This is a genomic window from Candidatus Methylomicrobium oryzae, assembly GCF_016745425.1.
Lineage (GTDB): Bacteria > Pseudomonadota > Gammaproteobacteria > Methylococcales > Methylomonadaceae > Methylomicrobium > Methylomicrobium oryzae.
The window spans coordinates 1-115343 of the sequence record NZ_JAERVK010000002.1; the positions used below are offsets into that span (position 1 = coordinate 1).

Consider the following 115343-nt stretch of genomic DNA (forward strand, 5'->3'; position numbering starts at 1 on the left):
GCTTCGGTCAGCCGACCGCCGACAAGCTGGATAACCGCGATTTCGTCCTTATCGACCATCGCCGCCCGCCCCAATTAAATTGTTTCTCCGGGGATAAATTGTTCAAGTTGCGTACCCACCAGCAGACTGAAATCGCACAGCGGCACAGTACCCAAAAACGCGTGAATGCGCTCAATTTCCAACTCCATCAAAACGCGTTCCCGAGCGATACGCACTTCATCCTCCGGAGTGGGGGGCACGTCCAGGGGCCGGAACTTTTCAACCGGCACACGGGCCGTCAAGGCCTCTTTCAGACGATTCTCGTACGCATTGTTCATCCGCGCCAGTTCGCCGTTCTTCCATTTAATCTGGCCTTGCAGTTTGCCGATCCGCTCAATGCAGCGGCCGATCAACATCGGATCCACGCTGTTCTTGGCTGCTTCGCCGGCTTGAATGATTTCCCGGTGGTCCAGTTTCGCGCCTTCGAGGCCGGCGCAAAGTTCGTCCAGCTGGCGTCTCAATACTTCATCGCCGTTGAGCACGTCCAGAGTCAAGGGCGCCAGCGCGACCAGGGCCGCATCGATCAGATTCAGGGATTTGTGCGCATTGGCATAGTGAGTTTTGGTAATTTTCATGGCCTATGGCCTCCAAAAAAATGAGGAAGCCATAGCCTAACCCGCGTTTTCCGGGCTTTTAGCGCCGTTTTCCGATTCTGAAAGGGCGACTTTTGCGCGTTTACAGTGGTTTTTTGGGGGTGAAACGGGCCAGCGGGCCGAAACCCGCGCCGGGACGGGTCTTGTGACGCGTGAAAGGCTGAGGTTATTCAGGTCAAACCTATAAATCGTCGGTTTGGGTCCTGACCACCATCTACGCACACAGGGGCAACGGGTAGAATTGCAAGTCATTGATTTTATTATTCGATAAAATCATCGAACAACAGAATCAATAGCTTACGAAGGAGCTAAAATTGCGATTGAGTACAATCAGCATTGTAAGGGGGTGGTGAAACGCCACCCCCTTCAAACGAAACGACCACCACCGTAACCGTGGAGTAGTGGAAAAGCAGGAATTCCTGCTATTGAAGGATGATCGAAAGGGGGCTTTCTGGCGGGCACAAAAAGCCGGACAGCCCCGGCTTTCAAGGAAAAAAGTTCAAGCGCTTCATTGCAGGCTTACCAAATCCAAAAACATCAGACGCTGCTCGGCGTGTTGGTTGCCTTCGGAATCGAGCAGAATAAATCCCTGCTTCTCGTAAAACGAGACCGCTTCAATCTTGGCATCGGTCACCACAAAACGACAGCCGACATTGGCGGCAATCTTGTCCTGGATGAGCGCAATCGCATAATCCACCAGGGTGGTGCCAATGCCGTAATGTCTGAATCGGCTATCGACGGCCAGCCGGTGCATTTTACGGCGCAGAAGCAGTGTGCGATACCGAACAGAAAGTAACTCGAGGATAAGGCAAACTGTATTCCACCTCGCTCCCGGGGTTTAGCCGCTCATCGCGCTATCTGGCGGGGATAACCTACCCCCTGCCAGAACGCTCGGCACGGAGGCCGAGCGCGGGCTATGGACGGTAGCCGTAGCCATTACGTCAGCCGCTTTTCAAGCGTCCCTATCGTTTAGGTTACCTTTTTATTCCAATGGATCCCCTCGAGACGATGAGCTGGTTTACAAGTTCATAACCGCTTCATCCCGGGCTTTATTGATTTTCTGCATAAAGGCCGTATCCCCGCCTTTGTCCGGATGGTGCTTGGCGGCCAGCTTGCGGTAGGCTTGATTGATCTCCCTCTTGCTGGCATGGGGGCTGACGCCCAAAATGGCATGGCAGGCTCCCTCCTCGCCCATGATTCCCAAGATTCAAGAGCTGGTCCGGATCAACACCCAGGATCTCGACCATGATGGGGATAAAATCGGGTTCGAAAAACATATTGAACCATTCCCGGAATTGATCGCCGGCTTCACGCTCTTTTCTGTCTTGAAGATCACCGCCTCCGAAAGCCCGGGTAAAACCGCCTAACTGAATTTCATTCATACATTGCTGGATGATTTTAAATTCATCCTTGCTGAACATCTTCGGCATGAGGGGATGAATTTGAGCGGCATATGCCAGATTTTCCGCCCAGGCGACAAACTCAGGATTTAGGTTACCTAATGATTCCCTACGCTTTTGGAGCAGCCACTGATACCGGTCTGTCTGGTAACAGGCGTTGTTGAGGCCGATCGCCGCAATCACATCCGGCCGGCAATAGTAGATGGCCTCGCGTCTAAATTCTTCCAGGGAACGAGGGAGGCTGTCCAACTCGAACAGGAAATTTAAAACTTCGTCCAGCGTCGCCGGCTGCGCATTCACGTCATCGAAAATCAAGGCATACTTGACTAAATCCAGGGTGGGATCAAAGCCCATAAAGGAGTTCGACTGGTAAACCGGATCGACTTTGTCGAGGGCCGCAATCATCGGCTGCACCAATGGCAGGTATCGGCCGTACACTTGGCACATCGCTTCAATATACTCATCCTTCAGGCTGTATTCCCCGGTTGCCACATCTTGGGTCAGGGCTTTCCGGAAGGCTTTCAACGTCTTAAACTGGAAGGGTTAAAAAAGGTCTCGATCGCTGACATCGCTGTTGGGATCGAATTGGTAACGCAGGCACTCGGATAGCGCCAACATATCGGAGAGCGGTATCGTTTGCCATGAATCCGGCGTAGCATTAGGTAACTTATTGCCGGCGCCCGCAGTCGAGGAATTTTCGCAATTAAGTAACTTAATCAACTGCTCGCCCGACAGGCGGGACTTGGCCTCCTGGACGGCTTCAACGATTGGATTAGGTAACTTTATAACTTTGAGCTTGGTTCCGTTGGGGTAGCCCCACTCTGATTTTCTCATAATAATTTTGGATTAGGAGTTTGGAGAAAGCGTTTGAACAGCGCGGGGCATTAACCGATCGGCATAATCAATATCGAGTCCAACGTCGAATTTAACCGGTCCTTCCTTGCTGCCAATGATACGGGCCACCGAAACCTCTTTTTTAAACTGAACCTTTAACCGATTGGCCAGCGTGTAGGCGGCTTTTTGCCCGGTAAAGCTTGTATCTTCGTCCGCAAAAATCACGACTGATTTCACCGGTTCGAGAACCAGCACTTGTTCAAGCAGATTTGCATTACCGGCAGCCCAGCACGGAATTTGATAGTCTTGCATTGCAGCCAGCGTCGATTCGATGCCCTCGGCAATGCCGATTTGTGGAGCAATACCCCCTAACCGGATTGCGCCGCCCAGCAGGGGTTGAATCGCCGGCAGGATTTTCTTGGCTGGATGACCGGCAATTTTTTGCCCGTCTGGTGTAAGGTAAGTGATGTGAAAAGTGCAGGTTGCGCCAGCAAGATTTCTAAAGATTGCCACCATGGCCGGGAATGTGCCGACTTTAACCGGCTTGCCGTTATCATTTCGAGCGAAGTAGTCCACGCCAGAATGAAAATACACGTCCTGTTTGGGCAAGATGGTAATGCCGCGGTTGAGCAAATACTGGCCTACCGGGTCATCATGAGAAATCCGTCTCAAACCGGCATGGATGCGCTTCAGCCTTGCTTCGTTTTTGCTGGTATCATCCTGCGCCGTCGGAGTTGCTCGACAATGCCCGATAATCTCTTCCACGCGTTTGGCCGCCTCGGCAAAAGTCCACCCGTTGAGCTTCTGCAGCAAATCAAAGCCGTCCCCGGCGCCGCAGCCCGAGCAGTAATAGGAGCCCTTGCCGCCTTTATCGTCGAATCTAAACCGGTCTTTACCTCCGCAGATGGGGCAAGGACCGTGTTTGTTTTTTAAGAATTCTTGGTCAACGCCAAGCATCGTTAAGATGCTTGGCCATTTACCGAGTGCGTGTTGGGAGATTGCGCTCATGCTACCTTCCCTTTTTTCACGGCGTTAAGATAGGCAATCTTCCGTCGCATCATTTCGCCTCGAACTTCTGGGCTGATAGGCACCGTTTTGGCATTCTCATAACTACACGGTGGCTCGCGCCCGGTCGAGTCCTTGAAAAAATAATACGCAGCGCCAGGCTTCTTGCCTTCAATTTTGTTCAGAGTGCAAATCTGATTCCACAGGTCGCGGTCGTTACCGGCAAATGTTTTTTTGCCAAGCTTAATTTCCTCCATGGAACCTGCTACGGTAACGACCGCGTTGCGCCTGACTCGGATATGACCGCAATGCTGGCAAATATCACTTTTGGTTTGCCATAATTCGCCGCACTTAGGGCATTTAGCCGCTTCTTTTTCCTCTTTGGTGGGTTCGCGCTTTGGTTTCTCTGCGCCATCGTCAAGCGAATGAACACCATTATGGTAAAGGTCTTCCCATTGATCCTGAAACCTTAAATAATTGCCGCTGTGGTCCAGCCATATGCCTGCATCCTTACCCGGAAACGATCGCATTATTCTCCCGAGCTGTTGCACATGAGAAGAAAACGACTTGGTAAATGGGCGCGCCGAGATGCCAATCATCACATCGGGCTGATCAAAGCCCTTCGTTAAAATGTCGGTGGCAATCAGTCCGTGGATGTGGCTGTCGGTCCGCGAGAATTCTTTGAAAACTTCCTGTTTAGCGTCTTCGTCATCCTTATAGCTGACCGAAACAAAGTTAAACCCCGCCTCCTTAAATTTCTTCGAGAGGTCTTGCCCATGGGCAACGCCAGCACAGAAGACGATGGTTTTGCGCGGCCCTCCAAATATCTCGAAAGTTTTTTTGATCCATTCACTGACAATGTCACCGGTGATCTGTATGCCGCGCTCACCCGCTTCGGCCGAACTCCACTCACCGCCAACCTTTTTGGCGCCGGTCATGTCAATCTCTTTCGCAATGAATACGCGCAACGGAGTAAGATTGCCCATTTCAACCAGTTGCGCGGTAGTTGATCCGCAGACAACATCTGTATAGACCGATCCAAGACCCTTGGTAAACGGACTTGCGCTGAATCCGATAACCTTTACCTGATGATTTTTTATAAATTCGACAGTGGAATACCGAGTATTGTGGACTTCGTCCACAATCATGAGTTTTAAATTTGGAAATGACCCTCGCTTTTCCAGGGTCTGTGCGCTACATATTTGAATCGACTTATATGTGAGGTAACGCCAGTGTCCGGCCATCAATACACCATGATCGATTTCGTACTTATCGAGACGTCTGCTGGTCTGGTCGCATAAAACACGCCGATCGAGGATCATTGCGGCGCGGTGCCCTTTATTCGCAGTCAATTCAAGTACTGCTGCCGCAATCTCTGTTTTACCGCAACCCGTCGGCCCATAAACCATCACTCGGTGATGGCCGGCGGCAAAGCTTTTACGAATGGCCTCAATACAACCTTGCTGATACGGCCTCAGGTTCAACTTACTCATGGGCGTCCGCTCCCTTCAGTTGCTTCTGCATCGCCTTGTTCTTACGCCCCAGCCAATTGACTTGCTTGACGAGTTCGGCGTTTTCGTTGGTCAAGGCGTTGATGCGGCCTTCCAACAAGCGATTCAACTTTTGTAATTTTTCAATCTCGCGGACCGCTCTGGCGGTTTGATTGTCGTCCTCAAATATCTCCCGCATGTATGCGTAATCCGCGGCAAGACGCTTGTTCTCTTCGATCAAATCGTTGATGCAATCCTGCACACGATCTTCACCGCCATACGCCTCATTATTGCTCGATTGTTCCGGCTCGGGTGGTGGCGGAGGTGGTGCGGGCGGCGTGGGCTCGGGCTTGATTTCGGTGAATTCACCTTCGATAATCTCTTCCTTACCTGCCTTTCCAAAGAAAGGATGGTCACTGACTGGGACCTCCTGTGGTTTTTTGGCATTCGAAATAAGCCGGTACATTTCTCGGACGCTAAATGCCTCGCCTTTGCTGCTCTCCAAAACCAAGGGTTTATTGGCCGCAATCTTCATTAGCATTTGCGCATACCGAACGCCAAAAACGAAACGCGTTTCGTTTTTGAGCAAACTCTCGAATTGGCCGTGTGGCGTGATTTTTTTGAGTTTGTTCAGGGTTTCGCCCATCTGAAAGGCGTATTCCATCGTGGTTTGTGCTGATTCGATAAAGCCTTGTTGGGCCTTATCGAGATCGTTGATCAATTGCTGTTTTGTCAGGGTAATTTGATTTTCCATGGTCGCCGCCCCTAAAAAATTAATTGCTGATCGATTTCGATAGTTGCCAGATCGATCTCCGGCGGCGGGCGGGTCAATAATCCTTTATTGTTTAATAAGGGTATATCTATAGGTATGTTGGATGTTGTGTGGGATCGAATTCCTGCTCCAGCCCTTGATCTATCTGGGCTTGATGTTGATCGCAATTGCCAAACTTTTGCCAAGTTTTTGCCAAAAAATTGCCATCGCGTTGACAATTTGTTGCCAAATTTTTGCCTTTTTGGCTAACGTTCTTTATGATGTGTCCAGTTACCGTCCAACCCTCAGACACGATAGGATTGAGCGGCTTAATAGCCGTGACTTTTTGGTAAATGTTGTTAAGCTTATCGAGCGCTTCGATATATTCGACCGAAAACTCATACCCCTTGAAGTGACCGAGTAATCTGTCTGCTCGGCTAAATCGGCCAGCAGGGTTACTTCCAGTGGTGATACGGTACAGGCGAGCAAAGTCGCTGTTCCGGCCCACTGCATAGTTGCCTTTCTTGGTTCTTTGAACATTGAAGAACTTGACGAGCAGTTCACCGGAGTCGGTAATCAGCTCAATGATAAAGACAGGTTTTATTCCGCCTTTCACGGCAATGCTGCCAACTTTGGTGTTGGCGCAAGTGCCTTTGATAGATGTGTTTTGCATGATAGCTATCCCTAGCCGGGTGATGCGTGATAAAATCCAATCGCCAAATTAAGAAAGAATCACACGAACCCCGGTCATAAGTAGTGGTCGGGGTTTTTTATTGCTTTGCGTTTACGCTTCCGAAAGCCATATGATCAGCAGCCTGCTGCTCGATCTCGGCGCGGGTGCTGACGCGATTCTGGCGCAGCCAGGTGTCGATCTCTGCGCGGTCAAAATACAGCATTTTTCCGCGTGGCTTGTAGTGCGGGATCTCTCCTGATGAGGTGAGTTTGTACAGATGGGATAGACTCAGGCCGGTATAAGCGGCGCATTCATCCAATGTAAGGGTGTTTTTGTTACTTAAAACAGCTTGGGTGAGAATATAAAGCTGTTGGATTACATCGTTTAATGTGGTTACTTGGTTTATTTTCATCGACTTCACTCTTGCTTAAAAATGAAGCCAGTCTATTTATAGCTAATATTTCTGTATTTGTTACAAATTCGATTTTTTTCTGAAATCTAACAAGACTTGATAGGCATCATTATAACTAATGCCTCCATCGTCGGTATTCAGTACCGCGTTTGCTATTGCCAGTATTACTCCCGTCCATTTTTTCGGCTCATCAAGCGCTAAGTCAGCATCGTGCATCAACCTTACCAATCCTCGCAAATATTCATATTTACTATTCCGTTCTTGGCTACTAATCCCGTAATTCACAAACTCTTCATCATGAACATGATCCAAATCAAATGCTTTCGTTCTTTCGATCAGTTCTTCAATCTCGATCATCAAACTTGGTTTCTTCAGGTTGTAATCTGGATACCTTACCGATCGATAGCCTAATTCCGACAGTTCATTTAATAAAAACGATAGTTGTTCAGCCCGCTTCTGGATGTCCGAAACAAGTTTTTTTAGCATCATTTTTACGCCGTACGCCTCTTCCTTTCGTCTTAAACCGATATTCATCATAATCAATCGCGGCCATCCATGAGGCATCAAAAAGCTTTATCTGGTCGTTAGATTCCGGCAAGATCGATGTTATTTCTTGCCACACATCAGCCTGATTTAACAGTAACCTGAGCATCACTGCTTCATCTTTTTCTGACCAGTGCTTTTCAGTAAAGAGAACTCCGTTTCTCTCGTATTGATACCCAGCCAATAGACTATGGTAGTGCTTTACAACAGCCTCAGGCACTCCCGGATAAGATATTTTTTTCATCTTGATGTGATTTATCCTTTCGACACTTTCAAGGCCCAGTGCCGAAGCAATACCGCTGAAATCTGCGCCAGTGCTGATAGTGCTAAAGATGTCGATACTTTAATTGTTGCCATAAAACCGCCGATCACAGCCCAATATCGGGTATCCGGTGCATTGCAAGCTTACGCTGCTGGTCGATGATATCGGCGTATATCTGGGTCGTTTTTAACTCAGAATGGCCCAACAATTTCGAAACCGTGTAGATGTCTGTTCCCACTGTAAGCTGTGTGACCGCGAAGGTGTGGCGAGCCGAATGGAAGGTAATATGCTTGGTGATGCCGGCCGCCATGCACCAGCGCAACAATTCTGTATTGTGATAGGCTGAATATTTCAAGCGGGTAAATACTCGCCCTTCTTTCCTTTCGCCCAACAGACCGTAGGCCTGCGCCGAAATATCCAGGTACTGCAGGCAGCCGGTTTTCTGCGGGTTAAATATAATCCGGTGGCCGCCATCGAACTCTTGCACATCGGCCCATGTCAACTTGTTGCAGTCGCTCCACCGCAACCCGGTCAGGCAGCTAAACAAAAAGGCGTTTTTCAGGTCAGGATAGCGGCAATCGGTCTTTGCCAGGCGCTTAAGCTCTTCGATGTCCAGGTATTCGCGTTTATTATTTTCGGCCTTGATCCCCGAAACCTGTTGCAGTAGATTCTTGTTGATGATGCCTTTGTCATTGGCGAGGTTAATGACCGCCCTCACCTTGTTAAAATACGTGCTCGCGGTGTTTTTGCTGAGCGGCTGATTGCTTTTCGTAAGCGCCTTGGTCTGCAAAAACTCCTTGAAGCCATCGATGAATTCCGGCGTCAGATTTTCAAAGGTCAGATCCTGTTCCGGGTGATATTTCAAAAACTGCTTAAAACATCCATCCCAAACCGCCCCGTTGGATTGCGCCGTCGTCCGTTGCTTTTCTTCCATCACCGATTTAAAAAACTTCACGAAGCTGGCCTTAACTTTAGTGTTGTCATCAAACCCGTGCTTACCAGACTGCGCCTCAACGATCCGCTTCGACTTGATCGCCTCGGCCAAGCGCATGGCTTCTTTGTTATGCGCCTTTTCCTCCGCGGTTCGCGGCTTATCGTAAATGAATAGGTCCAGATTTTCGTATTTACGCTGGTGCTTGATTTTGCCGTTTTCGTCCGTCGAATGGCCGTAGTAATAGGTCAGCCGCAGTGATTTTTTGCCATTACTGAGCGGCCGTTTTTCAATTGATAGTCTCATTTTTACCCCCGGCATTTACGCCGATTTACGCCTCAATTTCGCCTCAGTGTAAAATCGGCGTAAAAAATAGTGAAGAAAGGGATAAAAAAGAGAAAACAGAGAGGAAGGAAAAACGCCAAAATCCTTGTAAAACCTGACTTTATTTTGACGTTGTTTTCCGTTGTTTGACTACTTTACTTTCCGATGCAAAAACTGGAGAAAATTTTTCCGAGCAAATCATCGGACGTAACCTGTCCGGTAATTTCGCCCAGCGCATTTTGCGCCTGTCTAAGATCTTCGGCGACCAGTTCGCCGGCACGGTTGTTTTGCAGTTGGAAGAGCGCGCTTTCGATCAAGGTACGGCCTTGGTCAAGCGCTTCGAGATGGCGCCGGCGGGCGATGAAGACGTGTTCGGCGCTATCGTTGAAGCCGACGCTCTGCTTAAGGTGACGAGTCAGGAATTCCATGCCCTCGCCGGTTTTGATCGACAGATAAATTTGCATGCCTGCTGCCGTTTCGATTATTGCCGGCGCACGGCCTAACAGGTCGATCTTGTTGTAAACTTCGGTGATCGGAATGTTGCCCGGCAAAGTTTGACGGATCGCTTCGGCGTCGGATTCGCGCGCATCGATCAACAGCAGGATCATATCGGCCTTGCGGATTTCTTCAAGCGCCCTGCGGATCCCTTCCCGTTCGACCACGTTGTCGCTCTCGCGAAGTCCTGCGGTGTCGATAATATGCAGCGGCATGCCGTCGAGCTGGATTCTTTCGCGCAACACATCCCGTGTCGTGCCGGCAATGTCGGTCACAATCGCAGCCTCATGCCCGGCCAAGGCATTCATCAGGCTCGATTTGCCGGCATTCGGTTTGCCGGCCAGCACGACGGTCATTCCGTCGCGGAGCAGGCGGCCCTGTTTGGCGGTTTGGCGAATTTGTTCAATCCGGATAAGCAATGCGACGATACGGTTTTCGACGACCCCGTCGCTGAGAAAGTCGATTTCCTCCTCGACGAAATCGATTGCAGCTTCGACGTAGGTCCGGAGGTGGGTCAGTTCTTCGACCAGCTCGTTAATCAACTGGGAAAAAACGCCTTGCATCGACATCTGCGCGGAGCGCGCCGATTGCTCGGTACTGCTTTCGATCAAGTCGGCGACGGCTTCGGCCTGCGCCAAATCGAGCTTGCCGTTCAAAAACGCGCGTTCGGTGAATTCGCCTGGGTTAGCGAGTCTCGCGCCAACCGACAGCACACGGCGCAGCACCATGTCGAGTACGATTGCGCCGCCGTGTCCTTGCAGCTCGAGCACATCTTCGCCGGTATAAGAGGCAGGTCCCGGAAAATACAAGGCAATGCCGGTATCGATCACGCTATGGTCGACATCGAGGAAAGGCGTGTATTGCGCCAGTCTCGGCGCCAGGGGTTTAGTGAGAAGTTGTTCGGCAATCCGAGGGACAAGACTGCCGGAAATTCTGACGATACCGACACCGCCGTTGCCCGGCGGTGTCGCGATGGCCGCAATGGTATCTTTGAACTCGATCAGCACTTAGGTGGCGGTAGCAAGTCCGGCTTTTTCGATCTGCTTGGTGATGTACATCTGCTGGAAGATCGACAAGGTGTTGTTGACCACCCAGTACAGCACCAGGCCGGATGGGAAGAACAAGAAGAAGATCGTGAAGATGATCGGGAACATCTTAATGACCTTCGCCTGCACTGGATCGACCGGCGCCGGGTTCAGGCCCTGCTGGATCTTCATCGTAACGCCCATAATCAAAGGCAGGATGTAGAAAGGATCCTGCACCGACAGATCCTGCAGCCAAAGCATGAACGGCGCCTGGCGGAATTCGACCGTCTCGCCGAGCACCCAGTACAGGCACATGAATACCGGAATCTGCAGCAAGAGCGGCAAGCAGCCGCCGAGCGGGTTCACCTGCTCCTTCTTGTAGAGCGCCATCATCTCCTGATTCAGCCGCATTCGGTCGTCCGCGAAACGCTCCTGCAATTCTTTCAGGCGCGGCTGCACCTTGCGCAATTTGGCCATCGAGCGGAAACTGGCCTGGGTGAGCGGAAACATCAGCAGTTTGATACAGAGGGTCACGCCGATGATTGCAAGGCCCCAGTTGTGAGTGAAGCTGTGAATCCAGTTCAACAAGGCATAAATCGGCTTGCCGATAAAAGTCAGTACGCTGTAATCGACGGTCAGTTCCAGTCCTTTGGCAACCTTTTCCATCATCGGCTGAATCTTCGGCCCTGCAAACAGGCTCGAAGTCAGGGTTGCCGAACCGTTCGCCGGTACGGTGACCACCGGCGAATACGAACCGATCACGTAACGGTCGTCTTCCTGCAGCCATTTGGTGTAAAGATGATTTTCCTGATCGACCGGAGGAATCCAGGCGGAGGCGAAATAGTGCTGAATGAAAGCGGTCCAGCCCCCTTTCGTACTGGTATTGAGCACCTCCTCCTGCATATCGTCGAAATCGATCTTCTGATATTTTCCTTTTTCGGTGTAGATCACGCCGCCGTTATAGGCGCGCATGCCGCCGGCCAGCGCACTGCCGTTGTTTTCTTTCAGCGGCGTTCTGAGCAGTTGGCTGTACTGTCTGCCGCTCCAGGGCGTTGCGGAGGCGTTGTCGATCTTTTGTCCGAGCTTGATCTCGTAACTGCCGCGGGTAAACGTGAATTCCTTGGTCACCTTCAGCCCACTGGCGTCCGTCCAGGTCAACGGCACCGTCAGACTGTTTTGCCCTTCCGGCAGCGTATAACTATCCTGGGTGCTGCTGAAGACGGTATGATGCGTAGGCGCCGAGACGGAACCTTGGCTTGAGATCAAACCGCTTTGCGCAATGAAGTATTTGTCCGTGGCGGCATTGAAAAGGCGAACCGGCGTGCGGTTGGCTTGCTCTGGCTCCATGCCGACCAGACGGCGCAGAGTATCGACGTAAGTGTTGTTTTGTTCGACCGGATAAGCAAGCAGGTCCAAATTCTGGATCGTGCCGCCCGCGAGGTCGATTTCAAGCGCCAGCACATCGGTTTTGATTTTGACGGTTTTGGAGGCCGGCGCAGCCGCAGCGGCGACGTTAGCCTGTGCCGTAGCGGGCGCGTCCGCCGGCGGCGCCTCGCCGTTCGCGGCAGGCAGGTCTTCTTTGATATTTGTCGCGACACTCTCTACTGCTGCCGGCGCGGGCGGTTTCGGACCGTAATCGATTTGCCATTGCTGATACAGCATGAAAAGCAGCAGGCCAAAGCTGAAGATGAGAAGAAATCTTATATTATCCATTCTTATAATTACCGAGTTTTTCCGGAACGGGATCGATCCCGCCTTCGTGGAAAGGGTGGCATTTCAATAGTCTGCGCAGGGTGAGGTAGGAGCCAGCCATGAAACCGTGGAGCCGAAGCGCTTCGATGGCATAAGTAGAACAGCTTGGATAAAACCGGCAGTGGTTTCCAAGCAAGGGACTTATGAAATATTTATAAAACTTGATAACCGCTATGAGCACAAAGCGCATCGGGATACCAGCCTTAACCAATGCTTTTCCAGGGAACGACTTAACGTTTCCCGGGGCGCGTCGATAGCTTCCCTGCGCGCCAGAACCACGATATCCATATTGCCCAAACTATGCTGCCGTATTCTGAAATTTTCCCTGACAGCCCGTTTGATCACGTTCCGGTGCACCGCCTTTTTGATTTGCTTTTTGGCGATTGCCAAACCCAGCCTCGGATGATCGAGATCATTCCTGATGGCCAATAAGGTAAAATATTGATCGCCGGATTTTACCGGTTTGGCAAAAACTTTTTTGTAATCGTCCGGCTTGTTCAGACGCAACGCTGAAGGAAAACTTAAACTGTTCTCAGTCACCCGTTTGCCGACTATACTGTCAGTTTGGCGCGGCCTTTCGCTCTGCGCGCACTCAATACTTTGCGGCCGCCGACGGTCGCCATTCTGGCGCGAAAACCGTGGGTTCTGACGCGTTTCAATTTGCTGGGTTGGTATGTTCTTTTCATGAATGTAGCCCGATCGAAATAATTTTAAGAAATACAGATAAAAAAGCCTTAGGATGATAGAATATTCCGGCTATCCTGTCAATTCCGCTACGCTTTGTTTTTATTGTGCAAACAAAATGACAGATTGCCATTTTGATTGTTTCACTACCTTAATTTTATCAAGATTACCCTCATGAGTTCGATTTGGAGTAATTGCCTCGCCAAGCTTGAAAACGAAATATCCAGCTCCGATTTCAGCACCTGGATTCGCCCGTTACAAGCCGTAGAAACCGAAGGTCGTATCCGGCTGTTAGCGCCGAACCGCTTCGTGCTGGATTGGGTAAAGGAACATCATTTCGCAAAAATCGAAGAAACGATCCATCAGTTTGCAGACGGCGCATTGATACTCGATCTCGAAATCGGTTCGAAAAAACCGGAAGCGCCGGCCGCCCTCAAAGTCGCCCAGCAGGCCGAAACCAAAAAACAGCAGCCCAACTTTCTGAACAAGGCATTTACTTTCGACAATTTCGTCGAAGGCAAATCGAACCAGCTGGCGCGCGCCGCCTCGACCCAGGTCGCCGAGAATATCGGCAAAGCCTACAATCCGCTGTTGATCTACGGCAGTTCCGGTTTGGGCAAGACGCATTTGATGCATGCGATCGGCAATGCGGTGCTGCAAAAGAATCCGTCTGCGTCTATCGTGTATCTGCATTCGGAAAAATTCGTGCAGGATATGGTCAAGGCGCTGCAGCAAAACCAGATCAATAGCTTCAAGGAATATTACCGCGGACTCGACGTGCTGCTGATCGACGACATTCAGTTCTTTGCCGGCAAGGAGCGTTCGCAGGAAGAATTTTTTCATACTTTTAATACGCTGCTCGAAAAGAAGCACCAGGTCGTATTGACCTGCGACAAATACCCGAAGGAAATCGACGGCCTCGAAGACCGCCTGAAATCGCGTTTCGGCTGGGGGCTGCCGGTTTCGATCGAACCGCCCGACATGGAAACACGGGCCGCCATTCTGATGAAAAAAGCCGATATGGCCCATGTCGAACTGCCGCAGGAAGTCGCGTTCTTCATCGCGAAACGAATTCCGTCCAATGTGCGTGACCTGGAAGGCGCGCTGCGGCGGGTGATCGCGAACGCGCAGTTCACCGGCCAGAAAATCACCGTCGAATTTACCAAGGAAGCGCTGCACGACCTGATCTCGCTGCAGGATAAACTGGTCAATATCGACAATATCCAGAAAACGGTCGCCGAGTATTACAAGATTCGGATTGCCGATTTGTCCTCTAAAAACCGGCGCCAGTCGATTACCCGGCCTCGGCAAATTGCAATGAGCCTTGCGCGCGAGCTAACCTCGCACAGCCTGCCCGAAATCGGCGACGCTTTCGGCGGCCGCGACCATACCACCGTGATCAATGCCTGCAAAAGGATCAGCGAATTGAAAGAATCGGACGTGAAGGTCGCCGAGGATTACGCGAATCTGTTGCGCTCCCTGTCGCATTGATCCGGACAGCCAGCGCTAGTTCTATCCTCTTACGGATTTTTAACTTTGCTTTTTATTGAACAAACCCACGCTCGCCTATGAAATTCAGCATCAATCGAGACACCCTCCTGCCCCCTTTGCAGCAAATCGTCAGCGTGATCGAAAAGAAGCAAACGATGCAGATTCTTTCGAACATACTGATGGTGATCGAGGCGGACACTCTGACAATGACCGGCACCGACCTTGAGATCCAGATCGTTTCCCGCCTGTCCGTGAACGGCGCCCAGCCTGGCACAACTACCCTGCCCGCCCGCAAATTTCTCGACATTTGCCGGCTATTGCCGCCCAATACTGAAATTCGGATCGAACAGCAAGGCGACATGGTCAAACTGGCAACGCCGCGCAGCCGTTTTTCGCTGTCCTGCCTGCCGGCGGAAAACTATCCCGAATTTGCCGAATCGCAGATGGAGAACTGTTTCACGATCAGTTCGGGCAAGCTGAAAAAAGCACTCGACAAGACGCTGTTCTGTATGGCCAATCAGGACGTACGCTATTATCTGAACGGCCTGCTGCTGCATATCTCGAACAATGCGCTGAAACTGGTCGCTTCGGACGGCCACCGCCTGGCGATCTACGAAGACGAACTGGAAACGCCGACCGGCCTCGAAGCACGAATCATCGTGCCACGAAAAGGCGTCCAAGAATTGTCGCGGCTGCTCGATGACGGCGATGAGCTCTTGCAGGTCAGCTTTTCGAGCAACCACATTCGTATCGAAGTCCACAACGCGGTATTCTCGGCGAAGCTGGTCGATTCCAAGTACCCCGATTTCAGCAAAGTTTTCCAGCAAAGCTTCCTCGACCCAATTGCAATCCCGAAACCACTGCTCCGCGAAGCCTTAACCCGAGTCGCAATTCTTGCAAACGAAAAATTCCGCGGCGTAACCTTTCATTTTGCTGCGGACCTTTTGCGAATCAATGCTCACAATCCCGAACACGAAGAAGCCGAAGAAGAACTAACGCTCGATTACGGCAAGGGCGAGTTCAGCATCTCGTTCAATGCACAATACATGCTCGATGCGGTTTCAAATCTCGACGGGGACACCGCGGAATTGACCATCGCTTCGAATCTGAGCAGCTGTTTCATCAATGAACCCGGCCAGCAGGTTTACAAATTCATCGTGATGCCGATGCGCTTATGATACGGACCTGATGACTGTCTCAAGACTGGATATTACTTCGGTCAGAAATATCCAACAAGCCACGCTCTACCCCGCTCCGACGCTCAATTTCATCTATGGCGCGAATGCCTCCGGCAAAAGCGCCTTGCTGGAAGCCATTTTTCTGCTCGGCCGCGCCAGATCATTCCGCTCCTCCTCGATTAAACCCGTCATCCGTTTTTCGCACGATCACCTCTTGGTGACCGGGCAAACCGTGTTTCCCGGCGGCGCGCACCAGCACCTCGGCCTCAGGCTTGACGCCAAGTCTTGCGAAATCCGGATCAACCAACACACGATGCCGAACCGGTCGAGCCTTGCCTATGCCCTGCCGTTACAGTTGATCTATCCGAAAAGTTACGAGCTGCTGGACAGCGGACCGCAGGAGCGCCGCGAATTTCTCGATTGGGGCGTTTTTCATCACGATCCGGCTTTTTTACCGGCCTGGCGCAACTATAAAAAAGCTCTTGCACAACGGAATGCTTTGCTGAAAAACCGCCAGCCGGAATACCTGCAAGTATGGAACCAGGAGTTATCGGATTACGGTACAATAGTCACTAATTGCCGGCGCCGCTATCTGGAGGCGTTTATCCCCGTTTTCCAGGACATCGCCGGTTACATGCTGGAACTGCCGACAATAGCCATGTCTTTGTCGCCCGGATGGGATACGGCCGAATCCTTGTTGCAAGCCTTGGATGACGACACTGAGAAAGATCTGCGTTACGGCTTCACGCAATGCGGTCCGCACCGTGCCGACTTATTGGTTACCTTTGATCGCCTGCCCGCCAGAGACATCGTCTCTCGCGGCCAGTTAAAGTTATTGGTGATCAGCCTGAAGCTCGCCCAAGTTCAGCTATTGAATTTACATGAAGAAGATACCGCTTGCATTCTCTTCGACGATTTCGCTGCCGAGCTCGACATTGCAAATCGCGAGAAGGTGCTGCGCTATTTGGACGCCATGCATTCCCAAGTTTTCATAACCGCCACCTCGCCCGCCGATTTTGGCGATTTATCCAATATTCATAATTACAAAATGTTCCATGTGGAACATGGCCATATCAATCCTGTGGATTGTTCCACGTGAAACAAAAGCAAAAACAGCAGGTACATAAATGAGTCAAGAAAACGATCAGTCAACCATCAAGGATCAATACGACAGTTCCAGTATTCAAGTATTGAAGGGGCTCGATGCGGTCAGGAAACGCCCCGGCATGTACATCGGTGACACTGACGATGGCACGGGCTTGCATCATATGGTTTTCGAAGTCGTCGACAATTCGATCGACGAAGCACTGGCCGGCTATTGTAAGGAGGTACAGGTAATCATTCACAACAACGGATTCGTCTCAGTCAAAGACGACGGCCGTGGCATCCCGGTCGACATTCATGAAGAAGAAGGACGCTCGGCCGCCGAAGTGATCATGACTGTATTGCACGCAGGCGGCAAATTCGACGACAACGCTTACAAAGTTTCGGGCGGCTTGCACGGTGTCGGCGTATCGGTCGTGAATGCACTGTCGGAGGAACTCTACCTCGAAATCCGCAAGAATGGAAAACTGCACAAACAGAAATACGTGATGGGCGAACCGGTCGCGCCGCTCGAAGCGGTCGGCCCTGCCGAAGGCTCCGGCACCATGATCAAGTTCAAGCCGAGCGCGCAGACCTTTTCCGATATCGAATTCCATTACGACATCCTCGCCAAACGCCTGCGCGAACTGTCGTTCCTGAATTCCGGCGTACGGATCATTCTGGAAGACGAACGCACCGATAAGCAGGACGTCTTCGAATTTGAAGGAGGCATTTCAGCCTTTGTCGAGCATCTGAACAAGAATAAAACCCCGCTATTTCCGGAAGTCTTCCATTTCCTGACCGAAAAGGACGGCATGACAGTCGAGATTGCGATGCAGTGGAACGATTCGTACCAGGAAAACGTATTCTGCTACACAAACAATATCCCGCAGCGCGACGGCGGCAGCCATCTGGCCGGCTTCCGCAGCGCCCTGACCCGCACGATTAACCAATACATCGAAACGAGTGGACTCGCGAAAAAGGAAAAAGTCGCAACCACCGGCGACGACGCGCGCGAAGGCCTGACGGCAGTATTATCTGTCAAAGTGCCGGACCCGAAATTCTCGTCGCAAACGAAAGACAAACTGGTCTCGTCCGAGGTTAAACCGATCGTAGAATCGGCAATGAACGAGAAATTGCAGGAATTCCTGCTCGAAAACCCGCAAATCGCGAAAACGATCGCGATGAAGATCGTCGACGCGGCGCGCGCGCGCGAAGCAGCCCGAAAGGCTCGCGAAATGACCCGACGCAAAACTACGCTCGACATTGCAGGACTCCCCGGCAAACTGGCCGACTGCCAGGAAAAAGACCCTGCCCTCTCTGAATTATTCCTCGTGGAAGGAGATTCCGCGGGCGGGTCCGCCAAACAGGGCCGCGACCGGCGCACCCAGGCGATCCTGCCGCTGAAAGGCAAGATTTTAAACGTGGAAAAGGCTCGCTTCGACAAGATGATTTCATCGGAAGAAGTCGGCACCCTGATCACTGCGCTCGGCTGCGGCATCGGCAAGGAAGAATACAATCTGGACAAGCTGCGCTACCACCGGATCATCATCATGACCGACGCGGACGTGGACGGCTCGCACATCCGTACCCTGCTGCTGACCTTCTTCTACCGGCAATTACCTGAAATCATCGAAAAGGGCTATATCTATATCGCCCAGCCGCCGCTGTATAAAGTCAAAAAAGGCAAGCAGGAACATTATGTGAAGGACGACGCGGCGCTGAACGAATACCTGATCCAGCAGGCGCTCGACAAGGCCCAGCTGTTCACCAGCGAAGGCGCCCCGCCGATTCAAGGCCAGGGCCTCGAAAAACTGGCACGCGAATTCACCGAAGTCACGCGCACAATCGACCGCCTCGCCAGACGCTACGACAGCGGTTTTCTGGAACAGCTGATGCTGGTGGAAGTGGCCGACGAGCGGCTGCTCAAGGACAAAGAGGCTTTAAACTCCTGGCTGGCGAAAGTACGAGGCAAACTTTCCGCCTCGGACGATAAAACCCTCTATACACTCGAATTGAATTACCGGCACGAACAGGATTTCACGATTACAGTCGACAAGCGCCAGCACGGCAACAACAAACAATTCGTCGTGCCGGCCAGCTTTTTCAACGGTAAGGATTACCAAAAAATCGCGCACTATTCGGAATTAACCACCGGCATGTTCGGTGCTACGTCCTATATGCAGATCGGCGAGAAACAGCAGCCGGTCGCGAACTTCAAGGAGGCGTTCGACTGGATGATGCGGGAAATCAAAAAAGGGCAGCACATCCAGCGTTACAAAGGTCTAGGCGAAATGAACCCGGAACAACTTTGGGAAACCACGCTCGACGCCAACAACCGCCGCCTGCTGCAAGTCAAGATCGAAGATGCGATTGCGTCCGACGAAATATTTACCACACTGATGGGGGATGTGGTCGAACCGCGCCGGGATTTTATTGTGAAGAATGCGCTGGATGTGGCGAATTTGGATGTTTAAGAGCTATTGTTATGTCGTATGACACAGATAATGAAAAATTTGCCAAATTAATGAAAAAAAATGACACAGATAGTGAAAAAATATAGCTTCCATCCCCTGCCTTACCCCCTATACCGTCCCGCAGATATCTAGATATTTTTGGTATTATCGAGATTAGGTGGACCTTATAAAGGTCCACCTGATTGGCTGGCGCGAGGTTACATTTAGAAACATAAAAATAAAAATAAACATCTTGCACAAGCCCTCAATTAATTGACCGCCCCTACGGCAACACCACCTCTAAATCTTGTCCCGTGCTCCGATGAGGTACACTTTATAAATGATAACAGGCGGAATACCCGATAAACTAGGCAATCGATACGAAGCTAAATGGCTGATTCGCTGCCTAATGGACGTAATTTCAGGTAAAGCAAGCTGGCTCACATTCGAAGGCATAAGTACCGAGTATCAAGGATTTGAGTTCACCGTTGCTCGCGACAGCGTTACCGAATGGCACCAAACTAAATTTAATGCATCGGGTGGAAATTGGACGCTTAGAGCCCTAAATCAAGAAGGGGTATTGAACGCGTTCGCCAAACGGTTATCGGAGAATGAAAACGCGCATTGTTTTTTCGTTTCGCAAGACAACGCCAAGGATTTCAGAAGTCTGACAGAAAAAGCGCGCATTGCCGACTCATATAGCCAGTTCGTTGATGACGCCCTCTCAAAAGAACAAAAAGATCAAGATTTCCCCCAACTCTACGGCTTTTGGGGCCAAACACCAGAAGCTGCGTTTGAATGGCTGAAACGAAGCCATGTCGAAATCATACCCGACCGAGAATTGAGCGGTTTGATTGAATCCTTCGGCGATCTTTACTTTGATCGTGGCGGCACTTCAGCTTTTTTGGTGCTTCGAGATATTCTCGAAAACCACTTCAATAAGCAGCTAACAACCGAAGCTCTCCGTGAAGCCGTTAAACAACAGGGAACTTTACGATTCAAAGAATGGGCCTTCGATCCCACAATACGGCAACGATTACAGACGGAAACAAAAGCCTACCTCAATACCTACGGCACTTTTGGCGCAGGCAATGAGATCATCGCCAGGCCACAAACCCAAGCCCTTGTCACGTCCCTACTCGAACCCAACGGTCCTGAAGTGGTGTTGTTAACCGGAGTTGCCGGTTCGGGAAAATCCGGCATCGTGCGCAGCGCGATCGAGATACTCGAGCAACACAATATTCCTTATTTGGCATTCAGGGTCGATCAACATTTGCATTGCACCAGCCGAGAAGAATTAGGAAAAATTTTGACCGGTCGTGAAGAAAGCCCAGTCAGCACGTTGAAGGGCGTTTTCCCGGATTTACCATTGGTATTATTCATCGATCAAGTGGATGCTATTAGCGAAGTGTCTGGACGCGATGGCCAAATAAGAGAGGTTGTGTTTCGCCTGATTCAAGATGCGCATAATTTCGGCGGCGTCAAAATCGTTGCCGTTTGCCGAACATTCGATTTGGACTCTGACCCGAGATTAAAACACCTGAAAGCCAATAATCGTACACAACAAATCGACATCCCACTGTTAAGTTGGAATGACGAGGTCGAGCCTGTGCTTAAGAAGAAAGGCGTAGGCGTTGCTACTTTCAAAGAACCGCAACGTCGTTTACTGTGTTTGCCTGTCAATTTGGCGGTATTCCTAGAGATTGGTAATCCCGATTTGCCTTTTTTATCCCGCTCAAGTCTGCATGAAGCACTACTGACAAAAAAAGAACGAGAAATTCCGCGGCAACGCCGAATCACCTGGTCATTGATTAAAGCGTTGACCACCCTCTGCGACTGGATGACAGAGCGACAGCAATTGAGTGCTCCTGTTTCGGTATTGGACGAGTATCCCAATGCGGCCGACATATTGGTATCGGAAGGGTTGATCGTGGTTTCCCGAGGCCAACTGAATTTTTTCCACGAAAGCTTTTTCGATCACATTTTTGCCAGGGCTTTTGTCACTCGAAAGCAGAACTTGGTCGAGTTATTGACTTCAACAGAGCAACATCTGTTTCGGCGTACGCAGGTCCGCCAGATTCTCGAGTCCTTACGTCAAAACGATTTCCATCGGTACGTAACCGAACTATCCTCGCTGCTTTCCAGTCCTGATGTTCGTTTTCATATTAAATTGGCGGTTTGTCAATGGCTAAATTCCGTCGCCTCCCCGTCAGGCGCAGAATTCCTGATCGTTTCGCAATTTGATCAAACTCCGGATAAATTTCATGTCCTATTTCGGCAAGCAGTTTTATCGCCGAATTGGTTTGATTTATTGAATCACAAAGGTTGGATTACCGAACAACTTGAAAGTCAGCATTCTGACCGAGTTGAACAGATGTTTTGGTGGTTTAGAAATATCGCTGAAGAACATCCAAAAGAAATTGCGGATTTACTAAGGAGCTGGGGGAACAGCAATCCAATAAGGGCTGAACGGCTTTTGGATTGGTTTGGTTCTGCCAGACTCAATAAAGTAGATGATCAACTACTTGACTTGTGTATCGAGTTAATTCTTGCCCATCCGTCAAAGCTGTTTCGGAATGATCATACGGTATCGATGGTATTACATAACTGGGGAACAGGTTCTTCAGAACAGTGTGGTCGAGTCTTGCATGCGCTATTCGAGGCGTGGTTTGCCTCAACATCGGGAGACAATCCGTTTGCAAAGAATAATTCGGATTGCCTGGACGAACATCGACTGAAAGAAATTTCGGAAAAAACACCGTTCGCCTTTTTGCATGGCGCTACGGATGCGCTGATAAAAACAGTTAATATGAAGGCTGAAAATGTTGAAGGTAACAATAGTTGGCATCTACTAAATTACAGAATTTACTCCGGCCATCACTACGGTTTCGACAATTTTTTGGCTTGCTACCGGTCAGCGCTGAAGCAAGCCATGAAAGAGAACCCAGAATCGGCAATCGGCTTTTTAGATAAACTCGACCCCTTTAAACACGAATGCCTAATGCATTTGCACTTGGAAACGATTCAAGCAAATCCGATCATGCTCGGCCACAGGTTGCCGCACTTAGTGAGCAGTGCCAGTATTTTCGATGCCGGATTTGATGGAGCGAACTGGTGGTCTTTCGCCCATGCCTGCCGTGAAACTTTTCCAGTGTTGGATATGGCAGAAAAGCAGGCTGTAGAACGAGTCATCCTTAACTGCTATCCGGAAATTGAACATAGCAAACACTTACGCAAGCAGATCGGAACAGAAGGCGAATCTGAACCTTTCTGGACCAAGAGAAGCGTTATTTGGTGGTTGAATCGTTCTGGCTATGAACAGTGGTGCATACTCGAAACGATAGGGACTAACTCATTAACTCCAAGTGGGCAAACGCGTTTACAGGCACTACAACGAAAGCTCCCCCATCAAGAAATTGAACAGCCACGTAACTATGGAATGTATAGGATAGGCTCGCCGATAAAAAGACCGCAATGCGAAAAAATGAGTGATAAGCATTGGTTGGCGGCGATAAAGCGCTATGACAACGACGAAGAAAGACGACGAGGCCCAGGTTTTGTGGATGGCGGCGCCAGTGATCTGGGCCACCTGCTCCAAGAACTTACCAAAATCCAGCCTGACCGCTTTGCAGCATTGAGTCTGAAAATTCCCGATACCGCACCGGCTTGTTATATCGAAAGGATTCTGTGGGGATTGGCTGAAGCTGAAACGGTTACGGATGCTTCATTAATTCATGCCATCAAACGTGCCTATCATCATCCGAGCAAAGACTTTGGCTGTGCAATAGCTCGCGTAATTGATAAACACCCACGAGTCGCCGCCGATCCTGAAGTTCTCGAGCTCATGTTAAAACTGGCTTTGCATGGCAAGGCCGAAGGCGAATCCATCGATATCGAATATACGAAACGCGAAATCATCACTATTGAAACATTGGTGCAAACGGGCGGTGGGTTATGTCTCAGAGGCATAAACGGAACGCGCGGTAGAATGTGGGAAACATTAGCAACAGCCGCATGGGAAATCCCCGAAGCTACTCCCAAAATTTGGGACGCACTGGATTTGGCATTGGATGTAGAACCGCTGGTCAGTGTGCGTTGCAATATGATGAAGGTGATGACTCCGTTATTCAATAGAGACAAAACGCGGTTTTCCATTTCGATCCGGAAGTTAATCACATTGCCCAACGCCGTAACTACTACCAGCAAAGACCTTCACCTGTCGCCGTTGGTTACACATCAGGGACTTTACCTCTTTCTCGGTATTCTTCATCGGTTACCCGAATTGGGTAAAGAATTGCTTGATCAATTGCTTGAATGCGGCGATGAAACCAAACAGCTTATTGGTGCTTGGCTAGTATTTGGCGAGAGCTACCGGAATGATGCTTACATCATGAAGGCGGATCAACTTGCAGCTGTGAGTTTGGAACATCGGCGACTATTGGCGGACGTCACCGCGGATGCTTTCAGTTGGACAGATAACCGCCCACGTGCGGAAAGATTGCTGAAAGACTACTTCTTCAATAAAGACGAACAAATTCGCAAACACGCGTCCGATGTCTTCAACAAAACAGACATAGCAGATATTTCACTTTATCGTGATTTAACCGTAAGATTTATAGAATCTCCAGCTTTTCCCGGAAATGTTCACAGGGTTTTGAGAATGCTGGAAGATGCAACTGGCGACGTACTTGAGTTAGTTATATTAATTAGTGAACGCCTGATCAAAGATGCGAAACTGGTCAGTCAACGGAATGGTAATGGGCATTATCTAGAGAGCCTAATTAAAAAAGAGTACGCTGCTTCTGATTCCCGGCCTGACGCTCGTCGAAGAATTCTTGATGTGATCGACGATATGTTGGCCAACGAAATTTACGGGGCAGATGATATCGTGGAAGCTCATGATCGGTGGTGAGCCTAGGCATCAAAGCAATAAAGCTAGGTCGTCGACAACGCAATAGTGCAACTTCTCTTTCTCCTAGGCCCGCCTTGCACCTGACCAGTTACAAAGCCGAAAGTGGAAAAAGCTCATCTGAAATCGAACTTATAATTTACCCTTTCCTCTTTCAGGCAGAAGAGTGATTGTCAATACCTAACTGTCCGTCGAGGCACTGTCGGATGCGCTCGCCAAGGTGCTGGAGCAATTTACCCCGGCGGAATGCGCAAATTATCTACGCGGAGCCGGGTATGCTGTCCAGGCAAAATGAAAATGCTCTAGTGAGATTACAAGCCAGTTTCCGGTAAATGTTGAACGTAACGGAAGGAAAAACACATTTGATTTCAGCACTTCCACCCCGACTACAACCTTTATCGCAGCTTATCGGCATCCGTGATGATCAACCGGATAGACTTCCGAAGCGTCCAACAGCTCAATTAATCCTTGCCGAGCGGCATTCCAAGTTACCTCCAAGCTTGGTTGAAATGAATTAGGCCACCACCGTCCGAAGCCGGTTGAAAAATCGGTGATCCCGTCCAAACAAAGTAATCATTATTCTTGTTTTTAATAAGGTTTTTGTGTAATGTTCGACGCCCGGTATCCTCTAAAATCGGTCCAAGACAATTCCGACTGCGACCGAGCAAACCTCGCTTCAGACCGGTTCGAGATTTTTTGAACACAAGCGTCTCCGTACCGGAAAAAACTCAAAATCATTATTAAGATTTTACCGGTTAAAACATTGTTAACCGGCAAAATACGTCTATCATTTTGATAACGGAAATCAGCCACTTATAAACTGGACAAAATTAATGCGTAACATCAAATTGTTCGACTCGGGCGAGCATAAATTCATCCTGCTGAATGAAAGCGAACCCGGCGAAGAAAGCGGGATTCGCTCCAATCAATATCTCATTATGCATGGGGATAATGGCGTGCTGCTCGATCCCGGCGGTTTCGGCGTGATGCCCAGTGTATTGACCGAATTGTTGCGCTACATCAAAACGGAACAGATACGCGCGATCATTCTCTCCCATCAGGATCCCGACATCGTCGGCGGCTTGTCCACTTGGCTGGAGCTGACCGATGCACCGGTCTATGTATCGAATATCTGGATGCGTTTCCTGCCCCATTACGGCATCGCCAGCATGGCTCAGTTTGTCGGCGTCCCCGATGCCGGAAAACAATGCACAATCTCACCCGGATTTCAGCTGCAACTCGTCCCTGCCCATTTTTTACATTCCGAAGGGCAGATCAATGTCTACGATCCGGTTGCAAAAATTCTATTCACCGGCGATATCGGTGCGGCAATGCTGCCGGTCGATCGCGATTATGAATTCGTGGACGATTTTACAGCGCATTTGCCTTTTATCGAAGGCTTTCACCGCCGTTATATGGTATGTAATAAAGCGGCACGGCTTTGGGTGGAAGCCGTATCGAAGCTGGACATTAAAATACTGGCACCGCAACATGGGCCTATCTATCGAGGCCAGTCCGTGCCGGATTTTTTGAATTGGTTCAAGGAGCTGAAATGCGGAGTCGACCTGATGACGCACAGCGGCCACTTCGCGATGGGGAGCTGGGATGAATAATGTCCATGTTGCGCCTTATCCTCATCATATCGAGGATTTGCGCATACGCTTGATGAACCAGCTCTTTTCTCTGCTGGAAAGCCAAAGCCGGACGCGCAGTTTCGCATCGTCCATCAGCGCTTTAGTCAAACGAATTCACGGCAAAGGACTGGAAGAATTCGAGCATGGTTTGGCACGTATCGACGATCCGGTAACAATCGACATATTTCAAAAAACGATTGCGGATTTTCGAAACCTGGATCTGGCATTCGATAAACTCGTCGACGAACGTCAGCGGCAGTGGTATAAAAACGGCAGGTATCTGAAGCAAGTCATTGATGAGCTAACCGAAACGACCGATTATTTAGCCTCGATCCTGGTCGAAAAGAGCTTACTCGAACGGCAAAGCCAGGTTCTGGAAAACATCATTCTTTCGCACGAAAAAGTTTCGCAATGGAAAGAATTCGTTCAGGAAATACTGGCCGGATTCCATAAGATTTTTCCGTTCAATTTCTTTTTTATCGCATTTGCCGAGGAACATGGCCTATCGTTGTATTTCTACTACATGGGGGAATACACGGAAGAGGAAAAGCGCCAGGTTCGCATCCAACTCGGCCAAAAAATGCTGCGGCAACTGAATTTACCGGAGAATGTGCTTCTCGATATCGAGGAATACCAGATTCCGGGCCATCAACGAACAGCCGAATTTTCCGATATTGAGATGATTACCGTGCCCGTCCCTGACCATGCTTACGGTCTGGATGGACTGCTCGGTGTTGCCTATGCTTCGGTAAATAACTTAACCACGCAGGAGCAGACGATCGTAAGATCGCTGCTCTCGGTTATGGTCATGGTGGTCGGGTCCAGTAAGGTGTTGAGCCGGACCTTATCCGAACTGGAGTATTACTCGGTTCACGATCCTTTGACCGGCATACATAACCGGCGTTATTTCAACGAAATGCTGGAATACGAAGTCGGGCGTTCGTCGCGCCATCATCATCAGTTTGCGGTATTGCTCCTCGATCTGGATGATTTCAAGGAAATCAACGATACCTATGGTCATCCGCTGGGCGATGAAGTGTTGAAGAAAATCGCCGAATCGATCACGTCCCACATGCGCAAGGGCGATATCGCCACCCGGATGGGCGGCGACGAATTCGCGATTATCCTGCCGGAAACGCCGCCCGAGGGCGCAAAGGTCGCTGCCGAGTCTATTCGGGCCAATTTGGAAAGCCTGACGTTCAAATCGCCGAACAGCAAAGACTTTCATGTCACCACCTCGGTCGGCATCATCAGTTATCCCCGGGACATGCAGACGGTTGAAGATTTGATGTCGGGCGTGGATGTCGCCTTATACCAGGCAAAAGGTCTGGGTAAAAACGAAGTATGCGAATTCGATGCCGCCGAGCATTTAAAGCAAATCATGCGCGACAGTCGCTCCGTCGCCGAGGAATTGCGTCGGGCATTGCGCGAGGAGCGCATTCAGCCCTACTTCCAACCGATCGTCGATTGCAAAAGCGGCGAAATATTTGCCTACGAATCGATCGCCCGGCTGATTGAAACGGACGGCCGCGTCACGGTAGCCGGCCAATTCATCGAGACAATCGAGAAATACGGACTGGGACGCGAGCTGGACCGGATCATGGTGCGGAAAGTGATCGAAGCCAATAAGCAGATCATTCATTCCCAGGGCAAACCCAAGCGTTTGTTTATCAATTTGTCCGCCCAGGAAATTCAGGGCCGGGGCATTTTAGGCTACGCCGAAGAATTGTGCGCTCAGTTGGAAGTGCCGCCGAGCAGCATCGTGTTCGAAATTCTCGAGCGCGACGCAATCAGCGATATCACCCATATGGGCAAGTTCCTGACCAATCTTCGGAAAAAAGGCTTTGCGTTCGCTTTGGACGATTTCGGCAGCGGTTACAATTCGTTTCACTATCTTCGGGAACTGCGCTTCGAATATGTAAAGATAGACGGCGCATTCGTGCGAAATATTCTCAACTCGAAAATTGACCGGGCACTGGTGCGCAACCTTTCCCGTTTATGCCAGGAGCTGGATATTTTGACCATCGGCGAATTTGTCGAATCTCAGGAAATTTTCGATCATTTAAAAGACATGGGAATCAATTTCGGCCAAGGATTTCATATCGGACTACCGCTTCGCTCTTTATGAATCATCAAACTAAAACACAATTCATTGCAGTGGCTTCCATCACCTCTGAATTAACCGCCGTTATATCGATATCGAAGGAAATTTCATTGGCCGCCGCAAACGCCAAAGCCATCGCATTCCGTGCGGGAGACAAAGCCCGGGGGTTTCAGCCGATTACCGATTTTATCAATGATTTGGCGAAAGAGATGATACAAAATATCGAGGTTATCAATGAACTGGCAACCTCATTATGCCGGATAACGATCAAAGAATATCGAAAAACGGAAGCTTTTAATAAATTTGAACTGATTACCACCACGTGCGGCTCGGCGGCTCATGCGCATTCCATGCAAAAACCCTTGGCCGACGCGGAGGTTATAGTACAGAATTGTCAGCTACAATTTAAGCGCGACGTCGCCATGCTGATGGATCATCTGGATACAGTAACGCAACATGCCAAAACTGCAGGAATTATTGCTACATACTCCAGAATCGAAGCGTCTCAGGCAGGTGAATATTTACAAAGTCTGCAAACCGTATCGAAAAGCGTGGATAACGCCGCTCAAAAAATACATGACCATGTGCAACGCTGCATCATAACCCTCTCGCAGTTTGGCTCAGCCAACAAATAAAAGCTTGCCGCCGGTTGAATAGAGAACATATTGTCTTTCGAACTCGGACGTCCGACCTTAGCCAAGCCTTGTCGGACAAACATTACTAAACTGCCAAAATAACAGAGCCTCTCATACCATGAAATCGATCAACCTCTATGAAGGACCTCAGCATCAATGGATCATGTTCGGCCGGGACAAAAACAAACCCGATAGCATCATCGATTCCAATCAGTATATGGTACGTACTGCCAACCGCTGCCTGTTGCTCGATCCCGGAGGCTATGAACTGTTTGCTCCCATGATGGCGGCGGTTTTGCATCATGCATCTGTTGAACAAATTACCGATCTGTTTGCTTCACATCAGGACCCGGATGTAATTTCGTCGCTGAGTCTTTGGGATCAGGCATTGCCCCACGCCAAACTTCATGCTCCGAAAATCTGGGAGGGATTTTTACGGCATTACGGGTGTGAATCGATCGAATATGTTCCGATTGCCGATAATGGAGGCAGCCTCAAACTGGAAGCAATTGAGCTGCAGTTTATCCCTGCGCACTATCTGCATTCCTCGGGCAACTTTCACGTGTATGATCCGGAGGCAAAGATTTTGATGAGCGGCGACATCGGCGCAGCTCTCGAACCCGGAGGAACCCCGCTATTTGTCGATGATTTCGAAGCGCATACGGAAAAAATGCGTTATTTTCACCAGCGCTGGATGCCTTCCAACCCAGCCAAAAAAACCTGGATCGAACGAGTTAGAAAACTTGATATCGAGATTCTGGCTCCGCAGCACGGGCGTATGTTTAAAGGTGAAGATGTGAAGCGTTTCTTAGACTGGTTTGACGCTTTACAGGTCGGCATGGCAGTTTGACTCTTCCTAAGAAAAAGCTTTATGCATGGCCGAATCGCTGATCGCCACCCTGCCCTGTCGGGCCTGAGGTTCTTGATGCTCACATTGTCAGTCGGTACGGGCCTATCATCTGACCGTTGTTGTCGGCCCAACAGTTCCGGGCACCGCCATTGGCGTTCCGGCTGATCCTCCTTAAAGACTACGCTCACCTCATTTCCCCGCTGTGATGATCGCGTTGGCGGCGCCGGTCGGGAGCGGGCAACATCGTCGGCGTGGTCACTGCGATTACCCCCGCCGGTCCGGGCGCGGTTTTCTGATGTCTGGGCACAAAACGTCGGCGCTCGACCGTCTAACTAGCGCTAGCTTCTATTTCAAAAAATGATTAGTCCCCCATACTCGAAAATATCTGTGATACGACTTCAAATTCATGAGATAAACAAGAGAATTATGCGAAATTTCATCTAAAGTTAATTAAAGACATGGACGAAATCCTGGAGGGTTTGCCTGTCTGAAGAATAAATTAGATTTTTAATAAGGATGAAAGAATGAAATTAGCTTCACTTGAAACCGCAATTGATGTTATCAGTAACGAATTGGCAAAGAACAGTCCTTATCTGCCGACGCTACCCGACGTTGCCATCAAAATTATGAATGCGGTTTCCAAAGAGGAAACTTCGCCTAAGGATTTGGCTGCAATTATCCTCACCGATCCGGCGATATCGGCTCGCCTCATCCGTGTGACGAACAGTCCGAAATTCCGGGGAAGAACGGAAATATCCAACGTGCAGATGGCTGTGTTAAGGCTAGGCAACAACACGATCCGCACATTGGTCAGCAGCATGATCACCCAGCAACTGTTTGCGCCATCCTCGAAATTTCTGGAAAACGAATTCAAGCAAATCTGGGAACTGAGCAAGAACGTCTCCGCCGCCAGCCATTTCCTCTGTTCGTTTGCGCCCCATCTCGACCCCAACGAGGCCATGCTTGCCGGACTCATTCACCAGGTAGGGAAATTGCCCATACTCATGATGATTGATCAATCCCCCGAATTTAAAGAATTCAAAGAGAGCCCAACCCTTGTCGGTTTGCTGCTTGAACAAGCGCACGGTACCGTCGGCAAAATCGTCATGGACAAATTGAACTTTCCGGCGACGATAAAGCCGGTAGCTTCGGAATATACCAATTTCCAATACGATTCGGGAGCCAAGGCCGATTATGTAGACGTTGTGCAAGTTGCCTTTTTACAAAGCATTGCCGGAACCGACCATCCGGCCTGTCGGGTCGATTGTTCGATAGTGCCCGCTTTCGCCAAACTTGGACTCAGCTTCGATACCGAAACGATCACGCTCGAAAATATTTCGGACAACATCGAATTAGTCAACAGCCTTTTTGGATAATAAATCCTAGCCGCCTGTCCAACGAACAATCTAACGATACCGTAAACTAACCCTCTGTTAAAGAGGGTTTAGGGCGCTCTCAAATACGATTCGGTTGAAAAATATTTTCAATGCATTCGAGCGAGAAATATCCATACTGAATTCCATAGGGTTTATAGGTCGGTCATACGATGAATTCCACAGGCGGTCGCCGGAATGATTATCGGCCCAAGTCCAGACGGCGAAGGGAATTTCTGAAATTAGCCGGAACCCTGGGCGCAGCAGGCGTCGGCTTAATCGGCACAAGTTCGGAAGCATCAGGGAAAGACACAGCGATTGAACAAAACGCCTCAGCCCTTGCAACACAGCAGGAACACCCAACGCTCACGCTGTTCCTATGCGGCGACGTAATGACCGGCCGGGGCATCGACCGGATATTACCCTGCCCTGGCGATCCCCGCTTATACGAGCCTTACATGACTTCCGCCGAAGGCTATTTGAGACTCGCGGAAAAAGCCGGAGGACCGATTCCGAAACCGGCCGATTTCGCCTATCCTTGGGGCGATGCGCTAAGCGAACTCGAACTCGCCGCCCCCGATGTCCGGATCATTAATCTCGAAACGGCGGTCACGACTTCTTCCGATCCCTGGCCCGGCAAGGGCATCCACTATCGGATGCATCCGAAGAACCTCCCCTGCCTGACGGCAGCGAAGATCGACTGCGCGGTCCTGGCCAATAATCATGTACTGGACTGGGGCTATGCGGGCTTGCAGGAAACCTTGGCAACCTTGGCCGGCGCAAACATCAAAACCACGGGGGCCGGCAAAAACCGAAGGTTTGCCGAAGTACCGGCCGTGATCGAAGCGGCGGGGAAAGGACGGGTACTGGTATTTGGACTCGGCGATGAAAGCAGCGGCATTCCCTGGCTCTGGGATGCGCTCGGCGACAGGCCGGGCGTGAATCTGCTGCCGGATTTATCCGATGGCAGCGTCCGCGCGCTTGCCGAACAGATTGCGACGCTGAAACAACAAGGCGATTGTGCTGTAGCCTCGATTCACTGGGGAAGCAACTGGGGTTACGGCATACCCGACTCCCACCGGGAGTTTGCGCACCGCCTGATAGACGAGGCCCAGGTGGACGTGGTGCACGGCCATTCCTCCCATCACCCGCTGGGCATCGAGCTCTATAAAGGCAAACCGATCTTCTACGGCTGCGGCGACTTTTTGAACGACTACGAAGGCATTCCGGGGCACGCTGAATTCCGGAGCGACCTCTCGGTCATGTACTTCCTCACCCTGGACCTTGCCACCGGAAAACTGGTCAGGCTGATCATGACGCCGATGCAGATCAAACGCTTCCGGCTGAACGATCCGTTGCCCGAAGATATTCGCTGGCTGCAGCAAGTCCTAAACAGGGAAAGCCGCCTCTTGGGCACGGGTATCGAATTGGCCGATCAAGGCCGCCGCCTCGTCCTGTCAGCTGCCACCTGAAGTACTTCGGATCAGTCGATTCTTATCTTCCGCCTGATCTTACGCCGGACGCAATATCCTTTACTTTTCCCTACGCAGCACGAGTATCTTCGCGAACGAGCGCAGATCCACCCGTTCTTCCAGTATCAAGCCACACCTGTCGAACAGCCGCCGCCATTCGGCAAGCGTCCTTTCCCGGCCGCGGGTTCCCATGAACATCTGCATGTCGAGCGCGGCTCCCGCCAATTCGGCCCGGGAATCGGCCATTATCAGTTCCATCACCGCAATGCGGGCCCCCGTTCCGGCGCAGGCATCGGCAACAGCGCGAAGCGCCCTGACGCAAGCATCATCCTCGAAGCCGTGCAGAACCGCACTGAGCAGATAAATGTCCTGGTCGCTTTTCGCTTCCGGCACGGCTTGGAAAAGATCGCCGCTTTGAAAGCTTAGCCGTGAAAGCGATGCCGGAGCTTCGCACCCTGCCCAGTAACGCGCCGCTTCTTCGACCACTTGAGCGCGATCCACCACCAAGGCTCGCAAATGCGGATGCCGATCGAGGATCGCAAGGGATTTACGGCCTCTCGATCCGCCGACATCGATCACGCGTTCGAAACGTCCCCAATCGAAATCCAGTGCAAAGCTGTCGCCGATCAACGCTTCCACGCTGTCCATTGCGCTTGAGAACAAACGGTCAAGGTCGGGATGGGCATCCAGGTAACCGAACAGATCTTGGCCGTGCGTGAGCTCGAACGGAACCTCTCCATTCTGCACGCCCTTTTCCAATTGTTCGTACCAGGGCCGGCTCATCGCGTCCGAATTATGCATCAGGATCATTGCCCGCACGTTGTCCGGATTATCCTCCCGCAGATAGCTGGAAAGGCGGTTATTGGCGAATAGCCGGGAAGAGCGTTCCTCGAAAATGCCGAGTGCCGCCAGCATTCGCAGCAGCCGGTAAAGCGCATCGGGCTCCGCGGCAACGCGGACGGCCACCTGATCGGCGGTAAGCTGCCCGTCCCCCAGAACAGTCGCGACATCGAGCCGCACAGCCACATACAGGGCGCGCGACTGCCAGAATGCCGAGCCTATCTGAATCAGCCGAAACGGCGGCGGCATGACCCTATTCGGAATGTTTTGCAGCCAGTCGGCGCATTTCGCCAGTAACGAAAATCCTTTAACTACAATCGCATTCTTCTGCAGTGACATTATGACTTCTCCTTTACGGCCGCGAGGCCGGCTGTAAAAAGCCGGCCGTTGAAGCCGGCCAGATTCGCGATGAAATCGGCATCCATTGCACGGCCCATTTGTTCCTCGAAGATGTCCTTCAACAGCATCGGCGTGATCGCCAGACTGACGAAGGCCATGCGGAGGATGTCCGGATCGACCGTCGGCGCAATCTGTCCGCGCGCGGCCATGTCGGCGACTTTGCGCCTGCCCCGCGCGCGGCCGCGTTCGAGTAACTGTTGAATGAAACGCCGGCCGGGGCCCTGGTTCAGCGCCAGCACTTTCAGAATCAGTTTGGGAAATTCCGGGCGCTCGACCATCGTGTCGTAATAGAGCTGAAGAAAATCCCTGAACCCTGCCGCCGTCGCCAGCATCGGCCCGTCCAGCACCTCCAGCAGCGGATTCAGCGTATCGCGGATCATCTCTTCGTACAGGCCTTCCTTGCTGCCGAAGTAATACCGTATCATCGAGACGTTCGCATCGGCCTTTTCGGCAATCCGCCGGGTCGTGACCTTGTGGTATTCGTCGGCCAAAAAACATTCAAGCGCCGCCCTCAGCAGCCGGGTTCGGACCGGGTCGCAAGCGCGTTCGCCAGCAACATCCATCGCATTCTCCTAGGGGTGTGTTTTAGCGCATAGCCTAGCATCCCTCTCCCGGCATCAACAGCATTTTCGCCAATCAATTTCCGCCTGTTGATTGACCGGGATGCCCCTCTTCCTAGAATTATTTGCTAAGCGAATCATGAATTTCCTTCGCCAGCGCCTCGATGCCGCGCTGCGAAACTTTGTCATGGCTGCCTTTCAGCTCGATCGCATAGCCGGCGGCTAACGCGCGATTTTTTACATTAACCAGATTTGCGATCAGATAAGAGAACATAAAGCTGGGCTTGCTGTGCCGGCAAACGACCACCCAGTCGGCGCCGGCCTGCTCGCCGAGCCCGGCGGCAAGCTCGGGAAAACGGAACAGATAACCTAAACCCGCATCGGCGGCCGCCTGGTCCTCGGCATCGACCCGAACCATTTCGTAATCGCCCGTCCGCCTCAGCGCCTGTTCCAGCAAAGGCCGGAAGGAGGCGGTACGCCGCCGCTCTTCGGGAGTATAGGGCAAGGAGGTCAGATCGTTCAGTTCGAAATCCAAAACGGCGATCCGTTCCGCAGCCTGTGCCGTGTAACCGGCGAGCAGCGTAAAAACCAACACCATGAATATTGTCGAGCGATACATGCGATTTCTCCCAAAACCGGCTATTACTGCATTCGGCGGCTGTGCAGATCGATAAGGTCCTGCATGCTCAAGGTAGCCCCCACATTCAGGTCATCGTCCAGAATTTCATAGAGCACCCCATCGCTGCCGCGAATGCTGAAAAAGACGATCGTTTCTTCGTCGCCGCCGCCTTCCCGGTGCGGCTCGTCGCTGGCGGGACTGACGGTATAGCGGCCGACCGGCCTGATTTCTTTCAGGCGTCCGTCGGCCTCGTACAAGCGATGTTCGCCCTGAATCACCAGCATGTGGTTCAGCACCTTATGCCGGTGCAGGACGATCTGCGCCTGCGGGGCGAATTTGAAGACTACATCGATAATCCTGTTCTGCCGGTCGATGTCGAGGATCGCATACTGCAGATGCTCGATATTTTCCAGGGTTTGCCATGAGATGGCGCGATCGAAAAGGAGATTGTTCATGCGGTTTTTCCTAGGGTCAGTGTGTCGAATCGTGGGGAGAAAGCCCCTGCAATCGCCCTTACTCGTAAGGCATTCGGGGCAAGCCGCAGTCTATGGCAAGAAAGATCCGCCGTAATCCGAAATTCGCCCGGAAAGCACGGGCAATTTGCCCGCCTTCGTTCCAACGGCTTTTCACCGCACCGGCCGTCACATAGAATGCAGCCATCTTCCAACAAAAAGCCGACAGGCTTGCCTATGAATCTACAAAGCCATTTGCTGTTCCGTATCGCGGCCGTCGCACTGGCATGCCTCCTGGCCGCCTCTATCTACGTGCTGCAGCGAAGCAATCAGCAAACCCGGCAGACGCTTCAGAGCGTCGCTGAATCGCTGGGCAGACAACTGGAATTTCAGCTGTTGCGCATCGATGCGGGCTTCGGCCAACCTCGCGCGTTTCCGGACTTCTCGCTCTGGAAAGAGACTGCCGGCGTTCCCGGCTTGTGTATCCGTTTCGAGCCCGCAGGCAATACCGCCGTTAAAAGTTTGTGCAGCGGCGCGAAAGTGTCCCCGCACGGCTCGCCGGAGAGCTTCGCAAGCCTGTACCGGGCGTTGTTCGCGCCCGGCCTTGAGATAGCGCGGCCGGTGGTCTTCAAGGACCGCGTCCAGGGAACGCTGGCAGTGTCGTCCAGCGCCGAAATGGACATTGCGCAGGCCTGGAGCGATGTCAGGAATCTGCTGGGACTTTCCGCGCTGACCATCCTGGCCGTCTGCCTGCCCGTTTACCTAAGCATCAATCGGGCATTGCGGCCAGCCGGCATTATCGTCGCCGGATTGGAAACCCTGAGGAAAGGCAACTTGGCTCATCGCCTGCCGACGTTCGAACTTAGAGAATGGGCGCAGACCGCCGCCGCGATCAACCAGCTGGCGGCCGCTCAACAGCAGCTGCTTGCGGAGCGCCAAAAGCTCGCTGTCCAGCTGATCGATCTACAGGAACAGGAACGCCGCGACTTGGCCCGCGAACTGCACGACGAATTCGGCCAATGCCTGACGGCGATCAACGCAGTCGCCGCATCGATTACCCATACGGCGGAGCGGGAATGCCCGGAACTGATCGAGGAAACCGCACGCATCGCCCGGATCAGCGGACACATGATGACCCATGTACGCGGCCTGCTCGGACGCCTCAGGCCCGCCGAGTTCGACGAACTGGGGCTTGCCGCCAGCCTGAGCAGCTTGGTGGGAGGATGGAACAAACATGGCGCCGGCAAAATCCGTTATGAATCGAACATCACCGGCGACTGCGGGGCATTGCCGGAGCCGCAGGCGATCGCGCTGTTCCGGATCGCCCAGGAATGCCTGACCAATATCGCGAAACATTCGGCGGCAAATCATGGAGAAGTTATGCTGAGGGTAGCTGAAGAGCGGGCGGTTTTAACCGTCCGGGACGACGGCATCACCAGCACGTTGCCTCTTCCGGAAGGCCCCGGCATCGGCTTGCTCGGAATTCGCGAACGGGTCGCCGCCTTGCAGGGACGGCTGACGCTGTCCATCGCCGAACCTCATGGATTGCAGGTTGAAGTCGTATTGCCGATACGCCGGGCGGCCAAGCCAAGCTGTGCGGCAGTGGCAGCGAACGCGGCGACTCCCTTTCGCCTTGGCGGGAAAGCTGAAAGGGAATAAGGTTTTCGTCAAAAACAACTTCCCCCTTTGAAAAAAGGGGATCGAGGGGGATTTATTTAAAAAATCTCCCCCCCGTTTAAAGAGGGGAGTGAATCATCCGCTTTTCAAAACAATCAACATTCGGAAAGTTATTTCCTACCAGATACAAAGCTTTTAACTCAACGAAATGACGGAGGAGGCCGAGAGTTCATGATCAACATCCTGCTGGTCGACGACCATGCGATCGTCCGCGAAGGCTACCGCGCGCTGCTGGCCAAACAGGCCGGCCTACAGGTGATCGCGGAAGCGGCGGATGGCGCGGAGGCCTATCTCCGCTTCAAGGAATGCAACCCGGATTTGATGGTGACCGACCTCTCGCTGCCGGGCATCGGCGGCCTGGAATTGATCGGGCGGGTCAGGCAGCGCTGTCCGGACGCCAAAATCCTGGTGTTCAGCATGCATCAGAATCCGAGCTTCGCGATCCAAGCCAGCCGCGCCGGCGCCCTGGGCTACGTCACCAAGAGCAGCCCGCCGGAAGTGCTCCTGCGCGCGATCTTCGAGGTCCATGCGGGCCGCCATGCCTTGAGCCCGGATATCGCCCAGGCGCTGGCGCTGGAAAAACTCGGCAGCGAGCGGATGGCGCTGGAGGCGCTCACGGTGCGGGAGTTCGAGATTCTGCGCCTGCTGGTCGAAGGCCGGCCGATCGAGTCGATCGCGCAGACGCTCAACATCAGCCCGAAAACGGTCTGCAACACCCATTACCTGATCAAGCGCAAACTCGGCGCGGCCAGCGACATCGAGCTGACGCGGCTGGCGATCCGGCTGAATGTGATCGATCTGCTGGAGTTAGCGGACGCAGGGAGAGCCGAAAGTCAGTAGCTTACTTTATGATGCAGGCTGATTTTGACCAGTGCTGCACCCAGGAAAACCATATTGATGCCCAAGAACAGGCCCAGCAGCCACTGCGAGGTTTCGGGCCAGGCGATCGCGACAATAAACGCAAAGGCCAAAGCGGTGATGCCGTTGAATAGAATCAGCCCCCAATTGGGCAAAGGACGCATCCTGAAGGCCAAAGAAATTTTGACAACGCCTTCCAGAGCAAAATACAACGTGATCAGCATCGTTAAGGTGACTATCCCGGAAGCAGGCCGGACAATGAACAGATACCCCAACACCGCCTGCAAAATCCCCATAAACAGCCACAATCCGAAACCGGGCATTCCGGAAAACAGCAAAGCGCGGCTAATATGCACGATCCCGCCGAACAGAATCAGCCAGCCCAAAAAAATCACCACGGCCACGGAGAAAAACCGAGGAACGACTATGGCGCAGAGCCCGAGCAGGATGAAAATTATGCCTTCCGCCAGGAACAGTTTCCAATGCCGATGGAAATAGTGCTGCATTCGTTCCTGAATGAGCCGGATTTCAATATCGATGTGTTCTTTCGTGTTCATGATCTCCTCCCGAACTGCGCAGTCATAACGAAACCTCTGCGCGAACAAAGTTCGCGTATTTATCGATAGACCATGAATTCCGCGAGTCGTTTTGGATAGCGATGCGGCCGATCGGCTTGCCAGCCGCTGGTAAGATTCGGTGAGGCAATCGCCCCAGTCGGTAAAGCCTGGGGGCGGCAAACTTTGAATATCGGCCTGGAGCAGGCGTGTAGGTCGGGCACACTATTTGTGCCCGACATTTTCGATGCGACGGTATGAGGTCACGGTTATGGATCATCGAACGGCTGCTTCGCCGTCCAAATGTCGGGCAACGGTGAAGCGGTTGACCGACCTATCAGGCAGGAACAGGCCGGATAAACGGAAGGATACGGGATGAGGAACTTATGCCTACCGGAACAGCAACAGTAGGCTCACCATGCCCCAGGCTAGGCCGCCGGCTGCCGGAATCGTCAGAATCCAAGCACAGACAATCCGCTCTATCACCGACAGCTTCAGCGCGTGTGGATTCTTCGCAAAACCTACGCCCATAATCGCGGTTGAAATACTGTGCGTGGTAGAAACCGGCATCCCGAAGTGGGCCGCAGTCAGCAAAATGGTCGCCGAGCTGGTTTCCGCGGCAAAACCGTTAATCGGGTGCAATTTGACCATTTTATGGCCCAGCGTCTTGATGATCCGCCAGCCGCCGATCGCGGTACCCAGCGCCATCACCAATGCACAAGTCAATACGATCCAGGTATCGATATCCTTTTCGCCCCCGTCCGGCCGCAGGAATTCGGCCCAAGCCGGCAATTGGTCGAGGGTGCCCGCGCTGTTTGCGGTAAAAATCGACAAGGCGATGATCCCCATGGTTTTCTGGGCGTCGTTCGTGCCGTGCGCAAACCCCATATAACCGGCCGAAACCAGCTGGGCTTTACCGAACGCGATATTGATCCATTTCGGGCGGACGCTCCGCGCCAACGCACCACCCTGGGAATTCATCCCACTGATCACGGCCATCAATGTTCCCATAATCAGGATACCCAGGGTAAATCCGGCAATCGGCGAACTGACCATCGGAATCAAGACTTTCCAGAGCAAGCCTTTATTCTCCGTCCAGACGGCCGCGGTTTTCGACCAGATCAGTACATCGAAATCATTGTGACCGGCTGCCAGCGCCGCGCCGCACAAGCCGCCGATCAGCGCATGGCTGGAAGAGGACGGCAGCCCCAGCGCCCAAGTGATCAGGTTCCAGATAATCGCGCCGACCAGTGCGCAGATCAGCACTTCGGAGGAAATGGTCACCAGGCTGGTATCGACCAGTCCCGAGGAAATGGTTTTGGCGACGGCAGTACCGGACAAGGCGCCGAACAGATTCGTGGCGGCGGCAAGCACGACTGCCTGGGTTGGCGTCAACACCTTGGTAGCGACAACCGTGGCAATCGAGTTGGCGGTATCGTGGAATCCGTTGATAAATTCAAAGACAAGCGCTGCCAGGATGACAAGCAAAAGCAGGGTCAACATGGCAACCTTTTATGAATTCTTCAAAACGATGTGATAGATGACATTGCCGGCATCACGGCAGCGGTCGATCGCCTTTTCCAGAATTTCGAACAAATTCATCTTGATCAGATAGCGGATCGGATCGGATTCATTCGCGTAGGCATCCCGGTACAATTCGAGGATCTGGCGGTCGGCCTCGCCTTCGATCGCGTGCAGCCGATCGTTCAATTTTTTGATCCGGTCCAGATCCATGCCGTACCGCAACAATCCGACCATTTGCTGCAGAACTTCGCAGGCTTGTTCCAGCATGGCGGCGCGGCTCGCGAAATCCACATCGCCGATTCGCGCCAGGGCAAGCGTGTAACGCTCCGCAAACTTTTCCACGATCTTGGGAATTTTATAGAGCGCGCCGTTCAGGGCTTCGATATCTTCGCGTTCGAGTACGGTAACGAAAGTATCGACCAGTTCTTCGCTGATCTGCGCGGCCAAATCCTTTTCCTGGCGGCGCGCCTGTTTAAACTTTTCCAGCGATTGCTGCGATGCAGGAGTACTCAAGAGTTCGATCAGCGCCCTCGTCGACGAACGCGCGGATTCCGCACTGGCTTCGAGGAGGCTGTAAAACTTGTCGCCTTTGCCGAAGATAGTTTGCAATGAAAACATGGTTTTTTTCCTTAATTTTGACCCGTAAGGCTTTGCTAATTTTCTCCCATTATCGCATAACCTGTTGGCTGAATATGAGAAGTTTTGGGGATGCCGATGCGTTCGACGGCAAGCAAACACGATAAAAACTATTGCCGCGAGGCGCAAACCGGCCGATCGGATACCCTTCCGGCCGAAAATAGGCGCCTTTACGGCACGTTTTGAAAATCAAGGCGGATGCGCGAAAACCATGAACAAAAGGAAAATTGACCGCTGTTTGTTTCGATATTTCAATAATTGTTGTATAGTTGATATATGGATAAACAACTCGCCACTTCCCTTTTCGAATCCTTGGCCTCCGGCATCCGGCTGGATGTGTTCCGGCTTTTGGTCAAGCACGCGCCTGCCGGCCTGGTGGCCGGGGAAATCGCCGCGCTGCTGGCCCTGCCGCCCACCAACCTGTCTTTCCATCTGAAGGCAATGACCCATGCGGGCCTGCTCAACGTGACCCAAGAAGGCCGGTATCAGCGTTACCGCGCCAATCTGAAGGTAATGCAGGCGCTGATCGATTATTTGACTGCCGAATGCTGCAGCGGCCATACAGAGCACTGCTTCGATGCAAAGCCGGTGAAAACCTGCTGCGACACCAACTGATTTTTTATCATTTAAGGATCTCTTTCATGAACGTTTTGTTTTTATGCACCGGCAATTCCTGCCGCTCCATTCTCGGCGAAGCGACCTTCAACCATCTGGCCCCGCCCGGCTGGCGGGCAATGAGCGCCGGCAGTAAACCGACAGGGAAGATCCACCCGCGTTCGCTGGCGCTGTTGGAACGCGAAGGAATATCCGCCGAAGGCTATTTCAGCAAGTCCTGGAACGATCTGCCGGCAATACCTGACATCGTACTCAGCGTCTGCGGCAATGCCGCCAACGAAACCTGCCCTGCTTATCTCGGGCCTGCATTGCGCAGTCATTGGGGCGTCGAAGATCCCGCCCATGCCGAAGGCAGCGGCGAAGAAATCGATGCCGCCTTTATGAAGGCATACCGCATCTTGCGCTACCGCATCGAGCAGTTTCTACGACTGCCTTTAAACGAACTGCAGCAGGATCGTGGCCGCTTGAAAATCGAATTGGACCGCATCGGAACCTTGCTTCCCTCGTCGCTTACCGGAGAATCCGTATGAAGCGCTTTCATATCCATATGGCTGTAGACGATCTTCAGCGGAATATCGCTTTCTACAGCGCACTATTTCAGGCCGAACCCAGCGTAATTCAGGAAGATTACGCCAAATGGATGCTGGATGATCCGTGCATCAACTTCGCGATATCCAGCCGCGGCAGAAAGCCCGGCCTTGACCATTTAGGCATTCAAGTCGAATCCGACCAAGAGCTGGAAAAGGTTCAACAGGTTTTGACCGCCGCGGCGCTGCCTGTAATCGAGCAAAAGCAGGCGGCCTGCTGTTACGCCGAATCCGATAAATATTGGACAGTCGATCCGCAAGGCATCGCCTGGGAAGCGTTTCATTCACTGAAAGGCATTCCGCTGTTCGGCAAGGACGCGGCACTGCCGACCGATCAAGCCGCTTCATGCTGCAGCCCATCAGCTCAGTGTGGCTAGAGCCCGGCGATTTGATTCGACTTCCTGATTGACTCGATTCCATCATGAACACACCTTATTGTCCTAATCCCCGTTTGTCGTTCCTGGATCGCTTTCTGACGCTCTGGATTTTTATGGCTATGGCGCTTGGCGTAGGGATCGGCTTCCTGTGGCCGGAGCTAATTCAACAATTCAATCGAGCCGTTTCGGTCGGAACGACCAATATCCCGATTGCGATCGGCCTGATTCTGATGATGTACCCGCCGTTGGCCAAGGTGCGCTACGAAGAGCTGGGCGATGTCTTCCGGAATTGGCGGGTGCTGGGCCTGTCGCTGCTGCAGAACTGGATCATCGGGCCGGTGTTGATGTTCACACTGGCGGTCGTATTCCTGCGCGATTATCCGGAATACATGGCCGGCCTGATTCTAATCGGGTTGGCCCGGTGTATCGCGATGGTGATCGTCTGGAACGAACTGGCGCGCGGCGATAACGAGTACGCGGCCGGTCTGGTGGCGTTCAACAGCGTGTTCCAGGTGCTGTTTTATAGCGTTTACGCCTGGGTATTCATTACCGTGCTGCCGCCGCTCTTGGGCTTACAGGGCAATATCGTCGCGATCACGATCGGCGAAATCGCGCAAAGCGTCTTCATTTACCTCGGCATTCCTTTCATTGCCGGGTTCCTGACCCGGCGGGTGCTGGTCAAAGCCAAAGGCAAAGACTGGTATCACCATCATTTCGTCCCGAAAATCAGCCCGCTGACCCTGATTGCCTTGCTGTTCACGATCGTCGTGATGTTCTCCCTGAAAGGCGACCTGATCGTGCAGCTGCCGCTGGACGTGGCCCGCATTGCCGTACCGCTGCTGATTTATTTTGTGGCGATGTTCCTGCTGAGCTTCCTGATGGGCAAGGCCATCGGCGCCGACTATGGTAAAACCGCTACCTTGGCGTTTACGGCGGCCAGCAATAATTTCGAGCTGGCCATTGCCGTGGCGGTAGCGGTGTTCGGCATCCACAGCGGCGCCGCCTTCGCGGCAGTCATTGGTCCGCTGATCGAAGTGCCGGTGATGATCGGACTGGTCAATGTGGCGTTTCTCTTTAAAGAACGGCTATGGACGAGCGTGGCAGCCGATACATCGATAGCCTCTCCGTTGCCGAGGAGGGGCAGCATTCGAGGCAAAATGCGCCGATGAATTTGTCGTGCGCCCTTTGGTCTATTGTTTGAAAAATCGCCGATTCTTCGGTAAACCGATGTCCTGGGCGCAGTCGAGCACCATCGATTGCAATTCTCCGCCTTCCTACCGATAATGCGGTTACTTCCGGGGCATTGCTTCCGGTTCCGATTACAACCGCGCATTATTGTCATGCATACAGAGCACCATTCCCACCCACACTCGCACGCGCCGAATTACGGCCGCGCTTTCGCCGTCGGGATCCTGCTGAACTCGATTTTCATCGGCGTCGAAGCCGTATACGGGTTTCTTTCACATTCTCTGGCGCTAATCGCGGATGCGGGCCACAATCTGGGCGATGTACTGGGCCTATTTCTCGCCTGGGGTGCAACCGCCCTGGGCCGTCGCGCCGCGACCGAACGGCATAGCTACGGCCTGCAGCGCTCGTCAGTGCTGGCCGCACTCGTCAATGCGGTGTTGTTGTTGGTCGCGGTCGGCGCAATCATCCTGGAGGCAGTCCAGCGTCTCGAAGCGCCCTCCCCGATCGCCGCCGATACGGTGCTCTGGGTCGCGGCGGCAGGGATCGTGATCAATGCAGGCACCGCGATGATGTTCATGTCCGGACGCAAGGGCGACTTGAACATCCGCGGCGCGTTCCTGCACATGGCTGCCGATGCGCTGGTCTCCGCCGGCGTCGTCGCAGGCGCCGTCATCATCCTATTCACCGGCTGGCAATGGGTGGATCCGGCGCTTAGCCTCATACTGGCATTGACCATCATCTACAGCGCGTGGCACCTGTTATGGGATTCGCTAAATCTGGCGCTGGACGCGGTCCCCGAAGGGATCGATGCGGTGGCGGTGCGCGCCTACCTGCTCGGGCTGCCGGCGGTAACCGATGTGCACCACCTGCATATCTGGGGCCTCAGTACCACCCAGTCGGCACTGACCGTGCATCTCGTACTTACCGATGACTATCGGACCAATACCTTGCTGCATCAGATCAATCACGACTTACATGACCGCTTCGGCATCGGCCACGCGACGATTCAGTTCGAATCCGCCGGCGAAGAAGCTACCTGCCATTCCGAAAAATGTTACTAGCGATGAACGGAGCCTCTCGATGTTACAGTATCTTTTCAGGGTCGCGGTCACCTCGCTCATCATCGTCACTGTCGCGGAAACTGCAAAACGCAGCACCCTATGGGCGGCGCTGATCGCATCGCTGCCGCTGACGTCGCTGCTGGCCTTCGCTTGGCTCTATGCCGATACCCACGATGCCGAACGCGTCGCGGCTCTCTCCCATGCCATTTTCTGGCTCGTGCTGCCGTCCTTGGCCTTATTTCTGATCCTTCCTTTTCTTCTCCGTCTGGGCTGGGGTTTTTTGATCAGCCTGGGACTATCGAGCGCGGCGACGGTGATCGTTTATCTGATCATGCTCTGGCTGCTCGGCCGGATCGGAATCCGTATCTAGTTCCGTAAAACGAACTTTGATTTTCGAATCTGCGGCTACCTGACCTGCCTGTCCTGCGAACACAACAAAACGCTATAAACAGTATCCCAGAAACAAGCGCCCCGGCATATCAACAATTGACTCTTAGCTACAAACGCACCCGTTTGAGGCGCAGGGCATTGGCAATCACCGAAACCGAGCTAAGGCTCATAGCTGCTGCGGCGATGATCGGCGAGAGCAGCAGGCCTGCTATCGGATAGAGTACCCCGGCGGCGATCGGCACCCCCAAGGTGTTGTAGACGAAAGCGAAGAAGAGATTCTGGCGGATATTGCGCATGGTGGCGCGGCTCAGCCGGATTGCCCGCACGATGCCGCGCAGGTCGCCTTTGACCAGGGTGACGCCCGCGCTTTCCATCGCCACATCGGTGCCGGAGCCCATCGCAATGCCGACATGCGCCTGGGCCAATGCCGGCGCATCGTTGATGCCGTCGCCGGCCATCGCGACTTTACGGCCCTCTCCCTGCAGCCGCTTGATTACTGCGGCTTTCTGGTCGGGCAGCACTTCCGCCTCGATCCGATCGATGCCCAGACGGCGTGCGACGGCTTCGGCCGTGCGCCGGTTATCGCCGGTCAGCATCACGAGCGTGATGCCTTCCTGATGCAGGGCGGCAATCGCTTCCGGCGTAGACGGCTTGATCGGATCGGTCACGCCGAGCAGGCCCGCCGCCTTTCCTTCAATCGCCACCTCCATCACGGTCTGGCCTTCCCGGCGCAGAGCTTCCGCAGTGCCGGCCAGGTCGCCGAACGGAATGCCCAACTCGTCCATCAGCAACGCCGTACCGAGCACGACCTGACGGCCGTCGACCTTGCCGGCCACCCCCCGGCCGGTCAGGGATTGAAAGTCCGCCACGGAAACAGGCTGAATACTGCGCTGCTCCGCGCCCGCGAGGATGGCCGAAGCCAGAGGGTGTTCGCTGCCCCGCTCCAAGCTTGCGGCAAGGCGCAGCAACTCGCGTTCGTCCCAATCTTGGGCCGGTAGCACGGAGGCCAGCTGCGGCTTCCCTTCCGTCAGCGTGCCGGTTTTATCCACCACCAGCGTATCGATTTTTTCGAGCACTTCCAGCGCCTCGGCGTGCTTGATCAACACGCCCGCCAGCGCGCCCTGGCCGGTCCCCACCATGATCGACATGGGCGTCGCCAGCCCCAGCGCACAGGGGCAGGCGATAATCAGCACGGCCACCGCGTTGACGATGCCGTGCGACAGGCGCGGCTCCGGTCCCCAGACCGACCAGACGATGAAAGCAACGATCGCCATCGCCACCACCGCAGGCACGAAATAACCCGATACCCTGTCGGCCAGCTTCTGAATCGGCGCTCGACTGCGCTGGGCCTCGCCGACCATATGGACGATTTGCGCCAGCAGGGTATCGGCCCCCACCTTTTCGGCACGCATTAACAGGCTGCCGGTCCCGTTGACCGTGGCACCGATCAACGGACTGCCGGCCTGTTTTTCAATCGGCATCGGCTCGCCCGTCACCATGGATTCGTCCACCGCGCTGACCCCTTCCAGCACGGTGCCGTCCACCGGCACTTTCTCGCCGGGGCGTACCCTGAGCACCTGGCCCGGCTGTACCTCAGCCAAAGGCACATCGTGTTCGCTGCCGTCTTCCAGCACCCGGCGCGCGGTCTTCGGCGCCAGCCCCAGCAGCATTTTGATCGCCGCGCCGGTGCGGCTGCGCGCCCGCAACTCCAGAACCTGTCCCAACAGCACCAACGAGGTAATCACCGCCGCCGCCTCAAAATAAACCGGCACGGTTCCCCCCATGCTCCGCAGACTGGCCGGAAACAGGCCGGGCCAGACGGTAGCCGTCAGGCTATAGAGCCAGGCCACGCCGATCCCCAAGGCAATCAGGGTAAACATGTTGAGGCGGCGATGAACCAAAGAATCCCACCCGCGCACAAAAAACGGACAGCCACCCCACAATACCACAGGCGTGGCCAGCGCCAACTGAATCCATTGCAGCGTTCGCGCATCCAGAAAACCTGGCATGGCGGAAGGAGAGAGATCATGCCCCATCGCCAGTAGGAACAAGGGCAGCGATAACGCGGCGCTGATCCAAAAGCGCAGCGACATCGCCTTAAGTTCGCGGTCTTCTTCAGCCTCGACTTCGGCGGTTCGTGGCTCCAGCGCCATGCCGCAAATCGGGCAGTTTCCCGGTTCATCGCGCACCACTTCAGGATGCATCGGACAGACATATTGAGTTCGAGAACCAGGGCGCGGTTCAGCCATTCGCTCCAAGGCCATTCCGCATTTGGGACAATTGCCCGGCTGTATCTGACGAATTTCCGGATGCATCGGACAGGTATAGAGCGGCGATATCGAGGCAGCGTTAGCTTGTGCAGACATTTTCGATTCTCCAACAAAAAAACGAGCTTTATGAACGACAGCCGGCTTTTAAGGTGCTCCGCCTTTTCGGATTAGATAATCCGGTCAGCCGCCGCTAAACATTTATTCAATCATCGATGGCCTTGGGTTATACGAATTAGACATGTCGCTGTTACCAATACTTCACGGGAAAGCTTCATAGACGCACATTCATATAGATTGAGCGGACCATCATAACCGCAGCCGGCAGCCTCTTTGCAAGGCTGCCGGCCCTTGGCGCAGCCAAAAGTCTGATGAACCTTCTGAAAAAATCCTCTACTAACGAAGGTATGTGAATCGTTGCATTTGATGTATTCTACCGAATGTGGTAGGGTTGAGCCCAAGATTTCTACGAAAGACACCCTCGTGCTAAGCCGGCTGCGTTTCCCTAAAAACCGTGCCTGTCTGCGTTTCATCATCTGCATATTGATGGTGAGCTGGCTTTCCATGCTGATCTCGAACACCTGCACGATGCCGGCCTCGACGTTCGCAGCGCCTGCCGACTCCATGCCGGCAGGCTGTGCGGAAATGGCCCCCTCCGCGCTGCAGGCCGGAAAGCACGCCGCCATGCCCGATCAGGATTGCTCCTTCAAACCCTGCCTTGACTCCCATCCCAATCCGGCATTCGAGGCCAAGATCGACAAACCGCCCATGCCGATCTTCGCTCTCTGCCTGATCGGGCTGCTCGGCTGGCTTTCTCATTGCCTCATTTCCGTGCCGCGTATTCCGCGTACGACGTCCCCTCCGATCGGCAGGCGCGTTCTGTTGATCTACCGTTTCTGTACGCTGCTGAATTAGCCCTCGCCTCGTAATCGAACCGCGCCTTTTACGGCGCACGGCGGTTCCGCGCCTGCGGAATCTTGTTTTCGATGAAAAGAGGTCAATTCGATGGTTTCCGTGATTTTTCGGCCGCTGCGGGATATCTTCGCGATACTCGCCGCCTGCTGCTGCACTGTATTTTCCCCTCCCCTTTTCGCCGACGAGGACGTTCTTACGCCCGAGCGAGCGGTCAGCATTGCGCTGGAAGACAACCCTGGCCTTGCCGAGATTAAGGCGCGCGCCGCAGCGATGGCGGCAATTCCTTCGCAGGAAGGCAGCCTGCCTGACCCGACGCTCAGCTTCGGCGCACTCTGGCTGCCGGTCGCGTCAGGACTGGATCTCCACAAGGACGATTTCACGATGATGGAAGTCGGCGTCAGCCAGACGTTCCCGTTTCCGGGGAAATTGGCTTTGAAGGAAAAAGCCGCCGCCTTCGAGGCCGAAGCCGTCGCGGAAACCGCGGAAGAGGCCCGGCTTCAGCTTGCCCGGGAAGTCACCCTGCAATGGTGGCAGCTCTATTCCCTGCACCGCACCTTGATGATCATCGGCGAAACCGAACAGCGGCTGAAGCAGCTGGCCGAGATTGCTGACAGCCAATACCGGGTGGGGAAAGGCCTCCAGCAGGACGTATTGTCGGCGCTTCTGGAACGGACCAAACTGGCCAAGGAAAAGGCGCAACACGTCGGTATGCACCGCACGGCGATCGCCCGGCTGAACGCTTTGCTGAACCGAACTGCGGATCATCGCATCCGGCTGCCTGATGGCGTGGCGACCGAATTGCCTGACATCCGTGCCGCAGCGGACCTGCAAGCACAAAGTGAGCAATTCCGGCCTCTCCTGGCCGAGCGCAAGAAGTCGCTTGATGCCGCGCAAACCCGGCTGGAGCTGGCGAAAAAAGATTATTACCCGGATTTCACGGTAGGTACCGCCTATGCGTTCCGGCAGGATACTCCGAACGGCCAGAGCCGCAGCGACTACGCCAGTTTTCAGATCGCGATGACGCTGCCGATCTACGCCGGCCGCAAACAGGCCAAAGCGGTCGATCAGCGGCAGAGCGAATTGCTCAAGGAACGCTATGCGCTGGAGGATGCGGCACTGAAAATCCAGACCGAAATCAACGAGTCGCTGGCGCTCTACCAGGGCAGTCGGGAACAATTCGATCTGCTCAAAAATGACGTTCTGCCGCTCGCCGAGCAGACGATCGCCGCCGCCCTTGCCGCTTATCAGGTCGGAAAAGCCGACTTTCAAAGCGTGATTCTGGCAGAGAATGCCTGGTTCGACTACCGTAATCAATACTGGCAGACTCTGGCCGAAGCACATCAGGCGCTGGCGCAATTAGCCGCTGCGGTCGGAAAGGAGGCCTTATGAAGCAAAGCTTGCTGGGAACGGCGCTGATTGCCTGTGGCCTGGGCGTCCTGGGCGGCTATTGGCTGGCTTCGAGACTTCAGCCCCCTGCTTCGCCTCCGGACATTCATTCGGAAAAAAAACCGGCTTTTTACCGGCATCCGATGAATCCGTCGATCACTTCAAAAGTGCCCGCCAAGGATGAAATGGGGATGGACTATGTCCCGGTGTACGAATCGGAAGCAAAACAAGAAAAAGCACCTGCAGACATCGCACCGAGTCAGCCGGGCAAAATCCTGTACTACCGCCACCCGATGGGGCTGCCGGATACTTCGCCGGTGCCGAAGAAAGATGCGATGGGGATGGATTACATCCCGGTCTATGCGGAAGCGGACGACTCGAACGAAGCGCCTCTGCTCCGTCTGAGCACCGAAAAAATCCAGCGGCTCGGCGTCAAAACGGCGCCGGTCGAGAATACCGAAATCGCAAAAACGATTCGCAGCGTCGGGATCATCGAAGCCGACGAGCGGCGGCTGTATAACGTGACGCTTCGTTTCGACGGCTTTATCGAAAAACTCTACGCAAACGCGACCGGGCAGCCCGTAACCCGCGGCCAGCCGTTGTTCGAACTGTACAGTCCGGATTTGATTACGGCCCAGAACGAATATCTGCTTGCCAGGCAAAGCCAGAGCCTGCTGGCTGAGGGGCGGGATTGGGTGCAGTCGGGCGTCAAAAGCCTCGCGGAGAGCAGCCTGGAACGCCTCGAGAATTGGGGAATCTCGGCAAACGATCTCGGACGCCTTCGTCAGGGCGAGATGCTGAAGACCGTGGTCGTGCGTTCGCCCGCTTCCGGGGTGATCCTCGAAAAAACGGCGGTGGCAGGCGCGCGCGCCATGGCGGGCGACACGCTGTTCAAGATCGCCGACCTGTCGAGGGTCTGGGCGATGGCCGAAGTGTACGAACAGGATATCGGGTCGATCAAGGCCGGCCAGACCGCACGGGTGACGCTCGACGCCTATCCCGGAAAAACGTTTACCGGCAAGGTCGGGTTTGTTTATCCGATGCTGAATGCGGCGACGCGTACGGTCAAGGTACGCGTCGAACTGGCCAATCCGGGCCAGCTGTTAAAACCGATGATGTATGCGCAGCTGCAGATCGACGGCCAGAAGCGCCGGGCATTAACGGTGCCGACGTCGGCGGTTCTGGAAAGCGGTCGGCGCACGCTGGCGCTGGTGGACCGCGGCGGCGGGCGCTTCGAACCGCGCCCGGTCGAAGCCGGCCTCAGGGGCGAAGAGAGGATCGAGATTTTAAAAGGACTTCAGGAGCGCGAGCGTGTGGTGTTCAGCGCCAACTTCCTGATCGATGCCGAGAGCAACCTGAAGGCGGCGGTAAGTGCCTTTGAAACGGTCGATACCAAACAGGACAGCACGGTGGCCGCCGAACCATCGCGATCCCATGGGGAACACAGCCATCAAGGAGGCCGGTAACATGCTCGGAAGACTCATCGAATGGTCGGCGCGCAACGGTTTCCTGGTTCTGCTCGCCACGGCGTTTATCGTGATCGCGGGCGTTTATGCGGTCTTCAAAACCCCGCTCGACGCTTTGCCGGATCTGTCGGACGTCCAGGTAATCGTTTATACCGAATACCCCGGTCAGGCCCCGCAGGTAGTCGAAGACCAGGTCACCTATCCTTTGACCACGGCGATGTTGAGCGTACCGCGCTCGAAGGTAGTGCGCGGCTTTTCGTTTTTCGGCGCCTCCTTTGTGTATGTGATTTTCGAGGACGGTGTTGATGTCTATTGGGCACGCTCGCGGGTGCTGGAATACCTGAATTTTGCCTCCGGCCGCCTGCCGAAAGGCATCACGCCGAATCTGGGGCCGGATGCGACCGGGGTAGGCTGGGTCTTTCAATACGTGGTGCAGAGCGCACGCCATTCGCTGGCGGAGCTCAGGACACTGCAGGACTGGTTCATCCGGTACCAGTTGACCAAGGCACGCGGGGTCGCGGAAGTCGCCAGCGTCGGCGGTTTCGTCCGACAATATCAGGTCGTGGTCGATCCTCGCAAACTCCAGGCTTACGGTATTCCGCTGTCCGCGATCGGCCTTGCGATTGCCGAAAGCAACCGCGACGTCGGCGGCAGAACCATCGAAATGGCGGAAACCGAGTACATGGTGCGCGGCAAAGGCTATCTGCGGGGCATCAGTGACATCGAGGATCTGGTCGTGAAGGCCGAAGGCGGCACGCCGGTGCGGATCCGCGACGTCGCCCGCGTGGAATTCGGGCCGGACGAGCGCCGGGGCGTCACCGAACTGAACGGCGAAGGCGAGGCCGTCTCCGGCATCGCGATCGCGCGGTATGGCCAAAATGCATTGGACGTGATCGAGAACGTGAAAGCCAAATTTCGGGAAATCGCTCCGGGCCTGCCGGCTGGGGTTTCGGTAACGCCGATTTACGACCGCTCCGTGTTGATCTTGAAGGCGATCCGGAATCTGCGCGATAAATTGATCGAGGAAAGCCTGATCGTCGCGGTCGTCTGCGTCGTGTTCCTCTTCCATGTGCGCAGCGCGCTGGTCGCGATCGTGATGCTGCCGGTCGGGGTGCTGATCGCCTTCATCGTGATGCACGGGCTCGGCCTCAATTCGAACATCATGAGCCTCGGCGGCATTGCGATCGCGATCGGCGTAATGGTCGATGCGGCGATCGTGATGATCGAGAACGCGCACAAACACCTGGAGCGCGCCCCGCCCGATGCCGACCGCCTCGAACTGATGATCCGGTCCGCCCGGGAAGTCGGCCCGGCCTTGTTCCTGAGCCTTTGGGTGATTACCGTCTCGTTCCTTCCGGTCTTCGTGCTCGAAGAACAGGAAGGCCGGCTGTTCAAACCGCTGGCTTACACCAAGACTTTTGCGATGGCCGGCGCCGCTTTATTGTCGGTGACGCTGGTGCCGGTCTTGATGGTGCTGTTCATCCGGGGGAACATCGTACCGGAGCACCGCAACCCGCTCAATCGGCTGCTGATCCGGCTGTACCGGCCGATCATCGAGGCGGTATTGCGCTGGAAAAAACTGACCGTGTTCCTGGCGTTGGCCGTTTTGCTCGCTTCCGCTTACCCGGCCTCGAAACTGGGCAGCGAATTCATGCCGACGCTGAACGAAGGCACGTTGCTGTTCATGCCGATGAGCCTGCCCGGTCTCTCGGTCACCAAGGCCGCTGAAATCATGCAAACCCACAACCGGATCCTGAAAAGCTTTCCGGAGGTTGAATCGGTCTTCGGCAAAGCCGGGCGCGCGGCGACCGCGACCGATCCCGCGCCGCTCGAAATGTTCGAAACGGTGGTCAATCTGAAACCAGAGTCGGCGTGGCGGCCGGGAATGACGACCGACAAGCTGATCGCCGAAATGGATAAAGCGGCGCAAATGCCCGGCGTGACGATCGCCTGGACCATGCCGATCAAAAACCGGATCGACATGCTCTCGACCGGGATCCGCACCCCGATCGGGATCAAAGTGTTCGGCACCGACCTCGGGCAAATGGAAAAACTGGCGACCGACATCGAAGCCGCGGTCAAAACCGTGCCGGGCACGACCAGCGCTTATGCGGAACGGATTACCGGGGGCTTCTACCTGAACATCGAACCGGACCGGAACCAGCTGGCCCGCTACGGACTCACCGTCGGGAAACTTCAGGACGTGATCGCGTCGGCATTAGGAGGCGAAACAGTGACCACAACAGTCGAGGGCCGGGAGCGCTTCAATGTGATCGTGCGCTATCCGCGCGAACTGCGCGATTCGCCGGAGATGATCCTGACGCAGGTGCTGGTGCCGCTGCCGGACGGCGCGATGCTGCCTTTAGGCCAATTGGCCGGGATCAGCCTCGACAAGGGCGCACCGGCGATTCGGACCGAGAACGCGCTGCTTTCAGCCTATGTTTTCGTCGATATTCGGGGTCGCGACATCGGCGGTTACGTGGCCGACGCGCAGCGGGCCGTGTTCGAAAAAGTGAAGTTTCCGCCCGGCTATTACGCGACCTGGAGCGGCCAGTTCGAATACCTGGAGCGGGCGAAGGCCAAGCTCGCCGTGGCGGTGCCGATGACGCTGTTCATCATCTTCCTGCTGCTTTACCTGAATTTCAAGCGCATCACCGAAACGCTGATCGTGATGCTGTCGCTGCCCTTTTCGCTGATCGGCGGCATCTGGCTGTTGTACTGGCTCGGCTACAACCTCAGCGTGGCGGTCGTGGTCGGCTTCATCGCCCTGGCCGGCGTGGCGGCCGAAACCGGGGTCGTGATGCTGATTTATCTGGATCAGGCGCTGGAAAGAATCAGGGCAGTCCGAACGGCAGAAAACCGGCCGCTGGCCAAATCCGACCTGTACGACGCGATCCGGGAGGGTGCGGTCGAACGGGTCAGGCCGAAGATTATGACCGTAGCCGCCATCGTAGCCGGCCTGCTGCCGATCATGTGGGGGTCCGGCACCGGCTCGGAAGTAATGCGCCGCATTGCCGCCCCGATGGTCGGCGGGATGGTAACTTCTACCTTACTGACGCTGATCGTGATTCCGGCCGTTTACGCCTGGTTAAAAGCAGGCTCTCCGCTTCGGAAATAAACAAGGTTTACCGGTTCTTTAGTTTTATTTTTAACAAAAAAAGGGGGTGGGCCTGTCATAGATGAAGAGCCAATCGATTGAATAATGATTGCGATCTCTCATTAAAAAAGCGATTTTAAAGAGGAACCTGTCATGAACAAAAAATTAATCGGGTGTTTGGCTTTCACTTTGATGGCTTCTATCGGCTGCACGCCAATGCGAACCGTGCATACGCAGGATATAAAAACATTGTCGTCGACAGCCAAAACCGCTGACGACCACGAAGCGCTTGCCTCCCATTATGAAGCCGAAGCCAAACTGTTTGAAGAGAAAGTGGAGGCCCATAAGAAACTTCTGGAACATTTCGAACGCGAACCTTGGTTATTCGGCAGACAAGGCGTCGACTTCGAAAATCACTGCAACAAGCTGATTCAAATCTACAGCCAAGCGGCCGAAGCGAACTTCGAAATGGCGAAGATGCACCGCGAATTGGCGGAAGGAGCAAAACCGTAGCGAAATAGCGAATTTAAATACCATCAATCTATAAAGCAGATTGATGACTGACTTCAATTTGACTCGTTCATTGGCGCTTAATTGGCAATGTTGGCACGCCGATTCTCCAGCTCAAGCAGCCATAACGCATCTTCGATTTGCTGGAAGGTCACGGCGACGTCGTGCCGCCGCCTGAACTCCTGCTGCAAACGTACGGGATCCCGCGTGTCGAGCCGCATTTTCTCGATCAAGCCCGACAAATCCTCGTTAACTGCCCAGGGATAAATAATCCACCGCCATTCGCCGATCGTCCCGGCATAATGATCCGGCACGAATGCGGAGACGGTTTTCAATTGCATCGCCGCGGTATGCAGCGAACGGGGCGTACCGGACCGATGAAGATGCTCGACCGCGACCGCGAAGGTATCGCCGCTGTCGCACACATCGTCGACCAGCAGCACGTGGCGTCCGTTGATGTCGGCATTCAGGGGATATTTGACCAGCGCCTCGCGCTGTTTTTGCGCGCCGCGGTAATGCTCGATCTTCAGGGAGGTCAGGTCGGAAACGCCCAGCATGTCCGACAACAACCGCCCCGGAATGTAGCCTCCCCGCGCGATCGCCACGATCATGTCGATCGGCCCCCCCGCTGCGCGCACCTTCCGCGCCACTTCCCGGCATAGCAGGTAAACATCTTCCCATGTAACCAGGGTGCAAGGCATGGTGTCGGACATTAACAAATCCTCGTTGCTATAGACGGCGTTCCGCTAACCGATAGCATAACACTGTTGCGTCGAACGGTATCAAGAGATAAAGCAAACAGATTTAAGCGGGAACTACGCTTGACAGGGAATCGGCGCTCACTTATCTTTCGGGAAACAGGCCTTTCAGATTTTGGTTTTCAGCGAGGGACAAGCCATGTCGAACGTCAGCGAAGCAGAACGGAAGCTGCGCATTGATCTGGCCGCCGCTTTTCATCTGGCGGTCGCGAATAACCTGCACGAAGGTATCGCGAACCATTTCTCCGCGGTGCTGCCCGACCGCTCGCATTTTCTGGTCAATCCGTTCGGGCTGCATTTTTCGGAAATCACCGCATCGAACCTGATCGTCTGCGATTTCGACGGCAACGTTGTGCGCGGCGACGGCGCTCCGGCCGCCTCGGCCCATCACATCCATGCACCGATCCACCGGCTGGTGCCCCGCGCCCGCGTGCTGCTGCATACGCATCAGCCTTATGCGACCGCGCTGGCGATGATCCAAGGCGGCCGCCTCGAATGGGCGCTGCATACGACCTGCCGGTTCTACGGCCGGGTCGCCTACGATACCGATTACGACGGCGTCGCGTTATCGGATTCGGTCGGCGAACGGATGGCCGGCATTCTGGGCCACGCCGAACTGCTGTTCCTGGGCAATCACGGCGTGATGACCGCCGCGCCGACCGTCGCCCAGGCATTCGACGACCTTTATTTCGTCGAACGGGCCGCGCAAACCCAACTGCTCGCGATGAGCACCGGCCGGCCGCTGGCTCTCCTGGCGCCCGAAATGGTCGAACAGGTCGCTGCCCAAACCCGCTACGAACGATTCGAATTGGGCTATATCGAGCGGCATTTCGCCGCACAGAAGCGTTTACTGGATTCGGCGGGGTGCATTTACCGCCAGTGATCTGCCGCTTCAGCGCCGCCTATTAATTCAAAACCATTTCCGCATCGGTAAGGTCTTATGATTTGTTTTATAGGAAGAATACCGATGAACGAACCCACAGAACGGATCAACAAACTCGGCAGCTCCCCTAAAAAAAGAGCTTACTGGCATAACCTTTTCGACCGCTTCGCGCGAGCAGGGGCTCGGATGACCGGCAAGCCGCTCGCTTTCAATATCGCGATCCTGGTCATTCTGATCTGGGTAATCACCGGCCCGCTGTTCGGCTACAGCGATACCTGGCAGTTGATCATCAACACCGCGACCACTATCGTGACCTTTTTAATGGTATTTCTGATTCAGCACACGCAAAACCGGGATACCGATGCGTTGCAGGTGAAGCTGGATGAACTGATTCGCGTGATCGAAGGCGCAAATAACGAACTGTTGGATCTGGAAGAAATAGGAGAGGATGAGCTTCTCCACCTGCACAAACACTATCTGGAATTGGCGCGCCTCTCACGGGAAGCCAGGAAGCAAAGAGTCGTCAGCTCGAAATAGCCGGTTGATCTCAGGGTGCCGTCACGCACCCTGAGCGCCCAACACGGCAACAGCATCAGGAACCTTTGCCGTTTAACGCTTCAGCGTTACGTTTAGCGAGAGAATCGTTCAGCGCGCTTAACGAACCTTTCTTCTGGATGTCTTCGCTGAAACTCGAACGGTAATTGGTAACCAGACTCACGCCCTCGATGATGATGTCGTACACCTTCCAGCCGCCTTTTCCTTGAAACATCCGGTAATTGACCTGTACCGGCTTTTGTCCCGGCTGCAGGACTTCGGTTTTGACGACGACTTTCTTGCCGCCGCCTGCATCGATCGGCTGAAAACGGAGGTTCCAGTTGTTGTATTCGACAAAGGCCCGGGAATACGAGCGGACCAGCAGCGTCCGGAATTCGTTCTTGAAGCGTTCGCGCTCGGCGGGAGACGCGGTTTTCCAGTGCTTGCCCAAAACCAGAGGGGCGATCACGTCGAAATCGGCGTGCGGATAGATTACGCCGTCCACGAAGCGGGTCACCTGCGCAAAATCGCGGGTAAACGCTTTGTCTTGAAAACGCTGCCGCAATTGCTCCGAAACATCCTGAATCACCTGTTGCGGCTCCTGCAAACCGCCGGCCGTTACGTGGGTCACCGGGATCAGCCCCAGGACGACCAGACCGAGCAGCGCATATTTTTTTATCAGGTTTTGCATGATTATTATCCTGTCGGAATAATGAAAGAAATCGGAAAAAAGCTTTTTCCAAGCGGAATATACTTCGCCGGCATTAACGGGGGCTGAATTTCGGATAATCGTTTGTTAAGGGACCGCGCTTTATCCGCTCGCGACACGAAGACCTGCCAGGTTTTGAAAATCCGGCAGGCCTCTTAGGATTTAGACGGGTATAACTTCCCGGTTTTAATCTGTTCGCATTGTGTAGCTTTTCAGCGCGAATGCATTCACTCCCCTCTTTGAAAAAGAGGGGGGCGGGGGAGATTTATTAAATAAATCCCCCTTGATCCCCCTTTTTCAAAGGGGGAAGTGAGCGTTTATTTCAGCCTCTCTCTAGCCTACTGATTTCGGGAAATTATTTGGAGCCAAATCCTTAGTGCGGTATTGGAATCCTAAAACGTATACTGCGACAGCGGCAAACTGCGCACTCGCTGTCCGCTCAGCAAAAACAGCGCATTGCAGACCGCCGGCGCGATCACCGGCGTGCCGGGTTCGCCGATGCCGCCGAGCGGCGCGCCGCTGTTGATGATTTCGACTTCAACGGCCGGCATCTGGTCCGGGCGCAGGATCGGGTAATTGTCGAAATTGCCCTGCACCACGCGGCCCTTCTCCAGCGTGATTTCCTCGCCCATCGCGGCCGACAGGCCGTAGCAAATCCCGCTTTCCATCTGCCGCATGACGATCGCCGGATTGACCGCGAAACCGCAATCGACCGCACACCAGACCTTCTCGACCTTGAACTCGCCGTCTGGATTCAGGCTGACTTCCGCGACTTCGGCGACGATGCTGTTGAACGATTCGTGCAGCGCACAGCCCATCGCCCGCTTCAGGCCTTGCTGGTCGGTCCAGGGCTTGCCCTTCCACCCCGCCAGATTGGCGGCGGTCTCCAGCACTTTCTTGAAGCGCGGCTGTTCGGCGAGCAGCTTCAGGCGAAATTCCAAGGGATCGGCATCGGCCGCATGCGCCATCTCGTCGATAAACGATTCCTTGTAAAAGCAGTTCTGCGAGTGGCCGACCGAGCGCCAGAAACCGATCGGCACCGGCTTGACCGGCACGGTAACCACGTTCGTGCGCTTGTTCGGAATCGCATAGGGCAGCTCGACCGTACCTTCGTATACGCTGGTGTCGAGATCGGGATTCTTCAGGAAAGCGGGCATCAGGCGGCTCATCGGCCCTTCGCCGACCGAAGTCACCTGCAGCGCGACCGGATTGCCTTCTTTGTCCAGCCCGGCGCTGAACTTCGCGGCCGACATCGGGCGGTAATGATCGTGCTTGATATCTTCCTCGCGCGTCCAGATCACCTTGATCGGCTTGCCCGGATGCTTCTTGGCCAGGGTGATCGCCTGGATCGCATAATCCATCACGAAGCGCCGTCCGAAACCGCCGCCCAGGAACGGGGTAACCACCTCGATCGCCTCGGGCTTCAGTCCGGTGATTTCGGCCGCGACCCCGACCACGAAATCCACGCCCTGGTTCGGCGCCCAAACCGTGCAGCGGTCTTTCGTGACCAGCGCGGTGCAGTTCATCGGTTCCATCGTGACGTGCGCGATGAACGGCGCGTGGTATTCCGCTTCGATTTTTTTCGCGGCGGAAGCCGGCGCCTTGGCCGGATCGCCGACTTCCTCCGCCACATGCCCCGGCTCGCCCAGCGCGGCGAGCAGCTTGGCCTGGTAGCCTGTGCTCGAAAAATTCGCGTTATCGCCTTCGTTGAAGGTGACCGGCAGTTTTTCGAGCGCCTTTTTCGCATGCCAGAAATGGTCCGCGATCACCGCCACGCCGTTCGGAACGTCCTCGACCGCGACAACGCCGGGCATTTTCAGCACCGCGTTCTTGTCGTAGGAGGCGATCGAACCGCCGAACACCGGCGACTGCATCACCGCGGCATGCAGCATGCCGTCGACCTTCACGTCGATCCCGAACTCCGCCGCGCCGGTCGATTTGACCAGGCTGTCGGTCCGCTTGACCGGCTGCCCGATCAGCCGGAACAAAGCATCGTCCTTCAACGGCACGTCCTTCGGCGGCGCCAGTTTGGCGGCCTTTTCGGCCAGCTCGCCGTAACTCAGCTTTCTGCCGGTGGCAGTATGAATAACCGTGCCCGGCTCGGTTTTGCAGTCGCCTGGCTTAACGCTCCATTGCTCGGCCGCCGCCTGGACCAGCATCGCCCGCGCGGTGGCGCCGGCCTTGCGCATCGTCATGTAAGACGAGCGCACGCTCAGACTGCCGCCGGTAAAGCGCATCTTGTTGTCGAACATGATCTTGTATTCGGGGCCGGGCGGCGCCTGCACGACCTGGATCGCGGCCATCGCGACGTCCAGTTCCTCGGCCATGATGGCCGGGATCGAGGTATAGGTGCCCTGACCCATCTCGATGAACGGATTCTGGAAAACGACCTGGCCTTTCTCGTCGATCCCGATAAAGGCATTCAACTCGCCCGCCTGCTGAGGCTGCTCGACTCGGGCGCAGCCGGCCGGCAAGGTTACGCCGAGAAGGAATACGCTGGCGCCGGCCGCCGCGCCGAGGCCGAGAAACTGACGGCGCGACATCGAAATGTTCATTATCTCGCTCATGATTGCGCTCCCTGAATTTCAGCGGCGCGTTTGACCGCGGCGAAGATTTGCTGATAAGTGCCGCAGCGGCAAAGGTTGACCATCTTCGCGCGGATTTCCTCCTCGCTCGGATGCGGATTCTCCTTCAGCAAGGCCGCCGCCGCGATGATCTGTCCGGACTGGCAATAGCCGCACTGCGGCACGTCCTGTTCGACCCACGCCTGCTGCGCCGGATGCAAACCTTTTTCGGTCGCCAGCCCTTCAATCGTGGTGATCGCCTTGCCTTTCGCCGCGCTGACCGGGGTGACGCAGGAGCGGGTCAGCGCGCCGTCGAGCAGTACCGAACAAGCACCGCACATCCCAATCCCGCAACCGAACTTGGTGCCGGTGTAGCCGGCCAGATCGCGGATCGCCCAGAGCAGGGGCATATCGTCTTCGGCATCGACCGTGTGCGACTTGCCGTTGATTTTTAATTCTGTCATGCATTACTCCTCGGCCCATGCCTGTCCGGTTAATTGTTCAAAATCGCCTGGCGTATCGATATCGAGCCCGGCTTCGGCAAGCGGAATCTTCAGCACGCGCGGCTCGAATTCCCGCAATAGCGGTTTGGCGCCCTTATCGCCGGTCAACGACCTGAGCCGCTCGAAATAGGCGGCCGGAAATAAGACCGGCACCCCGCAGGATAGATGGTATTGACTGACAATGATCAGGTCGGGTTCATTACGCCTGGCGTTCAGCAGCGCCGCCAAATGCGTTGAACCAACCAGCGGCTGGTCGCAGAGCATCAGCAGCACCGCCTCGGCCGAAGCCGGCAAAGCGTTGATTCCGCATCTGATCGACGAGGCAATGCCTGCTTGCCAGTCGGGATTCCGTACCGTTGCGACCATATCCAGATTAATCGCCGCGCGAATCTGCAGCTCATGCGCGCCCACTACCACGAAGACCCGCTCCGGCAAAACCCTGCAGGCGCTCTCGATCGCCCGTTCGAGCAGGCTGCGGCCCTGCCAGCGCAGCAATTGCTTGGGCTGGCCCATCCGGGTGGAACCGCCTGCCGCAAGGATTAGCGCGTAGACGTTCGAATAGGGTTCAGCCATCGGCAAAAGCCTGCTGCCGCGCCAACTGACCGCCATGCCGCCGGTTCTGTGCCGCCACTATCCCTGCCATGATTGAAAGCGCGATTTCTTCCGGCGTTTCCGCGCCGATATCCAGACCGACCGGCCCGAACACGCGCGCTTCGATTTTTGAAGCCTTGTCGCCAAGGCTGTCGAGCAGCCGGCTTTTCCGCGCTTCCGGTCCCAAAAGGCCGATGAAAGGAATCCGGCTGTCCGCAATGACCTTCAAATAGCGGGCGTCATATTCGAAATTGTGCGTCATCATCACCAATGCCTCGAAACGATCCAGCGGCAGCTTTTCGGCCAATGTTTGCGGCGGGCTGTAAACAAGGCTTGCGGCAGTGGGGAAGCGTGCCGGTTTGATATGGGCCGGCCGGTAATCGGCGATCGTGACCCGCCAGCCCAGCGCCAACGCACTATTTACAAGGGGAACCGCATCGGCGCCCGCCCCGACGATCAAGAGGCGCGGCAAAGGACGAATTGGATCATAAAAGACGGCGATATCGTGCCCTTCCACGCGGTGCAACTCGCTATGGGGTTTGTCGGCCGCTATAGCCCGACGCGCCGCAACGATTATTTTGCCGGGCCAACGCAGCTGATCGTCTTCGAACGCGTCCGGGCTCACAAATTCCGACCGGCCGACGGGAAACCGTTCGTGAGCCGATTCGACCACGGTCATCAATACGCCCTGCCGATCATTTTCCACGGCTTCGGCCAGCGCGTCCAGGGGATGGAAACCCTCCGCCGCTTTCAACAACTGCAGCATGACCCTGACCGCGCCGTTGCAGCCGAGCCCGAGTCCCCAGACGATATCGCCCGGCGAGCGCATGTCGTAAAACACGGTCCCGGCCCGGCCGTCGGCAAAAATCCGCTCCGCATGCTCCTTTAGGTCGCTCTCCAGGCAGCCCCGCTCAACAGGCCCACGCATTCGCCTTCTCTCGAAATCAGCATCTTCGCGCCGGCTTTCCGATAGGTAGAACCCTGCGTTTCGATGACCGTAGCTAATACCCAATCCTCGGCATGTACGGAGATAGCTCGAAAAACATCGATTAGATGATTGGCCATGCGACTAAGAAAAGAATAATTAAAAACATCCGTTGATTATTCCGTAAACGACGGCGATTATCCACCTTGAACGGATAATCGTCTAGTTGTATAAGCCGACAGCGAGTGGCTTCGATGGAGCTTTGCGAGATCGAGGTTGATCGAAACCGGCAGGTTAACACGCGCCATACCATATCTCGATCGATGCGCCTCGTTCCTCGGCACATCCTACACTTGGCGCATCTTACGAGTTTATTTATCCGCAAAATTTTAGGCTTCTCTCTGCATGCTAAGGTTTAAATGCTTATGAAATTGAGATTTAGATTTTCCTGTTGACTTTAGAACGCTCTAACATTTATGTTAGAGATTTTTTAAATCTGATCAGCTGCAATTAAAAAGAGGCACACCATGAAAATTACCGTTGCAACCTTCGTAGCTGCACCTATTGAGGAAGTGTGGCGTGCATATACGACGTCCGAGGACATCAAACAGTGGAATGCTGCGTCCGATGACTGGCACACGACAGCTGCCACGGTGGATTTACGCGTTGGCGGTACCTTCTCCTCGCGAATGGAGGCGAAAGACGGCAGTATGGGGTTTGATTTCTCTGGCACTTATACGAATATCGTGAAGCACAAATTGATCGAGTATTCCTTCGGCGATCGCGCAGCGCACGTCGAGTTCGCCGATAGTCCGGAAGGCGTTAAATTAAATGTAACGTTCGACAGCGAACCAACTCACTCTATCGAGCAACAGCGAGAAGGGTGGCAGGCCATTCTTAACAACTTCGCTCGCCATGTCGAGGCAAGCAGGTAGTTTCTCGTGGGGCAATATATTCCCAAGACAATAGTTAAAATGCTACGGTTTCCCAGGCTTTCGAATGCGCCCAAGGGCGTTTCCGTTGATCTTGAACATTAGGCAGCGCGTAGGATGTGCTGAACGAAGGGAAGCGCATCATTCGCGTCACATTGCAATCGATGCGCCTCGTGCCTCGGCACATCCTACAACATAGCGCATCTTACGGGTTGTGGAGGCCATCAGATTCCGCCACCGCCTGAGTCGCCGGGTTCAACCGCCGGATGCGGCAAACCGCATGTCCGGTGGTGTGGGAGAGGTAACGGGCGCAATCCCGTTACTTCCACCCGATCAAACTTACAAATTCCGGCCGATTGCCTTAAAGCCGATATCGGTCCGGTAATACACGTTTTCCCAATCGATGTTGCGCACCAGGCGGTAGGCCTTGTTCTGGGCTTCGGCGATCGTATCGCCGAGCGCGCAGGCGCAGAGCACGCGGCCGCCCGCGGTGAGGATACCTTTGCCGGATCGTACGGTGCCGGCATGGAAAACTTTCATGTCCTTGCTTTCCGAGGCCACAAGGCCTTTGATCACTGCACCTTTCTGATAAGCGTCGGGATAACCGCCGGCCGCCATCACCACGCCGAGCGCGGCGCGCTTGTCCCACTCGCTCGTGACTTGATCAAGCCTGCCTTCCAGCGCCGTCTCGCAAAGTTCGACCAAGTCGCTCTTCATCCGCATCATGATCGGCTGGGTTTCGGGGTCGCCGAAGCGGCAGTTGTATTCGAGCACCTTGATCGAACCGTCGAGCGCGATCATCAGCCCCGCATACAAAAAGCCGGTGTACGGCAGCCCGTCTTCGGCCATCCCTTTCAGGGTCGGCTCGATCACCTCGTTCATCACGCGCCGGTGAATTTCGGGCGTCACAACCGGCGCAGGCGAATAGGCGCCCATGCCGCCGGTGTTCGGCCCTTTGTCGCCGTCGTCGCGGGCCTTGTGGTCCTGCGAGGTGGCCATCGCGAGCGCATGGCTGCCGTCGGCCATCACGATGAAGCTGGCTTCCTCGCCCTGCAGAAACTCTTCGATCACGGCCCGGCTGCCGGCTTCGCCGAACACATTGCCGGACAGCATGTCTTCGACGGCGGCGACCGCTTCGGCTTCGGTCTGCGCGACAATCACGCCTTTGCCGGCCGCAAGCCCGTCAGCTTTTACCACGATCGGCGCACCCTGCTCTCTAATGTAGGCGATGGCGCGATCCTTATCGGTGAAAGTCTGGTAGGCGGCGGTCGGAATCTGGTGGCGGACCATGAAATCCTTGCAGAAGCTTTTCGAGCCTTCGAGTTGCGCGGCTGCGGCGGTCGGACCGAAACATTTGAGGCCGGCTTCCCGAAAGCGATCGACGATCCCCAGCACCAGAGGCACTTCGGGACCGACGATGGTCAGGCCGATCGCGTGTTGTTTCGCGAAGTCGAGCAAGCCTGAAATGTCGTCGACCGCAATCGCAACGTTTTCGATGCCGGGCTCCAGCGCTGTACCCGCGTTGCCGGGCGCGACGAAGACTTTTTCGGCTTTCGGAGATTGTTTGGCCTTCCAGGCCAGGGCGTGTTCACGGCCGCCGCTGCCGACGATGAGAATCTGCATAATGTTCAGCAAGAAAAGTTATAAACGGTAGAAGAGAAAAAATGTAGGGTGGATTATACGGTGCGCACTTGGATAGCATCTATTATGGTCGCGCGCCGTAACCCACCAGGTTGCCAGGCGGGTTCGACGCGCGGAAAACTCTGCCTAACTCAGAAGATAAAGAGCACAGCGCGTCGAACCCACCCTACATTTTATCGATTAATGCCTGAAGTGGCGCATGCCGGTAAAGACCATCGCCATGCCATGCTCGTCGGCCGCGGCGATCACTTCTTCGTCGCGGATCGAGCCGCCGGGGTGAATGACCGCGGTAATGCCGGCCTTGGCAGCTGCATCGATGCCGTCCCGAAATGGGAAGAACGCATCCGAGGCCATAACCGAGCCGGGCACCACCAATCCTTCGTCGGCCGCCTTGATCCCGGCGATTTTCGCCGAATAGACCCGGCTCATCTGTCCCGCGCCGATCCCGATCGTCTGCCGGTCTTTGCCGTAAACGATCGCATTCGATTTGACGAATTTGGCGACTTTCCAAACGAACAGCAGATCGCCGAGCTCTTCGGCGGTCGGCGCGCGCTTGCTGACGACCTGGATGTCGTGCACGCCGATCCGACCGTTGTCCCGGTTCTGCACCAAGAGGCCGCCCGCGACGCGCTTGAAGTCGAAACCGGGCGTGTCGACGCTTTGCCAGGCGCCGGATTCGAGCACGCGCACGTTCTGCTTCGCCGCGAGCACGTTCCGCGCTGCCGGACTGACCGTCGGCGCGATGATCACCTCGACGAACTGGCGCTTGACGATTTCGGCCGCGGTGGCTTCGTCGAGCTCGCGGTTGAAGGCGATGATCCCGCCGAACGCCGAGGTCGGATCGGTCGCATAGGCTCGGTCATAGGCCGCGAGCAGCGAATCGGCTTCGGCGACGCCGCACGGATTCGCATGCTTCACGATCACGCAGGTCGGCTGTTGGTCGAACGACTTCACACACTCGAGCGCCGCATCCGCATCGGCGATGTTGTTATAGGACAGCGCCTTGCCTTGCAGTTGCATCGCTGCCGCGATCGTGCCGGCAGGCGGATTTTTTTCCTGGTAAAACGCCGCGGCTTGGTGCGGATTCTCGCCGTAGCGCATCGTTTCTTTCAGATAAAACTGCAAATTCAGCGTGTCGGGAAACGGCTGTTCGTTGATCTTGGCCAGATAAGTCGCGATCGCGGTGTCGTAGCGCGCAGTATGCGCGAAACTGGTTAACGATAGTTTGAAGCGGGTCGCGAGACTTAGGCTGTTATGCTGATCTTTCAGTTCGGCCAGCACCGAAGCGTAATCGGCCGGATCGACCACGACCGCGACATCGTTATAGTTTTTCGCGGCGGCGCGGATCATCGTCGGCCCGCCGATATCGATGTTTTCGATGGCGGTTTCGAGATCGCAGTCCGGCTTGCTGATCGTCTGCTCGAACGGGTACAAGTTGACCACAACCAGATCAATCGGCTCGATCCCATGCGCGGCCATCACTGGGTCGTCTATCCCGCGCCGGCCCAAAATACCGCCGTGAATCTTCGGATGCAGCGTCTTCACGCGGCCGTCCATCATCTCCGGGAAACCGGTATGCTCGGAAACGTCGGTCACCGGAATCTTGTTTTCCGCCAAGGTCTTGGCGGTGCCGCCGGTGGACAGGATGGCGATGCCGAGCTCGCTGAGTTCGCGGCAGAAATCGACGATTCCGGTCTTATCGGAAACGCTGACCAGCGCGCGTTTGATCGTTTTATTCATGGGTAATTGAAAAGGTGGAAAAAATCGGGGAGTAAAAAATTTCGGATCAGGACAAACCGTATTGTTCCAGCTTTTTGCGCAGCGTGCTGCGGCTCAGGCCCAGCGCCTTCGCGGCTTTGGTCTGGTTATAGCCGCAATGGCGCAAAGCCGACTCGAGCAAAGGTTTTTCGATTTCGTTCATGACGATCGCATAAAGATTGGCGACGTCGTGATCTTTCATCTGTGCGAAGTACAGGTCGATGGCCTGCTTGACGTGCGCCGACAAGGGAATCGAGTGCGTAGCGTTGGGATCCAAGTGAGTTTCTCTTTTTTCTAGCTGACCGCTGGGTCCGCGGTCAAAACTGTCTGTGGGGGAGTTATCGGATGTTTCCATAAAATGTTCAACCCGACGGTTACGTTAAAAAATCCAGCGCCAGATGCACCAAGCGCAGCTGCTCTGCGGATTGGGTGGCGGTATTGATCCTTTGCAGGATATCCCGGCCAATCGAGCCGAAAGGCCCCAAATACCAGCCGATGTGTTTGCGGGCGATTCTAACGCCGGTCGACTCGCCGTAGAAATCGTACAATTGCTCGAGGTGCGAGACGATCGTGTCCTTAATTGCCGCGGCAGACGGCTCCCAGCGCTTCTCGCCGCTCTCGAAAAAGCGCAGGATCTGTTCGAATATCCAGGGATTGCCGCAGGCGGCGCGGCCGATCATGAGGCCGTCGGCACCTGTTCTATCGAGCACGAACCGGGCCTTTTCGGGGCTGTCGATATCGCCGTTGGCGATCACCGGCATCCGGACAGCCTGCTTGACCGCCGCAATCGTGTCATATTCCGCCTCGCCGTTGAACTTGCAGGCACGGGTGCGCCCGTGTACGGTCACTGCCGCGATGCCGGCGCTTTCGGCAATCCGCGCAATCGCGACTGCATTCCGGTTTTGCACATCCCAGCCGGTCCGGATCTTCAGGGTGACCGGCACCTCGACGGCAGCAACCACCGCATCGAGAATTCTGCCGACCCGCTTTTCGTCTTTCAGCAGCGCGGAGCCGGCCGCCACCGAACAGACCTTCTTGGCGGGACAGCCCATGTTGATATCGATGATATGGGCGCCACGGTCGACATTGAATCTTGCCGCGTCCGCCATTTGTGCGGGTTCGGTGCCGAGTATCTGCACCGATCGAACGTTGCTTTCGCCGAAGCCGTCCGATTTCAGCAGCGTCCGGGCATGCAGGCGCAAGGCCGGATTGGATGCGGTCATTTCCGAAACGGTCAGCCCCGCGCCGAATCGCTTACAGATTTCGCGAAACGGACGGTCGGTAATACCCGCCATCGGCGCCAAAACCAGATTATTAGCGAGTTGGTAAGGACCTATCCGCATCGGGTTCCACACAAACAAAAAACAGAAAGTAAAACCCGCGGCAGCGGTGGATAATCAAGCTAGTGCGCAGCGTCCCTGCGATGCGGGCAGCTGCGCCTGTAGGTCGGGATACGGCAAAAAACCTGCCGGTATCTAAAATTCGATTCCGGAAGCGGCTGCCTCCGGGCACCGCTCCCTGATTGGCCGGCCCATTATCGGCCGGACCTGAACTCAATCAGACGGATGAGCCGGTCGCCGCCTTTTTGGCCGCCTCGGCTTCTTCATTCCAAATCGGATTCTCGAGGTCTTCTTTGTTCAGTTTGACGCGGTCTTCAGGATAAATATGCCAGAAAGACTGGTCGATCTTCGCATTGCTGTAGCCTTCCTTCTTTTCGTGAGTGAAAGGGCACCACCAGTTTTCGACGATCTTGACCATGTAGGCGTGCCATTCGAACACCGCGACGCTGACCGGGCAATACCAAGTGCAATTCAGAATCCAGTACAGCTTCGACTGCGACAGGCTGGCCTTGAACGAGCCGTCCATCGTGATCTGGCTTTTCAGGTTATAGCGGTGGCTGTCCTTGGCGGGCAGAAACGCCGAGAAAGGCTTGATGTTGCGGCCGCCGATCAGGTGCAAATGAAAATAAACCATGTAGGCGCTCAGGAATACGAACGGCAAAGTCACGATCGGCAGATACACGAACACGAGGCCGATCGCCCGGCGCCAGACCGGAACCTGTTTATGATATTTGCCGATCTCGGCGCGGCCGGAACATGATTCACAAGCTTTCATTGTTATTCTTTATCCTCGTTTTTATTGGTTGATGTGCTTGTCGATACCGTGTTGCTATCGTTAAGCAGTTGATAGATGCTCAGGCAGCCGGCGCAGCAAAACTTCAACATCCCTTCGGGAGTTTGCAACGTAAAGCCTTCGATTTCAACAGGCTGGCCGCAGAGAACGCAAAAGTCGCGATATTCTACCTTGGTCATCAAGATGCCTCAATGACTTTATAAAGCGGACGAAACCGAACAGAAAAAGGTTTTCAAATACTGAGTCTCCGGAATCGCGGGATCGATCGGATGATCGGGCCCCTGGCCGCCCTGGGCGATAAAAGTCAGATGCCGGTCGATATGACGTCCGGACGAACGCAGGATTTCGTGCAGATCTTCGCGGCTCAGATGGAACGAGCAGGAGGCCGAAATCAATAGGCCGTTTTTTGCAAGTACCTGCAGCGCCAGATGATTCAATCGCCGATAGGCCTCGTAACCTTGCTGGTAATCCTTCTTGCGTTTGATCAGCGCGGGCGGGTCGAGCACGATCATATCATAGAGCCGGCGCTCCTGGCGCGCCTGTTTCAAAAAATCGAACACGTCGCTGTGCGCGAACCGCATCCTGTCTTCAACGCCGTTCAGGGCGGCATTTTCGCGCGCCAGCTGCAGCGCCGCTTCGGAGCCGTCCACGCAGGTCACTTCGAGCGCACCGGCCCGCGCCGCCGGAATCGACCAGGCGCCGGTGTACGAAAACAAATCCAAAATCCGCTGTCCCTTCGCGATCCGGGCCAGTTCCGCCCGGCTCATCCGGTGGTCGTAAAACCAGCCGGTTTTCTGGCCGCCCAGGATGTCGACCCGGAAGTTGGCGCCGTTTTCTTCGATGATCAGGGAATCGGGCAATGCACCGTAGGCCACGGCCGATTCCATCGGCAAGCCTTCGAGCTGGCGCTGGCTGTTGTCGTTTTTCAGCACGATCGCGGCCGGATTCAGCAAGTCGACCAGCGCGGCCAGCAAGGCCTCCTTGCGTTGTTCGATCCCGGCCGTAGTGATCTGTACGGACAAGACTTCGCCAAAACGATCGATGACAAGTCCCGGCAACCCGTCGCTCTCGCCGAACACCAGCCGGTAATAGGGTTTATCGAACACTTTCTCGCGCTTTGCCAGCGCAGTGCCGATCCGGTCCTTGAAGAAATTCGGCCCGCATTTCAGATTCGGCTTGCGCGACAACAGGCGCGCGCAAATCAGCGCATTCGGGTTCACATACGCGGTGCCGAGCGGCTTGCCGTCATGCGCGGCCACCTGCGCCAGGTCGCCGGGCGCAAAGCGGTTCAGCGGCGAGCGTTTGATGTCGACTTCATTGCTGAATATCCACAAGTGCCCGAGCCGGAGGCGCTTGTCTTCGTTTTTCTTGAGAAAAAGTTCGGGGATGTCCATGTCTTAATAACTGAGATCGAAATGAAAACCGCCGACCTTGGTTTGCGTCGGGGCGATTTCAAAACTGATTTCGGCCGCGCTGTTCGCGGCCAATTGCGCACTTTCCGGCTGCCCGGCAAGATATTCGCCCGGCTGAAACAGCCGGTATGCAAACGGCTGGCCGCCGTAAGAGAGCAGGGTCAGGCCGATGGCCGGATAGCGCATCGAAAATGCCGCCTCGTTGTTCAGCACCAGCTTGAACGCATAATGCCGGTTCGGCAGCTCGCTGAACGAATTGTGCAGGATGCTGAGTTCGGCCAAATTTCGATAATCGGGCAATCTGCAATGCAAGGCACCGCAAAGGTTTTCCAGGGCCGTACGCAATTTTGGGTTTTGCAAAGTGCGGCCGCCTTCGAAATAGATGCCTTGCGCAATCAGCAGGGCGATGCCGGTAAAAACTCCGAAGCGCCACACCCGCGGGCTGCGCGTTTTTTTTTCGGCCCACGGCTCATCGTTGGGCGGGATATCGGTAACCGCCTGCGTTTCGGTCTCGGCCAAGGTCGCCAGTGCATCGAACACCGCAGCGCAGCGACTGCAGCGCACCATGCCCCGGCCGCTGCGCAGCGCTTCCGGGGTAATCGCCTGCGTCGTCAGACATTCGGGGCAGCGGGTAAACATCGCGGCTTATCGCTTCAGTCCGTCCAGACGAATCCAGTCTTCCTGCTGCGCCGGAGTGTTCAGATCGATGCAGGACCGGTAGGCGTCCGCGACCTGCCCGGTTTGCTCGGCCAGAATACCGGACAGCACCAGCGCCCCGCCCGGCTTGACCAGGTCGGAAATCCGCCCGCTGAGCTCGCACAAAGGCTTCGCGAGGATGTTGGCCAACACAATGTCGGCCTGCATCTTCGGCAGTTGTTCCGGCAAATAGACCTTGATCCTGTCCTGCACCGCATTTTTCTCGGCGTTACTTAACGTTGCGGTCAGTGCCTGCGGATCGATATCCACCGCATGCGCCTCTTTCGCACCGAGCAGCACCGCGGCAACCGCAAGAATCCCCGAGCCGCAGCCGTAATCGATCACCGTCTTGCCGGCCGGATCGTGCTCGGCCAGCCATGCCAGGCAGAGCGCGGTGGTCGGGTGAGTGCCGGTGCCGAACGCCAGACCGGGATCGAGCAACATGCAGACGGTGCCAGGCTCGTGTTGTTCCTGACCGGTCGGGCAAACCCAAAGTTTGTCGCCGAATTTCATCGGATGGTAATACTCCATCCAGGCGCGCTCCCACACCTGATCCTCGATCAACTCCTGCCGCCAATCGCGCAGCCGGTCCGTACCGAAGGCTTTATGCACGCGTTCGCTCACGCCGTCGAGATCCGCATCCAGTTCGTACAGCGCAATCACCTGCGTATTGCTCCAGATCTTGGTTTCACCGATCGCGGGTTCGTAGACCGGCTCGTCCTCGGCGTCCATATAGGTCACCGATACCGCGCCGAGATCATCGAACAGTTCGGCGACTTCGGGGGCGGTTCGTTCGTCGGTAATTACGGTAATTTGTTGCCAGGCCATGCGGAGATCAGTGAAATAAATTGAAGACTCCACCCTTCGAGCGGGGCAAGCCTAGAATGTCTACATCACGCACCGCTACCGCTGGAGCGGTGCGGTCGGCGTTCCCACGCTTTGCGTGGGAACGAAGATAGATTAATAGAGCCCGAGCTTCTTTTCCAGATAATGGATATTCTGCCCGCCGGCCGCGAACGCGCTGTCGCTCATGATTTCCTGCTGCAGCGGAATATTGGTCTTGATGCCTTCGATGATGATTTCGCTGAGCGCGGTATTCATCCGCGCAATTGCGCTTTTGCGGTCTTCGCCATGCGCAATCAGCTTGCCGATCATCGAATCGTAATACGGCGGCACTTTATAACCGTTATAGATGTGCGTTTCGCAGCGGATGCCGGGACCGCCCGGCATGTGGAATTGCTCGATCGTGCCGGGGCACGGCATGAACGTTCTCGGATCTTCCGCATTCAGGCGGCACTCGATCGCATGGCCGGTCATCTTGACCTGATCCTGCGTAATCGACAAGCGTTCGCCGGCCGCAATCCGCAATTGCTCCTTTACGATGTCGAAACCGGTGACCATTTCGGTGACCGGATGCTCGACCTGCACCCGCGTGTTCATCTCAATGAAATAGAACTCGCCTTTTTCATAGAGGAATTCGAACGTGCCGGCTCCCAGATACCCAATGTCGATGCAGGCTTTTGCACAACGCTCGCCAATTTGTCGCCGCTGTTCCTCGGTAATGCCGGGCGCGGGCGCCTCTTCGACGACTTTCTGGTGGCGGCGCTGCATCGAGCAGTCGCGCTCGCCCAAGTGAATTGCATTGCCATGCGAGTCGGCGATTACCTGAAATTCTATATGGCGCGGATCTTCAAGGAATTTTTCCATATAGACCGTCGGATTACCGAAGGCACTGGCGGCTTCCGCCTTGGTCATATTGATCGCGTTCACCAAAGCCGCTTCGGTATGCACGGTACGCATGCCGCGTCCGCCGCCGCCTCCGGCCGCCTTGATGATGACCGGATAGCCGATCTCCCGCGCAAGCTTCAAATTCTTCTCGGGATCGTCCGGCAAGGGATCGCCGTTGCCCGGTACGCACGGAATGCCCGCCGCGATCATCGCTTTCTTTGCGGAAATCTTGTCCCCCATCATGCGGATCGTATCCGCATTCGGACCGATGAACACGAAGCCGCTCTGTTTGACCTTTTCCGAAAAATCGGCGTTTTCGGCCAGAAAACCGTAGCCCGGATGAATCGCCTCGGCATCGGTCACTTCGGCCGCGCTGATGATCGCGGGAATGTTCAGATAGCTGTCGATCGACGGCGCAGGACCGATGCAGACCGACTCGTCGGCCAGACGCACATGCTTCAGATTTCGGTCTGCCTCGGAATGCACCGCGACAACCTTCACGCCGAGCTCCCGGCAGGCGCGCAAAATGCGCAGCGCGATTTCGCCGCGGTTGGCGATCACAATTTTGTCGAACATAAGGCGCTCCGTTATTCGATCACAAACAGAGGCTGGCCGTATTCGACAGGCTCGGCGTTCTCGACCAGGATCTTGGTAATCGTGCCGCTTTTGTCCGCTTCGATCTGGTTGAGGATCTTCATCGCCTCGATGATGCAGAGCGTGTCGCCCGCCTGCACTTTCTGACCGACGTCGGTAAACGGTTTCGCGCCGGGCGAGGCGGAACGGTAAAAGGTGCCGACCATCGGCGACTTCACGATATGGCCGGTGATGACTTCTTCGGCGGCTGCAGCGGCGGGAGCGGCCGCGGCAGGAGCAGCCGGCGCGGGCGCAGCGGGTTGCGGCACATAGGCGACCGGCGCAGGCGCAGCGGAATAGCGGCTGATCCGGACGAATTCCTCGCCCTCCTTAATCTCGATTTCGGCGATGCCCGATTCTTCGATAATCTCAATCAGTTTTTTTATTTTTCTAATATCCATGATTAATGTCTCTCGGCTAATATCTGATGTGCAGCCCGTAAGGCCAGTTCGTATCCTGTGGCTCCCAATCCGGAAATCACGCCTTTGGCGATATCCGAAAAGTAAGAATGCTTTCTAAACGGTTCACGCGCGTGCACATTCGACAAATGCACCTCGATGAACGGAATCCGGGTCGCGAGCAGGGCGTCGCGCAGCGCGACGCTGGTATGCGTAAATGCGGCAGGATTGATGATGATGAAATCCACCCCATCGTGATAGGCCTGATGCACCTGCCCGACGATTTCGTGTTCGGCGTTGGTCTGATGAAAAACCAACCGGTGCTGGAACCCTTCGGCCATTTCGGCCAAAGTTCGCCGGATATCGTCCAGCGTCTTGTTGCCGTAGTGACCGGGCTCGCGGATTCCCAATAAATTTAGATTTGGCCCGTTCAGAACGGCAATCGTTGCCATAAATGCAGCCTGCTAATGAAAAACGGCGGAAATTATCCCACAATTTCAGCGCGATTTGCAGAGTTTAATCTAAATATATTAATTTTCCGGGAAGATAGCGTCATTACGCTGAACTTTGGCTACCAATCAATGAACGAGTCATTGCCCAGCCCATTGACCTGCAACTGTTGGAAAATTGCCTTCTGAAAAGCAACAGATTGACTTTGACGAAGGCGAGCGAGGTTTATTATCCCCAAACGATAAGCCATGACGCCGGCCATCAGATTCACGGCGAAGTTGGCAACGGAACGGTGACGAGTATGCTCGGCCTGATACGGATTTTTCAATTTTATTTGTCAAAACAGAATTTTACACGAAAAAAGTGTGATCGCCCGGCATTTTGTTATCCCCGAGCTCAGGTCGTCATCTAGAATTACACGTAATCTTTTTAATCTCAGACATCCAAAATGGACATTGACAATTAGAAAGTAAACGATGCGTCTCAGATTGAATCGAAAACATTCGAAGAAGATAGTATGAAGTCTATTCTAATACTGAGGATGTCCTGGAAGTTTATCAGCAGCCTTACCAACACTCAGTCGATTGCCCGCATGTAAAATACTTTCGCACCGGCGGAAGCCCGACGGATCGCGGAGCGTATGGAAATTCACTACACCTCAAAGCAGAGAGCAATCGGCTCGATAAAACTGGAATCGAATTGGAACGCCCTGGCCGCGCGATGAACGGACTGATCGGGTCCGACATATCACTACCTGGAGCTAGCGCCGTAACCAGGCCCAAGTGAAAACCCGCTGGCAGTTTGCCCCCACGGATAGACGGCTCAACTCCCTAAACTTTATTCTAACTTCGATGGGTGACAGAATGCTGAATTAGAATTGTAAAGAGCGCAGATTTATCCATTAATTCCAGTATAAACTTGAAACCCGCAAAAACAGCTTAAGAAAAATGATAAAGAGTGCAAAACCTAAAATCGGTGTAGTAATACCCTGCTACAATGTGAAAAATCATATTCTGAACGTTATTGCTCAGATCGGCCCAGAAGTCAGTAAAATTTATATAATCGACGATTGTTGCCCATCCGGTTCCGGCGCCTTTATTAAAGAGAACTGTAAAGATGAACGTATTAAACTTATCTACAATAATAAAAATCAAGGTGTTGGCGGAGCGGTAATAGAGGGATATAAATCAGCTGTAACTGACGGAATGGAGATTATTGTGAAGGTAGACGGTGATGGGCAAATGGACCCAAATCTTATACCGGATTTTGTGGCTCCGATTATTGCCGGGGAAGCTGATTATACGAAAGGAAATCGCTTCTTCAATCTGGAAAAGATTCGGGCCATGCCCAATATACGTTTATTCGGCAATGCTGCGCTGTCATTGATAACAAAACTCTCATCGGGCTATTGGGATCTGTTTGACCCGACAAACGGCTATACGGCTATTCATAAAGATGTTGTTAAATGTCTTCCATTAGAAAAAATAAGTCGTCGTTATTTTTTTGAAACCGATATGCTATTTCGGCTTAATACTCTACGCGCGGTAGTGGTTGATGTACCGATGGACGCAAAATATGGCGATGAAGTCAGCAATTTGAAAATATCCCATATTATGGGAGAGTTTCTTTTTAAACATGCCCGTAATTTCGGAAAAAGGATTTTTTATAACTACTATCTAAGGGATATGTCGATTGCATCGATTGAACTCCCTTTAGGACTATTGATGCTCTGCTTCGGGATTCTTTATGGAAGTTATCATTGGATTGCTTCGTTTCATGCAGGAAAAATAACACCGGCAGGAACGGTTATGCTTTCAGCGATGCCCGTAATTATTGGCCTTCAATTCATTTTAGCTTTTTTAGCATATGATATTGCTTCAGTGCCGAAGCGCCCTATTCATCGTAAATAACAAATTTCATATTAAATAATTCAGGACTTTCCATGCCCTTATCACAGCTCAATTTCATCATTTTAACGGTAGTGGCGATTTCTACGGGTCAAATCTTGTTCAAAATGGCTGCAAGCGAATTTGAACTTTCAGTGGTCGGCTTTTTAAACAGCCTATCAAATATAAAACTTATTTGTGCCCTGATCATATATTTCTTGGCCACGACCATGTGGCTGCTTGTTTTAAAAATTACGCCATTACGTATCGCTTACCCTTTTGTATCAATGGCTTTTTTCATTGTACCTATTCTCGCCCATTTCCTGTTGAATGAAAAACTAAGCTGGAATACTTTCATCGGCGCCTCCCTGATAGGCGCAGGAGTCTGGGTTTCCGTATATGAATAAAATGACGGCCATACTGAATGGAATTTTGTCAGGTGATACTTTTATCAAAAAAGAAAAATGGAATGGCATTAGCCGGACATTTAATTCTTTTGTTGAAAAATTAAATCCGATATTGACCAAGACCTGCATCATCATTGCCTTTCTGGCTTTAGCGGATTTGGCAATTAGAGCCGCTATACGGCTCGATACTCGATGGGATGCTCTTTTATATCATTTGCCATTCTCATCGCTTCGGGGCGGGTTGAACTTGCCATATAGCATGAGCGATACGATGCAAAACTATTATTTGGGGTTTCCTCCGCTTCCCCATATCGTTCAAGGCATATTCTGGCGGCTTACGGGTTCGGTCAATGCAACCGGCATCGTCAACTATTTAGCGTTCTTAACTTTTCTTCTCTATTGCCATTTCGTCCTGCAGGCACGCTTGTGGCTGGTATCCCTCATCGCCTTAACAGCCCCCCTGGTTATCATTCACGCTGCTTCGAGCTATGTAGATCTATTCGGAAATTCTTTGCTAGCCATCGGCTTAAGCTCCTGCCTTTATATTTATTTATTTCCTGAAAAATCGTCACAAAAAATACTGCTATGCGGTTTACTCGGCCTTATCGGCGCTGCTTGGTCCAAATACCAATTAACTCCTATCGTCGCGATAGCCGTATTTTTTTTTACACTTTTGAGTTTATGCTCAAGCTACAGGCTCAGAGATATAAGCTCGAAGCGGTCTTTAATCTTGGTCTTTGGGGCAACTCTCCTGGCGGCGGCTCCTTATATTAAAAATCTAGCTTTCTATGGAAATCCCTTCTGGCCTGTACGCATGCCGGTATTAACTGAATTATTTCCCTACACAGTAATAGCCGATAATAATCTTGAGCAAAGACCACCGCCTTTAAAGCATTCCGGCCAATTTAAATTATTTATCCATTCATTATTCGAAATTGGGCACCCTATTCGCTACAATCATAGGCCACGTTGGATTATTGATCAGGGCAATGCATGGATTGCTTATCGGAGTGGGGGTTTTTGGTGTGTTGGAGTCATTTTTTATCTCTTCACGACTATCGGAATGCTTTTCGCATATGATCGAAAATCGGGGTTAATTGCAAGTCTGTCAATACTCGCCGTACTCTGTTTTTTAGCTTTTCTGCCGCAATCCCACGAACTGCGCTATTATTTATTTATTCCACTGTGCTGGGCTGCGGCAATCGGAATGCTATTCCCGGCATTCAAGAATAAATTACCCAAAGTTGCGCCTTTTTTCTTGATAACTGTAATCGCTCTGTATGGCTATATGTTTTCGGAAAATCGGATGCATTACCGGCTCGAAAAAATAGACTATCGAACAACCGCCCGGGCTTGGGGTGCATCTCAATGGTGGCCCAATTTCGAACGGGGCAAAATATACTGTGTTGTGCATATGTCGCCTATCGGAATCCTCTTAACGGGACCGACGCTGTCCGAGTTTAATATAGTCGATAGAAGCTCCGCTTATCTCTGTCCAATCGGCAGTACGGTTGTTACCAAAAACGGTTCCCAACAGGTACTGAATGCCCGCCTGTTACTTAATGAAAGTTTTGCACTGTATCGAGCGGGAAAATTTCTTGAGAGCCTCGAAGCCAGCAAAAAAGTGCTTGAAATCCAGCCTGATTCCGCTGAGGCATACAATAATATTTGTAGCGTTAATAACGGATTGAAAAGATGGAATGATGCAATCGCTGCCTGTATGAAAGCAATTGAACTAAAAGCGGACTTTCAACTTGCCAAGAATAACTTGAAGTGGGCAAAAAAAATGATCTCATCGCGTTAGTCGAGTTTTCTAATCTTGAAGTAAAGAATTACCACTTGGCGAGTTACGGGTCCAATGGGACAGGTTTTTAATCGAAATTCGGCTCAACGGATTTCAGGCCAAACAGGGATGATTTGAGCCAGTAACGGCGGCAGCGGATTTATTTCCGGTCGACCATCGACTCGATGACGGTTTCAAGCTCCGACTTCGTAAACTTGCCGAGATGCCGGTTCGCGATCATCCCGTGCCGGTCGACCACGACCGTGAAAGGAATCGCTTCGGCCCGGTTGCCCAATTGGCCGGCCAGCGCCATGCCCTGATCGCCGGCGATCAGGGTCGGATAATTGATCTTGACGAAATCGAGATACTCTTCGACCGGCGCCTTGTCTTCGAGCGCCACCCCGATCACCTGCACGCCCTGCGCCGCATACTGCGTCTGCAAAGCGACCAGATCGGGCATCTCCTCGCGGCAGGAAGGACACCAGGTTGCCCAGAAATTGATCACCAGAATCTTGTCTTTCCATTCCCTGATGGAACGGTTGCGCCCCTCCAGATCGGGGAGCGTGAACTCCGGTAACGGCGAAACCTCGGTTTCCGGGGCGGGATACAGGCTGTAGCGCAGCGCGATGCCGCCGGCCAGCGCCAATAACCCGATGATGATCACAATAGCCGCCTGCTTCATGGTTTGATCCGTTGTAAAGTTTCGATAAAAGTAGCGCTGTCCTGATAGCCGATCACCCGCTGCGCAGCCCTTTCCTGCCGGTCCGGGCCGAAAAACAGGATCGCCGGCGGGCCGATCAGTTTGAATTTCGCGAGCAGGGCCTGGTCTTGTTCGGAATTCTCGGTCACATCGGCCTGCAGCAGTACAAAATCGGCCAGCGCCTGTTTGACCTTCGGATCGGTAAAAGTATAGGCTTCCATCTCCTTGCAGGAGATGCACCAGTCGGCGTAAAAATCGAGCATCACATGGCGGCCCTGTGCACTGGCTTCTTCAATCCGCTGTTCAAGCTCCCGAAGATTCGCAACGCGCCGAAAAACGATGCCTTCCTGCCTGGCGCCGGCGCTGGCCCCGCTGATCAACACGCCCTGCAAAGGCTTGAGCGGATTGGTGGCGCCGCCCGAGACGCCGATCAACAACAATAAGCCGTAAGCCAGCATGATCAGGCCGACGCCTTTCCAGAGCTTCCGCCAGCCGCTGCTGTGTTCGGGCAAGGGATCGATCGCATTCAGATAGATCGACGGAATGATCAAAAGTATCGCCCACAGCAGCATGGTGACCGCCGGCGGCAGAATACGGCTCAACATCCAGACCGCCATCGCGAGCATGATCACCCCGAACACGCCCTTGGTCGCGTTCAGCCAGGCGCCGGCCTTCGGCAGCAGCTTGCCGGCCGAGGCGCCGACCAGCAGCAGCGGCGCCCCCATGCCCATGCCCATCGCGAACAGGGCGCTGCCGCCCAGCACCGCATCGCCGGTCTGGCCGATGTAGATCAGCGCCGCCGCCAAAGGCGCGGCCACGCACGGTCCGACGATCAGGGACGACAGCGAACCCATGATCGCCGCTCCCCACAGCGACCCGTCACGGTGCCGCTCGCTCGAATTATGCAGTTTGACCTGCCAGGACTTCGGTAATTCGAGATGGTAAAAACCGAACATCGACAGCGACAGCAGCACGAACACGGCGCTGAAAACCGCAATGATCCAGGGCTGCTGGAAAACCGCCTGCAGGTTGCCGCCGAACAGCGCGGCAAGGACGCCGAACAAGGTATAAGTCAGCGCCGAGGCGACCACATAACTGAGCGAAAGCGAAAAAGCGCGCAGCGTGGTGATCGCGCGATGGCCGACGATGATCCCGGACAGAATCGGAATCATCGGGAAGATGCAGGGCGTAAACGACAACAACAGCCCGAAGCCCAAAAAGCTGGCCAGCGTCATGCCCAGGCTGTCGTGCTTGAGCAGTTGCACGATCCGGTCCTGCTCCGACACCGGCGCCTGCGGCTTCGCAGCCGCCGCGGCCATCTGCTGCGCCACGGGCAAGTCCAGTTTCACTTCTTTACTCATCGGCGGATAGCAGACGCCGCGCTCGGCGCAGCCCTGATAGAAGGCCTTCAGCGTGACCGTCTGCGCGGCTTGGCCGCCGCGCCGCAGTGGCAGATCGAAACTCAGCTCGTCGTGAAAAACCGCGACCTGTCCGAACTCCGGGTCGTCTTTCGGTTCGCCGTGCGGCATTTCGTAAGCGCCCAGCGCAGTGCCGCCCGCATCGATCAATTCGAGCTTCGTTTTATCCCGGTACATATAATAACCGGACGCAATCTGCCAGTTCACCTGTAAGGTATTCGGATCGCCGACCGCCGCGGAAAATTGGAAAGCCTGATCGGGCGGCAAGAGATCCTCCTGCGCCGAAGAAGCCAGACCGGTGATGCCTTTGACCAAATTCTGGAGCGGATTGACGGAAGCGGCAGCCATCGCAACCGGCAGCGCGATGTCGAGCGTTTTCTTTTGCGGCGGATAACAGACCCCCTCGTCCGAACAGCCCTGGTAACGCGCCAGCACGCTCACCGAGCGAATCGCGTCGCCGGCCTTTACAGGCACCGGCACCGTCAGCTTGTTCCGGTAATGCACCGTATCGCCGAGCATTTCGTCATGCTTGGTCTTGCCGTCCGGCAGGCTGGGCGTACCGAGTTCGGCCCCCTCGGTTTTGGATTCGAAACGCAGATTCTTCCGGTAAAGCGAGAAGCCCTCGGCAATATCCCAGGAAAATTCAAGCTGGCCGCGCGAGAGCGCCAGCGCCGAAACCTTGAACGCCTGGTCGGGCGGCAGCAAGTCTTCGCTGTTCAGGGCGAAGACCGCATTTCGGGTAGTGAGCAACAGGCAGAAAAAAATCAGTCGGTAGAGACGCATGCATCGATCCAGTTCAGATAACCAGGCAGGCCGCGCGCAATAGGCAGGGCGATGATTTCGGGCAAGTCGTAGGGATGCTGCTCGCGTATCGACTGTTCGACATCCGGATAGCGGCCGCCGGCCGTTTTGATCAGCAGCAGATGTTCCTCAGCCGTTTCGAGCCGGTTTTCCCAGGTATAAATCGAAGTCAGGCCGGGCAGAATATTCACGCAGGCCGCCAGCCGGCTTTCGACCAGCCTGTGGGCGATTTTTTCCGCTGTCTCCCGGTCCGGGCAGGTGCAAAGAATCAATTGGGCGTCGTTCGGCATGTTTTGCTGGCGAATAAGCGAAAGGCGGATATTATGCTAGAAATTCGCAGTCAATACCCTTACTATTGTTGGATTTCTCAAGATCAATCAGACCTTAAACCGAGCTTTTAGATGAAAATCTTCCAGTTGTTGTTCCTGTTCTTCCTGGCCATCCCGTTCGCGGAGATTTATCTGCTGCTGACGGTCGGCGGCCTCATCGGCGCTTTTCCGACCATCGCGCTGGTGGTCTTTACCGCGGTGCTCGGCGCATGGCTACTCAGGCAGCAGGGCTTTCAAACGCTCAGGCGCTTTCAGGAAAGCCTGGCGCAAGGGAACATTCCGACCTATGAAATCATCGAAGGACCGATCCTGCTGGTCGGCGCCGCACTGCTGCTGACGCCCGGATTCATCACCGACCTGTTGGGGATGATTTGCCTGATCCCGTCCCTGCGCCGAAAAGTGGCCCAGTATATCCTCGAAAAACATCTGATCCAGGTGCTCCAGTCGAACAGCCCTTTCGGCCCGCGCGAAGCGGCGCACGGGGATGCGCTGGAAGGGGAGTTCCGGAAGGAAGAATGAACGGGCGGACGGCTCGCGCTTTGCGTAGCCGCAAAGACGGAAGCGATCGGAGATCAGGCTCAAGACAGGCAGAATGCAGTCCCAAGCCTGACGTATATCATTCGCCGGCGGGTGCTGAACCGGCAGTATCGCAGGTATTCTTGCCGAGCCCGCCGTAAACCGGGCAAAAGCCGAAGAAGCCGCTCGCAATCAGCGCACAGCCGACGACCAGCAAAAAGATCGACGCGGTAACGACCGAAAGCACAAACAGCGCGGCGCCCGCATAAATGCGGTATTTTTTTTCTTTTTCGCCGACATTGTGTTCAAATTTGAACATACGTTTAAAATCAAAACTCATCTTCTTACCCTCACTGTGTCATTGTTGTTTTTCCGCCAAGCGCGGCCCTGCCCGTCACTCCCAGAGCCGAACAAATATACACAGACACAAAAAATGTGCAAGCAATAAAAAATGATCGACGTCACTTCCCTTCTCGACCCCCTGAACGATGCGCAACGCCGGGCCGTCACCGCGCCTTCGCAGCCCATGCTGGTGCTGGCCGGCGCCGGCAGCGGCAAAACCCGCGTGCTGGTGCACCGGATCGCCTGGCAAATCCAGGTAGTCGGCGTTTCGCCGCATGGCATCCTGGCGGTCACCTTCACCAATAAGGCGGCCCGCGAAATGCGCGGACGGATCGAGGAACTGTTGCAGCGGCCGACCCATAACCTATGGATCGGCACCTTCCACGGCCTTGCGCATCGATTGCTCCGGCGCCACGCGAAACAGGCGAAACTGCCGGACGCCTTTCAGGTAATGGATACCGCCGACCAGCTGCGCGTGATCAAGCGCGTGCTGCAGTCATTGAATCTGGACGAGGCGCGCTGGCCGCCGAAACAGGTGCAATGGTTCATCAACGCGCAAAAAGACGAAGGCGTCCGCGCCCGGCACATGCCGGAAACCGGCGATCCGTATCTTAGACAGATGATCGCGATTTACCGCGCCTACGAAGAGCTCTGCGACCGCTCGGGCCTGGTCGATTTCGCGGAGCTGCTGCTCCGGGTCCACGAGCTCCTGCGCGACAACCCCGAGGTACTGGCCTTCTACCAGCAACGCTTCGAGCAGGTGCATGTCGACGAGTTCCAGGACACCAATACGATCCAGTACGCCTGGCTGCGCCTGTTGACCCAAGACCGGAACAACCTGTTCGTGGTCGGCGACGACGACCAGTCGATCTACGGCTGGCGGGGTGCGCGGATCGAGAACCTCTACAGCTTCCAGAAGCATTTTCCGAATCATGAAGTCATCAAGCTCGAACAGAACTATCGCTCGACCGGCACCATTCTGAAGGCCGCGAACCGGGTCATCGCGCACAACGAGGGCCGGCTCGGCAAGGAACTGTGGACCGAATCCGGCGAGGGCGAGCCGATTTCGCTGTACGCGGCATTCAACGAGCAGGACGAAGCGTTTTTCGTGATCGAACGAATCCGCGCCTGGATCAGCGAAGGCGGCGCGCGCCGGGACACGGCGATTCTGTACCGTTCGAACGCGCAATCCCGGCAATTCGAGGAACGGCTGTTCCAGGCCGGCATTCCTTACCGGGTGTACGGCGGCCTGCGCTTTTTCGAGCGCGCCGAAATCAAGAACGCGCTGGCTTATCTCCGGCTGACTGCGAACCGGGACGACGACGTCTCGTTCGAACGGGTCGTCAACACCCCGACGCGGGGGATCGGCGAGAAAACGGTCGACGAGATCCGGAATGTCGCCCGCGACCGCGGCGCCTCGCTCTGGAACGCGGCCGTCTTCATGCTCGAACAGCGCCTGCTGAGCGCCCGCGCCGGCAACGCGCTGGCCGGATTCCTGCAGCTGATCGACCGGCTGGCCGCCGAAACCGCAGGCATGGAACTGTTCGAACAGGTCAAACGGGTCGTCGAGAAATCCGGCCTGATCGAGTTCTACCAGAACAGCAAAGGCGACCAAGGCGAAGAGCGGATCGAAAACCTCGAGGAACTGGTGAATGCGGCGCGCCTGTTCGATTTCAACGCCGACAACGAGGAAAACCTCGCTCCACTCGAACTGTTTCTCGCGCATGCGGCCCTCGAAGCGGGCGAGATGCAGGGGGACGATTTCGACGACTGTGTGCAATTGATGACCCTGCATTCGGCCAAAGGCCTCGAATTCAAGGTCGTTTTCATGGTCGGCATGGAGGAAGGCCTGTTTCCGTCGCTGCAGTCGGTCGAAGATCCGCAGCGCCTCGAAGAGGAGCGCCGGCTCTGCTACGTAGGGATGACCCGGGCGATGCAGACCTTATATATGACCTATGCCGAATCCCGGCGCCTCTACGGCCGCGAAACGTATCCGCGCCCGTCCCGGTTCCTGCGCGAAATTCCGGACGAATGCGTCCAGGAAGTCAGACTGCGCGCCCACGTCAGCCGTCCGGCCGCCGCCTCGCCCGCGAAATCCTCGGCATCCTCGCCCCTGTCGGTTAGCCGGTACAAACTCGGCCAGCGCGTCAGCCATGCGAAGTTCGGCGAAGGGATGATCCTGCAGCTCGAAGGCCAGGGCGCCCAGGAACGCGCGCAGATCAATTTCAAGAGCGCCGGGGTCAAATGGCTGATGCTGGCTTATGCAGGGCTCGAAACCCTGCCGTGAAAAGCCGTCAACCATGTCCCGCCGGTCGAAGTTGCAGCGCCCAGCCCGCGCATTAATGCACGCATTAATCCTAACCCGCATCAATCAAGATACGTTAAAATGATCTTTTGCAAAGAATAGGGAGGTGAATCATGTTAAAGAAGATCTGCGCCGCGTTGGCCGCGGCATTCGCTTTGACCGCCTGCGTCACCAGTCCGACAGGACGTTCACAGCTCATTTTATTACCCGACTCGCAGGTCGACCAGATGGGCCTGCAAGCCTTCGAAACGATCAAGCGCGACAAACCGATCAGCAACAATGCGCGCTTGAATCAGGTTGCCCAATGCATTGCAAGCAATATTACCCAAAGCACCACCGGCGGCCGCTGGGAAGTCGTGGTGTTCGAGGATGATTCGTTCAATGCCTTCGCGCTGCCGGGCAACAAGATCGGCGTTTACACCGGCCTGTTCAATCTGGTCGCCAATCAGGACCAGCTGGCCGCAGTGATCGGCCATGAAATCGGCCACGTGCTGGCCAAACACAGCGCGGAACGTGCCTCGCAGGAACTGGCCGTCAACTCGGGCATGTCGATGATTCAGGCGATGGGCAATCCGCAATCGCCCCTCGGCCAGGCCGCGTTCGGCATGCTCGGGCTCGGCGCCGAATACGGCGTGCTGATGCCTTACGGTCGGACCCAGGAAAGCGAAGCGGATATCATCGGCGTCGACCTGATGGCCAAAGCCGGCTTCGACCCCCGCCAAAGCATCAACCTGTGGCAACGGATGAGTCAGGCGACACAAGGCCAGCAAACCGCCGAATTCCTGTCCACCCACCCCTCGCACGCCACCCGTATCCGCGACCTCGAACAGCACATGCCGCAGGCGATGGGCTTTTACCAACAGGCGCAAGCGATGGGCCGGCGCCCCCAATGCCAATAACCGATGACGCCGTATCTCCACAAGCTCCAATCGTACCCGTTTGAGAAACTGGCCGCGCTGAAGAAAGGGATTGCGCCGCCGGCCGGCAAACGACACATCGCCTTGTCGATCGGCGAGCCGGCGCATGCAACGCCGCACCTGATCCAGGAAGCGCTGCTGATCCATCTGCACGGCCTGTCGAACTATCCGACCACGAAAGGCCTGCCGGAGCTCCGCCAAGCCATCGCGGCCTGGCTGACTCGCCGCTTCAAGCTCGCGGAAGGGCAGCTGGATCCCGAAACGCAGATCCTGCCGGTCAGCGGCACTCGCGAAGCGTTGTTCTCGTTCGCCCAGTGCCTGATCGACCCGACCGCCGACCCGCTCGTGGTGATGCCGAATCCGTTCTATCAGATCTACGAGGGCGCAGCGCTGCTCGCAGGTGCCGAGCCGTATTTTCTGAATACGGTCGCCGAGAACGCATATCTGCCCGATTTCGACGCCGTGCCCGAGAGCGTCTGGCGGCGCTGCCAGCTGCTGTATATCTGCACTCCCGGCAATCCGAGCGGCGGGGTGATACCGCGCGATGGCTTGATCAAGCTGCTCGGGCTCGCCGAGAAATACGACTTCGTGATCGCTTCGGACGAATGCTACAGCGAACTGTACGACGACGAAAACAGCCCGCCGCCAGGGCTGCTCGAAGCGGCGTTCGCAATCGGCAATACCGCATTCAAACGCTGCGTGGTGTTCCACAGCCTATCGAAGCGTTCGAACGCCCCCGGCCTGCGTTCCGGCTTTGTCGCCGGCGATGCGGCGATTCTGCAGGACTATTTCAAATACCGGACCTATCACGGCGCGGCGATGCCGCTGCCGACCCAGCATGCGAGCATCGCGGCATGGGGCGACGAGAAACACGTGGCCGAGAACCGCCGCCTGTACCGCGAAAAGTTCGCCGCGGTACTCGACATTTTGGGCGATGCGGTGCAACTGACGAAGCCGCCCGCCGGCTTTTATCTCTGGATCAAAACGCCGATCGGCGATACCGAATTTACGCAGCAATTGTTTGCGCAAGAGAACGTGACCGTGCTGCCCGGCAGCTATTTGTCCCGCGAGTTCGGCGGTCTGAACCCGGGCCGGAATCATGTCCGGATCGCGCTGGTCGCGCCGCTCGAAGAATGCGTCGAAGCGGCCCTGCGCATCAAAGATTTCCTTAACACTCTATAAAAAACAAGCAATGTCCGATTTAGAAAACATCATCAATACCGCATTCGAACAGCGCGCCGACATCACGCCCGCTACCGTTTCGCCGGAAGTGCGCGGCGCGGTGCAGGAATGCCTGAACCTGCTCGACACCGGCAAGGCCCGGGTCGCCGAAAAAGTGAACGGCGACTGGGTCACGAACCAATGGCTGAAGAAAGCAGTGCTGCTGTCGTTCCGGATCAATGAAAACCGGCTAATGGACGGCGGCAACACCCGCTATTACGACAAGGTCGAATGCAAATTCGCGAACTACAGCGAAGAGGACTTCGCGAAGGCCGGCGTCCGGGTCGTGCCGAACGCGGTCGCCCGTAAAGGCTCCTATATCGCGCCCGGCGCGATTTTGATGCCGTCCTACGTGAACATCGGCGCCTATGTCGACAGCGGCACGATGGTGGATACCTGGGTCACGGTCGGTTCCTGCGCGCAGATCGGCAAGAACGTGCATCTGTCCGGCGGCGTCGGCATCGGCGGCGTCTTGGAGCCCCTGCAGGCCGGCCCGACCATCATCGGCGACAACTGCTTCATCGGCGCGCGTTCGGAAATCGTCGAAGGCGTGATCGTCGAAGACGGCTGCGTGATTTCGATGGGCGTCTATATCGGCCAAAGCACCAAGATCTACAACCGGATGACCGGCGAAATCACCTATGGACGCATTCCGGCCGGTTCGGTCGTCGTTTCGGGCAACCTGCCATCCTCGGACGGCAAATACAGCCTGTACTGCGCGGTGATCATCAAGCAGGTCGACGAAAAGACGCGCAGCAAGACCGGCATCAACGAACTGCTCCGCGACTGATCAACTGGGCATCCACACGACCGGGGCGATCCCGTCCCGGTTTCACTTCCACCTACCCTCCCCACTTCCCATGAGCGAAAATCAACTGACCAACAATGCGATCATCTATGCCCTGCTGTCGCTGAACAGCGAAATCATCCTGCAAAAAGAATATCTGGAATCGGACGACGTGCCGGAAGAAGATATCGACAACGAGCAGGACATCCTGGACGATCTGGAACAGGCGTTCATGGAATTCGTCGACGTCTACAAAGGCCGCTGCAAGACCGACAAATCGCTGCCCGGCCTCGATGAACTGTTGAACAACCAGCTGTAATGATCACGTTGTACGGAATCAAAAACTGCGACACCTGCAAAAAGGCGCGGCAGGCACTGGAACAGAACCGGATCGAACACCGTTTTCACGACCTTCGCGCCGACGGCCTGGCACCGGAGCTGCTGCAGCGCTTCATCGACGGGCTCGGCTGGGAAAAGCTTCTGAACAAGAGCAGCACCAGCTGGCGGCAGCTGAGCCCCGAACAGCAGGCCGATCTGACCCGCGAGAAAGCGGCCCGGCTGATGCTCGAAACGCCGACTTTGATCAAACGCCCGATACTCGACACCGGCAGTGCTCTGCACATCGGCTTCAAGGCTGGCCACTATGATTCGTTGAACTTGACGGAAGCAACAGGATGAGCGCGACGCTGGAGTTATTGAAAGACCTGATCGGCCGCGCCTCGGTCACGCCGAAGGACGAAGGCTGCCAGGACGTGCTGGCCGCGCGGCTCGCGCCTTTGGGCTTTCGCGAAGAGCGGCTGAATTTCGCGGATACGCAGAATATCTGGCTCAGGAAGGGCGATGCGAAACCGCTGTTCGTCTTTTTGGGACACACCGACGTAGTCCCGACCGGACCGCTCGAGGCCTGGCAGTCGCCGCCGTTCGAGCCGACGGTCCGCGACGGCAAATTGTACGGCCGCGGTGCGGCGGACATGAAAGGCAGCATCGCCGCGTTCACGACCGCACTCGAACGCTTCCTCGCCGCGCATCCCGAACATCAAGGCTCGATCGCTGTCATGATGACCAGCGACGAGGAAGGGATTGCGACGCATGGGGTGGTAAAGGTCGTCGAGGTACTGGAAGCGCGAGTCGAAAAGATCGACTGGTGCCTGGTCGGCGAGCCGTCCAGCGACAAGAAGATCGGCGACGTGATCCGGGTCGGGCGGCGCGGCTCGCTCTGCGCGAAACTGACCGTCAAAGGCATCCAGGGCCATGTCGCCTACCCGGAGCTGGCTGAAAACCCGATCCATACCTTTGCGCCGGCGCTGAAGGCATTGACTGAGGAGGTCTGGGACACCGGCAATGCGTTTTTCCCGCCGACCAGCCTGCAGGTTTCGAATATCCATTCGGGCACCGGCGCAGAAAACATCATTCCGGGATCGGTCGAAGTGCTGTTCAATCTGCGCTTTTGCACCGAGCTGGACGAACAGACGATCAAGCAGCGCACGCAGGCGATCTTCGACCGCCACGGCCTGAACTACGCCATTGAATGGCGCCTGTCCGGCAATCCGTTTTTGACCCGGAAAGGCAGGCTGATCGATGCGGCGCACGAGGCAATCAAGACGGTGACCGGCTATGACACGCACGATGACACCGGCGGCGGCACCTCGGACGGGCGCTTCATCGCGCCGACCGGCGCCGAAGTGATCGAACTCGGGCCTTTGAACGAGAGCATCCACAAGGTCAACGAGCATGTGGGCCTGCAGGACCTGGAAACGCTGTCCTCGATTTACGAACAGCTTTTGATCAAGCTGTTGACCTAGCGATTGAATAGGGAAGTATTCAGGCCGCGGTTCCGGTTTAGCGGCGCGAATTCGTTTTCTCCGCCCTGGCACACGCTCCTCCTGAAACCCGCTTCAGCAGCGGACCCAAAATCCTTTCCATAAAACCCGAAAAGACCTGCCAGGTTTTGAAAACCTGGCAGGTCTAAAGCGACATCCTTTATCCCAACCTTCGATTTACGGTATCGACACCGGCGCCGCGGCCGGCGCACTCACAGCCTGCCGCCGTTCAGCCATCCATAGCGGCAGCGCCATCACCAACAGACTGCCCAGCCACCACAGCATCTGGCAATTGGTTACCGTATAAAGCAGCGCGGTCTGCAGGCGGTCGCCGAAATCGGGATGGGCTTCGATGAAATCGTGGCCGATCATAAAGGCATAGGTTTCGCCGACGATCAGCGCCGGCACTGCGAATACCAGAACCCCGGCCAGGAGCCTCGCCGGCAAGAGATAAATCACCGCCGCGATCAGCAGCACCCATCCCTGCATCTGACTATAAGTCAGCGAAGTGATGAAAGCGGCATAGAGTCTGTCCGCGAAAACGGGGTAAGCGGTCGGGAAATTGGTGCCGATCATCGTTTGATGGATCTCGAAAGCGAGCAGCGCCGCGCCAGCCAACGCGGCCCAGGCACTCAACCGGCATGCGCGGGAACGTGAATTTTCCGAATCGCCGAACATTTCTGCCAAAACCAGCCGCCAGTTGCGCTCCCCGCCGAGGGCGCCGAGCGCGAGCAGCCCCAGCGCGCCGATCACCGGAATATAGGTCAAAGGATAGGGAATGTTCAAATAGCGGCCGTTCAAGCCGAGCGCCTGGGCTTTATAGAAGGCCAGCGCGACAAAGGTCAAAAACAAATACCGGCTCCATACCGCTACACAAGCGTAGCGCTCCGCACAACGCAGAAGCTCCGCTCCCCGCTGCAGCACCAGCGCGCCGAGCGCAATGCCTAAGGCGGCAATCGACAGGGCATGAAAGCGCTCCATATCGTTATAGCTGGTATACCAGAGGTCGGCGGTCTGATTGACCTGCAGCGCACTGAGCAAATGCACGAAGCCGATAAAGCCCAAGAGCGGCAACGCCGAAAGCGTCGCCAAACGCTTCGCATAAAAACCGACCGCGATCAGGGTCAGCAAACCCGCAAAAACAATCCGCTTCGGCCAGCCCGGATTTTCGACGACCTTGCCGGTCAACGGAAACACCAGCTTGCGGTCGACCGAATACAGTCCCCAGTTCGCGCCGACCACGCCTTCCAGCTTGCTCTTCCAGGGCTGGTTGAAGGCTTCGACGATATTGATGTCGAAACCGTTCTTGTTCGCAACCTGCACCAGCGAACGGATGAATTTCGCCTCGTTCACCACGCCCGGCACCGCCCAGCCGCGCTGGCGTCCCGCGCTCGGCCAGCCCGATTCGCCGATCAGAATCGGCTTGCCCGGATATGCATCGCGAATCCGCTGGTAATTCTTCACGATATGCTCGGCGGTTTTATCGACCGGCAGCGGCTCGTCTTCCCAATACGGCAGGATGTGCACGGTGAAGAAATCGACTTCCTTCGCAATTTCGGGATAGCGCATGTAAAAAGACCAGACGTCCGCATAGGACACCGGCTGCTTGACCGCCTGCTTGACCCGGCGGATGTAACTCAACAGCTGCTCGGGTTCGAGCTCCCCGCGCAGCAGCACCTCGTTGCCGACGATCACACGCGTGATCACGTCCGGGTATTCGTTCGCGGCCTTGATCAGCGCGGCAATCTCTTCCTCGTTTTCCTTCGCGACGGTCGGACCGCCGATCCACGCGCCCTGAATCATCTTCAGACCGTATTTGCGTGCGATCGCCGGCACCTCGGTCAATCCTTTCGAACTCGCGTAGGTACGGATCGTGTGGCTCTGGCCGGCCAACAACCGCAAATCCTCATCGATTTCCTGCGAATTCGGAAAAACCAGCGTCAACGGACTATGGTCCTCGCGAAACGGCGCAAACGATACGCTGTTGACCTTGCCGTCGGGCACATCGACACCGGCATCCTGGGGCAGATTATTCAGCCAGGTGATCAACACATTGGCGGCCACCGCCAACACGATAAATAAAAGAGTCCGTGCCATTTTCATAAGTAGAAGAAAGCCCTAGTAAAAATTTACCTGCTATCATAGCGTCCGGGGCCGAGATTGCCAATTATGATCGTAGGGTAGGCTGACGAAGGAAGCCCATCGATCGCGAGCTTTCTTACAACCAAGTCTGGGTAAGTGCAAAAAATACTTCTTAATAAATAACTCATTAGTTTTTACAAAAATATAATGAATGATGAACCAATTTTTGTTGTAGATCTTGCCGACCAGGTTGGAAAACGAAAGCAGACAATCTTTAAGATTTTGACTCGACTACACATACAAACCTCGAAAAAACGAGGTGCCAATGACAGAGGTCAATTAATCGCATACATTACTTCACAAGAAGCGCAGCTTGTAATTGCCGAGTTGAATTCTCGTGCGGAAACTGAGAACACAAATATAAAATCCCGTGTCGCAGATTCTTCATTTTCTGATGCAGAACTTGGCGTTTTTTATTTGCTTGCGCTTGAGCCCGAGCATGATCCTGGGCGTTTTAAAGTTGGCTTTGCCACAAGTCTCCCAGAAAGACTTCAGAAGCATCGCTGTTCGGCACCGCTTTTAAAAGTTATAAAACACTGGCCTAGCAAACGACTCTGGGAAAAAACGGCAATTGATGCTGTGACTTTTGGTTGCGAAAGAATTCATACGGAAGTCTTCCGTACCGCCTCGATTCATACCATCATGGAACGCCGCGACCAGTTCTTTGCCTTAATGCCACAGATTGTACCGGCCAATGCAGAGAAGCAACAATGAACTCTATATAGCCGTAGGGTACGCTGCGCCTCCCTTGCCAATATATTTCGATGAGTCAAATTTAAGGTACGCGCAGCGTACCCTACGATAGCACTAAATATTGTCGTTCAGGAGAAAAGAAATGATTGAGTACATCGTAATCGCAGCCATGATTTTTCTCATTTTATTATTGATCTTTGCGGCAACACGGCCGAACACCTTCCATGTCGAACGCTCGGCAATTATCCATGCCCCGCCGGAGAAAATCTTCCCGCTGATCAACGATTTTCGCGAATGGGAACCGTGGTCGCCCTGGGAGAAAATCGACCCCGAGATAAAACGAACCTATAGCGGAGCCCTGCGCGGCGAAGGCGCGATCTATGAATGGAGCGGGAATAAAAACATCGGCCAAGGTCGAATGGAAATCGTCGAATCGCTGCCGCCCTTCAAAATCAAGCTGAAGATCGACTTCATCAAGCCGTTTAAAGCCCACAATACGATCGAATTCACGCTCGTTCCCCACGGCGATTCCACGACAGTCACCCAAGCGATGTACGGGCCGTCGCCGTTCGTTTCCAGGCTGATGGGCATTTTCTGCAACATGGACAAGATGATCGGCCGAAAATACGAAGAAGGCCTTGCGAATCTGAAAACGCTCAGTGAATAATCGTGTGGGTTAAAGCGGAGTTTGTTGTGGATAACGCTGTGCAAAACATTGCGGCGAAACATATCCACAGGCGATCAACAAATTGATGCCCGCTTTGACGACAGCTTGCTATGCAAAATAACGCATTGATAAAAAACAATAATTAAACCTTATTCACAGCATTTTTTCACTTTAATAATAATAAATAAGTTTAAATTTCTTCATTTTATTATGATTATTGCATCGCAACTTTCGGCAAAATCGGTCTGACGGCAGCCATCAGACGCACATTCCTCCTTTCAGCATGATCGATACGCTCGCCATTGCCAATTACCGGTCTTTGCTCGATTTGGTGATTCCGCTCGGAAATCTGAATGTAATTACCGGAGCCAATGCCAGCGGCAAATCGAATTTGTACCGGGCGCTACGATTGTTATCGGAAACCGCGCAAGGCGGAGTCGTACACTCCCTGGCTCGGGAGGGCGGATTGAGTTCGACATTCTGGGCCGGGCCGGAGAAGATTTCCGGCCGGATGCTCAACCGCGAAATTCCCGTCCAAGGCGGCCCAAGGCAAAAAACGGTGAGATTGCGATTGGGCTTTTCCGGCAGGGACTTCGGCTATTCGATTTCGTTAGGCCTTCCGACACCCTCGCGTTCCGCGTTCGCGCTCGACCCCGAAATCAAACGCGAATGCATTTGGGCGGGCAACGCTTACCGGCCGGCCAGCCTCTTAGTCGACCGGGAAGGCCCGATGGTCAAAGTGCGTGCGGAGCGGACATGGGAAGTGATTGAGCAGCATATTCCCAGTTTCGAAAGTATTTTCAGCCGGATTGCCGACCCTGCCGGAACGCCGGAGGTCGTGGTGCTGAGAGAACGAATCCGCGGCTGGCGGTTTTACGACCACTTCAGGACCGATGCCGAAGCGCCGGCAAGATTGCCCCAGTTAGGGACGCGCACGCCGGTGCTGCATCACGACGGCAGGGATCTGGCGGCTGCGTTGCAGACTATCCGGGAAATCGGCGATGCGGCGGCGCTCGATGCAGCGATCGCGGATGCTTTTCCCGGAGCGCGTTTGGATATTTCGGTGCGGCCGGACGGGCGCTTTTCCGTGGAACTGCACCAGGAAGGCTTGCTGCGCCCGTTATCCGGGCAGGAACTGTCGGACGGGACCTTGCGTTATCTGCTCTGGGTAGCGGCGCTGTTGACGCCGAGGCCGCCTCCGTTGATGGTGCTGAACGAACCGGAAACGAGCCTGCATCCCGATCTGCTGCCGGCGCTTGCCCGTTTGATTATCCGGGCGGCCGAATCGACCCAGGTCTGGGTCGTATCGCATGCCGGCAAACTGATCGCCGCGCTCGGCCAATCGGAATCGTGTAATTTTTTGAAACTGGAGAAAAATCTCGGCCGGACCGTGATCGCCGGCCGGGACATGCTGGATGAGCCTCTATGGCATTGGCCGGACAAGAGCCGATGAAGATAGGCCGGACCGCTTGGCCCCGTCCTTTTACGATAATTCAGATATCCATGAACATCATCGGCAGTCCGTAGGTCAGGACGAAATAGCCGAACGCCAGGACCAGGCTGGCGGCGCGATCGTAGGTGAAAATCCGGCGCAAAATGTAGGCGACGATCGCCAGATACCAGAGCACCAGGAAAACGCCGATCCAGATCGAAATTTCTTCCGCATTTTCCCGGTGGTTCATCACCATCCAGAAGTACAGCGCTTCGGTCGCGGTCGCCAGCGTCATGATGAAGTTTTCGCAGACGAAAATCGCGGTGAACAGCTGGTAGAAGTATTGCCGTTTTCTGAGCAGCAGCAACAAAACGGTGATGGACGAGAACGCCATGATGGTCCGCAGCATCACTTCCAGCGAACCGTCCGCCGGATCCGCGATCAGGCCTTCGACAATCATGCCCGAGATCAGGTAAAAAATCACCGTCTTCCACATGAACGACTTGGAAGGGGTCAAATCAAGAGGGTTATTGCGAAACCAGCAAAGCCCCAGATATTTGGTTAACAGACTCATGATCTAAATGCCGCACGAAAATAATGGTTATTAAGGGCCAACAAAATTGCCCATTATAACGAGAGCGGAAGCTCATGGGTAGCGGCGGACAGAGGGGGTTGCCGCCTAGGGAAAAATCCGGCTAAGCGCTGAGTTCGGAGAGCAATTGCATCGTCATGTTCTCGGCTTGGCGCTGATAGCCGCCGCCGAACAGGTTTAGATGGTTCAGAACATGGTAGAGATTGTAGAGCGTCTTGCGGACCGGATAGCCGGCATCGAGCGGCCAGCTTTCATTGTAAGCCTGATAGAAATCCTTGCCGTAGCCGCCGAACAGTTCGGTCATCGCGATGTCGGCTTCGCGGTCGCCGTAATAACAGGCCGGGTCGAAAATGACCGGACGACCCTGCCTGTCCGTCGCGCTGTTGCCCGCCCAAAGATCGCCGTGCAGCAGCGAGGGCTGGGGTTGGTAGCCGTCGAAAAGCCCGGCCAAGGCGCTGCACAGCCGTTCGCCCTGGGTTTGCAGACGGCCGGCGTAGCCGTTTCGGGCGGCCAGCCGCAACTGGTAACCGAGGCGGAGGTCGCGCCAGAATGCAACCCAGTCGACGCTGCGGGTATTGACTTGCGGCGTGCTGCCGATCGTGTTGTCCCGATGCCAGCCGAAATAAGCCTGCCGCGGCCGGTGCAAGTCGGCGAGCTGCTGTCCGAGAAGGCGCTGGGACTGCCGGGTCGAGGCGCCGAACTCCAGATATTCGAGTACAAGGTATGCCTGCGTTCCGGCTTCGCCATGAATGACCGGAGCCGGCGCACGGATTGCGCCGACGGCGGCGATCTCCCGGAGACCGGCGAATTCGGCCGCGAACATGTCCGCCAGCTCGCGCCGGTTCAGCTTGACGAAATACGACCGGTCCCGGCCCTGCAAATGGTAGGCCGAATTGATGTCACCGCCGCCCAAGGGCTGCGCGGCGGCGAAGTGGAAGTCCCGGCCGGTTTTGAGACGGATTTGGTCGGAAATCGCCTGCCAGTTCATCAGCATTTTTAGCCTGGGGAAAAGAATGAATAGAGTTCATGAAAAGGGCCGGGGCGGGAAAGCCTCGGAATCTCCGCCGCGGCTCTCCAAAGTTTATTGCCGAGGATTTTTACGTGTTTTTTTTGCCTTAGTTTTAGTTTTGGACTTGGTTTGAGGTTTTGCCTGGGTTTTCGCGGGGACCTCGTGGCTTTTCAGTTCATGCCGTTCGTTGGCTTTGTCCGCCCCACGCACAGTCTGATCGGTCTGCGTTTGCTGGTCGCTGTTGATTTCGCCGGATGCTGAACCGGGTTCCCGCATATCGCGACCCCGCCGTTCCCCGGACCTTTCCCTGCCGCGGACGTTATCTTCGTCCCTGGACTGTCTATTGCGGGTAATTTCGCTCGAATCCCAACCTCTGCCCTGTTCCTGGTTCGTATCCGTATCCGGCTTCGCATTAGCGCCGCCGGAAACGGCGAGCAGCAAAACAATCCCAGTCGTGGTAAAGCGCTGAACAATTTTCATGAGGCCTCCAATCTAATAACGCTCTTTTCGGAACCCAGCCGGAGCGAACGGCTTGGCAGTCGAGAGAGCCATCCAATTTAAAATTCGATCTATGAAAATCCAAATCACAACGAACCGAAATATGCCGACAGCGCCTTGATGTCGTCATCCGAAAGCGCGCTCGCCATGCCCTGCATCGGCCCGCCCTGACGGCTGCCTTCTTTGAAATGCTTCAACTGCGCTTCCAGATAGCCCGGATGCTGTCCCGCCAACCGGGGAATTTGCGTGATGCCTTGCCCTTGCGCGCCGTGACAATGGAGGCAGGTGCCGGCCTTTTCGGCGCCCGTTTTGGCCAGCGCGGTATCGCCGCCCGCTTTTGCGGCCGGTTGGGCGGCAAAATAAGCCGCCAGATTTTCGATATCCTGATCGCTCAGATTCGCGGCCATGCTTTGCATCATCGGATTTTTGCGGGCGCCGGATTTGAAAGCTTTCAATTGGGCGGCCATATAATCGGGTTGCTGGGCCGCCAGATTCGGCCATTGCGGATTGCTGCTTTTGCCGTTCGGACCGTGGCAGCCGACGCACATCGCCGCTTTTTCAGCGCCGGCCGCCGCATCGGCGGCCGGCGTTGGAACAGAGTAGGCATAAGCCAGTACCAGACATACAGACACGGAATGCTTTAATGAAAACATGCTCTACCTCTCATAATAGTTATTATTGGAATTAACTTTGATGGTAAATTTCCAACCGGAAAGAATCTTTCAAACTCGTTCTCGCAGGCTTCTGGAACGCTGTGTATGTTTCGGCAACATACCATGTTGATCATTGACTTACAAGCGGGTATCGGTGCCTGGTAACGCGAAAAACTCAGCGGGTGCAAATCGTGCGTAATAAAGAAAATCCCTCCTTTCCTGAACCGATGATCGGTGTGGGCGGCCTCCTATTCAACCGGCAGAACCAGGTGCTGCTGATCAAACGCAACAAGCCGCCTCGTCAAGGGTTATGGTCGGTTCCGGGCGGCAAACTCGAAGCCGGCGAGGGGCTGACCGAGTGCTGCCGGCGGGAAATCCGGGAAGAAACGGGACTCGACGTGAATGTGCTGTCGCTTATCGCGGTGGTCGAACGGCGCATCGAAAACTTTCATTATGTGATCGTCGATTTTCTGGTCGAACTGCGCAATGAAAACGAAAACCTCCCGCTTGCGGCAAGCGACGTATCGGAAGCGCGCTGGATAGGCCTTGAAAATATCGACGATTACCCGTTGGTAGAGGGATTACCCGAAATCATCCGCCGCGCTGCCGGCCGGCGCAGCGGCGAGGGATTCTATAAAAACTGCGCCGAGACCGACTTCATCCTGTAAAAACACCGGCTTTTCCATCGGTCAGGCCAGCGATTGCGGCTTTTTTGAACGTCCATTCAAGATGACCATCGCTTCGTGTTTCTTAATTGTTTCTTTGCCGTACAAATCGACGATCTTGACCTTGATATTGTCATCCGGTGCAGCGGACAAAAAATCCTCGATGGTTTCAAGAATATCATGATCGATGAACTGCGCCTTACTGGCATCGATCAGGACGGTGCTGTTTTCCTCGATTTTCAGGAAAAACTTTCGCAGCAGGGCCTTATTCAGAAACGAGACATCCTTATTCAGCGAAATCACATAATGCGAGTCGTCCTGAGTCATCGTGATCGCCGCATGATAATTCGCCTTGATCACATAATACATTCCGACCGCCATACCGATCGCCATGCCCATTAGCAAATCGGTGGCGATGATCGCGCCGACCGTCACCACGAAAGGAAGAAACTGGCTGAATCCTTTCCGGTAATATTCCTTGAACAGCTTTGGTTTGGCCAGCTTATAACCGGTTTGCAGCAATATCGCGGCCAGGCAGGCTAAGGGAATGTAATTCAGATAACGGGTAAAAAACAGCAGGCTGATCAGCAGGCAGACGCCATGCACGAAGCAGGCCACCCGGCTTCGGCCGCCGGCATTGATATTCGCGGAACTGCGCACGATCACGGCTGTGATCGGCAGGCCGCCGAGCATGCCGCTGATCATGTTGCCGATGCCCTGCGCCTTCAACTCGCGGTTGGTCGGCGCAATCCGTTTCAGCGGGTCGAGCTTATCGACCGCTTCCAGGCTCAAAAGGGTTTCCAGGCTCGCGATGATGGTCATCGTTACGGCGACGGTATAGATCTCGGGATTAGCCAGGAAACTCCAATCCGGAGAGAGAAACTGGTCGAAAAGTGCCGCTGGATGATCCAGAACGGGCAAAGTCACCATGTGTTTGGCGCTGACCGCCCATTCCGGGGCATACCTTACCGCCGCCAGATTATACGCGACGCCCCAGGCCACTGCGACCAACGGCCCCGGGATCAGGCTGAACAGTTTACGCTTCTTGAACCAGGGCAGTTCCCAGACGATCAGGATCAGCAAAGCGATCGAACTGATCGCAACCGCGCCTGGCGAAATCGCCTTGAGCGCGTCGATCAGTTCAAAAAAGCTTGATCCGACCGTTTCCTTCATATAGCTCTCGTCACCTTCGAAACTCGCATCGTAACCGGTCGCATGCGGAAGCTGTTTGATGATCAGGATCAACCCGATCGCCGCCAGCATCCCTTTGATCACCGCGGAATGGAAGAACGCGCCGATCACGCCGGCCCGCAGGTAGCCCAGCACCAACTGCAGAAAGCCCGCGATCACGAGAGCCGTTAAAAACCCTTCAAAACTGCCGATCTTTTCGATCGCATTCAAAACGATCACGGTCAAACCGGCAGCCGGTCCCGACACGCTGAGCTGCGATCCGCTCAGCCAGGCTACTACAAGCCCGCCGATTAGACCCGCGATCAGACCCGAAAACAACGGCGCGCCCGAAGCGAGCGCTATACCCAGGCAGAGAGGTAAAGCTACCAGAAAAACGACGATACCGGCCGGAACATCGCCCTTCAAGTGACTGGTATAGTATTCGAGGTGTTTATGTATCATTGGGGTGACTCCTTAATTTTAAGGACGAGACAATAGCAACTTGGCATTTAGGATATTGGTCAATAATAACTATCTCTCATAATTTCCACGCAGAGCGCGGGAACGATCAGGCGGCATATCGGGAAGTTATTTTTTGCCACATCCTTAGTATAACTAATTTCGATTCGATACTATAGCTAAAATTTTGATATTTCAGCTTAACGCTTTATTCGACCCTTTTAAATAGCCATTCCCTTGCCTTTTCAGTAATGGCGGCAACCGCCGGATGGGGGGTTTTGCGCTGTACCGAAATCGCATAATAGCGGATAACTGCTTCTTCGACCGTGCCGATGGCGATCAATTCATGTTTTCTCTCGATCTCGGCTTTAATCGCGGTCGGTGCGGCAATCACGCCGGCGCCGGCCTGGGCGAATTCCTTCATCAGCGCGCTGTCTTCAAATTCGCCGACGATGGCCGGATGGATATGCCATTTATCGAACCAGCGCTGCAGATGCATCCGGATACCCGTATTCGAAGCCGGCAGCAGCAGGGGCATATTATCAAGGCAATAAGGAAATTCGCCCTGTAGACGTTCGGCCAAGGTCGCGGCGGCAAAAATGCTCAGGCCCGATTTGCCCAGAGGATCGCAATAGCCGCGGAAGTCGATGTCGGGAGGTGTCGGACTGTCCGAAATGACCAGATCGAGCTTGTGCAGCAGCAAATCCGTCAATAAGGTATCAAGATCGTTCTCACGACAAGCAAAATGGATCGGATCGGGGATATTTAATGCGGGTTCCAGCAACCGGTACGCAATCGATTTCGGTACTACATCGTCGATGCCGACCTTGAATGCCAATGAAGATTTCTTAGGACGGTGGCGCACTGCATTTTGCAATTCGCTGCCAAGCGAAAAAATTTCATTGGCATAAGACAGCACCATTCGGCCTGCGTCGGTCAATTCGAGATGGCGGCCGACCCGATTAAACAATACCACCCCCATCGATTGCTCGAGACAGCTCAACTGCCCGCTGATCGTTTGCGGCGTCAGATGCAGCTGCGCGCTGGCCTTGACAATGCTTTTTTCCTTGGCAACGACCCAAAAATAGTGCAAATGTTTGTAATTAATCATACTGCAGTGTCACTCTGCCGGTTTAGAACGGCTTTCCTTAGGCAGTGATTTATTTGGCTTGCCATACAGATCCCTCATGGTTTTCATGGCATCGATGCAAAAAAACCGGCCATCCAACACTTAAACGGCAAAGGCCGATGCCGGCGGCAGCAAGGGGAGTTCATTAATTTCGATTCAAAATAATTCGAATTAGTCGAGCCTTTACGAAATGATATTATTATAATAGCCCTAAAACCTCGACTATACTTCGAAAATTTCGAATTGTTCATCAAAGATATTCTACTTTCCCAAAATTTGGGAACAGGGTAAGTTATGTCCGTATCGATAATAACCGGCCAAAGTGAAAAATTTGAGTTCCCACCCGATTTATCGCGTTGTATTTGGGGGGGCGAAAATCGCGTTTGGGTTGAGGCTGAATCTGGCCCATCGGAAATCCGCCGGATCAAGCGCCGTTTTTTGTGATTCCGTTAACATATTTATTTTAGTGACCCATCATTCAATAGCCATTGGCTAAACTTATCAAAGTCCCCACCTGCAATTGCAAGGTCAATCCAATGAGTAAAATGATCGATCCTTTTATGAAAATCCGGCAATTGTCGCCGTGGCAGCGAAAGGCCTACACCTATGCCTTCCTCTTGGCCAGCCTCATGCTGGTGCCCGACCTCTATTTTGCCGGCGCGCACCATTTGCTGGAAATTCTGCACGTTTGTTACGAAGGAGCGTGTTACCTGCTTGAAGAGTTGATAGGGCATAGTTTGCACCTCGATAAATACCATAGCCAGCTGATCCTTTTTTATGTACAGGTATCGATCGTCCTGGGATTGTGCTATAAACTGTGGCGGGCGGTTCCTCGGCTGTATTCCCGCACTAAAGAGAATCTTCAATCCTCCTATCAACGGTCAGTCAAGGACAGCAAAGAACTCTGGTCGAAAATGCCCAGCCGAAAAAGAATTAAAGTTCTGGCCGGTTGTGCGGCAGGCATGTTCGGCATCTATTTTTGGGTTACCAGTTGACAGTCTAGAGAATCCACGCCGTCAAGCCGCTTAATCCTTCAAATCGCTCATCGGCGGTGAAACACCGCCGTACCTTCTCCAACCCTATCATGACAGTCAAACTCTCCAAGAATCTGATATAGTGATAGCCAACAAGATTCTTCCGTTTTATCCTCCAAAAAGCCAGTTTTTCCGTTAATCAAACCGATTTATGCTGCGAAAAATCCTTATCGCGAACCGCGGCGAAATCGCGGTGCGCATCATCCGCGCCTGCGCCGAGATGGGTATCCGTTCGGTGGCAATTTATTCGGAGGCCGACCGTTTTGCCTTGCACGTCAAAAAAGCCGACGAATCCTACTGTATCGGCAGCGAACCGGTCGCGGGCTATCTGAACGTCTACGGGTTGGTCAATCTGGCCGCCGCCACCGGCTGCGACGCGATTCATCCGGGTTACGGCTTTCTTTCCGAAAATGCGCAATTCGCCAAGGCCTGCGCCGACCGCGGCCTGGTCTTCATCGGCCCTGCGGCCGAAGTGATCGAGCGGATGGGCGACAAGACCGAAGCCCGCAAAGCGATGATCGCGGCGGGACTGCCGGTCACGCCGGGCTCCGCCGGAAATCTCGATACGGCCGAGGAAGCGCTCGAGGTGGCCGAAACCATCGGGTATCCGGTCATGCTGAAAGCGACTTCGGGCGGCGGCGGGCGCGGTATCCGCCGCTGCGATTCGGCCGAAGAACTTCGGCGCAATTACGATCGGGTGATTTCCGAGGCCGGCAAGGCCTTCGGCCGGGCCGAAGTGTTTCTCGAAAAATGCATCGTAAACCCGCGCCATATCGAAGTACAGGTGCTCGCGGACCACCACGGCAACACGATTCATTTATACGAACGCGACTGTTCGATTCAGCGCCGCAATCAGAAACTGATCGAAATCGCGCCATCGCCGCAGCTCGGCGAAGCACAGCGACAGTATATCGGCGGACTTGCGGTGCTCGCCGCCAAAGCGGTCGGCTATACGAATGCCGGTACGGTCGAATTCCTGCTCGACGACCAGGACCGCTTCTATTTCATGGAAATGAACACGCGCGTGCAAGTCGAGCATACGATCACCGAAACGATTACCGGCGTCGATATCGTCGAGGAGCAGATCCGGGTTGCGGCCGGCTTGCCTTTGCGCTTCCGGCAGGAAGAAATCCGCCGCCGCGGTTTTGCGATCCAGTTCCGCATCAATGCGGAGGATCCGCAGAACAATTTCCTGCCCAGCTTCGGCCGGATCTCGCGCTATTACGCGCCGGGCGGGCCCGGCGTCCGGACCGATACCGCGATTTATACCGGCTATGAAATACCGCCGTTCTACGATTCGATGCTGGCGAAAGTGATCGTCAGCGCCTTGAACTGGGAAGATGCGATCAAACGCGGCGAACGGGCGCTGCGCGACATGGGACTGTTCGGGATCAAAACCACGATTCCTTATTATCTCGAAATTCTGCGCCACCCCGAGTTCCGCTCGGGGCAGTTCAATACCGGATTCGTCGAAGAGCACCCGGAACTGATCCATTATTCGCATAAACCCCGGCCCGAAGTGCTGGCCAGCGTGATCGCGGCCGCGATGGCCGCGCATACCGGGCTGTGATTTTAATGTCCACGAAAAGCACGAAAAGTGAGACGGGAGATTGGGGACAAAAAACCGGTAGGGTGGACAGACCGCTTCATCCGCCCATCATTCACTTTGCTCGCTATTTGAAAGCAAAGGTTGAACGGAGCGTGCTGTGAACATTTTCGTGCTTTTCGTGGACAATGTTAGTCTCTGCTGATTAAGGCCCAACCATGCAAAAAGTTCATATCACCGATGTTATTCTGCGCGATGCGCATCAGTCGCTGATTGCAACGCGCCTGCGCACCGAAGACATGCTGCCCGCCTGCGCGATGCTCGACGCGATCGGCTACTGGTCACTCGAATGCTGGGGCGGCGCGACGTTCGACGCCTGCCTGCGGTTTTTAAAGGAAGATCCCTGGGAACGCCTCGTCAAACTGAAGGCCGCATTGCCGAAAACTCCACTGCAAATGCTGCTGCGCGGACAGAACCTGCTCGGTTACCGGCATTATTCGGACGACGTAGTCAGGGCATTCGTACAGCGGGCCGCCGAAGCAGGGATGGACGTGTTTCGCATTTTCGACGCGTTGAACGACATTAGAAACCTCAAAACCGCGATCGAAGCGGTCAAGGCCAGCGGCAAGCATGCGCAGGGGACGATCTGCTACACGACCAGCCCGGTGCACGACACCGCAAGCTTCGTCGCGCTCGCGAAGGACCTGGCCGAACTCGGCTGCGATTCGCTCGCAATCAAGGACATGGCCGGGCTCCTGACTCCTTACGCAACTTACGAGCTGGTCAAGACACTGAGGGATGCGGTCGATCTGCCTCTTCACCTGCATTCGCACGCGACTTCGGGGCTTGCCGAAATGTGCCAGTTGAAGGCGATCGAAGCCGGCTGTCGGCATATCGATACGGCCTTGTCGTCCTGGTCCGGCGGCACCAGCCACCCGCCGACCGAAAGCCTGGTGATCGCACTGCAAGGCACTCCCTACGACTCCGGCCTGGATCTCGACCGGCTTCAGGAAGCGAACCGCTATTTTGCCGAAATACGCAAGAAATACCGCCGCTTCGAGAGCGAATTCACCGGCATCGATACCCAGGTGCATATTTTCCAGGTTCCCGGCGGCATGATCTCGAATCTGGCCAACCAGTTGAAGGAACGCAACGCGCTGGACCGGATCAGCGAAGTCTACAAGGAGATTCCGGCGGTCAGGAAGGATCTCGGCTATCCGCCGCTGGTCACCCCGACCTCGCAGATCGTCGGCACCCAGGCGGTGCTGAACGTACTGACCGGGAAACGCTACGAATCGATCACCAATGAAGTCAAACGCTACCTGCAGGGCGGCTACGGCAAGGCGCCGGCTCCGGTCGATCCGGGCCTGCAGAAACGCGCGATCGGCAGCGAAGAACCGATCGACTGCCGCCCGGCCGATCTGCTGAAGCCGGAACTCGACCATCTGCGCGAGGAAATCGGCCATCTCGCGCTGAACGACCGGGACGTGCTGAGCTATGCGATGTTCCCGGAAGTCGGCAAACAGTTTCTCGAACAGCGTTCTTCCGGCAATCTGGTGCCGGAGCCGCTCGAAATCGAGCCGGCGGCCGAGAGCGGCATTAAAAAAGCGCCGACCGAGTTCAACGTCGCACTGCACGGCGAGTCCTACCATGTCAAAGTGACCGGCGCGGGCCCGAAAAACCAGATGCTGCGCCATTTCTATTTCATGGTCGACGGCGTGCCGGAAGAGATCGTCGTCGAAACGCTGGATGAAATCGTACTGGAAGGCGGCACGCAAGGCGCGGTGCAAAGCAACATCGCCAGCAAACGCCGGCGCCCGATCGAACCGGGCGACATTGGCGTGCGGATGCCCTGCAATGTGCTGGAGGTTCCGGTCAAGGTCGGCCAGCGGGTCGAGGCCGGCCAGCCCGTGCTGGTCACCGAGGCGATGAAAATGGAAACCGAGGTCACCGCGCCGATCGGCGGCATCGTGAAAGCCGTACACGTGGTCAAGGGCGAACCCGCCAACCCGGATGAAGTCCTGATCGAAATCTTACCCAATAATTGAATCAATGACCAAACCGATAATCGCGGATGATGCCGCGCTCGACCAAGCTGTTCATTTGCTGCGCCAGGGCCGTCTGGTCGCCTTTCCGACCGAAACCGTTTATGGCCTGGGCGCCGATGCCGCGAATGCGGAGGCGGTCGGCCGCATCTTTGCCGCCAAGGGGCGCCCGGCGGATCATCCGTTGATCGTGCATATCAGCGGCGCCGGCTGCCTGGACGACTGGGCCGAGCCCGTACCCGATGCTGCCCGGCGGTTGGCCGAACATTTCTGGCCCGGCCCCTTGGCGATCATTCTGAAAAAGAAGCCGCATGTACCCGATGCGGTGACCGGCGGCCAGCCGACCGTCGGCCTGCGCGTGCCGGGCCATCCGGTCGCGCTGCGCCTGCTCGAGAAATTTGGCGGTGGCATTGCCGCTCCTTCCGCGAACCGTTTCTGCCGGATCAGCCCGACTACGGCCCGGCATGTCGAAGAAGAACTCGGCAATAGCGTCGATCTGATCCTCGACGGCGGCCCGTGCAAGGTCGGGGTCGAATCGACGATCGTCGACCTGAGCGGCGCCCGGCCGCGGCTGCTGCGGCCGGGCCGGATCAGCCGGGTTCAAATCGAAGAAGTGCTGGGCGTCGGCCTTGAGCTTGCCGCGAAAACCGGGCCGCTCGATATTCGCGCGCCGGGGCTGATGGCGGTGCATTACGCCCCCAGCACCACCGCGCTGTTGTGCCCCAGCGGCGCCATCTGGGAAACGCTGAGGCAACTGATCGCACAAGGCCGGCGGGTCGGCCTGATTGCTTACCATCGCGCCGTGCTTCCTCCCGGTTTGGCCCATACCCTGCACATGCCTGCGGAAGCGCACGATTACGCTCAAGCGCTTTATGCCGCCCTGCGTGAAACGGATAATCTCGGGCTCGACATGATCGTAATCGAACAGCCCCCCGAAAGCGAGGCCTGGCATGCGGTAAACGACCGGCTGCGCAAGGCGACCGTGCCCGCGGGTTCGGCGATTCCCGATCGTGAGTAAGGTACCCGCCCCGGTAAGCTCAAACTCCAAATAAGGTACGCGGAGCGTACCCTACTCCAGGTCTTTCAATATTCAGTATGGCCGACAATGTTTTCAATTTAGAAGCGGCGGCGCTCGCCTTCGACCGTGACCACATCTGGCACCCGTATACTTCGGTGATTGCGCCGGATCCGGTGTATCCGGTCGTCTCGGCGAACGGCGTCATGCTGAAACTGGCGGACGGACGGGAACTGATCGACGGAATGTCGTCGTGGTGGGCGGCGATCCACGGCTACAACCACCCCCGCCTGAACGAAGCCGCCATTGAACAGCTCGGCAAAATGGCGCACGTGATGTTCGGCGGTCTGACCCATTCACCTGCCATCGGCTTGGCCGAACGGTTACTGGCGATTAGCCCCGAGGGATTGGATAAAGTGTTCTTCTGCGATTCGGGTTCGGTCAGCGTCGAAGTGGCGTTGAAAATGGCGCTACAATACTGGCAGGCGCAGGGCAAAACCGAAAAGCACCGCTTCATCGCCCTCAGCGGCGGATATCACGGCGACACCTTCGGCGCGATGTCGGTCTGCGATCCGGTGACCGGGATGCATCACCTTTTCCGCTCGGTGCTGCCGAAACACCTTTTCGCTCCGCGTCCCGGCTGCCGTTTCGGTCAAGCCTGGGACCCCGGTGATGTTGAAGGACTTGAAAAACTCTTCGAGGAATATGCCGGCGATTGCGCCGCACTGATCCTCGAACCGGTCGTACAGGGCGCCGGCGGCATGTGGTTCTACCATCCCGACTATCTGAAGGCCGCGCGCGATCTCTGCGACCGCTACGATGTGCTGCTGATCGCGGATGAAATCGCGACCGGCTTCGGCCGCACCGGGCGCCTATTTGCCTGCGAGCATGCGGGGATCGCTCCCGACATCCTGTGCGTCGGCAAGGCCCTGACCGGCGGCTATCTGAGCTTGGCGGCGACTTTATGCACGGCGGACATCGCCGAAACGATCTCGCACGGCGAAGCCGGCTGCTTCATGCACGGCCCGACCTTCATGGGCAATCCTTTGGCCTGCAGCATCGCCTCGGCCAGCATCGACCTGCTGCTGGCTTCCGATTGGCAAAGCCGCCTCGGCCGTATCGAAACCGGACTGAAAAAAGGCCTGGCCCCGTGCAGCGATTTGCCGGGAGTGGCCGATGTCAGAGTGCTCGGTGCGATCGGCGTGGTCGAAATGGCCGCGCCGATCCGGGTCGCGGCCGTGCAGAAGCGGCTGATTGAACGCGGCGTCTGGCTCAGGCCTTTCGGCCGCTTGATCTATACGATGCCGCCTTACCTGATTGATGATGACGAACTCGGTCATCTGGCCGGGGGGATTTTCGCCGCGATCGAACAATTGGCGAAAATTGGAATTTGACGGCAATCGCCCTCTTAACGGCTCATCGTGATGCACAAGTCCTGCAAAGCTTAAGCATTGGAGTTTAAAGCTGGCTTTGAGCATGAGACAAGAGTGATCCAAAGCGAGCTTTGGACGCCTGCCGCTCCATTGATTGGAGACAGGTCATTGCCGGGCACAAAAAGCGTGCCCGGCCTACGCGGAGTCTGCGGTCAAGCATGAATAGGACTCCGAATGCTTTCAGACTTGTGTATAACGATGAGCCTTAACAGTCCCTCAAAGCGGTATAACTTTTTGCCGCTCTCGATGCTGGTTCACTTCCACAGTCACATGAACCAATTCCGCATGGATGCCTAACAGTTTCCTGAAGTCGTCCGGCGTCGCCTCTTCTTGAACGGCAAGCGACAGGATGCAGGCGTACTTGCCTTTCCCGACACGCCAGACGTGCAGATCGGTAATTTCAGCCTTAACGGGGCTTGTCCCGATAACCTCGTGAATTTCGGCCACCACGGGCGCATCCATTTCAGCATCGAGCAGTACGCGTCCGGTGTCGCACAGCAATCCATACGCCCAGATGATAATCAGTACGGCCCCAACAATGCCCATTGCGGGGTCGAGCCAGTTGACTTCCCAAAGCTTGCCGCTAAACAATGCCAGAATAGCAAGCACCGAGGTGGCCGCGTCGGACAGGACGTGCACATAGGCCGCACGTAGATTCAAGTCGTGATGGGGGTGATCGTGATCGCTGTTATCATGATGATGGACATGACTCTCTTTCAGCAACCATGCACAAACCAGATTGACCAATAAACCAACCCCGGCAATCGCGATGGCTTGATCGTAGTGAATCGGCGTCGGGGCGACGAGGCGTTCAATCGACTGGTAGAGCATCAGTCCGGCGACGCCTACGAGGAAAATGGCGCTGGTATACCCGCCCAGCACTTCGATCTTCCACGTCCCGAAGGCAAAGCGCTTATCGCGGGCGAAGCGTCGGGCTGCCCCGTAGGCCAGCACCGAAAGACCCAGCGCCAAGGCGTGCGAACTCATGTGCCAACCATCGGCCAGCAGCGCCATCGAGTTGAAGGTCCATCCCCCGGCGATCTCGGCAACCATCATGACAGAGGTCAATACGAGAGCACCGCGTGTATTCCTCTCGGCCAGCGGATTGCCCTCGTCGAAGACGTGGGCGTGGCGCCAGGCATCAACAGAAGCGGAAATTGGCATTTGACAGTACCTTTTGTCTAAATTCAATATACTATACTCCAGTATATTTTATTGCCAAGCAAAAAGGCCGCCATGCCCCATACGATTAAAGGTAAGAAACCCTTGCTGACCCGCGTTCGACGCATTAAGGGCCAGACCGAGGCGCTGGAAAGAGCATTGGAACAGGAGACGGAATGTTCGGCAGTGCTGCAGCAGATCGCCGCGATCCGGGGAGCCGTGAACGGATTGATGGCCGAGGTATTGGAGGGTCACATCCGCGAACATCTGGGTGCGGATGATCTACCTCCAAAGCAGCGGAACGAGGATGTGGAACAGGTGGTTGCCGTGCTGCGTTCCTACCTCAAGTAAGGCTTAATGCACGATTTTTCCGGATTCCGTGGCTCCCCGTGCGAAACGGCTGACTGTTCGGCTTCCGACCCGCCTAAATCAAACCGGAACCTGGCATGACTTCAAAGCTTCCAACATGTCCTCTTTAGGTAAATTACGGCCGATGAAAACCAGACTGGAGACTTTGGTTTCACCGGGTTGCCAAGGACTGCCGAAGTTTTCGGTCATCAGCATGTGCACACCCTGGTAAATCACTTTCTTGTCGCAACCGGCGATATTCAAAATACCTTTATAGCGTAATAGGTCGTTGCCGTAGTCGCGGATCATGATCTGCAGGAAAGCCATGATGCGCGCGGCGTCCAGTTCGCGATCGGTGCGGAACACGAACGAACCGATGTCGTCTTCGTGTTCGTGGCTGACGTCCTGCAAAAAATCCGGTTCGATCTTCAGGATGTCGTCCAAATTGAAGCCGTCGATGTCCAGAATGTCTTGCAATTCGGTTTCGCCGAAATGTATGCGTTTGATCGGCGCTCTCGGGTTTATGGCACGCAGGCGGGTTTCGAGATCGGATACGACCTCGGCTTCCTGCAGGTCGGTTTTGGACAGCAAAATACGATCGGCAAAGCCGACTTGCTCTTGCGCTTCGTGATGCGCTTCCAGTTGTTGATGGGCATGTACGGCATCGACGACGGTGACTATGGCGTCCAGTTTATAGTTTTCGGCAATGTCTTGATCGATGAAAAAGGTCTGCGCGACCGGCGCCGGATCGGCCAGGCCTGTCGTTTCGATAATCACTCGCTCGAAGACTGCTTCGCCGCTTTCCCGACGCTCGGATAATTCGCCGAGAATGCGTACCAAATCGCCGCGCACGGTGCAGCAGATGCAACCGTTGTTCATCGTGACGATCTGTTCGTCGGCTTGCACCAGCAGTTCGTTATCGATACCGGTTTCACCGAATTCGTTTTCGATCACCGCAATGCGTCGGCCGTGATGTTCGGTCAGAATACGGTTCAGCAATGTGGTTTTACCGGCGCCGAGAAAGCCGGTCAGAATCGTGACCGGCACCGGGTAGTCGAGTTTTTGAGCGGAATTCATAAAGCAGGTCTCCAATGGATTCAGAAGGCATAAATCAGCCGGGCGTTTGCGGAGCGCTGATCACCACGACGCGCTCGCCGCGCACCGCGTGCTCATGATTTGCCCGGGTTAATCGTAGCGGCGGTAACTGAGGATGGTTTTGCGCCGCCGGTAGGGTTAGAGCATCGCAATATTACGAAAACGCACCTGCTTGAGGTAATCGAAATCGGCGGTGTCGAGGATCGGAATATCGGCCATTTGCAGATGCACGTCCAGCGCATTGACCGGCAGCATCGCCGGTTCGACCACGGTGGTGTAGCCCATCCGGGCGTAGCGGTAGCCGGTGCCGGTACTGAACCATTTAGCGGTACTAAACGCATGATTAAGCCGTCGCGCCATATGGTTGCGGTGCTGCTCGGGCAATAGCAACCGGGCGGTGTTGACGTTGCCGCCGGCGATGTGGCTGTGGATGTCGATACCGCCGGCCATCACGGTCAGGCCGGTCAAGTCGTACACCGCGTCGAAACGGGCTGCCGGGCCGGGATCGGCGACGATGATGCCGTCTTGAATGAACAGGTCGTGCGTTTCGCCATGTAAATTTTGGGTCGGATCGTAAATGGAACCGTTATTCAGTTTGATGCGCATGGGATCGTAGATTATGGAATCGGCTTACAACATATCCAAGGTCAGCAGCAACCGGCGCGGCTGCGCGTCGGCCGGCATCGGCGAGCGGTGCGCCAAGCCGCGGCCCTCATTGCCTTCCCCATGTTCGCCTTTCATCAAGCCCACCGCAAAGACCGGCATTTGCTTAATCGCGGTCGGGTCGGTCATTAGGCCGGATTGGACGTCGGGCTGACCGCCACTGCCCATGCCCAGCTTGGAACGGTCCAGCGCATTTTCGGGCAGCCATTCGGTGCCGCTGCCGCCGTAGCTGCAAATCATCCTGGCGGCGACCCAATCGACATGAAAACGCGGGCACATCGCCGAGCAGAACACCGACCGCCAATGCCACCAGAAACGGCACGATGCGCTTCAAAGTGTCAGGGGGCAGCCACAGTGCGAAGGCGCTGGACAGCGAACATAAGCTCACGGCCAGACAGGCGGCGATCGTCGGCAAGGCAACATTCATATCCGTTGTGTCTCTTGTGTTTGGAGGGAACGGTAGGCGTGGTGCGAGCTGTAGATGAAATTGGCCAGCCGCTTCGGCAACACATGGGAGACGAGGTGGACCAGCATCAAGCCCAGCACGGCCGCAAATAAGAGGGACAGCGCGCGATTGTGGGCTTTGTCGTCCAGCAACGGGATAACGATGCCCAGGATAATCAGCGCTTCGCCGCCGATCAGGTGCAGGTAGGTATCGACGTCAACCATTGCCGAACCATTGCGGAAAATCATCCCGATAGCCGCGCCAGACGGCCGGGCCGGCCGCTAGTTCAGCATCGGTCAGCAGGCAGGCATCCAGTTCGCGGCGAACTTGATCGGCATCGACGTTCTGGCCGATAAATACCAGCTCCTGCCGGCAATCGCCATAGGGTTCCAGCCACTGCGCGCGAATGTCCGCCAAATACGCCTCGGGCCATTCCCGCTTCGGCACCGACGCCCACCAGCGTCCGGCCAAACTGTGGCGCATGATGCCGCCGGCCTGCGACCAGTTGCCGGCATGTTCCGGGCGCGAGGCCAGCCAGAAAAACCCTTTGGAGCGCAATAAGGTACCGTTGTCCCATTCGCCTTCGTGCAAAAGCCGGTAAAAACGTTCCGGGTGAAACGGCCGGCGCGCGCTGTAAACGAAACTGCCGATGCCGTATTCCTCGGTCTCCGGCGTATGTTCGCCGCGCAACTCCTTCAGCCAGCCCGGCGCTCGCTCGGCTTTTTCGAAATCGAACAAACCCGTGCTCAGGACCTTTGCCAAGTCGACTTGGCCCATCACCATCGGGATGACGTCGGCTTCCGGATTCAAGCTGCGCAAGATCGCCTTCAGGTTGGCAAGTTCGTCAATGCTGACCAGGTCGATCTTGGAAATTAAAATGACATTGGCGAATTCGATCTGGTCGACCAGCAGGTCGGCGATGTTCCGCTCGTCCTCCGCCCCCAATGCCTCGCCCGCTTCCTTCAGACTCAAGGCTTCCTGGTAATTGTGCAGAAAATTGACCGCATCGACCACCGTGACCAGGGTATCCAGGCGGGCCACGTCGGACAGGCTGACGCCGTGCTCGTCGCGAAAGGTAAAGGTCTCGGCGATCGGCAGCGGTTCGGCGATGCCGGTCGATTCGATCACCAGATAATCGAAGCGGCCTTCGTTGGCCAGCTTGCCGACCTCGGCCAGCAAGTCTTCGCGCAGGGTGCAGCAGATACACCCGTTGCTCATTTCGACCAGTTTTTCCTGGCCGCGATTCAGTTGTATCTCGTTTTTGACCAGCGCGGCGTCGATGTTGACTTCGCTCATGTCGTTGACGATCACTGCCACCCGGCGGTTGTCGCGGTTGCCGAGGATGTGGTTCAGCAAAGTAGTCTTGCCCGCGCCCAGGAAACCGGACAGCACGGTGACGGGAAGTTTATTAGCCTGAGGTAAATTCGAGTCGATCATTGTTATGTTATAATATAACGCTCATTGTTTCAAAAAAAGGCGCTCTCTGATGCGCGCTCAATCAAGGTTAGGTAGCTTAATAACTCAATCGAAATCCGATCTCGGCACCCCGTCCCGCTTCCGGCGCGAAATTGCGCAGGTAGGAAGTCGCATTGCGGATGTTCTGATCGAGCAGATTGTTGCCCTTCGCAAACAGCAACAGCTTGGCGTCTTTAAAGGCCTGGAGTTGATAGTTGACGCCGACGTCCAGCAGAAAATAGCCGGCGGTCGACGTTTCGAAGTCGCCGGCATGCGGCTGGTCATCCGCGCGGGTAAAGCGCAAATAACTCGACAGCTTGTTCTGGTTGTAATCCAGCTGCAGTCCGTAACGCAGCGGCGGCATCCGCGGTACGTCGCCGCCGTTCACGAATTCGCCGCGCGTGTAATCGCTGAACAAGGTTAACTCCACTAGACCGTTACGGTTTTCCATCAGCGGGAAAATCAGTTTCGCTTCGTAGCCTTTGAAGATAGCGTCAGCTTGGTTGCTGAGCACCACCGGTTTGCAATCCACGACACAAGGGTTGCCGTCTTCGTCGACGAATTGCCCTGTGCGGGCTTGATAAATGTAATCGCTGGCCCAGTTGTGGAATAAATTCAGTTCCGCTCGCATCCAGTCATTTCGGAAACGGTAGCCCAGGTCGAGGTTGTAGGAGGTTTCTTCCTTAAGGCTCAAACTGCCTCGCTCGTAGCTGCGGGTAGCATCGTGGTATCCATCGGACAACAATTCCTGCACGTTGGGGGCGCGCGACGAACGCGTAATAGCCAGATTCAAGCTGTTTTGCGTATCGATTTTCCACAGCGCCGAAGCCGAGGCGCTGACCGGCGTATAGCTCAGACTGTCGTGACCGTCAGGACGGATATCGGTTTGCTCGACTCGCACGCCGAACCGGTAAGTCAACGGGCCTGCCTCAAACGTTTCGACACCGAATACACCATAACTGCTGATGTCCGAGCGCGGCACGATACTTTGGCCAGTCAGTTTTTCCGTAGCATGGAAATCACTGGACTGGGCTTGAAATCCAACCGTACCGCGCAAAGGGCCGATGTCGTTATGGTCCAGCTCCAGGCGGCCTTCGTAGGTCTTGTTGGTGAAAAACGCTCCCGGCTCGCCGTTGGCGATTTCGGTATGCTGGTAATCGGTATAACCCAAGCGGCTACGCACGCTTTTAATGAACGGCAACGGATTGGCCAACTCGCTTTTGAAGTCGTATTTGTTCTGGCGCATCGCGATCTGCACGGTCTCTTCGCCGGTGCCGTCCGGCGCAATGCCGTAGTTGTTATTGATATTGTTGATTGAAGCGCCGGCAAAGCCGTTGTCGCCGATCCAGGACAAACCGGCGGAACCGCTAATGGCTTCTGCGCCGGTGTTATTCAAATAACCTTTCGGATTGTCGACCACATCCAACGATGGGTCGGTCATTGCCACTTTGGCGGTATCGATGCCGCTGCCGCCAATGTTCAGATTGCTGCGGTGGCGGTAAAAGCCGTCCACATGGTAGGCAAGATGGTCTTTGCTGCCTTCGACTTTCATCACCGTGCTGGTTTCGTCGCTGGTCGAGTCGAAGCGTTGTTCCAGGGCTGCATTCAGGGCTTTGTCGAAGGCTCGATCCGGAATCCGATTGTCGATCACGTTGACTACACCGCCGATCGCGCCGCTGCCGTACAGCAGCGTGGCCGGGCCGCGCAGAACTTCGATCCGTTCTGCCAGCAAGGGTTCGACGCTGGTGGCATGGTCGGGGCTGATCGCTGACGCATCGTTGCTGCCGATGCCGTTGTTCAGGACCCTGACCCTGGGACCGGCTTGGCCGCGAATCACCGGCGTACCGACGCCCGGCCCGAACGATTGACTGTGGATGCCCAATTCGTTTTTCAGCGTTTCGCCGATGCTGTGGCCGGTCTTCATGCGCAATTCCTCGTCGCTCAAGACGGTAACCGGCATTGCGCTGTCGGAGAGTTTCAACTGCAGCGGCGAGGTGACAATGATCGGATCCAGTTCAACGTCCGGTTGCTGTTCCGCTTGCACGGGCAAAGCAAGACTACCGGATGCGGCGAGTAAAATCAGTTGCTTGTGTTTCGGTATCATATTTAATGGAATGTTATATCATTACATTTTTCAAACAAAAAATAGACAGGATTAACGAACGGAGGCGCATTTGGCGCAAAGACCGTGAATCTCAACCGCCTTATATTGGTGCATGAAGCCCGCTTGTTGTAGCGCTTGGGCGATCGCATCCATTACGCGCTCTGCGGTTCTTTCTTCAACTTCGTGGCATTGAATGCAGGTCAACAGCAATTGCTCGTGCTTGCGATCGGCATGGCTGCAGCCGATATAAGCGTTCAAACTTTCCACTTTATGGATCAATCCTTGTTCCAGCAAAAAATCCAAAGCGCGGTAAACGGTGGTAGGCTTGGCGCTACTCGACTTCAGCTTTACTTTATCCAGCAAATCATAGGCTTTTACGGCGCGATGACTCTCCCATATCAGCTCCAGTATTTGCTTTCGAATCTCCGTAAAACGACCCCCCCGCTGTTGGCAAAGCAGCTCGGCCGTGCGCACAGCGGCTTGACGACAGCCATGATGGTCATGGTTGGGGGAAGCATAGGTCGAAGTAGAGAGGGGATATACAGCTGTCATAATGATCGCTAGGGCTATTTATGTGATAATATAACATCACATCCAAAGACCCGCAAGCTTGTCTTTGATCTAAGGGATAATAGAAGACTGGCGATGTCTTCAACCCGTTATGAATCAGACGTTCGGATTGTTGGCTAATAGCAGAAATGGCTGCTTCACACCGACTAAGAATTCCTCTATCGTTTTCGCTCGAAACACCTAAGCAATTAGGGCTTATATGGAGCATGACTCGACTGAATGCCCTTTCGCGCATTTTGCTTGAGCGCTCGTACGCGTTTTCCCGGCTATCGTCAGCGTACCCCAAGAAACGCTGCCGGCGCGAACCGGCTGGACCGTCCAGAGCCCGCATGTAACGACTCCGGCAGAAAAATTCAGTGCCGTATGTATCCAGGACCAGTTATCCTGGCCGGCATGAACATACTTCGGTTAAACCTGGACTAAAATAAGACTCTTGCAGAATTTTTCTAAAAATTGTCGTTGCC

At 55.0% G+C, this 115343-nt stretch carries 113 protein-coding genes and 1 pseudogene; 50 read left to right on the plus strand and 64 right to left on the minus strand.

Annotation, left to right across the window (positions count from 1 at the left end):
• Window positions 1–74: 74 nt before the first annotated feature.
• The 3 genes from JJL52_RS02035 to JJL52_RS21695 all read right to left on the minus strand — a co-directional run bounded on the left by JJL52_RS02035 (window position 75) and on the right by JJL52_RS21695 (window position 1827).
• Complete coding sequence (locus JJL52_RS02035) at window positions 75–614, minus strand: hypothetical protein (protein ID WP_202050727.1); 540 nt, start codon at window positions 612–614, stop codon at window positions 75–77.
• 526 nt (window positions 615–1140) lie between these two features.
• Window positions 1141–1386 (minus strand): GNAT family N-acetyltransferase, encoded by a 246-nt coding sequence (locus tag JJL52_RS02040; RefSeq protein ID WP_202050728.1) that lies wholly within the window; start codon window positions 1384–1386, stop codon window positions 1141–1143.
• A gap of 264 nt (window positions 1387–1650) precedes the next feature.
• On the minus strand, window positions 1651–1827 hold the full coding sequence (locus tag JJL52_RS21695) for a J domain-containing protein (RefSeq protein ID WP_202050729.1): 177 nt from the start codon (window positions 1825–1827) through the stop codon (window positions 1651–1653).
• On the opposite strand from JJL52_RS21695, the gene JJL52_RS21700 reads away from it, so the two are divergent.
• Window positions 1826–1999: a hypothetical protein gene (locus tag JJL52_RS21700; RefSeq protein ID WP_202050730.1), complete on the plus strand. Its 174-nt coding sequence runs from the start codon at window positions 1826–1828 to the stop codon at window positions 1997–1999. The genes JJL52_RS21695 and JJL52_RS21700 overlap by 2 nt on opposite strands.
• A 576-nt stretch (window positions 2000–2575) precedes the next feature.
• Here JJL52_RS21700 and JJL52_RS02055 read toward each other — a convergent pair.
• The 14 genes from JJL52_RS02055 to rpmH all read right to left on the minus strand — a co-directional run bounded on the left by JJL52_RS02055 (window position 2576) and on the right by rpmH (window position 13215).
• A complete protein-coding gene (locus JJL52_RS02055; protein WP_202050731.1) occupies window positions 2576–2866 on the minus strand; it encodes a hypothetical protein in 291 nt (96 codons plus the stop codon).
• Between the two features lie 12 nt (window positions 2867–2878).
• Window positions 2879–3874 (minus strand): DUF7146 domain-containing protein, encoded by a 996-nt coding sequence (locus tag JJL52_RS02060; RefSeq protein ID WP_202050732.1) that lies wholly within the window; start codon window positions 3872–3874, stop codon window positions 2879–2881.
• Window positions 3871–5364: a DEAD/DEAH box helicase gene (locus tag JJL52_RS02065; protein WP_202050733.1), complete on the minus strand. Its 1494-nt coding sequence runs from the start codon at window positions 5362–5364 to the stop codon at window positions 3871–3873. The genes JJL52_RS02060 and JJL52_RS02065 overlap by 4 nt, the downstream gene beginning before the upstream one ends.
• A complete protein-coding gene (locus JJL52_RS02070; RefSeq protein WP_202050734.1) occupies window positions 5357–6082 on the minus strand; it encodes a hypothetical protein in 726 nt (241 codons plus the stop codon). Before JJL52_RS02070 ends, JJL52_RS02065 begins: the two co-directional genes overlap by 8 nt.
• Before the next feature lie 139 nt (window positions 6083–6221).
• Entirely contained in the window at window positions 6222–6785 is a 564-nt protein-coding gene (locus tag JJL52_RS02075; protein WP_202050735.1) for a hypothetical protein, read from the minus strand.
• Between the two features lie 97 nt (window positions 6786–6882).
• Window positions 6883–7197, minus strand: coding sequence for a helix-turn-helix transcriptional regulator (locus JJL52_RS02080; protein WP_202050736.1), 315 nt, complete (start codon window positions 7195–7197; stop codon window positions 6883–6885).
• Window positions 7198–7257: 60 nt separating this feature from the next.
• A complete protein-coding gene (locus JJL52_RS02085; RefSeq protein ID WP_202050737.1) occupies window positions 7258–7683 on the minus strand; it encodes a hypothetical protein in 426 nt (141 codons plus the stop codon).
• Complete coding sequence (locus JJL52_RS02090) at window positions 7643–7984, minus strand: hypothetical protein (protein WP_202050738.1); 342 nt, start codon at window positions 7982–7984, stop codon at window positions 7643–7645. The genes JJL52_RS02085 and JJL52_RS02090 overlap by 41 nt, the downstream gene beginning before the upstream one ends.
• A 124-nt stretch (window positions 7985–8108) precedes the next feature.
• Window positions 8109–9254 (minus strand): site-specific integrase, encoded by a 1146-nt coding sequence (locus JJL52_RS02095; protein ID WP_336885028.1) that lies wholly within the window; start codon window positions 9252–9254, stop codon window positions 8109–8111.
• Window positions 9255–9412: 158 nt separating this feature from the next.
• A complete protein-coding gene (gene mnmE, locus JJL52_RS02100; RefSeq protein ID WP_202050740.1) occupies window positions 9413–10759 on the minus strand; it encodes a tRNA uridine-5-carboxymethylaminomethyl(34) synthesis GTPase MnmE in 1347 nt (448 codons plus the stop codon).
• Window positions 10760–12490, minus strand: a complete 1731-nt coding sequence (gene yidC / locus JJL52_RS02105; protein ID WP_202050741.1) for a membrane protein insertase YidC — start codon at window positions 12488–12490, stop codon at window positions 10760–10762.
• On the minus strand, window positions 12483–12719 hold the full coding sequence (gene yidD, locus JJL52_RS02110) for a membrane protein insertion efficiency factor YidD (protein WP_202050742.1): 237 nt from the start codon (window positions 12717–12719) through the stop codon (window positions 12483–12485). The genes yidC and yidD overlap by 8 nt, the downstream gene beginning before the upstream one ends.
• The gene (rnpA, locus tag JJL52_RS02115) at window positions 12701–13069 is read right to left on the minus strand and encodes a ribonuclease P protein component (protein WP_202050743.1); all 369 of its coding nucleotides are present in this window, start codon (window positions 13067–13069) and stop codon (window positions 12701–12703) included. The genes yidD and rnpA overlap by 19 nt, the downstream gene beginning before the upstream one ends.
• Window positions 13070–13080: 11 nt before the next feature.
• Complete coding sequence (gene rpmH / locus JJL52_RS02120; RefSeq protein WP_202050744.1) at window positions 13081–13215, minus strand: 50S ribosomal protein L34; 135 nt, start codon at window positions 13213–13215, stop codon at window positions 13081–13083.
• A 172-nt stretch (window positions 13216–13387) separates the two neighbouring features.
• Here rpmH and dnaA point away from each other — a divergent pair, with 172 nt between their 5' ends.
• The 12 genes from dnaA to JJL52_RS02180 all read left to right on the plus strand — a co-directional run bounded on the left by dnaA (window position 13388) and on the right by JJL52_RS02180 (window position 32398).
• Complete coding sequence (dnaA, locus tag JJL52_RS02125; protein ID WP_202050746.1) at window positions 13388–14704, plus strand: chromosomal replication initiator protein DnaA; 1317 nt, start codon at window positions 13388–13390, stop codon at window positions 14702–14704.
• Window positions 14705–14781: 77 nt separating this feature from the next.
• Window positions 14782–15882 (plus strand): DNA polymerase III subunit beta, encoded by a 1101-nt coding sequence (gene dnaN, locus JJL52_RS02130; protein WP_202050747.1) that lies wholly within the window; start codon window positions 14782–14784, stop codon window positions 15880–15882.
• Window positions 15883–15892: 10 nt separating this feature from the next.
• Window positions 15893–16981, plus strand: a complete 1089-nt coding sequence (recF, locus tag JJL52_RS02135; protein WP_202050748.1) for a DNA replication/repair protein RecF — start codon at window positions 15893–15895, stop codon at window positions 16979–16981.
• 28 nt (window positions 16982–17009) lie between these two features.
• On the plus strand, window positions 17010–19442 hold the full coding sequence (gyrB, locus tag JJL52_RS02140) for a DNA topoisomerase (ATP-hydrolyzing) subunit B (RefSeq protein ID WP_202050749.1): 2433 nt from the start codon (window positions 17010–17012) through the stop codon (window positions 19440–19442).
• A 388-nt stretch (window positions 19443–19830) separates the two neighbouring features.
• Complete coding sequence (locus JJL52_RS02145; protein ID WP_202050750.1) at window positions 19831–24333, plus strand: NACHT domain-containing protein; 4503 nt, start codon at window positions 19831–19833, stop codon at window positions 24331–24333.
• 830 nt (window positions 24334–25163) lie between these two features.
• Window positions 25164–25943 (plus strand): oxygen-binding di-iron domain-containing protein, encoded by a 780-nt coding sequence (locus JJL52_RS02150; protein ID WP_202050751.1) that lies wholly within the window; start codon window positions 25164–25166, stop codon window positions 25941–25943.
• Window positions 25936–28092: a putative bifunctional diguanylate cyclase/phosphodiesterase gene (locus JJL52_RS02155; protein ID WP_202050752.1), complete on the plus strand. Its 2157-nt coding sequence runs from the start codon at window positions 25936–25938 to the stop codon at window positions 28090–28092. The genes JJL52_RS02150 and JJL52_RS02155 overlap by 8 nt, the downstream gene beginning before the upstream one ends.
• Complete coding sequence (locus JJL52_RS02160) at window positions 28089–28703, plus strand: chemotaxis protein (protein WP_202050753.1); 615 nt, start codon at window positions 28089–28091, stop codon at window positions 28701–28703. Before JJL52_RS02155 ends, JJL52_RS02160 begins: the two co-directional genes overlap by 4 nt.
• 118 nt (window positions 28704–28821) lie before the next feature.
• Entirely contained in the window at window positions 28822–29553 is a 732-nt protein-coding gene (locus tag JJL52_RS02165) for an oxygen-binding di-iron domain-containing protein (RefSeq protein ID WP_202050754.1), read from the plus strand.
• Window positions 29554–29804: 251 nt separating this feature from the next.
• On the plus strand, window positions 29805–29849 hold the full coding sequence (locus JJL52_RS21625; RefSeq protein ID WP_336885035.1) for a hypothetical protein: 45 nt from the start codon (window positions 29805–29807) through the stop codon (window positions 29847–29849).
• A gap of 228 nt (window positions 29850–30077) precedes the next feature.
• Window positions 30078–30929, plus strand: a complete 852-nt coding sequence (locus JJL52_RS02175) for an HDOD domain-containing protein (RefSeq protein ID WP_202050755.1) — start codon at window positions 30078–30080, stop codon at window positions 30927–30929.
• A gap of 368 nt (window positions 30930–31297) precedes the next feature.
• On the plus strand, window positions 31298–32398 hold the full coding sequence (locus tag JJL52_RS02180) for a CapA family protein (protein ID WP_236994021.1): 1101 nt from the start codon (window positions 31298–31300) through the stop codon (window positions 32396–32398).
• Window positions 32399–32458: 60 nt separating this feature from the next.
• Here the strand turns inward: JJL52_RS02180 and JJL52_RS02185 are convergent, their stop codons facing one another.
• From JJL52_RS02185 to JJL52_RS02200, 4 genes are all read right to left on the minus strand, one after another.
• A complete protein-coding gene (locus tag JJL52_RS02185) occupies window positions 32459–33577 on the minus strand; it encodes a methyltransferase (protein WP_202050757.1) in 1119 nt (372 codons plus the stop codon).
• Window positions 33577–34200, minus strand: coding sequence for a TetR/AcrR family transcriptional regulator (locus JJL52_RS02190; protein ID WP_202050758.1), 624 nt, complete (start codon window positions 34198–34200; stop codon window positions 33577–33579). The genes JJL52_RS02185 and JJL52_RS02190 overlap by 1 nt, the downstream gene beginning before the upstream one ends.
• Window positions 34201–34318: 118 nt before the next feature.
• Window positions 34319–34816, minus strand: coding sequence for a DUF3280 domain-containing protein (locus JJL52_RS02195; protein WP_202050759.1), 498 nt, complete (start codon window positions 34814–34816; stop codon window positions 34319–34321).
• A 23-nt stretch (window positions 34817–34839) separates the two neighbouring features.
• On the minus strand, window positions 34840–35271 hold the full coding sequence (locus JJL52_RS02200; protein ID WP_202050760.1) for a cupin domain-containing protein: 432 nt from the start codon (window positions 35269–35271) through the stop codon (window positions 34840–34842).
• Window positions 35272–35505: 234 nt separating this feature from the next.
• Between JJL52_RS02200 and JJL52_RS02205 the strand changes: the two genes are divergently transcribed.
• Together JJL52_RS02205 and JJL52_RS02210 are read left to right on the plus strand one after the other, a co-directional pair.
• Entirely contained in the window at window positions 35506–36927 is a 1422-nt protein-coding gene (locus JJL52_RS02205) for a sensor histidine kinase (RefSeq protein WP_202050761.1), read from the plus strand.
• A gap of 189 nt (window positions 36928–37116) precedes the next feature.
• Window positions 37117–37785 (plus strand): response regulator, encoded by a 669-nt coding sequence (locus JJL52_RS02210; RefSeq protein WP_202050762.1) that lies wholly within the window; start codon window positions 37117–37119, stop codon window positions 37783–37785.
• Here the strand turns inward: JJL52_RS02210 and JJL52_RS02215 are convergent.
• From JJL52_RS02215 to JJL52_RS02225, 3 genes are all read right to left on the minus strand, one after another.
• On the minus strand, window positions 37779–38360 hold the full coding sequence (locus JJL52_RS02215; protein ID WP_202050763.1) for an HdeD family acid-resistance protein: 582 nt from the start codon (window positions 38358–38360) through the stop codon (window positions 37779–37781). The genes JJL52_RS02210 and JJL52_RS02215 overlap by 7 nt on opposite strands.
• Window positions 38361–38747: 387 nt before the next feature.
• On the minus strand, window positions 38748–39860 hold the full coding sequence (locus JJL52_RS02220) for an inorganic phosphate transporter (protein ID WP_202050764.1): 1113 nt from the start codon (window positions 39858–39860) through the stop codon (window positions 38748–38750).
• 9 nt (window positions 39861–39869) lie between these two features.
• Window positions 39870–40499, minus strand: a complete 630-nt coding sequence (locus tag JJL52_RS02225) for a DUF47 domain-containing protein (RefSeq protein ID WP_202050765.1) — start codon at window positions 40497–40499, stop codon at window positions 39870–39872.
• A gap of 294 nt (window positions 40500–40793) precedes the next feature.
• Between JJL52_RS02225 and JJL52_RS02230 the strand changes: the two genes are divergently transcribed.
• The 6 genes from JJL52_RS02230 (at window position 40794) to JJL52_RS02255 (ending at window position 44715) form a co-directional block, all read left to right on the plus strand.
• Window positions 40794–41132: an ArsR/SmtB family transcription factor gene (locus JJL52_RS02230; protein WP_202050766.1), complete on the plus strand. Its 339-nt coding sequence runs from the start codon at window positions 40794–40796 to the stop codon at window positions 41130–41132.
• Between the two features lie 26 nt (window positions 41133–41158).
• Complete coding sequence (locus JJL52_RS02235) at window positions 41159–41662, plus strand: arsenate reductase ArsC (RefSeq protein ID WP_202050767.1); 504 nt, start codon at window positions 41159–41161, stop codon at window positions 41660–41662.
• Complete coding sequence (locus JJL52_RS02240) at window positions 41659–42096, plus strand: ArsI/CadI family heavy metal resistance metalloenzyme (protein WP_202050768.1); 438 nt, start codon at window positions 41659–41661, stop codon at window positions 42094–42096. Before JJL52_RS02235 ends, JJL52_RS02240 begins: the two co-directional genes overlap by 4 nt.
• 44 nt (window positions 42097–42140) lie before the next feature.
• Window positions 42141–43265, plus strand: coding sequence for an ACR3 family arsenite efflux transporter (gene arsB, locus JJL52_RS02245; RefSeq protein ID WP_202050769.1), 1125 nt, complete (start codon window positions 42141–42143; stop codon window positions 43263–43265).
• Between the two features lie 171 nt (window positions 43266–43436).
• Window positions 43437–44345 (plus strand): cation diffusion facilitator family transporter, encoded by a 909-nt coding sequence (locus JJL52_RS02250; protein ID WP_202050770.1) that lies wholly within the window; start codon window positions 43437–43439, stop codon window positions 44343–44345.
• A gap of 19 nt (window positions 44346–44364) precedes the next feature.
• Window positions 44365–44715, plus strand: coding sequence for a DUF3147 family protein (locus tag JJL52_RS02255; protein WP_202050771.1), 351 nt, complete (start codon window positions 44365–44367; stop codon window positions 44713–44715).
• Window positions 44716–44842: 127 nt separating this feature from the next.
• On the opposite strand, the gene JJL52_RS02260 is transcribed toward JJL52_RS02255, so the two are convergent.
• Window positions 44843–47101, minus strand: coding sequence for a copper-transporting P-type ATPase (locus tag JJL52_RS02260; RefSeq protein ID WP_436231503.1), 2259 nt, complete (start codon window positions 47099–47101; stop codon window positions 44843–44845).
• 384 nt (window positions 47102–47485) lie between these two features.
• Between JJL52_RS02260 and JJL52_RS02265 the strand changes: the two genes are divergently transcribed.
• The 5 genes from JJL52_RS02265 to JJL52_RS02285 all read left to right on the plus strand — a co-directional run bounded on the left by JJL52_RS02265 (window position 47486) and on the right by JJL52_RS02285 (window position 54379).
• Window positions 47486–47917, plus strand: coding sequence for a hypothetical protein (locus tag JJL52_RS02265; RefSeq protein ID WP_202050772.1), 432 nt, complete (start codon window positions 47486–47488; stop codon window positions 47915–47917).
• Between the two features lie 90 nt (window positions 47918–48007).
• Window positions 48008–49306: a TolC family protein gene (locus JJL52_RS02270; RefSeq protein ID WP_202050773.1), complete on the plus strand. Its 1299-nt coding sequence runs from the start codon at window positions 48008–48010 to the stop codon at window positions 49304–49306.
• Window positions 49303–50769, plus strand: coding sequence for an efflux RND transporter periplasmic adaptor subunit (locus JJL52_RS02275; protein WP_202050774.1), 1467 nt, complete (start codon window positions 49303–49305; stop codon window positions 50767–50769). The genes JJL52_RS02270 and JJL52_RS02275 overlap by 4 nt, the downstream gene beginning before the upstream one ends.
• A gap of 1 nt (window position 50770) precedes the next feature.
• The gene (locus tag JJL52_RS02280; protein ID WP_202050775.1) at window positions 50771–53887 is read left to right on the plus strand and encodes an efflux RND transporter permease subunit; all 3117 of its coding nucleotides are present in this window, start codon (window positions 50771–50773) and stop codon (window positions 53885–53887) included.
• Window positions 53888–54019: 132 nt separating this feature from the next.
• A complete protein-coding gene (locus JJL52_RS02285) occupies window positions 54020–54379 on the plus strand; it encodes a hypothetical protein (protein WP_236993999.1) in 360 nt (119 codons plus the stop codon).
• 77 nt (window positions 54380–54456) lie between these two features.
• Here the strand turns inward: JJL52_RS02285 and JJL52_RS02290 are convergent, their stop codons facing one another.
• Window positions 54457–55089, minus strand: coding sequence for a phosphoribosyltransferase (locus JJL52_RS02290; RefSeq protein WP_202050776.1), 633 nt, complete (start codon window positions 55087–55089; stop codon window positions 54457–54459).
• A gap of 184 nt (window positions 55090–55273) precedes the next feature.
• Between JJL52_RS02290 and JJL52_RS02295 the strand changes: the two genes are divergently transcribed.
• A complete protein-coding gene (locus JJL52_RS02295; RefSeq protein ID WP_202050777.1) occupies window positions 55274–56017 on the plus strand; it encodes an aldolase in 744 nt (247 codons plus the stop codon).
• Window positions 56018–56101: 84 nt separating this feature from the next.
• Entirely contained in the window at window positions 56102–56554 is a 453-nt protein-coding gene (locus JJL52_RS02300) for a low affinity iron permease family protein (protein ID WP_202050778.1), read from the plus strand.
• Between the two features lie 55 nt (window positions 56555–56609).
• On the opposite strand, the gene JJL52_RS02305 is transcribed toward JJL52_RS02300, so the two are convergent.
• The 6 genes from JJL52_RS02305 to JJL52_RS21190 form a co-directional block, all read right to left on the minus strand.
• Window positions 56610–57242: an MlaC/ttg2D family ABC transporter substrate-binding protein gene (locus JJL52_RS02305; protein WP_202050779.1), complete on the minus strand. Its 633-nt coding sequence runs from the start codon at window positions 57240–57242 to the stop codon at window positions 56610–56612.
• 410 nt (window positions 57243–57652) lie between these two features.
• Window positions 57653–59827 (minus strand): xanthine dehydrogenase family protein molybdopterin-binding subunit, encoded by a 2175-nt coding sequence (locus JJL52_RS02310; protein WP_202050780.1) that lies wholly within the window; start codon window positions 59825–59827, stop codon window positions 57653–57655.
• Window positions 59824–60288 carry a (2Fe-2S)-binding protein gene (locus tag JJL52_RS02315; protein ID WP_202050781.1) on the minus strand — a complete coding sequence of 155 codons (465 nt, stop codon included), beginning with the start codon at window positions 60286–60288 and terminating at the stop codon, window positions 59824–59826. The genes JJL52_RS02310 and JJL52_RS02315 overlap by 4 nt, the downstream gene beginning before the upstream one ends.
• A gap of 3 nt (window positions 60289–60291) precedes the next feature.
• Window positions 60292–60900, minus strand: coding sequence for a nucleotidyltransferase family protein (locus JJL52_RS02320; RefSeq protein WP_202050782.1), 609 nt, complete (start codon window positions 60898–60900; stop codon window positions 60292–60294).
• Window positions 60893–61846: an XdhC family protein gene (locus tag JJL52_RS02325; protein WP_236994000.1), complete on the minus strand. Its 954-nt coding sequence runs from the start codon at window positions 61844–61846 to the stop codon at window positions 60893–60895. Before JJL52_RS02325 ends, JJL52_RS02320 begins: the two co-directional genes overlap by 8 nt.
• Window positions 61804–61983 carry an XdhC family protein gene (locus tag JJL52_RS21190; protein ID WP_236994001.1) on the minus strand — a complete coding sequence of 60 codons (180 nt, stop codon included), beginning with the start codon at window positions 61981–61983 and terminating at the stop codon, window positions 61804–61806. The genes JJL52_RS02325 and JJL52_RS21190 overlap by 43 nt, the downstream gene beginning before the upstream one ends.
• 387 nt (window positions 61984–62370) lie before the next feature.
• Here JJL52_RS21190 and JJL52_RS02330 point away from each other — a divergent pair, with 387 nt between their 5' ends.
• Window positions 62371–62778, plus strand: coding sequence for an SRPBCC family protein (locus JJL52_RS02330; RefSeq protein WP_202050783.1), 408 nt, complete (start codon window positions 62371–62373; stop codon window positions 62776–62778).
• A 336-nt stretch (window positions 62779–63114) separates the two neighbouring features.
• Here the strand turns inward: JJL52_RS02330 and purD are convergent, their stop codons facing one another.
• From purD to JJL52_RS21195, 13 genes and pseudogenes are all read right to left on the minus strand, one after another.
• The gene (gene purD / locus JJL52_RS02335) at window positions 63115–64398 is read right to left on the minus strand and encodes a phosphoribosylamine--glycine ligase (RefSeq protein WP_202050784.1); all 1284 of its coding nucleotides are present in this window, start codon (window positions 64396–64398) and stop codon (window positions 63115–63117) included.
• Between the two features lie 198 nt (window positions 64399–64596).
• Window positions 64597–66156, minus strand: coding sequence for a bifunctional phosphoribosylaminoimidazolecarboxamide formyltransferase/IMP cyclohydrolase (gene purH / locus JJL52_RS02340; RefSeq protein ID WP_202050785.1), 1560 nt, complete (start codon window positions 66154–66156; stop codon window positions 64597–64599).
• Window positions 66157–66202: 46 nt separating this feature from the next.
• Window positions 66203–66451: a helix-turn-helix domain-containing protein gene (locus tag JJL52_RS02345; RefSeq protein WP_036303809.1), complete on the minus strand. Its 249-nt coding sequence runs from the start codon at window positions 66449–66451 to the stop codon at window positions 66203–66205.
• Window positions 66452–66548: 97 nt separating this feature from the next.
• Window positions 66549–67517, minus strand: a complete 969-nt coding sequence (gene dusB / locus JJL52_RS02350) for a tRNA dihydrouridine synthase DusB (RefSeq protein ID WP_202050787.1) — start codon at window positions 67515–67517, stop codon at window positions 66549–66551.
• Window positions 67518–67731: 214 nt separating this feature from the next.
• Complete coding sequence (locus tag JJL52_RS02355) at window positions 67732–68289, minus strand: hypothetical protein (protein WP_202050788.1); 558 nt, start codon at window positions 68287–68289, stop codon at window positions 67732–67734.
• A gap of 2 nt (window positions 68290–68291) precedes the next feature.
• A complete protein-coding gene (locus JJL52_RS02360; RefSeq protein ID WP_202050789.1) occupies window positions 68292–68486 on the minus strand; it encodes a metal-binding protein in 195 nt (64 codons plus the stop codon).
• Between the two features lie 18 nt (window positions 68487–68504).
• The gene (locus JJL52_RS02365; protein WP_202050790.1) at window positions 68505–69701 is read right to left on the minus strand and encodes a class I SAM-dependent rRNA methyltransferase; all 1197 of its coding nucleotides are present in this window, start codon (window positions 69699–69701) and stop codon (window positions 68505–68507) included.
• Between the two features lie 3 nt (window positions 69702–69704).
• Entirely contained in the window at window positions 69705–70358 is a 654-nt protein-coding gene (locus JJL52_RS02370) for a zinc-ribbon and DUF3426 domain-containing protein (protein ID WP_202051036.1), read from the minus strand.
• A gap of 6 nt (window positions 70359–70364) precedes the next feature.
• The gene (gene prmA, locus JJL52_RS02375; RefSeq protein WP_202050791.1) at window positions 70365–71243 is read right to left on the minus strand and encodes a 50S ribosomal protein L11 methyltransferase; all 879 of its coding nucleotides are present in this window, start codon (window positions 71241–71243) and stop codon (window positions 70365–70367) included.
• Between the two features lie 132 nt (window positions 71244–71375).
• A complete protein-coding gene (accC, locus tag JJL52_RS02380) occupies window positions 71376–72719 on the minus strand; it encodes an acetyl-CoA carboxylase biotin carboxylase subunit (RefSeq protein ID WP_202050792.1) in 1344 nt (447 codons plus the stop codon).
• 11 nt (window positions 72720–72730) lie between these two features.
• Entirely contained in the window at window positions 72731–73177 is a 447-nt protein-coding gene (accB, locus tag JJL52_RS02385; RefSeq protein WP_202050793.1) for an acetyl-CoA carboxylase biotin carboxyl carrier protein, read from the minus strand.
• 2 nt (window positions 73178–73179) lie between these two features.
• Window positions 73180–73626 (minus strand): type II 3-dehydroquinate dehydratase, encoded by a 447-nt coding sequence (aroQ, locus tag JJL52_RS02390; protein ID WP_202050794.1) that lies wholly within the window; start codon window positions 73624–73626, stop codon window positions 73180–73182.
• A gap of 190 nt (window positions 73627–73816) precedes the next feature.
• A pseudogene (locus JJL52_RS21195) lies at window positions 73817–73955 on the minus strand (IS982 family transposase); the annotation flags it as partial.
• 616 nt (window positions 73956–74571) lie between these two features.
• Between JJL52_RS21195 and JJL52_RS02400 the strand changes: the two are divergent.
• From JJL52_RS02400 to JJL52_RS02410, 3 genes are read left to right on the plus strand one after another with little or no spacing between them, the layout of a single operon-like run.
• Complete coding sequence (locus JJL52_RS02400; protein ID WP_202050796.1) at window positions 74572–75534, plus strand: glycosyltransferase family 2 protein; 963 nt, start codon at window positions 74572–74574, stop codon at window positions 75532–75534.
• Window positions 75535–75566: 32 nt separating this feature from the next.
• A complete protein-coding gene (locus JJL52_RS02405) occupies window positions 75567–75917 on the plus strand; it encodes an EamA family transporter (RefSeq protein WP_202050797.1) in 351 nt (116 codons plus the stop codon).
• Window positions 75910–77721, plus strand: a complete 1812-nt coding sequence (locus JJL52_RS02410) for a tetratricopeptide repeat protein (protein ID WP_202050799.1) — start codon at window positions 75910–75912, stop codon at window positions 77719–77721. The genes JJL52_RS02405 and JJL52_RS02410 overlap by 8 nt, the downstream gene beginning before the upstream one ends.
• Before the next feature lie 139 nt (window positions 77722–77860).
• On the opposite strand, the gene JJL52_RS02415 is transcribed toward JJL52_RS02410, so the two are convergent.
• Genes JJL52_RS02415 through cutA form a run of 3 tightly spaced genes read right to left on the minus strand, consistent with a single transcriptional unit; the run spans window position 77861 to window position 80909 of the window.
• Window positions 77861–78382 carry a TlpA family protein disulfide reductase gene (locus JJL52_RS02415; protein ID WP_202050801.1) on the minus strand — a complete coding sequence of 174 codons (522 nt, stop codon included), beginning with the start codon at window positions 78380–78382 and terminating at the stop codon, window positions 77861–77863.
• Window positions 78379–80601, minus strand: coding sequence for a protein-disulfide reductase DsbD (locus JJL52_RS02420; protein ID WP_202050803.1), 2223 nt, complete (start codon window positions 80599–80601; stop codon window positions 78379–78381). The genes JJL52_RS02415 and JJL52_RS02420 overlap by 4 nt, the downstream gene beginning before the upstream one ends.
• The gene (gene cutA / locus JJL52_RS02425) at window positions 80583–80909 is read right to left on the minus strand and encodes a divalent-cation tolerance protein CutA (RefSeq protein WP_202050806.1); all 327 of its coding nucleotides are present in this window, start codon (window positions 80907–80909) and stop codon (window positions 80583–80585) included. Before cutA ends, JJL52_RS02420 begins: the two co-directional genes overlap by 19 nt.
• A gap of 111 nt (window positions 80910–81020) precedes the next feature.
• Here cutA and JJL52_RS02430 point away from each other — a divergent pair, with 111 nt between their 5' ends.
• The gene (locus JJL52_RS02430; RefSeq protein WP_202050807.1) at window positions 81021–81467 is read left to right on the plus strand and encodes an FxsA family protein; all 447 of its coding nucleotides are present in this window, start codon (window positions 81021–81023) and stop codon (window positions 81465–81467) included.
• Window positions 81468–81564: 97 nt separating this feature from the next.
• Here the strand turns inward: JJL52_RS02430 and JJL52_RS02435 are convergent, their stop codons facing one another.
• On the minus strand, window positions 81565–81804 hold the full coding sequence (locus JJL52_RS02435) for a YgaP family membrane protein (RefSeq protein WP_202050808.1): 240 nt from the start codon (window positions 81802–81804) through the stop codon (window positions 81565–81567).
• 114 nt (window positions 81805–81918) lie between these two features.
• Between JJL52_RS02435 and uvrD the strand changes: the two genes are divergently transcribed.
• The 7 genes from uvrD (at window position 81919) to dapE (ending at window position 88838) form a co-directional block, all read left to right on the plus strand.
• Window positions 81919–84093 carry a DNA helicase II gene (uvrD, locus tag JJL52_RS02440; protein ID WP_202051037.1) on the plus strand — a complete coding sequence of 725 codons (2175 nt, stop codon included), beginning with the start codon at window positions 81919–81921 and terminating at the stop codon, window positions 84091–84093.
• Window positions 84094–84224: 131 nt separating this feature from the next.
• A complete protein-coding gene (locus JJL52_RS02445; protein WP_202050809.1) occupies window positions 84225–85010 on the plus strand; it encodes a M48 family metallopeptidase in 786 nt (261 codons plus the stop codon).
• A 3-nt stretch (window positions 85011–85013) separates the two neighbouring features.
• On the plus strand, window positions 85014–86210 hold the full coding sequence (dapC, locus tag JJL52_RS02450; RefSeq protein WP_202050810.1) for a succinyldiaminopimelate transaminase: 1197 nt from the start codon (window positions 85014–85016) through the stop codon (window positions 86208–86210).
• 10 nt (window positions 86211–86220) lie between these two features.
• The gene (gene dapD / locus JJL52_RS02455; protein WP_202050811.1) at window positions 86221–87039 is read left to right on the plus strand and encodes a 2,3,4,5-tetrahydropyridine-2,6-dicarboxylate N-succinyltransferase; all 819 of its coding nucleotides are present in this window, start codon (window positions 86221–86223) and stop codon (window positions 87037–87039) included.
• Window positions 87040–87109: 70 nt separating this feature from the next.
• Window positions 87110–87355, plus strand: coding sequence for a hypothetical protein (locus JJL52_RS02460; RefSeq protein WP_202050812.1), 246 nt, complete (start codon window positions 87110–87112; stop codon window positions 87353–87355).
• Window positions 87355–87714: an ArsC family reductase gene (locus JJL52_RS02465; protein WP_202050813.1), complete on the plus strand. Its 360-nt coding sequence runs from the start codon at window positions 87355–87357 to the stop codon at window positions 87712–87714. Before JJL52_RS02460 ends, JJL52_RS02465 begins: the two co-directional genes overlap by 1 nt.
• Complete coding sequence (gene dapE / locus JJL52_RS02470; RefSeq protein WP_202050814.1) at window positions 87711–88838, plus strand: succinyl-diaminopimelate desuccinylase; 1128 nt, start codon at window positions 87711–87713, stop codon at window positions 88836–88838. Before JJL52_RS02465 ends, dapE begins: the two co-directional genes overlap by 4 nt.
• Before the next feature lie 195 nt (window positions 88839–89033).
• Here dapE and JJL52_RS02475 read toward each other — a convergent pair whose 3' ends face one another.
• A complete protein-coding gene (locus tag JJL52_RS02475) occupies window positions 89034–90953 on the minus strand; it encodes a glycoside hydrolase family 17 protein (RefSeq protein ID WP_236994003.1) in 1920 nt (639 codons plus the stop codon).
• A 192-nt stretch (window positions 90954–91145) separates the two neighbouring features.
• Here JJL52_RS02475 and JJL52_RS02480 point away from each other — a divergent pair, with 192 nt between their 5' ends.
• The 3 genes from JJL52_RS02480 to JJL52_RS02490 all read left to right on the plus strand — a co-directional run bounded on the left by JJL52_RS02480 (window position 91146) and on the right by JJL52_RS02490 (window position 93811).
• On the plus strand, window positions 91146–91712 hold the full coding sequence (locus JJL52_RS02480; RefSeq protein WP_202050816.1) for a hypothetical protein: 567 nt from the start codon (window positions 91146–91148) through the stop codon (window positions 91710–91712).
• Between the two features lie 121 nt (window positions 91713–91833).
• A complete protein-coding gene (locus JJL52_RS02485) occupies window positions 91834–92358 on the plus strand; it encodes an SRPBCC family protein (protein WP_202050817.1) in 525 nt (174 codons plus the stop codon).
• Between the two features lie 283 nt (window positions 92359–92641).
• Window positions 92642–93811, plus strand: coding sequence for an AAA family ATPase (locus tag JJL52_RS02490; protein ID WP_202050818.1), 1170 nt, complete (start codon window positions 92642–92644; stop codon window positions 93809–93811).
• A gap of 40 nt (window positions 93812–93851) precedes the next feature.
• On the opposite strand, the gene JJL52_RS02495 is transcribed toward JJL52_RS02490, so the two are convergent.
• From JJL52_RS02495 to JJL52_RS02510, 4 genes are all read right to left on the minus strand, one after another.
• Window positions 93852–94364 (minus strand): hypothetical protein, encoded by a 513-nt coding sequence (locus JJL52_RS02495; protein ID WP_202050819.1) that lies wholly within the window; start codon window positions 94362–94364, stop codon window positions 93852–93854.
• Between the two features lie 121 nt (window positions 94365–94485).
• The gene (locus JJL52_RS02500; RefSeq protein ID WP_202051038.1) at window positions 94486–95370 is read right to left on the minus strand and encodes a fructosamine kinase family protein; all 885 of its coding nucleotides are present in this window, start codon (window positions 95368–95370) and stop codon (window positions 94486–94488) included.
• Window positions 95371–95463: 93 nt separating this feature from the next.
• The gene (locus tag JJL52_RS02505) at window positions 95464–95871 is read right to left on the minus strand and encodes a hypothetical protein (RefSeq protein WP_202050820.1); all 408 of its coding nucleotides are present in this window, start codon (window positions 95869–95871) and stop codon (window positions 95464–95466) included.
• Between the two features lie 104 nt (window positions 95872–95975).
• Entirely contained in the window at window positions 95976–96542 is a 567-nt protein-coding gene (locus tag JJL52_RS02510; RefSeq protein ID WP_202050821.1) for a c-type cytochrome, read from the minus strand.
• A 191-nt stretch (window positions 96543–96733) separates the two neighbouring features.
• Between JJL52_RS02510 and JJL52_RS02515 the strand changes: the two genes are divergently transcribed.
• A complete protein-coding gene (locus JJL52_RS02515) occupies window positions 96734–97210 on the plus strand; it encodes an NUDIX hydrolase (protein WP_336885030.1) in 477 nt (158 codons plus the stop codon).
• A gap of 21 nt (window positions 97211–97231) precedes the next feature.
• Here the strand turns inward: JJL52_RS02515 and JJL52_RS02520 are convergent, their stop codons facing one another.
• Both JJL52_RS02520 and nhaR read right to left on the minus strand, forming a co-directional pair.
• A complete protein-coding gene (locus JJL52_RS02520; protein ID WP_202050822.1) occupies window positions 97232–98839 on the minus strand; it encodes a SulP family inorganic anion transporter in 1608 nt (535 codons plus the stop codon).
• Between the two features lie 205 nt (window positions 98840–99044).
• Entirely contained in the window at window positions 99045–99947 is a 903-nt protein-coding gene (gene nhaR, locus JJL52_RS02525) for a transcriptional activator NhaR (RefSeq protein ID WP_202050823.1), read from the minus strand.
• 554 nt (window positions 99948–100501) lie between these two features.
• On the opposite strand from nhaR, the gene JJL52_RS02530 reads away from it, so the two are divergent.
• The 5 genes from JJL52_RS02530 to bioA all read left to right on the plus strand — a co-directional run bounded on the left by JJL52_RS02530 (window position 100502) and on the right by bioA (window position 106999).
• Window positions 100502–100960, plus strand: a complete 459-nt coding sequence (locus JJL52_RS02530; protein ID WP_202050824.1) for a hypothetical protein — start codon at window positions 100502–100504, stop codon at window positions 100958–100960.
• Window positions 100961–101150: 190 nt separating this feature from the next.
• The gene (locus JJL52_RS02535) at window positions 101151–102569 is read left to right on the plus strand and encodes an acetyl-CoA carboxylase biotin carboxylase subunit (RefSeq protein ID WP_202050825.1); all 1419 of its coding nucleotides are present in this window, start codon (window positions 101151–101153) and stop codon (window positions 102567–102569) included.
• Between the two features lie 194 nt (window positions 102570–102763).
• Window positions 102764–104593 carry a sodium-extruding oxaloacetate decarboxylase subunit alpha gene (gene oadA / locus JJL52_RS02540; protein ID WP_202050826.1) on the plus strand — a complete coding sequence of 610 codons (1830 nt, stop codon included), beginning with the start codon at window positions 102764–102766 and terminating at the stop codon, window positions 104591–104593.
• Between the two features lie 4 nt (window positions 104594–104597).
• On the plus strand, window positions 104598–105608 hold the full coding sequence (locus tag JJL52_RS02545; protein ID WP_202050827.1) for an L-threonylcarbamoyladenylate synthase: 1011 nt from the start codon (window positions 104598–104600) through the stop codon (window positions 105606–105608).
• Window positions 105609–105685: 77 nt separating this feature from the next.
• The gene (bioA, locus tag JJL52_RS02550) at window positions 105686–106999 is read left to right on the plus strand and encodes an adenosylmethionine--8-amino-7-oxononanoate transaminase (RefSeq protein ID WP_202050828.1); all 1314 of its coding nucleotides are present in this window, start codon (window positions 105686–105688) and stop codon (window positions 106997–106999) included.
• A gap of 255 nt (window positions 107000–107254) precedes the next feature.
• Here bioA and dmeF read toward each other — a convergent pair whose 3' ends face one another.
• On the minus strand, window positions 107255–108202 hold the full coding sequence (gene dmeF, locus JJL52_RS02555) for a CDF family Co(II)/Ni(II) efflux transporter DmeF (RefSeq protein ID WP_202050829.1): 948 nt from the start codon (window positions 108200–108202) through the stop codon (window positions 107255–107257).
• A 72-nt stretch (window positions 108203–108274) separates the two neighbouring features.
• Here dmeF and JJL52_RS02560 point away from each other — a divergent pair, with 72 nt between their 5' ends.
• A complete protein-coding gene (locus JJL52_RS02560; protein ID WP_202050830.1) occupies window positions 108275–108550 on the plus strand; it encodes a metal/formaldehyde-sensitive transcriptional repressor in 276 nt (91 codons plus the stop codon).
• A 78-nt stretch (window positions 108551–108628) separates the two neighbouring features.
• Here JJL52_RS02560 and JJL52_RS02565 read toward each other — a convergent pair whose 3' ends face one another.
• From JJL52_RS02565 to JJL52_RS02595, 7 genes are all read right to left on the minus strand, one after another.
• Window positions 108629–109624, minus strand: coding sequence for a CobW family GTP-binding protein (locus JJL52_RS02565; RefSeq protein ID WP_202050831.1), 996 nt, complete (start codon window positions 109622–109624; stop codon window positions 108629–108631).
• A gap of 156 nt (window positions 109625–109780) precedes the next feature.
• A complete protein-coding gene (locus tag JJL52_RS02570) occupies window positions 109781–110248 on the minus strand; it encodes an amidohydrolase family protein (RefSeq protein WP_236994004.1) in 468 nt (155 codons plus the stop codon).
• Between the two features lie 24 nt (window positions 110249–110272).
• The gene (locus JJL52_RS02575; RefSeq protein ID WP_236994005.1) at window positions 110273–110584 is read right to left on the minus strand and encodes a DUF1826 domain-containing protein; all 312 of its coding nucleotides are present in this window, start codon (window positions 110582–110584) and stop codon (window positions 110273–110275) included.
• A 144-nt stretch (window positions 110585–110728) separates the two neighbouring features.
• On the minus strand, window positions 110729–110974 hold the full coding sequence (locus JJL52_RS02580; protein ID WP_202050832.1) for a hypothetical protein: 246 nt from the start codon (window positions 110972–110974) through the stop codon (window positions 110729–110731).
• The gene (zigA, locus tag JJL52_RS02585; protein WP_202050833.1) at window positions 110967–112187 is read right to left on the minus strand and encodes a zinc metallochaperone GTPase ZigA; all 1221 of its coding nucleotides are present in this window, start codon (window positions 112185–112187) and stop codon (window positions 110967–110969) included. Before zigA ends, JJL52_RS02580 begins: the two co-directional genes overlap by 8 nt.
• Before the next feature lie 76 nt (window positions 112188–112263).
• Entirely contained in the window at window positions 112264–114309 is a 2046-nt protein-coding gene (locus JJL52_RS02590) for a TonB-dependent receptor (RefSeq protein WP_202050834.1), read from the minus strand.
• A gap of 51 nt (window positions 114310–114360) precedes the next feature.
• The gene (locus JJL52_RS02595) at window positions 114361–114861 is read right to left on the minus strand and encodes a transcriptional repressor (RefSeq protein WP_202050835.1); all 501 of its coding nucleotides are present in this window, start codon (window positions 114859–114861) and stop codon (window positions 114361–114363) included.
• Window positions 114862–115343 lie beyond the last annotated feature (482 nt).

Coding starts and splice junctions, on each gene's coding strand:
- JJL52_RS02035 (WP_202050727.1), bottom strand. CDS start 614: ATGAAAATTACCAAAACTCACTATGCCAATGCGCACAAATCCCTGAAT.
- JJL52_RS02040 (WP_202050728.1), bottom strand. CDS start 1,386: ATGCACCGGCTGGCCGTCGATAGCCGATTCAGACATTACGGCATTGGC.
- JJL52_RS21700 (WP_202050730.1), top strand. CDS start 1,826: ATGATTCCCAAGATTCAAGAGCTGGTCCGGATCAACACCCAGGATCTC.
- JJL52_RS21695 (WP_202050729.1), bottom strand. CDS start 1,827: ATGGGCGAGGAGGGAGCCTGCCATGCCATTTTGGGCGTCAGCCCCCAT.
- JJL52_RS02055 (WP_202050731.1), bottom strand. CDS start 2,866: ATGAGAAAATCAGAGTGGGGCTACCCCAACGGAACCAAGCTCAAAGTT.
- JJL52_RS02060 (WP_202050732.1), bottom strand. CDS start 3,874: ATGAGCGCAATCTCCCAACACGCACTCGGTAAATGGCCAAGCATCTTA.
- JJL52_RS02065 (WP_202050733.1), bottom strand. CDS start 5,364: ATGAGTAAGTTGAACCTGAGGCCGTATCAGCAAGGTTGTATTGAGGCC.
- JJL52_RS02075 (WP_202050735.1), bottom strand. CDS start 6,785: ATGCAAAACACATCTATCAAAGGCACTTGCGCCAACACCAAAGTTGGC.
- JJL52_RS02080 (WP_202050736.1), bottom strand. CDS start 7,197: ATGAAAATAAACCAAGTAACCACATTAAACGATGTAATCCAACAGCTT.
- JJL52_RS02085 (WP_202050737.1), bottom strand. CDS start 7,683: ATGCTAAAAAAACTTGTTTCGGACATCCAGAAGCGGGCTGAACAACTA.
- JJL52_RS02090 (WP_202050738.1), bottom strand. CDS start 7,984: ATGAAAAAAATATCTTATCCGGGAGTGCCTGAGGCTGTTGTAAAGCAC.
- JJL52_RS02095 (WP_336885028.1), bottom strand. CDS start 9,254: ATGCCGGGGGTAAAAATGAGACTATCAATTGAAAAACGGCCGCTCAGT.
- yidC (WP_202050741.1), bottom strand. CDS start 12,490: ATGGATAATATAAGATTTCTTCTCATCTTCAGCTTTGGCCTGCTGCTT.
- yidD (WP_202050742.1), bottom strand. CDS start 12,719: ATGCGCTTTGTGCTCATAGCGGTTATCAAGTTTTATAAATATTTCATA.
- rpmH (WP_202050744.1), bottom strand. CDS start 13,215: ATGAAAAGAACATACCAACCCAGCAAATTGAAACGCGTCAGAACCCAC.
- dnaA (WP_202050746.1), top strand. CDS start 13,388: ATGAGTTCGATTTGGAGTAATTGCCTCGCCAAGCTTGAAAACGAAATA.
- dnaN (WP_202050747.1), top strand. CDS start 14,782: ATGAAATTCAGCATCAATCGAGACACCCTCCTGCCCCCTTTGCAGCAA.
- recF (WP_202050748.1), top strand. CDS start 15,893: ATGACTGTCTCAAGACTGGATATTACTTCGGTCAGAAATATCCAACAA.
- gyrB (WP_202050749.1), top strand. CDS start 17,010: ATGAGTCAAGAAAACGATCAGTCAACCATCAAGGATCAATACGACAGT.
- JJL52_RS02145 (WP_202050750.1), top strand. CDS start 19,831: ATGGACGTAATTTCAGGTAAAGCAAGCTGGCTCACATTCGAAGGCATA.
- JJL52_RS02150 (WP_202050751.1), top strand. CDS start 25,164: ATGCGTAACATCAAATTGTTCGACTCGGGCGAGCATAAATTCATCCTG.
- JJL52_RS02155 (WP_202050752.1), top strand. CDS start 25,936: ATGAATAATGTCCATGTTGCGCCTTATCCTCATCATATCGAGGATTTG.
- JJL52_RS02160 (WP_202050753.1), top strand. CDS start 28,089: ATGAATCATCAAACTAAAACACAATTCATTGCAGTGGCTTCCATCACC.
- JJL52_RS02165 (WP_202050754.1), top strand. CDS start 28,822: ATGAAATCGATCAACCTCTATGAAGGACCTCAGCATCAATGGATCATG.
- JJL52_RS02175 (WP_202050755.1), top strand. CDS start 30,078: ATGAAATTAGCTTCACTTGAAACCGCAATTGATGTTATCAGTAACGAA.
- JJL52_RS02185 (WP_202050757.1), bottom strand. CDS start 33,577: ATGTCACTGCAGAAGAATGCGATTGTAGTTAAAGGATTTTCGTTACTG.
- JJL52_RS02190 (WP_202050758.1), bottom strand. CDS start 34,200: ATGGATGTTGCTGGCGAACGCGCTTGCGACCCGGTCCGAACCCGGCTG.
- JJL52_RS02195 (WP_202050759.1), bottom strand. CDS start 34,816: ATGTATCGCTCGACAATATTCATGGTGTTGGTTTTTACGCTGCTCGCC.
- JJL52_RS02200 (WP_202050760.1), bottom strand. CDS start 35,271: ATGAACAATCTCCTTTTCGATCGCGCCATCTCATGGCAAACCCTGGAA.
- JJL52_RS02205 (WP_202050761.1), top strand. CDS start 35,506: ATGAATCTACAAAGCCATTTGCTGTTCCGTATCGCGGCCGTCGCACTG.
- JJL52_RS02210 (WP_202050762.1), top strand. CDS start 37,117: ATGATCAACATCCTGCTGGTCGACGACCATGCGATCGTCCGCGAAGGC.
- JJL52_RS02215 (WP_202050763.1), bottom strand. CDS start 38,360: ATGAACACGAAAGAACACATCGATATTGAAATCCGGCTCATTCAGGAA.
- JJL52_RS02220 (WP_202050764.1), bottom strand. CDS start 39,860: ATGTTGACCCTGCTTTTGCTTGTCATCCTGGCAGCGCTTGTCTTTGAA.
- JJL52_RS02225 (WP_202050765.1), bottom strand. CDS start 40,499: ATGTTTTCATTGCAAACTATCTTCGGCAAAGGCGACAAGTTTTACAGC.
- JJL52_RS02230 (WP_202050766.1), top strand. CDS start 40,794: ATGGATAAACAACTCGCCACTTCCCTTTTCGAATCCTTGGCCTCCGGC.
- JJL52_RS02235 (WP_202050767.1), top strand. CDS start 41,159: ATGAACGTTTTGTTTTTATGCACCGGCAATTCCTGCCGCTCCATTCTC.
- JJL52_RS02240 (WP_202050768.1), top strand. CDS start 41,659: ATGAAGCGCTTTCATATCCATATGGCTGTAGACGATCTTCAGCGGAAT.
- arsB (WP_202050769.1), top strand. CDS start 42,141: ATGAACACACCTTATTGTCCTAATCCCCGTTTGTCGTTCCTGGATCGC.
- JJL52_RS02250 (WP_202050770.1), top strand. CDS start 43,437: ATGCATACAGAGCACCATTCCCACCCACACTCGCACGCGCCGAATTAC.
- JJL52_RS02255 (WP_202050771.1), top strand. CDS start 44,365: ATGTTACAGTATCTTTTCAGGGTCGCGGTCACCTCGCTCATCATCGTC.
- JJL52_RS02260 (WP_436231503.1), bottom strand. CDS start 47,101: ATGTCTGCACAAGCTAACGCTGCCTCGATATCGCCGCTCTATACCTGT.
- JJL52_RS02270 (WP_202050773.1), top strand. CDS start 48,008: ATGGTTTCCGTGATTTTTCGGCCGCTGCGGGATATCTTCGCGATACTC.
- JJL52_RS02275 (WP_202050774.1), top strand. CDS start 49,303: ATGAAGCAAAGCTTGCTGGGAACGGCGCTGATTGCCTGTGGCCTGGGC.
- JJL52_RS02280 (WP_202050775.1), top strand. CDS start 50,771: ATGCTCGGAAGACTCATCGAATGGTCGGCGCGCAACGGTTTCCTGGTT.
- JJL52_RS02285 (WP_236993999.1), top strand. CDS start 54,020: ATGAACAAAAAATTAATCGGGTGTTTGGCTTTCACTTTGATGGCTTCT.
- JJL52_RS02290 (WP_202050776.1), bottom strand. CDS start 55,089: ATGTCCGACACCATGCCTTGCACCCTGGTTACATGGGAAGATGTTTAC.
- JJL52_RS02295 (WP_202050777.1), top strand. CDS start 55,274: ATGTCGAACGTCAGCGAAGCAGAACGGAAGCTGCGCATTGATCTGGCC.
- JJL52_RS02300 (WP_202050778.1), top strand. CDS start 56,102: ATGAACGAACCCACAGAACGGATCAACAAACTCGGCAGCTCCCCTAAA.
- JJL52_RS02305 (WP_202050779.1), bottom strand. CDS start 57,242: ATGCAAAACCTGATAAAAAAATATGCGCTGCTCGGTCTGGTCGTCCTG.
- JJL52_RS02310 (WP_202050780.1), bottom strand. CDS start 59,827: ATGAGCGAGATAATGAACATTTCGATGTCGCGCCGTCAGTTTCTCGGC.
- JJL52_RS02315 (WP_202050781.1), bottom strand. CDS start 60,288: ATGACAGAATTAAAAATCAACGGCAAGTCGCACACGGTCGATGCCGAA.
- JJL52_RS02320 (WP_202050782.1), bottom strand. CDS start 60,900: ATGGCTGAACCCTATTCGAACGTCTACGCGCTAATCCTTGCGGCAGGC.
- JJL52_RS02325 (WP_236994000.1), bottom strand. CDS start 61,846: ATGCGTGGGCCTGTTGAGCGGGGCTGCCTGGAGAGCGACCTAAAGGAG.
- JJL52_RS21190 (WP_236994001.1), bottom strand. CDS start 61,983: ATGGCCAATCATCTAATCGATGTTTTTCGAGCTATCTCCGTACATGCC.
- JJL52_RS02330 (WP_202050783.1), top strand. CDS start 62,371: ATGAAAATTACCGTTGCAACCTTCGTAGCTGCACCTATTGAGGAAGTG.
- purD (WP_202050784.1), bottom strand. CDS start 64,398: ATGCAGATTCTCATCGTCGGCAGCGGCGGCCGTGAACACGCCCTGGCC.
- purH (WP_202050785.1), bottom strand. CDS start 66,156: ATGAATAAAACGATCAAACGCGCGCTGGTCAGCGTTTCCGATAAGACC.
- dusB (WP_202050787.1), bottom strand. CDS start 67,517: ATGCGGATAGGTCCTTACCAACTCGCTAATAATCTGGTTTTGGCGCCG.
- JJL52_RS02355 (WP_202050788.1), bottom strand. CDS start 68,289: ATGAAAGCTTGTGAATCATGTTCCGGCCGCGCCGAGATCGGCAAATAT.
- JJL52_RS02360 (WP_202050789.1), bottom strand. CDS start 68,486: ATGACCAAGGTAGAATATCGCGACTTTTGCGTTCTCTGCGGCCAGCCT.
- JJL52_RS02365 (WP_202050790.1), bottom strand. CDS start 69,701: ATGGACATCCCCGAACTTTTTCTCAAGAAAAACGAAGACAAGCGCCTC.
- JJL52_RS02370 (WP_202051036.1), bottom strand. CDS start 70,358: ATGTTTACCCGCTGCCCCGAATGTCTGACGACGCAGGCGATTACCCCG.
- prmA (WP_202050791.1), bottom strand. CDS start 71,243: ATGGCCTGGCAACAAATTACCGTAATTACCGACGAACGAACCGCCCCC.
- accC (WP_202050792.1), bottom strand. CDS start 72,719: ATGTTCGACAAAATTGTGATCGCCAACCGCGGCGAAATCGCGCTGCGC.
- accB (WP_202050793.1), bottom strand. CDS start 73,177: ATGGATATTAGAAAAATAAAAAAACTGATTGAGATTATCGAAGAATCG.
- aroQ (WP_202050794.1), bottom strand. CDS start 73,626: ATGGCAACGATTGCCGTTCTGAACGGGCCAAATCTAAATTTATTGGGA.
- JJL52_RS02400 (WP_202050796.1), top strand. CDS start 74,572: ATGATAAAGAGTGCAAAACCTAAAATCGGTGTAGTAATACCCTGCTAC.
- JJL52_RS02405 (WP_202050797.1), top strand. CDS start 75,567: ATGCCCTTATCACAGCTCAATTTCATCATTTTAACGGTAGTGGCGATT.
- JJL52_RS02410 (WP_202050799.1), top strand. CDS start 75,910: ATGAATAAAATGACGGCCATACTGAATGGAATTTTGTCAGGTGATACT.
- JJL52_RS02415 (WP_202050801.1), bottom strand. CDS start 78,382: ATGAAGCAGGCGGCTATTGTGATCATCATCGGGTTATTGGCGCTGGCC.
- JJL52_RS02420 (WP_202050803.1), bottom strand. CDS start 80,601: ATGCGTCTCTACCGACTGATTTTTTTCTGCCTGTTGCTCACTACCCGA.
- cutA (WP_202050806.1), bottom strand. CDS start 80,909: ATGCCGAACGACGCCCAATTGATTCTTTGCACCTGCCCGGACCGGGAG.
- JJL52_RS02430 (WP_202050807.1), top strand. CDS start 81,021: ATGAAAATCTTCCAGTTGTTGTTCCTGTTCTTCCTGGCCATCCCGTTC.
- JJL52_RS02435 (WP_202050808.1), bottom strand. CDS start 81,804: ATGAGTTTTGATTTTAAACGTATGTTCAAATTTGAACACAATGTCGGC.
- JJL52_RS02445 (WP_202050809.1), top strand. CDS start 84,225: ATGTTAAAGAAGATCTGCGCCGCGTTGGCCGCGGCATTCGCTTTGACC.
- dapC (WP_202050810.1), top strand. CDS start 85,014: ATGACGCCGTATCTCCACAAGCTCCAATCGTACCCGTTTGAGAAACTG.
- dapD (WP_202050811.1), top strand. CDS start 86,221: ATGTCCGATTTAGAAAACATCATCAATACCGCATTCGAACAGCGCGCC.
- JJL52_RS02460 (WP_202050812.1), top strand. CDS start 87,110: ATGAGCGAAAATCAACTGACCAACAATGCGATCATCTATGCCCTGCTG.
- JJL52_RS02465 (WP_202050813.1), top strand. CDS start 87,355: ATGATCACGTTGTACGGAATCAAAAACTGCGACACCTGCAAAAAGGCG.
- dapE (WP_202050814.1), top strand. CDS start 87,711: ATGAGCGCGACGCTGGAGTTATTGAAAGACCTGATCGGCCGCGCCTCG.
- JJL52_RS02475 (WP_236994003.1), bottom strand. CDS start 90,953: ATGGCACGGACTCTTTTATTTATCGTGTTGGCGGTGGCCGCCAATGTG.
- JJL52_RS02480 (WP_202050816.1), top strand. CDS start 91,146: ATGAATGATGAACCAATTTTTGTTGTAGATCTTGCCGACCAGGTTGGA.
- JJL52_RS02485 (WP_202050817.1), top strand. CDS start 91,834: ATGATTGAGTACATCGTAATCGCAGCCATGATTTTTCTCATTTTATTA.
- JJL52_RS02490 (WP_202050818.1), top strand. CDS start 92,642: ATGATCGATACGCTCGCCATTGCCAATTACCGGTCTTTGCTCGATTTG.
- JJL52_RS02495 (WP_202050819.1), bottom strand. CDS start 94,364: ATGAGTCTGTTAACCAAATATCTGGGGCTTTGCTGGTTTCGCAATAAC.
- JJL52_RS02500 (WP_202051038.1), bottom strand. CDS start 95,370: ATGAACTGGCAGGCGATTTCCGACCAAATCCGTCTCAAAACCGGCCGG.
- JJL52_RS02505 (WP_202050820.1), bottom strand. CDS start 95,871: ATGAAAATTGTTCAGCGCTTTACCACGACTGGGATTGTTTTGCTGCTC.
- JJL52_RS02510 (WP_202050821.1), bottom strand. CDS start 96,542: ATGTTTTCATTAAAGCATTCCGTGTCTGTATGTCTGGTACTGGCTTAT.
- JJL52_RS02520 (WP_202050822.1), bottom strand. CDS start 98,839: ATGATACATAAACACCTCGAATACTATACCAGTCACTTGAAGGGCGAT.
- nhaR (WP_202050823.1), bottom strand. CDS start 99,947: ATGATTAATTACAAACATTTGCACTATTTTTGGGTCGTTGCCAAGGAA.
- JJL52_RS02530 (WP_202050824.1), top strand. CDS start 100,502: ATGAGTAAAATGATCGATCCTTTTATGAAAATCCGGCAATTGTCGCCG.
- JJL52_RS02535 (WP_202050825.1), top strand. CDS start 101,151: ATGCTGCGAAAAATCCTTATCGCGAACCGCGGCGAAATCGCGGTGCGC.
- oadA (WP_202050826.1), top strand. CDS start 102,764: ATGCAAAAAGTTCATATCACCGATGTTATTCTGCGCGATGCGCATCAG.
- JJL52_RS02545 (WP_202050827.1), top strand. CDS start 104,598: ATGACCAAACCGATAATCGCGGATGATGCCGCGCTCGACCAAGCTGTT.
- bioA (WP_202050828.1), top strand. CDS start 105,686: ATGGCCGACAATGTTTTCAATTTAGAAGCGGCGGCGCTCGCCTTCGAC.
- dmeF (WP_202050829.1), bottom strand. CDS start 108,202: ATGCCAATTTCCGCTTCTGTTGATGCCTGGCGCCACGCCCACGTCTTC.
- JJL52_RS02560 (WP_202050830.1), top strand. CDS start 108,275: ATGCCCCATACGATTAAAGGTAAGAAACCCTTGCTGACCCGCGTTCGA.
- JJL52_RS02565 (WP_202050831.1), bottom strand. CDS start 109,624: ATGAATTCCGCTCAAAAACTCGACTACCCGGTGCCGGTCACGATTCTG.
- JJL52_RS02570 (WP_236994004.1), bottom strand. CDS start 110,248: ATGCGCATCAAACTGAATAACGGTTCCATTTACGATCCGACCCAAAAT.
- JJL52_RS02575 (WP_236994005.1), bottom strand. CDS start 110,584: ATGTGCCCGCGTTTTCATGTCGATTGGGTCGCCGCCAGGATGATTTGC.
- JJL52_RS02580 (WP_202050832.1), bottom strand. CDS start 110,974: ATGGTTGACGTCGATACCTACCTGCACCTGATCGGCGGCGAAGCGCTG.
- zigA (WP_202050833.1), bottom strand. CDS start 112,187: ATGATCGACTCGAATTTACCTCAGGCTAATAAACTTCCCGTCACCGTG.
- JJL52_RS02590 (WP_202050834.1), bottom strand. CDS start 114,309: ATGATACCGAAACACAAGCAACTGATTTTACTCGCCGCATCCGGTAGT.
- JJL52_RS02595 (WP_202050835.1), bottom strand. CDS start 114,861: ATGACAGCTGTATATCCCCTCTCTACTTCGACCTATGCTTCCCCCAAC.